Genomic DNA, 113943 nt, shown 5'->3' with positions numbered 1-113943 from the left:
GCCACCAGTTGAGGCCGACGCCGAGCACGTGACCGCGAAACCACCAGGCGGCCACGCCGACGACCTGCCCGCCCCGCCCGAGAACACCGACCCACCGACGGACGAAGCCGTGGTGCCGCCGTGGTGGCCCTTCCTCCAGACCGGCGAAGCGATGCGGTGCGGCAGCCCGGCCACCACCCACACCCAGATCAAGGTCACCGTCCCCCTCAACGTCCTCCTCGCCGGCCAGAACGCCGACCGCGCCGGTACGGGCGACGGCAGCTCGGGCGACGCCAGCAGCGCCAGCGACGGCCGCAACTGCACCACCGATGGCACCTCCACCGCCGATCACACCGGCGCCGACGACAGCGGCAACGCCCGCGACAGCCACACCTGCACCTGCGGCGCCACCAGCAGCAACGGCAACGGCGACGGCAGCGGCACCGGCGAGAGCGGCAGCGGCTGCGGTGGGTTGGCCGACGGGCGCGACCGCGGCGATGACCCGACCACCGCCGCCGAGCCGCCCGACGGCCCCCTTCCTGAGGTCGCGGTCCTGCACGGCTACGGACCGATCAGCGGCGACGTTGCCCGCGCCCTGGCCGCCGGCGGCACCTGGCGGCGCCTGATCACCGACCCCGTCACTGGGATCGTCCTGGACCATGGCCGCACCAGGTACCGGCCCCCGGAGGACCTCCAAGAGCACGTCCGCCTGCGCGACACCACCTGCGTCCTGCCGGGCTGTTCGGTCCCGGCCCAGCGCTGCCAGATCGACCACACGATCCCGTGGTCCCAGGGCGGGCACACGGCCGATACCAACCACGGACCGCTGTGCACCCGCGACCACACCCTCAAGACCGTCGGTGCCTTCACCGTTGTCCAACCCCAGCCCGGCATCTTCGAATGGACCACACCCACCGGCCACGTCTACCGACGCGAGACCGACGGCACCATCACCATGCTCCCCGCCCGACGCACACCAGTCGCCAGCCCCACCGCCGGCCACGCGAGCCGTCACGGCGAGGACGACGACCCGCCACCGTTCTGACGGGGCGACATCCGAGACTCCGCGTCGGTGGGCCTAGTCAGCAGCCCGTGCCACCCCCTCTCACAACGAGGGACCGTGGCGTCCAGCCGATCGGGCGACCACCTGACCGCCGAGGCTACGAGGGCAGGCCGAGCTCGTTGTGACCGAACTCCTGGAGGAAGCGTGGGCCGTGCTCGTCGAGCTCCCGCTCGAACGCGGCCGACCAGTCGCCGTACGGGTTTCCCGCCAACGAGTCGTTGGCGAACCGTGGATCACCTGTGAGCTCGGTGACGCAGAAGTCGGGGATGGCCAAGTCCGTGACCGGACCGCCACGCTCGCACTCGGCGACGATGAGCGGCTCGTTGCGCCCAAGGAAGGAGTCGAGCACCCAGCCGTCGCTCCCGAGCCACACCGAGTGGCGGTACTTGATCACTCGCTGCCCGCCGAGGCGAACCATCGCCAGACCGACGTTGACGTCCAGCTCACGCTCGGCCTCGTACCGGGTGCCACCGACATAGGGACCCTTCGCCGTGAGTGCGCAGAAGGTGAAGTCACTTGCGAGCTCGTCCAGCAGGGCATCCTCGTCCGGCATCCCGGTCACGGGCGTTCTTGGAGCCGGAGCCTGCAGGCGGATCCGGAGGGCGTAACCCTCGGCGGCGAGGTAGTAGCTCTGGACGATCAGGACAGGATCAGGCTCGCGAAGCACCGAGTCGGGAAGAGCGCGGACGAAGAACTTGCGCTCGAACTCGAAGTCGCCGTAACCGGTGTCGCTCATGGTGCGAACGTACCCGCCGTCGGGTCAGCCCACAGGAACCATGCCCTGACGGCTCGGCGCGTCAGGAGCGAAGTCCTCGGGGAAGCCGTTGAAGTGGTCCGGGTGGAACCCGGTGCGACCGCCGCGGTCGAGCGCGGCGATGGTGCTCATGTCGTCCTCGGTGAGCTCGAAGTCGAAGACGTCGATGTTGGCCGCGATGCGTTCCGGGGTGACGGACTTCGGGATCACGACGTTCCCGAGCTGGATGTGCCAGCGCAGGATCACCTGGGCCGGGCTCCGCCCGAGGCGCTCCGCGATACCGGCGATGGCCGGGTCCTTGAGAACTCCGCCACGACCGAGCGGACTGTACGCCTCGGTCACGATCCCGTGCTCGGCGTTGAACGCGCGCAGCTCCGTCTGCTGGTAGTAGGGGTGCACCTCGATCTGGTTCACCTCCGGCACCACCTCGGTGGCGGCGAGGAGCTCGCGCAGGTGGTGCACCATGAAGTTCGAGACCCCGATCGAACCGACGCGGCCACCGTCCCGCAGCTCTCTCATCGCCCGCCACGAGTTCAGCGCCTCGCCACGAGCGGGGCACGGCCAGTGGATGAGGTACAGGTCGACGACGTCGAGGCCGAGCTCGCTCGTGCTGGCGTCGAAGGCCTTCAAGGTCGACTCGTAGCCCTGATCCGGGTTGGCGAGCTTGGTCGCCACGAACACCTCGTCACGCGCGAGTCCGGAGGCTGCGATCGCCGCCCCCACGCCTGCCTCGTTGTCGTAGCGAGCAGCGGTGTCGATGCTGCGGTACCCGGCTGCGAGCGCATGGCCGACGGCGTCCTGAGTGTCCTCAGGCGGCACCTGGAAGACACCGAAGCCGATCTGCGGGATGGTCACCCCAGAGCTCAGCGTGAGCTGCGGGACGGACGGGACCGGGCTCATGGAGGCCTCCTTCACCAACGACGGCGACCCCGGCGAGGGGTCCTTCCCATCCTGTCCGACCTGGCCTGACTTCTCCAGCCCCGCCGAGACGGCTCGCTACCCTGTCGGCACCAGGCCGGGTGACGGAGCACGGCTGTGGCCGAAGGAGACCCATGGACGCGGACGCGATCGTCGTCGGCGCGGGCCTGGCCGGGCTGGTCGCCACCGCGGAGCTCGCGGATGCCGGTAGACGCGTCCTCCTGGTCGACCAGGAGGGCGCCGCGAACATCGGTGGCCAGGCGTTCTGGTCGTTCGGCGGGCTGTTCCTCGTCGACTCCCCTGAGCAGCGGCGCATGGGCGTGCGCGACTCCCTCGAGCTCGCCTGGCAGGACTGGGAGGGCACCGCCGGCTTCGACCGTGAACGGGAGGACCACTGGCCACGGCGGTGGGCGCGCGAGTACGTGGAGTTCGCCGCCGGGGAGAAGCGTGCGTGGCTGCGGAGCCTCGGGATGCGCTTCTTCCCCGTGGTGGGCTGGGCGGAGCGTGGCGGGCACGGCGCCACCGGCCCGGGGAACTCGGTCCCCCGCTTCCACATCGTCTGGGGAACCGGACCCGGGATCGTCGAGCCCTTCGCTCGGAAGGTCAGGGACGCCGTCGACCGGGGGCTGGTCACCCTGGCGCTGCGCCACCAGGTCGACCACCTCCTCATGACCGACGGCGCGGTCGACGGCGTCGCAGGCACGGTCCTCGAGCCGTCCCGGGCAGCCCGCGGGGTGCCGTCGTCGCGGACGGCGACCGGCGACTTCGAGCTCCGTGCCCCCGCCGTCGTCCTCACCTCCGGAGGAATCGGGGCCGACCCCGAGCTCGTGCGCCGCCACTGGCCCGAGCGGCTCGGTACGCCCCCGGCGAAGATGCTCACCGGAGTGCCGGCCTACGTCGACGGCCGCATGCTCGACATCAGCGCCGACGCGGGCGCCAGCCTCGTCAACCGCGACAGGATGTGGCACTACACCGAGGGCATCACCAACTTCGCACCGGTGTGGCCCGCGCACGGCATCCGCATCCTTCCCGGGCCGTCCTCGCTCTGGCTCGACGCGACGGGCCGGCGGCTCCCGGTCCCGCTCTACCCCGGTTTCGACACGCTCGGCACGCTGGCCCATCTCCGCGCGACCGGCCACGACCACAGCTGGTTCGTGCTGACGCAGAGGATCATCGAGAAGGAGTTCGCCCTCTCCGGGTCGGAGCAGAATCCTGATCTGACGGGCAAGGACCTGCGGCTGCTCGCGCAACGTGTGCGGCCCGGAGCACCGGGACCTGTCGAGGCCTTCAAGGAACGCGGCGTCGACTTCGTCGTCGCCGACACGCTGGACGATCTCGTCAGCGGGATGAACCGGCTCACCGAGGCACCTCTCCTCGAGATCGACCAGGTCGCACGGGAGGTCGTGGCGCGTGACCGCGAGATCGACAACCCGTTCTCCAAGGACCTCCAGATCACGGCGCTGCGCGGTGCCCGCTCCTACCTGGGCGACAAGCTCGTCCGCGTCGCGCCGCCGCACCGGCTGCTCGACCCGGCGGCCGGGCCACTCATCGCCGTGAAGCTGCACGTCCTCACGCGCAAGACGCTCGGAGGCATCGAGACGGATCTGGACGCGCGCGTGCTCCGTCCCGACGGTTCGGTGCTGCCGGGGCTGTACGCCGCCGGCGAGGCCGCCGGGTTCGGCGGCGGCGGGATGCACGGCTACCGCGCCCTGGAGGGCACCTTCCTGGGCGGCTGCCTGTTCTCGGGTCGACAGGCAGGACGTGCCGCCGTCGCGAACCGGTGACGGCGGGACGTGCTGCCTCCGCGACCCTGGCGGCGGCACCGCCCGACCGCGCTCCTGCCGTAACCTCGGCGCCATGAGGACCCGATGATCCGCCGCACTCTCGCTCGCGCCTACTGGGCGGTGAGCCGATGGAACTATCGGGCAGAGCCCCTGCCCGACGACGGCGCGGGCATCCTCATCGGCGCCCCGCACACCTCCAACTGGGACTTCGTCCTCATGCTCGCCATCAGCTGGCGTGCCGGCTTCTCGACGAAGTTCCTCGGCAAGAAGTCGCTGTTCAAGAAGCCGTTCGGCCCCCTCATGCGCGCGCTCGGCGGCATCCCGGTGGACCGCTCGAACCCCGCCGGCCTGGTCGACGAGATCGTGGCCAGGGTGAGGGCCGGGGAGCGGTTCTACCTCGTCATCACCCCCGAGGGCACGCGCGGGCTCTCGCCGTACTGGAAGTCCGGCTTCTACCGGATCGCGCGTGAGGCGGAACTGCCCGTGACCCTCGGCTACGTCGACCGCAGGACCATGACCACCGGGCTCGGTCCCACCCTCCGGCTGACGGGTGACGTCTCGGCCGACATGGACAAGATCCGCGCCTTCTACGCCGGCAAGACCGGTGTGGTCCCGGAGCGCGGCGCCGAGCCGCGCCTGCACGAGGAGGGCAGGTCCACGAGCTGACGCCGCGACGGGCCCCCGTCGGGCTCGAGCGCCCGGTCTTCGCGACGGCCCCTGTCGGGCTCGAGCGCTCCGTCTTCGGCGCTGCTGCCGCTGGCAGGTCGCCGTCCGGAGCGCGTCGGCCTCACGCCACGGCGCGTCCGTAGGCGAGGAGAACCCCGCCCTCGCTGAAGGTGGTAGCGCTCTCCAGCGTCAGGTCCGTACGCGTCTCGACACCGCTGAAGAGTCGCTCGCCCACCTCGACGACGACGGGATGGACGACGATGTGGAGCTCGTCGATCAGGTCTGCCTCCATCAGTGATCTGACGAGCGTCGGGCTGCCGAAGATCACGACGTCACCGCCCTCGCCGGCCCTGATGCGCTGGAGTCGTTCGGCGAGGTCGCCCCCGAGTGGCTCAGCGGGCGCGCACTCTCCCCAGGGGAGCTGGGCGACCTGATCGTCGCGCGTCGCGACCAGCTTGGTCGCACCGTTGATCTTGGCGGCCAGGCGCGAGACGACGTCGACCGGTTCGGTCGCGGCTTGCATCGTCGGCCATTTCCGGGAGAGGTCGTCGTACGTGGCGCGTCCCAGCAGGACGGTGTCGACCCGGTCGAACAGCCGCAGCAGACTCTCGGACGCCTCGCCGACGACGTTGCCGGGACGGGTCCAGCCGCTGAAGTCGGTCTTGTCTCCGTCGGGGTCGCCCGTCACGACGCCGTTCAGAGTGCTGTGGATGAACAGGATGATTCGTCGAGCCACGTTCTTGTACCTCTCGAGTCCAGAGTTCTTACGCGGGTGAAGCTAGCCCGGTCACCGCCTGCGGAGCCGCGCCCTCATGTCGGCGTGGATGACCTGTCGGGTCGACTCCGAGTCGCGACCTTGATGACGTAGCCACCCGCGACGACGACGACAGAGGCACATGTTTTCCAGCACGACGGCGCCGCGGTCAGCTGCCGGTCGGCACGGGCTGGGCGGACTCCCCGCTCACCGCGCGGCCGGCGCGGCGACGGGCGAGGTAGGTGCGGGTGCCGCTGCCGACGACGCCGATGGCCAGGGCGAGCGCCGCATATCCGAGAGACGAACCATCCGGCCCAAGTGCTCGGACGAACACGGCGCCCCCGGCGGCGAGCATCTCTTCCGGTGCGCCGGCGAGCACCCGCGATCCCGCCGCGTAGCTGACAGCGGTGAGCCCGGCCGGCACGGCCCAGAGCAGGACGATGTTGACGAGCCACGCCACGACCTTCCCGACGCCGCCGAGTCCGCACCAGACCAGTGCGGCGCCGACGAGAACCGCCGGGATCCAGCGGGCGTGGCCCAGCACCGCGACATGCGTCGTGGACGCCACCACCCCCTTGGGGACGATCAGCGCGTTGAGCCAGATCCCGCAGGCGAGTGCGGCCACAGTCGCTCCGCTCGACGCCGGTGCCCGTGGTGCGCGAGCGAGCAGCACCAGCACCACCACCCCGACGAGGACGGAGCAGAGGATCACCGCCAGCACACCCCTGAAGTACAGAACGGACCGGGGGTCGTCGGCACGCAGACCGTCGGCCACCACCGTCGCGGCCTGCGCCGTCGCGACCCCGGCCACCACCAGGTAGCCGATCGCGGCGACGAGCACCGCCCTCGCCCGGGCCTCCACCGGCTCGCGCCGCACCATCAGCCCGGCGACGGCGGGTCCCCAGACCAGCATGCCGAGGAGCAGAGCGAGGTCGTACTGGCTGAAGGGCAGCAGCGCGACCGGCATGTCGTCCGGCAGCACGTCCTCCGCCCACAGGTTCTGCAGGGGAAGCCGCATACCCGTGACAAGCCACGGCAGCAGACCGAGGACGCCGGCGCCGATACCTCCGAGCAGGATCACCCAGGCGGGCCGCCGGACGCGGACCGCGGCGGCGGTCGCGATCACAGCAGCACCATGGGGGTCAGGTAGCTCGGCGTCAGCACCTGCGTCGCCGGTGAGTGCAGCCGGATCTCAGCGGTGAGCGCGCGTATCCGGGCACGCGTACGGTCGTCGGTGCGAGGCACGTCGGCGAGGGGGCTCTCGAAGTCGTCCCAGTGAACCAGCACGACCGTCCGGGGCCTTTCCAGCGCATCCATCAGCCGCTCGGCATACCCGGCCGTGATGTCCGTGCTGGGCACCGGCAGCATCACCGTGTCGACCTCGAGCGAGCGCAGCGCCTGGTCGTCGTAGTCGCTGGCGCCGAGCAGAAGCACTCCCGCACCGTCGGGGGACCGGATGACGAAGCCCAGGGTGTCGCCCTCGGGAAGATCCGCGATCGTGGAAGGTCGCTCGGGGACCCCCGTGCGGATGCCCGGGAACAACAGGCCGCCGTTTCCGCTGCGGCTGTGCAGCGAGCGGACCACCCGCACCACGGCGTCGCCGATCTGGAGCTCTTCACCGCCCTTGACGACTGCGGCCTGCGCGGCCGGGAGCCCCATCGACTGGCAGAGGTGGTAGCCGCTGAGGGTGGTGAACACCGTCGCTCCGCGCGTGGCCCCGATGTGCGGGACGTCCGCGAAGTGGTCCCAATGGGTGTGCGTCACCAGCACCGCGTCCACGGCCCCCTCGGCGCTCCCGGTAGTCCCGATCGCGCTGTCGACGGCGGCGGTGTCGAGCGCGATCGGGGTCGTCGCATCGAACCTGCCGGCAGCCAGACCGGTGTCGAAGCGACTCAGGTAGGGGTCGACCAGCAGCGTGGTCGTCGGTGTGCGCACCCGCCAGCCGGCGGTGCCCAGCCACTCGAACGAGGCGAACCCCGACGGCTTGCGCCGAGGTGCCGCCGTGGCGGTGGTCGGCCAGAGCCCGGCCAGCGGGGCGCTCGCCGCGACGGCGAGCAGGGAGCGGCGGCCGACGCCTCGGGTCGCCGACCGAGTCACTGCGGTGTGAGCTGTAGTCATGGCCGACACTCTCGACGGTGCACCGACGGGGGTCAAAGAGTCTTGTCGACCCGACGTCAGTCGGTTTCGCTATCGTCGGGTTCGTGGACCTGCTGCGTCACCTGCGCTTCTTCGTGGCAGTGGCCGATTCCCGCCACTTCGGCGACGCCGCCCGCGACCTCGGCATGACCCAGCCACCGCTCTCGCAGGGGGTCCGTCGGCTCGAGCGACAGCTGGGGGTGCGTCTCTTCGACCGCGACGCCCGCGGCGTCCGCATCACCACGGCCGGCCAGGCGCTGCTGCCCTCCGCCCGTGAGCTCCTCCGGCAGGCCGGCGAGCTCGTGGACCAGGCCGACGATCTCGCGATCCCCGACCGGGTCCGGCTGGGGATAGCCGGCGACCTCGAGGACCTGCTGGACGACGTGGTGCGCGCCCTCGCCGATACCGGGGCCGGCGTCGTCCCGACGGTGGCCGGCAGCGTGGAGCTGGTCGACCTGCTCCGCGACGGCCTGCTCGATCTCGCCGTCGTACGTCATCCCGGCGTCCTCGACGGCCTCGCCGCGGGCCCCGTGCTCATCCTGCCGACGCGGTTGGAGCCGTCGGGCAGCCCGGCCGGCCTGGCACAGTGCGAGCTGCCGATCGCGGTCCCGCCCAGACACCACCAGCCCCCGGCGCACGACCAGCTCGTCGACGCGCTTCGGCGGGCCGGGCACAGCGGGGACGTCGTCGAGGCGCCGGGTGTGACGCAGCGCCGGGCGCTTCGCGCAGCCGGTGCCGCCGTGCAGATCACTCCGGCTTCCGCACGCGACGGCATCCAGGAGGGCTCCGAGTGCCCGCCGTTGCGGCTGCGCGTCGTCGCGCCCCATCTCGGCCACCGGCGTCCGGAGGTCGACTACCGCACCGGTATCGCAGCACTCGAGGAGGCCCTCACGCGGTGAGCGGCCCCGACCACGTTCGCGACGACCTGGGGCGCATCGCCCGGGACGCGGGCGTCGTCGCGGGTGTTCACGCCAGCCGGCTCTCCGGGCCACCCGGTTCGGTCGGCCTGGCCCAGGAGGAGACCGTCGCGATCGCCTCGGTCTACAAGCTCCCGCTCGCCCTGGCCTGGGCCGATGCCGTCGAAAGCGGCGACGTCGACCCGACCGGCACCATGTGCCTGGCCGCCACCGACCGGGTGCCCGGTCCGACCGGTGTCGCGCTGCTGGACGACGACGTGACGATGACACAACGCGATGTCGTCCGCCTCATGGTGACGGTCTCCGACAACGCTGCCGGCGACGCCGTCCTCGCCCTGCTCGGACGCGAACGCGTCCACGCCCATCTGAGGCGCCTCGGCCTGCCGACGACGCTGGTCCGGCAAGGTTCCGCCGACGAGACCCGGGCGATCATCCGCGACACGGGTGCGGACGACCGTGCGGGCGCGCTCCGGACTCTCGCCGACCCGGACCGCAGGGCGGACACCTCGCAGTACGACCCGGCTTACGCCAGCGCCGCCTCACCCCACCAGCTCACGACCGTGCTGCGCATCCTCTGGTCGCGCACCGGGCGGGCACATGCACTCGTCCGGGCCGCGCTGGCCCAGCAGGCCTGGCGGCACCGCATCGGCTCCGGCTTTCCGCACGACGACGTCGCCGTCCATGGCAAGACCGGTTCGCTGGGTCGCCTACGGCACGAGGCGGCAGTGGTGCACTTCCCGCACGAGCACCCCATCGCCGTCACCGTGCTCACCCAGGCCGTCAGACCCGAACGCCATCTGCCTGTGGTCGACGCCGCCATCGGCGAGCTGGCGCGTCGAGCCGTCACACCACTTCGGATGCCTACGAGAGAGCTGTACTGACCGCGGAGGTTGTGTGCGGGCCGGCGAGTCGTTCGTGAACGGCGCCGCCTGCGCCCCGGGCGCGGCTCAGCTCGGTCGTGAGCAGCGTCGCGCGGCCGGCGGCGCGAAGACGGCGATCAGGGTGATCGACCAGACGATGGTGGCAATGACGGGATGCGCGAGCGGGAGCGGTCCGTCGGGAATCGACCCGTTGCCGAACAGGTGACGGGTGGCCGTGATCGCTGCGCTGAACGGGCTCCACTCGGCGATCGCACGGATGCCGGCGGGCATCGTCTCCGTGGGGACGAAGGCGCTGGAGACCATCACGAGTCCGAAGATGGGGGCGGAGAGCTGCTGGACCACCTCGACGTCACGGATGAGCAGGCCGAGGTAGATCCCGACCCAGCTCAGGGCGTAGCCGAACAGCAGGAGCAGGGCGAAGGACGCGGCAGCCGAGACGACGTCGGTGTGCACCCGCCAGCCGACGACCAGTCCGACCGCTGCCATCACGGTGAGCGAGAGCACTGAGAGGACGAGCTGGCTGCCGGCCAGGCCGAGCGGCACGGCCATGGGACTCATCGGCAGCGAGCGGAAGCGTTCGGTGACGCCGTTCCGGACATCGACGGCGGTGGAGCCGGCGACCATGATCAACCCCGTTCCCGCGACCAGGACGAACGCCGCCGGAACGAGGGCAGCACGGTAGTCGGCGACAGTCCCCGCCGCGCCCATGGCGCTGCCGAAGACATATCCGAACAGCAGGATCATGCTGATCGGACCGGCGAGGTTCGCCACGACGAGGGCGGGGTTGCGTCGGAGCGCCAGCAGGTTCCTGTAGACGATGGTCGCTCCGTGCACGAACGGCGCGCTCGGCGGCGCAGCGGTGGACGTCATCGGGTACCTCCGGTGAGTGCGAGATAGGCCTGGTCGAGCGTGGGCTGGTCCAGCCCGATGTCACGCACGCCGATCCCCGCGTCGGTGAGCGCAGCGAGTATGGGCGGCAGCGTCAAGGAACCGGCGGCGATCAGCCCGGAGACCGTGGCCGAGGGCTCGTCGACCTCGAGGTCGACCACCCCGATGGCGCGGAGCAGCTCCTGAGTGGCTGGCGCTGTCGGCAGCTCTTGCAGCTGGATCCGAAGCTGCACCCCGATCCGCTCCTTGAGCGCCTGCGGGGTGCCCTCGGCGACCACGTGACCCGACTCGAGCAGTGCCACCGTCTGCGCAAGACGGTCCGCCTCGTCGAGGTACTGCGTAGTCAGCAGGACCGTGGTGCCCTCGGCGGCGAGCTCTTGCACCGTGTCCCAGATCTCGTTGCGGCTGTGCGGGTCCAGCCCCGTGGTGGGCTCGTCCAGGAACAGCACCGTCGGCCGCAGGATCAGACTGGCCATGATGTCGGTCCGTCGACGCATGCCACCGGAGTAGGTGCTCACAGGTCGATCCGCCGCCGAGCTGAGCGCGTACCTGTCCAGGAGCTCATCCGCTCGACGGCGGGCAGCGGCGCGCGACAGCCCGCACAGCCTGCCGAGCACGAGCAGGTTCTCGCGCCCGCTGAGCCGCTGGTCCAGCGTCGTCTGCTGGGCGGTGACGCCGATCCTCGCCCGTGCCCTTCCCGGTTCGGCGACGACGTCGATGCCGTCGACGAGTGCGGTACCTGTGGTGGGCACGGTCAGCGTCGACAGCACTCGGACCAGCGTCGACTTCCCTGAGCCGTTGGCTCCGAGGAGCCCGAACACCGCGCCTCGGTCCACCGAGAGATCGATGCCGGCCAGCGCGGTCACGGCCCGGTCCCCACGGCCGAACACCTTGGTCAGTCCCTCGACGGCGATAGCCGGTGACGACGTCCCGTTCATGGCACTCCTTCTGCGATCAATGTTCGCGGTACGCGAGCCACTATATTGAGAACGTCGATCGCAGTAAAGGCAGGAGGTGAGCTCGGCATGACGAAGGAGGACGCCGAGGGCGACGCGGTGATCTGGGATCGCGCCCGGCCGGCACGGAAGGGGCCCCGCCCCGCTCACACGCTCGCCGACATCACGGACGCCGCCGTGTCACTCGCGGACAGGAAGGGCCTGGCGGCCGTGTCGATCAGGGCCGTCGCCACGGAGCTGGACACCGGCGGCGCATCCCTGTACCGCTACATCGTCCGCAAGGACGATCTCCACGACCTCATGGTCGATGCCGTCTTCGCGGAGTACGCGCTCCCCGACAGCCCCTCCGGCGACTGGAACTCGGACCTGGGCCTCCTCGCGCACCGAGGCCGCGCCGTGTACCACGCACACCCGTGGATGGCCGAGCTCGCACCGCACGCCTCCTGGGGACCGAGCACGCAGAACTACATGGAGTTCTTCCTCTCGGCACTCACCCCGACCGGGCTCGACCTTCCCGCAAGCATGGAGTTCATCACCCTGATGCACTCCTGGATCGCCAGCTTCGTCCAGCTCGAGGGACAGGCGATGGGCGCCCCCTCCGCCGCCAAGGTCCGCCACTTCGCCACCATCGCCGCGGACCCGGCCAGGCCGCACCTGGCCCGTGCGATCACCTCGCTGATGCAGGCCGATCCCTCCACGTGGGACCCCGACCAGCTCTTCGAACGAGGACTCCACCGACTCCTCTACGGCATCGCCGACCAGCAGCGCGCCCGTCCTACCCGAGGAGCTGCGGGTACCGGATGATCCGGGCCGGCGCCTCGGTCGGTCGGAGCACCGAAGCGCCCGAGCACCCGAGCAGTCGGAGCACCCGAGCACCCGAGCAGTCGGAGCACCCGACCACCCGAGCAGTCGGAGCACCCGAACACCGGAGCACCTGGCACCTCGGCACCGACCGGCCGTACACGCACGAAGGCCCTGGCACCGAATCGGTGCCAGGGCCTTCGTCTGGGTGTCAGAGACTCCCGGTGCTCAGATCAGAGCGGGCGGATGTTCTCCGCCTGGGGGCCCTTGGGGCCCTGCGTGACGTCGAACTCGACCTTCTGGTTCTCGTCGAGCGAACGGTAGCCGCTCGTGGCGATCGCCGAGTAGTGAGCGAAGACGTCAGCGGAGTTGTCGTCGGGGGCGATGAAGCCGTAGCCCTTTTCGGCGTTGAACCACTTCACGGTTCCGGTAGCCATGGTTGCTCCTTCCGAGCATTCAAACGGCCCCGCGGATCGGGACCGATTGTCACGGTGTTCTCGTCTGCTCCAAGAAGGAAAAGCAACCCGACCCGAGAGGGCCGAGGGCATACAAACTTTGAGTGCACTGCAACTGTGACCACGAGCCTACGGCATCACCCGGTCGGAAGCGCAAGTGTTCCCCACCACATGTGTTACGGACGTTTGTGTAGACCTATCCACGGGGTGGCCGCTCCCCGCACCGCCACGCAACTGCCGTGCCACACTCGCGAGCATGACCGAGAGCACCTCCACCACTGCGGCGCCCCACCAGTTGGCGCACCTCGTCGGCAGCTGGCAGGGGACCAACGCGTTCCGCATGATGCCGACCGACGACTTCCACGAGGCGCCGGCGACGGCGACCGTCACGACGGCGGCAGGCGGGTACGGCGTCGTGCTCGCGTACACCTGGGCCCACCCCGAGGACGGCCGGCAGGAGGGCATCCTGCTCGTCGGCTCGCCCGAGCCGGGTCAGCAGTCGGTCGACGTCGCCTGGGGCGACAGCTGGCACCAGCGTCCGGCCGTCACCCTCCTCTCCGGGACGCTGTCCGACGGTGCGCTCGAGGTCACGACGGACTACGGCGGCGGCTGGCGGTGGACCATCGCGATCGGTGGCACGAGCACGCTGCGCATCACCATGGACAACGTCATCCCGCCGGAGCAGGCGACCGAGGACATCCAGGCGGGCCCCTACCCCGTCATGGTCGCCGAGCTGCTCCGCGCGACGTAGAGCCGACCGACCGACAGGCACCTCCTGCGCGAGACCAATAGCCTCGGCAGCATGAGTGACGACGGCGAGCGCTCGGGCGAGCGGGATCAGTTCCGTCGCGGTCTGCCGGACCACCACGACCCGACGTCAGGCATCGGCGGGGCACCACCGGCCCGCAGCGCCCTCACGCTGCGTCTCGTCCTGGCGATCTTCGGGCTCGTGGCGGGTGTCCTCCTCGCCCTCTGGGCCTCGCGGGTCGACGCCCCGACGATCCTCGTGGTCGTCCCAGCCGTCATGGCAGTCACCGCGGCCGTCGACATCGTGGTGGTGGCGCGGCGCAAGCGCCGAGGCGAACCGGGCTGAGACCACTACCATCGGCCTGAAGCTGATCCCTGGCCGCCCCCGACGTGACGAGGTATCGCATGGGAGAGTTCCGCGTCGAGCTCGAGGACGCCGTCGACCCCCTCGTGCTAGCCGTCGACATCGGTTCCACAGCCAGCCGCGGCGGCATCTACGACGCGAGCGGACGCCCCGTGCACCGGCTCGGCCACAAGGTTCCCCACGCGTTCACCACCCACGCCGACGGCACGTCCGTCGTCGACCCGGACGCGGTGCTCGCCGAGGTCGAGGAGATCCTCACCATCCTGGCCCGGCGCGACCTCGCCGGGCGGATCGCCGGGGTCGCGCTGGACACGTTCGCCTCGTCCCTCGTCGGGGTCGACCGGGACGGCCGGCCCCTGACGCCCTGCTACACCTACGCCGACTCCCGGTGCGCGGACCAGGTCACGGCCCTGCGCGCGGAGCTCGACGAGTCCGACGTGCAGCAGCGCACCGGCACCCGCCTGCACTCCAGCTACCTGCCGGCCCGCCTGCGCTGGCTGCGCGAGACCGAGCCCGAGACCTTCGGGCGCGTGAGCCGTTGGCTCTCCCTGGGCGAGTACCTCTACGACCGCATCCTCGGCACCACCGCCGTCGGCACGTCGACGGCGGCCTGGACGGGCCTGCTCGACCGGCGCACCGGCACCTGGGACGACACGATGCTCGCCGTCGCCGGGATCGACGCCGCACAGCTCTCCGAGATCCGCGACCCCGACCGGCCGCTGACCGGCGTCGCCGCCCGCTGGCCGGCTCTGCGCGACGCCACCTGGTTCCCGGTCATCACCGACGGCCTGGCCGCCAACATCGGTGCGGGCGCCGAGGACGCCACGACGGCCGTCGTCTCGGCGGCGACCAGCGGTGCCATCCGCGTGCTCGTCGCAGACGTGCCGGACCAGCTGCCGAGCGGGCTGTGGTGCTACCGGGTCAGCGCCAGCCACTCCCTGCTCGGCGGCGCGCTCAACGACGTCGGGCGGGCCGTGAGCTGGTTGGGCTCGACCCTCCGGCTGGACGGCGTCGACCTGGCCGCGGTGCTCGCCGCGGACCCGGACCCCGGCACGCCGGCGGTGCTGCCCTACCTGTCCGGGGAACGCAGCACCGGCTGGGCGGCCGGTGCCCGGGCGATGATCGCCGACATCTCGGCCGCGACCACCCCGGCCACCCTGTTCCGAGCCACCATGGAGGGGGTGGCGCTGTCCTACGCACGCGTGGCCGAGGAGCTCCGCGAGGTCGCCGGCCCACCCCGGCGCATCCTTGCCGGCGGTCGGGTCACCCAGGACCACCCCGCCTGGCTGCAGGTGCTCGCCGACGCCATCGGCGCACCGGTGGTTCCCGTCACGATCAAGAGGTCCACCCTGCACGGCACGGCCCTCGTCGCCCTCGCACCGCTCGCACCGGACGTGCCGCGCGCACCGGTCCTGACCGGGCCGACCAGCACCCCCGCGGAGGGGCGCGCGCCGTACTACGCCGCACGGGCCGGTCGCTATCGCGAGCTGTACGAGGCCGTCATAGGCAAGCACTGAGCGCACGACGGCGCACGCACAGCGCCGTCAGCCGTCAGACGTCAGCCCGCGCGCACCACCGTCAGCCCGCGCGCACCACGCGGCGGCCCGAGATCTCCTCGATGGGGATGCCGATGCGCACGCCCGGGCCGTCCACGGCCCACGAGTCCGGCTCGGGCAGGTCCGGGTTGACGAGGTCGTCGCCGAGGAGCCGGGCGCGTCCGGTCACCTGCACCGACCACCCGGTCCGCGTCTGCGCGTCGATGCCGCCGACGCCGAGGCTCATGAGGCGATCGTGCGCGGCCGCGGCAAGCTTGGCGCCGTAGTCGCTGCGGGCCACGATCTCGCCGAGATGGACGATGTAGTTCACCGGCGCAAGTGCCGGCCGGTCGCCGTCGCAGAAGGCGAGCCAGCCGACGAGCGCCTCGGCCAGCAGCCGCCGGCACTCGTCCACCGACAGAACCTCGAGCTGTGCGTCGTCGCGCATGTCGTCTCCTTCGGCAGCCGGGCCCTCGGGGCCGGACCGACTCGGCGGTCCGCAGCCTCCATTGTCGCCCGCGAGCGGCACTGGGCGACTGTCCTTGGTCCCGTCCCGAACCGGCTCCTTGAGGCGCCGGCGACACGTACTGTGCGTTGCGTTACCCAAACGTGACATCCGTACTTTGCGTCGGGTAACGTCTCCATCGCTTCCCGCACCCTCCATCGGGAAGTCTCCGGACGGACGCCGAACCCTGCCGCGTCTGGAGCCAACGAGACGTTCCGCGGCAGGGACGGGGGACCCGATCTTTTCGGTCCTCTACGAGGGCCTTGGGGTGAAGCGCGACCGGTTCGTCCGGGAGCGCCGGGTGTTCTCCCACCCGAACCCGACAGCTCACCCCGCAGGCAGCCAGGAGAGGCCACCGTTGACCACGAGCACCACCCTCGGCGGACGCCACCGCGCGGCTCGTCGACCGAACACCCCCCTGTCCATCCTGCTGACCAGCTCACCGTCCGCCCGGCGCGGTCTGATGACGGTCGCGACCTCGGGCCTCGTGCTCACGATGGCCGCCACGACCGCCACCGCCGCCCCGGACTCCTCGACCACCGCTCTGCCGGAGGTCGACGTCACCTCGCTGACGGACGCGGCGCGCAACGCCCTGGTGACCACCCCCACCGTGACCGTCCCGGCCGACGTCGAGTGGTCGGTGGACGCCGTCGCCTCCGACGTCGAGGTCAGCGCGGCTCCCGAGCCGGAGCCCGCGCCGGTCGTCACCGAGCAGGTCGACCGGAGCCAGCAGGCAGCCTCACGTGCGGGCACCCGGGAAGCGCCGGCACAGACTGCCACCGCTGCCGCACCGGCCGCGGTCTCGGCGTCGACTTCCGGTTCCGCCATCGTGAACTACGCCCGGCAGTTCCAGGGCACCCCGTACATGTGGGGCGGCACGACGCCGGCCGGCTTCGACTGCGCCGGGTTCACCTGGTACGTCTTCAAGAACTTCGGCATCAACCTGCCGCTGTCGTCCGCGGGCCAGCAGAGCGTCGGCACCCGCGTCTCGGCCGCCGAGGCCCGCCCCGGCGACCTCGTGGTGTGGCCCGGGCACGTCGGGATCTACACCGGCAACGGCAACTACATCTCGGCACTGAACCCGAGCATGCCGCTGTCCGAGGCACCGATCAGCGCGCACAGCTCGAGCTGGAGCTTCCGCCGCGTGTGAGTTCCGGCGCACACAGCACCACGACGGCGGTCGTCCCCCCGGGGCGACCGCCGTCGGCGTCTCTGTCGACCCCCGGGCGGCAGCCGACGAGTCGCCGGGGAGCGGTGAGCCCGTCGGTGAGGTTCGGGAGAGGCCAGCCAAACACCCCGAAGGGTTCGTACCGGTTTCCGGTACGAACCCTTCGGCGTCTGCTGCGTGGCAGTGCCGGCGTCACCTGTCCGGCAGGACCGTCGGAGAAGACCCGTCCTCAGCTGCAGCCGGAGGTCGAGCCGCAGCCTTCGCAGACGTAGCAGGTGCCGGACGGGCGCATCTTGATCCCGCACGACATGCACAGCGGCGCGTCGGCCGTCTGGCCCTGCTGGAGCTCGAGGAGCTCCGCCGAGGAGCGTGGCGCCGACCTGCCCGCGGAGCGTGGGGCCGACCCGCGGGTGGCACCGGTCGGTGATGTGGTCGCCGTCGGTGCCGTCGTCGCCGCGTCACCTGACGTCGCCGCCGCTGCCCCCGCCGTCGTCGTCCGCCCGTCCGCCGTCGTAGTCCGCCCGTCCCCCGCCGCTGCCCCCGCCGTCGTCGCCGGCGCGTCCCCCGCCGCTGCCTCCGTCGTCGCCGGCTGCCCGACGGCGGACCCGGGCACCGCGTCCGCCTGACCGACCGTCGCGCCACCGGGCGCCCCGTCGGCGGCCGGCTCGTTGAGGTCGACGAGGTCCACCTCCGCCGGCGCGTAGGAGCCTGTCTCGGCGTAACGGTTGCGCTCGGTCGTGGTGAAGATGCCCATCTCCGAGCGCACGTCGAACGGCAGGTGGTCCAGCGCCAGCCGCCGGAAGATGTAGTCCATGATCGACTGCGCGATGCGCACGTCCGGGTCGTCGGTCATGCCGGCCGGCTCGAAGCGCAGGTTGGTGAACTTCTGCACGAAGATCTCCAGCGGGACGCCGTGCTGGAGGCCGATGGACACGGCGATGGAGAACGCGTCCATCACGCCCGCGAGCGTCGACCCCTGCTTCCCCAGCCGCAGGAACACCTCGCCCAGACCGTCGTCGGGGTAGGACCCGGCGGTCATGTATCCCTCGGCCCCGCCGACCGTGAAGGACGTCGTCACGGAGGGGCGCTGCTTCGGCAGCCGCTTGCGCACGGCCCGGTACGGGACGTCGGCCACCGGCGCTGCCGCCACGCCCGCCGCGCCCCCGGCTGGGGCCTCCCCGGCTGCGGCGCCTACGGCGGTCCCGGCGGCATCGGCAGCAACGGTGTCAGCAGCAGCCCCGGCCGACTCCCCGGCCGCAGGCTTGGCCCTGGCGTCGGAGAGTGGCTGCCCCACCTTGCAGTTGTCGCGGTAGACGGCGAGCGCCTTCAGGCCCATCTTCCAGCCGTCGAAGTACACCCTCTCGATGTCCTCGACCGTGGCGGACTCGGGCAGGTTCACCGTCTTCGAGATCGCCCCGGAGAGGAACGGCTGGACGGCGGCCATCATCTTGACGTGGCCCATCGGGGCGATCGACCGCCGACCCATGGCGGTGTCGAACACCTCGTAGTGCTCGGTGCGCAGCCCCGGCGCGTCGACCACGTGGCCGTGCTCGGCGATGTGCTCGACGATCGCCTCGACCGTCTCCTCCGCGTAGCCGAGCCGGCGCAGCGCCCGCGGGATGGTCTGGTTGACGATCTGCATCGAACCGCCGCCGACGAGCTTCTTGAACTTCACCAGCGAGAAGTCGGGCTCGATGCCGGTGGTGTCGCAGTCCATCATGAAGCCGATGGTGCCGGTGGGCGCCAGCAGCGACGCCTGGGCGTTGCGCCACCCGTCCCGCTCCCCCAGCCGGTTCCCTGCCAGCCACTGCTCGGTCGCGGCGGCGTGGACGGCGGCGTCCATGGTGCCGACCGTCCGCAGGTCGTCGTTCGCGGCGGCGTGCTTGCGCATGACCCGCTGATGAGCGGCGGCGTTGCGGGCGTAGCCGTCGTACGCGCCGAGAGCCCTGGCGAGCTCGGCGGAGCGCCGGTACGCCGTCGCTGTCATGAGGGACGTGATCGACGCGGCCAGTGCGCGGCCGCCGTCGGAGTCGTAGCCGTGCCCGGTGGCCATCAGGAGGGCGCCGAGGTTGGCGTAGCCGATGCCGAGCTGGCGGTAGGCGCGGGTGGTCTCGGCGATCGCGTCGGTCGGGAAGTCGGCGAAGCAGATCGAGATGTCCATCGCGGTGATGACGAGCTCCACCACGGCGACGAAGCGCTCGACGTCGAAGGTGCCGTCCTCGCGGAGGAACGTCAGGAGGTTGATCGAGGACAGGTTGCACGAGGAGTTGTCCAGGTGCAGGTACTCGCTGCAGGGGTTCGACGCGGTGATCCGGCCCGACTCCGGCGAGGTGTGCCAGTCGTTGATCGTGTCGTCGTACTGCAGGCCGGGGTCAGCGCACTCCCACGCGGCCGTGGCGATCTTGCGGAAGAGCCCCTTCGCGTCGACCGTCTCGACGACCCGGCCGTCCTGCCGCGCCTTGAGGTCGAAGCCGGCACCCTCCTCGACGGCGCGCATGAACGCGTCGCTGACCCGCACGGAGTTGTTGGCGTTCTGGTACTGGACGGAGACGATGTCCTTGCCGCCGAGGTCCATGTCGAAGCCGGCCTCCCGCAGCGCGCGGATCTTGTCCTCCTCGCGGGCCTTCGTCTCGACGAACTCCTCGATGTCCGGGTGGTCGACGTCGAGGACGACCATCTTGGCCGCACGTCGGGTGGCACCGCCGGACTTGATGGTTCCCGCGGAGGCGTCGGCGCCGCGCATGAACGAGATCGGGCCGGACGCGTTCCCGCCGGAGGAGAGCAGCTCCTTGGAGGAGCGGATCCGCGAGAGGTTCAGGCCGGCACCGGAGCCGCCCTTGAAGATCAGCCCCTCCTCGCGGTACCAGTTGAGGATCGAGCCCATGGTGTCGTCCACCGACAGGATGAAGCAGGCGGAGACCTGCTGCGGCGAGGCGGTGCCGACGTTGAACCAGACCGGGGAGTTGAAGGCGAAGACCTGGTGCAGCAGGAGCCACGTGAGCTCGTCGGAGAAGACCTCGGCGTCCGCCTCGGTGGCGAAGTAGCCGTTCTCGCGGCCGGCGGCGGTGTAGGTGCCGACCACGCGGTCGATGATCTGCCGCAGGCTGGTCTCGCGGGCCTCGGTGCCGACGGCGCCGCGGAAGTACTTGGTCGTCACGATCGTCGCGGCGTTGAGCGACCAGGAGGTCGGGAACTCAACACCGTGCTGCTCGAACACGGTCTCGCCGGTCTTCCAGTTGGTCTGCACGACGTCGCGGCGCTCCCACGCGACCTCGTCGTAGGGGTGCGCCCCGGCGGTGGAGAACACGCGCGGGACGCTCAGTCCGCGTCGCTTGGTGGTTCGGGTCGTGCCGGTCTTCCTGCTCGCCGGGGTGACGGACATGGTCGCTCCTTCGCCTTGGCCATCAGCGTCGGTACGGGGCTTTCGTACCAATTGTGAACCTGTTCTGACGACCTGTCATCACAACATGTGGTGTCCGATGTTTGCCACAACCACCATATGTAGTGGTCGGCACGTGATCCAGCATGAGGCGTGGCGTGTCGAGCGAGGCGTCTGGCGCGGGGGCGCCTTTGCTGCGTCGGGATGCTGCGAGCGGTGGCTGCCGCGTGGCGTGGCGGACGTGGCGTCGGGAGTAGGCGCGCCTGGCGCGCCCCTGTGCGGCGGGATGCCGCAAGCGGTAGCTGCCAGGTGACATGCCGTGGGAGGCGCAGTGCCGTGAGGGCGCGTGCGTCACTGCTCAGGACAAGGCCCGGCACGCCGGGGAGGTGCTGCCGCGTATCGCGGCCGAACATCCCGTGCCGGGTGGCGACCGCCGCGCTGACGCGCGCGACACAACGGGGAAGATCACTGTGCCGTCGCAGGTGATCTTCCCCGTTGTCTATGAGCCGCCGCCGTCGGGCGACTGAGATGTCAGGTGGCGGGCCGGATGTTCTGGTTCACCCGGAACGTGTTCTCGGGGTCGTACACCGTCTTGACCGACGCGAGCCGGCCGTAGTTGTCGCGATAGCTGGCACGCACGCGCTCCTCCCCCTCGTCCATCATCATGTTCACGTACGCCCCGCCGGCCGAGTACGGGTGCAGCGCCTCGAAGTAGTCGATCGACCACTGCCTGATCCGCTCGAGGTTCGCGGGGTCCGCGTCGACCCCGGCGAACACGGCACCCCACCGCGCCTCGCGGTAGTTCCACGCCGTCTCGCTCGGCCCGACGTCGTGGGCGGCGCCGTCGACCGGGTAGAGGTGCATCGTGGACTTCCACGTCGGCAGCGCGGCACCGAACCTGGCGTGGATCTCGAGCGCCTCGTCCGGGATCTCGGTGACGAAGTCGGCGCGCCAGTACCACTGGTCACCCGTGGGGTAGAGCCCGTCGAACATGCTCTGCATCACCGGGTGCGGCATCGGCGCGAGCGCCTTGAGCAGAGGCGGCGGGGTGGCGTCGAGGAACGGGGCGACGGCGGCCTCCGCAGCCGCCTCGTCCTCTCCGGTCCAGCAGAAGAGCACGCCGCAGACGGTGCGTAGATGGAGCTCCTCGGGGAACGGTGGCGCCGGCGGCACCGCGCCGACCAGGAAGAACCCGTTGAGTTCACGCGGCGCGGCCGGCAGGAGGTCCCGGTACACGGCGAGCACCTCTGCGGTCTGCTCGACCGGCCAGAACACCGGCCCCGCGACGACGGTGCTCAGCTCGTGCAGGCGGAACACGAACCTCGTGACGATGCCGAAGTTCCCGCCCCCGCCGCGGATCGCCCAGAAGAGGTCTGGGTTCTCGGTGGAGCTGGCCGTGACCTGACGACCGTCCGCGAGGACCAGGTCGGCGGAGAGCAGGTTGTCGATCGCCAGCCCGCACCGGCGGGTGAGGTGGCCGATGCCGCCCCCGAGGGTGAGGCCGCCGACCCCCGTCGTCGAGATGATGCCGGACGGCGTCGCGAGCCCGAACGCGCTGGTGGCCCGGTCGACCTCGCCCCACGTGGCGCCGCCGCCGACCGTGGCCGTGCGGGCCGCGGCGTCGACCTCGACCTCTCGCAGATGGCGCAGGTCGATGACGACGCCGTCGTCGACGGTGCCGAGGCCGGCGCCGTTGTGGCCGCCTCCGCGCACGGCGACGGGCAGATCGTGCGCCCGGGCGAACGCGACGGCGCGCGCGACGTCCGCCGGGCCACGCGGTCGGGCGACAAGCGCGGGCCTGCGGTCGATCGAGGCGTTGTAGACGCGGCGGGCGTCGTCGTACCCGGGATCGTCGGGCCCGATGAGCTCACCGCTGAAGTCCTTCAGCTCGGTGCGGACAGTGGTGGTGGGAAGTGTCGTTGTCATGGGAGCCTCCTCGCTCGTCCCACCGTTCTACGTCCGGCCCGGGTGCCGCCGGTATCCGGAGAACCACGTACGGGCACCACCCCGCCACCTGGCGCCGCCCGTGTGCTCGATCTGCCGCGGCCGGCGACGGCGGAGATGCACTGCGGACGTGCGGCACGCGGCGCGGTGGCACCTCGGCAAGACAAGCCCGCGGAGAAGCACTGCGGATGTGCGGCACGTAGTACGGCGGCACCTCGGGAAGACAAGCCGGCGGAGAGGGGCGTGCCGTTGTGCGGGATTGTCGCCTCACGCCGGCGAGGCCGTGGAGAGGCTGTGCCGGGTCGCCCAGACGGCCACCTCCGACCGGCTGCGCACGTCGAGCTTGCCCATGATGTGGTGCAGGTGGGTCTCGGCGGTCCGAGGCGTGATGTCGAGCCGCCGGCCGATCTGCTGGTTGGTGCACCCCTGGGCGACGAGCCGGACGACCTCCCGTTCGCGGGGCGTGAGCTGGGTGATGTCCGGACCGGCCGACGGTCCCGCCGCCGGTGTGATCAGCCGCTGCGCCACGTGGATCGCCGCGGCCACGGAGAGGCGTCGCCCGGACTCGCGCTCGCGATCAGCGACGTAGTCACCCAGCGAGCGCCGGGCCGCGCCGTCCACCCGGTCGACCCGGGCCGCGTCGTCGGCGGTGAGCGGAACGTCGATCCGGAGCCGCAGACCGGTCGCGACCCCGACCAGCTGCATGGCGTCGGCGTGCCGGTCGCGCGCCGTCGCCACCACGGCGAGGGCCTCGCACGCGGAGGCGACCCCGCGCAGGTCGGACGTCGCGTCGAACTCGGTGAGCGCGAGCAGCAGCAGTCCGGCGCCGTCGTCGGGGTGACCCACCTCGACATCGACGTTCCCCAGTGCCCAGGCGCACCACGCCACCGCCCAGCGGTACCCGTCGTCCCGGAACCCGCGCAGCGCGACCCGGAAGAGCTCGCCCGCCGCGTCGAGGTCGCCGCGGCGCCAGGCGACCCGGCCGAGGTCGAACCGTGCCCACGCCGCTCCGCGCGCGCTGCCGACGCCGTCGAAGAGGTGCGCCGCCTCTTCGTGCCGGCTGCGGGCGTCGTCGAGCCGGCCGCTGTCGCGCGCGACGTGCCCGAGGAACGCGCAGGCCATCGCCAGCCGGCGCGCGTCGTCGCGTCTCGCGCAGTCGGCTCGGGCCGGCTCCAGCAGCGCATCGGCGCGCTCGAGGTCGTCCCGTCCCCACGCGATGACGCCGGCGATGATCCGGGCGGCCGCGAGGACCTCGGGGTGCAGCCGTCCGACGCCGTCCGGGACGTCGGAGTCGTCGGGCACGTCGGGGACGTCGTTGTCGTCCGCGACCTCGGCTCCGTCCGCGGCCGTCAGCACGCGATCGAGGACCTTGTCCGCTTCACCGAGGTGCCCGCGTGTGTACCAGGTCCACCCGAGAGCCGTGGCGAGCACCAGCGCACCCTCGTGCCGTCCGGTCGCGAGGCACCTGCTCAGGCTGCGGGTCAGGTCGCCCTCGTGCCGGGTGGTCCAGCTCCAGTAGACGCCCTCCCGCGCCGTCCCGATCGAGGTCTCGACCCGACGGGCGACGTCGATGCAGTACGCGGCGTGCCTCTCGGCGAGGAGCGCTGCCTCGTCGCATGCCTCGAGCTGCTCCGCGGCGTACTCGCGCAGGCTCGCGAGCAGCGCGAAGGTCGCCTCCGCACCAGGGGCCGCGACGCGCTGCACGAGGCTCTTGTCGACCAGCGACTCCAGGGTGCGAGCCACGTCCTGCCCGGGCTCGGCGGTGACCCCCTCGGCCGCACGGAGCGTCCACGCCCCCTCGAATACCGAGAGACGGCGGAACAGGCGGCGCTCGTCCGCGCCGAGCACGGCCTCGCTCCACGAGATCGCCGCGCGGAGGCTGCGGTGCCGTTCGGGCACGTCGCGGCTGGTAGCCCGGAGGATCGCCGTGCGGTCGCGAATCCGAGCGGCGATGTCTGCGGGGCTGAACATCCTGACCCTGGCGGCGGCGAGGATGAGGGCGAGCGGGAGTCCGTCGAGCCGGACGCAGATCTCGGCGACGGCGGCGGCGTTGCCGTCCGTCACACGGAACCCGGGCCACGCGGCCCGCGCGGCGGTGGCGAACATCGCGACCGAGGGGGCCGACTCGATCTCGGCCGTCGTGGCGGCGTCGACGACCGGCAGGGCGAGCGGCTCGACGGGCAGCTCGCGCTCCTCGCTCAGGTGCATCCGCTCGCGGCTGGTGACCAGCAGCCGCACACGCGGGCAGTCCTGGAGGATCGAGGTGAGCTCGTCAGCGAGCCCGACCACCTGCTCGGCGTTGTCGAGCACCAGCAGGAGCTCGCGCTCGAGCAGCGCGTGGTGGACGCGCTGACCGGTCCGCCGACCCACGTCCGCGCTGACGCCGACAACTCTGGCGATCTCGCCCAGCGCGCCGTGCCGGTCGCGCGCCGGGGTGAGGTCGGCGAAGACCGCCCCGTCGGCCAGGCCGGGCGCGACTGCGGCCATCACGGCGTTCGCCAGGCGCGTCTTGCCCACGCCGGGTGGCCCGGTGAGGGTCAGGAGCCTGACCGGGCCCTGGAGGAGATCGCGCGCCTCGGCGAGCTCGGTCTCGCGGCCGACGAGGTCGTGGACCACGGTCCGCGCGTCCACGGTTCCACCGTAGCCGGGGTGCGGGTCGGCGTCACTGGTCCTTCTGCGGCGCCGCGACGAAGGCCGCGCGCACCGCCGCCCGCCGCAGCGTGGCGAGCACCGGTCTGCCCAGGACCAGGATGCCGGCGGCCGTCGTCACGGCCCGGCCGATGTCCCAGCCGAGGGAGGTCGCGACCGAGTACAGGACGAACCGGCGCAGGTTCTCCGCCATTGGGTCGCCGGGCACGTACGACAGGCCGGTGCCCGCACCGAGCTGGAACGGCCAGAAGGAGAGGTTCATCGCCCAGCCGTAGACGAAGGCGGCCACCACGCCGTAGAGCGCGAGGAGGACGACCTCCGGCCAGCCGCGCACGCGCCGGGGCAGCAGTCCCGCGCCGAGCCCGACCCACGCCGCCCCGAGCATCTGGAAGGGCAGCCACGGCCCGACGCCGCCGGTGAGCATCGCCGAGGCGAACAGGGTCGTCGTCCCGAGCACGAAGCCGAAGCCAGGTCCCAGGACCCGACCGCCGAGGACGATCACGAGGAACACGGTCTCCACGCCGCCGGTGCCGGCGGCGACCGGGCGCAGCACCGCCCCGACGGCGGAGAGGAGTCCCAGCACCGCGACGGCCTTGACGTCGAGACCGCCGTCGCCGAGGCCGACCAGCAGCACCGTCAGCGCCGCGCCGAGCACCAGGGCCAGCACGAGCGGCGCGTCCGTCCCGTCGGCGAGCACCGCGCCCGGGTCGACGAGCAGCGGCCATGCGAAGGCGAGGACGCCGAGCGCGGACGCCAGCACCAGGGCGGCGGCCATGCGGCGTCCTACCGGGATCGCTCGTGCGGACCTGCCGGCGAGAGGGGCCGCCGTCGACGGTGCGACGCGGCCGCGCCACCGGTCTGCCACGTACGACCGACCGGTCGCAGCGCGGCCGCGCCGTGGACGGCCGCCGGACGTCACGACGCGCCTCCGGTCCCGACCGGCTCGAGCGCGCGCCGGACGTCCGCCACGGTGAGCAGCGGCAGCGGGCGCAGGATCTTGGCGACCTGCGGCGCGAAGGTGGCCGAGTCGCGCAGGACCGTCGCGGCGTCGGCGTCGGCCACCACGTCCCCGTCGGCGAGGAGCACCACCCGGCCGGCGCACCGGGCGACGAACTCGACGTCGTGGCTGGCCAGCAGGACGGTGCGACCTCGGCTGCGCAGACGGGCCAGCAGCTCGGCGAGGCCGGCCTTGGCGGTGTAGTCGAGACCTCGGGTCGGTTCGTCCAGGAGCAGCACCGGCGGGTCGGCCGCCAGCTGGACCGCGAGCGCGAGCGCGAGGCGCTGCCCCTCGGAGAGGTCACGCGGGTGGTGGTCGACGCCGGTACCCGGCGCGAGGAGGTCGAGCAGACCACGCGTGGTCCCGGGCGGGACGCCGGCCTGCTCGTCGCCGGCGGAGCACTCCTCGTCGACGGTCGGCAGATAGAGCAGGTCCGCCGGCGTCTGCGGCACGAGGGCGACGTGCCGGCGCGCCACGGCCGCCCGCATGCCGGCCGGGTCCGCGCCGTCGGCCAGCTGCACGGTCCCGCCGCTGCGCGGGCCCTGGCCCTGCACCGCCCAGAGCAGCGAGGACTTGCCCGACCCGTTACGCCCCATGAGCGCCACCACCTCGCCGGCGCGCAGAGTCAGGTCGACGGCGCGCACGGCGTGGACATCGCCGTGGCGGACGTCGAGCCGGCGGGCGGTGAGAGCCGGCTGAGGGTGCACGGCCGGCCCGACCGGCGCACGTTCGGGGACGGCGATCTGCTCCGCCGTCGTGAGCCGTTCCCGCAGAGGGCCGGCGACGCGACGCGCGTCGCGCACCGAGAGCGGGAGCGGGTCCCAGCCGGCCAGTCGGCCGAGCTCGACGACGGGCGGGGCGACGGCGGAGGTGGCCAGGACCTGCGCGGGCGGCCCGGCCGTGGCGTGGCCGGCGTCGTCGAGGGCGATCACCGTGTCGGCGAACTGCACCACCCGCTCGAGGCGGTGCTCGGCCACGAGGACGGTGACGCCGAGGTCGTGGACGAGGCGGGCGAGGGCGGCGAGGACGTCCTCGGCGGCGGCCGGGTCGAGGGCAGAGGTGGGCTCGTCCAGGACCAGGACGCGCGGCTGGGCGGTGAGCACCGCCCCGATGGCGACGCGCTGCTGCTCGCCACCGGAGAGGTCGGCGAGCGGCCGGCCGCGCAGGGCGGCGAGGCCGAGCAGGTCGAGGACCTCCTCGACGCGCTTGCGCATGAGCGCAGGGGCCACGCCGAGCTGCTCCATGCCGAAGGCCAGCTCCTCCTCGACGGAGTCGGTGACGAACCCGGCGAGCGGGTCCTGACCGACCACCCCGACGACGTCGGCGAGGTCTCGGGGCAGGTGGTCGCGGGTGTCCCGGCCGGCGACGACCACGCGCCCGGCGAGCGTCCCGCCGCTGAAGTGCGGGACCCGCGCGCACGCCGCGCCGAGCAGGGTGGACTTGCCCGAGCCGGTGGGACCGACCACCAGGCACAGCTCACCCTCGTCGACCTCGGCGGTGACGTCGCGCAGGGTCGGCGCCCGTGCCCCCGCGTAGGTGACCGAGAGGTTCTCGAAGCGGATCATCGGGCTCTCCCCGGGCCGAGGACTGCGGGAACGACGGCGAGCAGCGTCGCGACGACGCCGAGCGGAGGCAGCTCCGGCCAGCGCAACGGGCTCAGCGCGTCCGACATGCCGACGGGGTCGAGCGCGGCGGCGGCCGCCGTGCAGACCGCGGCGAGAACCCCGCACGCCGCCAGCGCGGTCTCGTGGCGCCGCCACGGATCGGGCCGATAGCGCGTGCGGTGGACCCGGCGCCCGGCGACCAACGAGGCGGCGACGGCGGCGAGCGCCCCGAGGCCGAGCAGGGCGGGTCCCAGCCAGCCCGGCGTGGTGGCGTCGAGGAGGCCGTAGGTGCCGAGCAGCCCGGCGAGCAGCGCCACCACGAGCGCGGCCCCGACCCACGGGTCGCCGCCGGGCCGGGCGCTGCGGGCGTACCCGCGTGAGTCCATCGACGCGGCCAGGACGAGCGCGTGGTCCAGCGCGTCCTGCAGCACGGGGACCAGCCGGGCGACGGCGGCCCGGGGACCGCGCGCGTCCAGCCCGCGCAGCCGCTGGGCCCGCCGCACCCGGCGCACCGCGCCGACCAGCTGCGGGGTGACGGTGACGGCGATGACGACGGCGGTACCGAGGTGATGGAGGGACGCGGGCAGGCTGCGCAGCGCCCGCTTCGGGTTGGCCAGCGCGTTGGCGGCACCGAAGCACACGATCAGGGCGGCGAGCCGCAGACCGCCGTAGGCGGCGCCGAGCAGCCCGGCGGCGTGGACGGGGCCGAGGAGCTCCACGCTGGCCACCCACTCCGGCAGCGCGACGGCGGGCAGGTGCACGACCACGGGGCTCGCGTCGTCGAGCCCCACGAGCACGTAGAAGCCGACGCGCACCAGTACGACGACCACGCCCAGCACCAGGTAGGCACCGAAGGCGCGTGCCCACGGAGTGTCGCCGCGCCGGGCGAGGACGACGAGCACGACGGCGCCCAGCAGGCCGGCCACCACCAGCGGGTTCGTGGTGCGGGTCAGGGCGACCGCGACGCCGAGCGCCCACGCCCACCAGGCGAGGGGGTGGACGGTGCCGACCGGCTGCCTCCGACCATCAGAACGTCCGCGCGTGCGTCGCGGCCCGCGGGCACGCCCGACCTCGGCGGGCACTCCCACCGAAGTCGCGGCGTGCGTCGTCATCGTGGGTTCAGCCCTGTCGGCGTCGCAAGGTCACGGCGGCGATCACACCGAGAACGACGACCACGACGGCGATCGACGCGATCGTGGCGGCGTCCACCGACTGCCCGTCACCCTCGGTCGCTGCACCGTCGGAGTCGGCAGCATCGTCGGCACCGTCGGCGTCGTCGGTGTCGGCGGTGTCGGTGGTGTCGGTGGATTCGGCTGCCGGAGGCGCTCCCCCGGTCTGGTCGCCCGGAGCGGGCGAATCGGAGGCGACCTCGTCGTCCGCCGGTTGCTCGGGGGCGGCCGTGGCGGTCGCTGCCCCGGCGAGCTGCGCCGTCGTGATCCCCGGGCCGGCCGTCCCGTCGTTGTAGCGCCACCCCTCGAAGCTGCCCGGGTCCGGGTCGACCGCGTCCGCCCCGGCGGTCTGCGCGGCCCACTCCTCGCCTGGCTCGGCACCGAAGTACGCCCAGTAGCTGCCCTGGAACTCCTCGGGGCACGGGTCCGGCAGGGCGTCGATCGCGCAGATCATCCCCGGGATCGAGTCGGTCGGCTCGAAGCCCGCGGCCTCCAGGGCCTGACGCCCGGTGGCCGGGTCGCCCTCCGCGCACCCCACCTCGACGTCACCACCGAGATCGGTGCTGTCGACGACGACCGTCACCCCGGAGGAGCCGACGCATGCGCCGTCGGGAACAGCCGGCGTCGCTGCGGCCGGCAGCGCGCCGCCGAGGGGGAGGACGAGGACGGCGGTGAGCGCGGAACGCCTCAACCGGGTGCGGATGCTCATGCGATGCCTTTCGGGTGAGCCTGCGAGCAGGCCCGGACCCGGCAGCCCGCGACCCCAGGTCGACGGCACGACGAGTGCGGGCTCGTCCGCAGACCTCGACGGATGGAGCCTGGAGTCCTGGCCAGGCATCCCGGCTCGCCGTCGGTGGGTGACCGACGACCTACGGTTGCGGGTCAGCGCCGGACTTCGACCGGCTTCCCCTGGGGCAGGACGTCTACTTTCAGTTTTCTGTTCTCATCATCCCCCGCCGGGTGCGGGGGTGCCATGCTTCCTGGATGACCAGGATCTACACGAAGACCGGCGACGACGGCACCACCGGGCTGTTCTTCGGCGGACGGGTCTCCAAGGGTGACCTCCTCGTCGACGGCTACGGGGACGTCGACGAGACAGTCGCCCTGCTCGGTGTCGCCCGCGCCGGCTGCCCGGACGAGGAGCACGCCGACCTTCTCCTGCGGCTGCAGCGCGAGCTCTTCGTGGTCGGAGCGGACCTGGCCACGAACCCCGAGCGGCGCCGACGGCTACGGGACGGTGTGTCCCGGGTGACGCCCGAGATGGTCGCCGGTCTGGAGGAGCTCATCGACCAGCTCGTCGCAGAGCGTCCGCTGCGCCCGGTGTTCGTCGTCCCCGGGGCCACGCCCACGGGGGCGGCGATCGACCATGCGCGCACGGTGGTGCGCCGGGCCGAGCGGCACGTCGTGGCGGCACGCCAGGCGGGCCACCCGGTGAGCGAGGAGGCGTTGACCTACCTCAACCGGGTATCGGACCTGTTGTTCGTGCTCGCCCGGCACGCCGCCGGCGAGGTCGAGGAGCTGCCCAGTCACGAGTAGCAGGCCGGCCCGGATGAGCAGAGCTGCCCTCGGCCACGAGCAACAGGCCGGCCCAGACGAGTGGAACTGCCCTCGGCCACAAGTAGCAGGCGGGCCACGAGCAACGGTGAGGAATCGGTGCGCTATCTGCACCGAATCCTCACCGATCCGCCCGGCCGAGCCCGGTGGACCAGGCCGACCGTACCGGGTGAGCCCGGCCGCCGTCCGCCCGGCCGTGACCGGTGTGCCCGACCGTGCCCGGTGAGCCAGACCGCCGTCCGCCCGACCGTGCCCGGTACGTCAGGCCGCGGTACGCCCGATGCGCACCCGCCAGACATCCGGGCCCTCCTCGAGGTACTCCCACGTGAACTCGCCGGCGTTCTCCGCCTCGAGCTGGTACCGCAGCGGCTTCGGGTCGTGGTCGTTGACCAGGACGAACGCGGTGCCGGGCTCGAGCGCGGCGAACGTGGAGAAGATGAGTGAGTGGCGGTCCTTGGGGGCCTCCTCGCGCACGTCGAGCTCGACGTCGGTGCTGGCCATGGTTGCCTCCTGCGGCTGTCGGGTCACCATTTTTGACGGGTGCGGTCGTGGAAAACGTATCCGCGTCACACCTCGACCCCTGGGACCTTGGTCTCTGGCTGCTTGGTTCGTCACTCTGGCGACACTCTGGCTCTGGCGGCACTCTGGATCGGGCGGCGCTCTGGCCGTAGGGAGGCGCAGGAAGTCGGACTGTCGACGGCGATGCCCCCGCGCGTTCTCAGGCAGACGTGCGCGAAGGATCCCAGGCGAGCGCTCCCGCCGGCAGCACGAAGGGGTCCCCGGACACGGGAGAGGGCCACCAACGTTACGAGAAGTTCGCCGGACGTGCGAGGGCCCCGCCAAGCAATACGGTTGGCGGGGCCTGTAGGTTCGGTTCTAGACGATGAAGAGCGGATCGCGGTCGACCATGTCATACCGACCGATCGTCTCGCTGATCCAAGCGATGAAGTCGCGCATATCGCCTCCTTGTCCAAGTTGCAGGTTGCTCTCCGAGCACGCCCTTGGGCACGAAAGGAACACGGTTCAGCCGTGTCATAAGATGCAGCGCCGATACGCTGCCGGGTATTCCCCACCGTCGGGGCCCGTCCTGATAGACCCGAGGGTCGCCGCAGCTTGTCTCAGCACATCGAATGGAAGAGGGTGGATGACGTGCGCTCCTCGACGCTGTCGCCACGGCACGTCCCACTTGGGCCGGTCGTCCCTCCCGCCATCCTGGCCACACATGCCGATGGGCCGCACACCTGTCGATCCGCACGCGAAGGCGCTGCTCTGCCCGACGGCCGGACGGGCCTCTGATGCTGCGTCTCGACCCGGCCTCGTCGGTGCCGCCCTACGAGCAGCTGCGGACCCAGATCACCGAGCAGGTGGCCGGTGGCAAGCTCGGGGCGGGCGACCGGCTCCCGACGGTACGCCGGCTGGCCGACGACCTGGGGATCGCCCCGAACACTGTGGCGCGCGCCTACCGCGAGCTCGAGCAGGACGGGCTGCTGGACGGACGCGGCCGGGCGGGCACCTTCGTGGCCGACGCCGACGGCGACCATGCCGCCAAGGCCGCGGCCCGAACCTATGCCGAGACGGTCCGCGCGCTCGGCCTGGACCCTTCCTACGCCCTGACCCTGGTGCGTCGCGCCCTGGGCGTCTGACGCACCCGCTCAACCGGCGAGACCCAATCGACGCCGGCCGTCCCGCGCGACACGAGGTCGCCTGACACCGGTGCGTCGCGCCCTGGTCGGCTGACCGCACCCACAACCGGCGAGGCCAGATCGACGGCGGCCGTCCCGGTCTACACGAGGTCGCGCGGGATGCTCCGCTGCCAGTTCTGGGAGTACACCCGCGGGTCACCCTGCTGCGCGTCGAGCTCGTACGCGTCGAGCTGAGCGTTGATGAGGAAGTCCGTGGGCGTCGACGTGAGCACGGTCCGGGTGGTGATCTCCACCCGCCAGTCCTCCCGCTCGAAGCGCCGGACGGTGCGGGTCTCGCCGCGCACGGAGTTCACATCGTTCCACCGGAAGCTGTACCACTCGTCGGTGCTGCGCCGGATGGTCGTGCCGGTCTCGTCGATCCGGAAGGCTCCCTGGTCGTTGGCGACCTCCAGGGTGGAGACGTCGGTGGCCAGGTCACGGGTCACCCGCCAGTGGTGCTCGCCGGTCTCCAGCTGGGTGATCTCGAGCTCCTCCGCAGCCTCCGGCTCACCGAACGGCCGCAGCGCGTCGTCCTCCTCGGGCCGCGGGGGACGGACCGGCAGCCGCAGCACCCCCGTACCGGTGTGGACGGTGACGGTGGCCGCCTCCGGCGCGGGCCAGATCAGCGGCCAGTACGAGGTGGAGACGGACAGGCGCAGCCGGTGGCCGGGCCAGAAAGAGTGGGCCATGCCGTTGAGCTGGACCTCCACGCGGTACCGCTTGCCAGGCTCAAGGGGCTGCGGGTCCGCACTGCCGTCGCGGTGCGTCAGGTTCAGCACACCGTAGGTGACCCGGGTGGCCTCCCCGTTGGGGGCGACGTCGGACAGGCGCACGGCCAGCTGCGCCACGGGCTTGTCCGCGGAGACCTCGACGCTGAGCGTCGGCAGCCCGAAGAGCTCGAGGGCCTCGGTCAGCGGCTCACCCTCGAAGACGAGCGCGCCGCCGTCCTCCTCGCGCTGGTCGTAGGGCAGGTCCGGCACGGCGGCGTACGAGGCCCACTTGCCCGCGAACATCCCCACGCTCAGCGGCGACTGGAGCTCGAGCGCGTGCGAGGGCAGGTCGTCGTGGGGCTGCTCCACCAGGCCGGCACGGCTCAGCGTCAGGTCGCGGTGCTCGACGTGCGGCGAGGGCCAGGAGTCCTCCCCCACCCAGCGGCCGGGTCGGTCCTGGTAGGCGGCCGACGGCGGGACGGGGTCCTGCATCCAGGCGCGCACCATGGGCTCGTCCATCAGTCCGGTGTCCTTGCCCTTGAGCCAGTGGTCCCACCACCGCACCACCTCCTGGAGGAACCCGATCGCCGGACCGGGCACGCCCAGGTGGGGGTACTTGTGGCCCCACGGGCCGATCAGGCCCTTGCGCGGCACCTCGAGGTGCTCCATCAGGCGGAAGATGGCGTTGGTGTACCCGTCCGCCCAGCCGCCGACGGCCATCACGGGGCACTGCACGTCGGAGTAGTTCTCGCACACGGACGCGGGCTTCCAGTAGTCGTCGCGCCGCTGGTGCGTCAGCCACGTCTCGAGCCAGAGGCCGCTGCCGGCCAGCCGCTCGTGCCACATCTCGCGCCACCGGTCCCCGACGATCGCGGGGTCCGGCGGCAGGCTGTTGAAGGCCAGCATGACGGTCGCCTCGGAGAGGTTGTCCGCGAGCAGGCACCCGCCCATGTAGTGCATGTTGTCGACGTACAGGTCCTCGGTGGCCGAGGCGGAGACGATTGCCTTGAGCGCGGGCGGGCGCCGGGCGGCGACCTGCAGGCTGTTGAAGCCGCCCCACGAGATGCCCATCATCCCGACGTTGCCGTCGCACCAGGACTGCTCGGCGAGCCAGGCGATGACGTCCTCGGCGTCCTCGTGCTCCTGGGGGCGGTACTCGTCGACCATCACGCCGTCGGAGTCACCGCTGCCGCGCAGGTCAACGCGGATGCAGGCGTAGCCGTGCCCGGCGATGTACGGGTGGTTCATCGCGTCCCGGCCGCGCGTGCTGTCCCGCTTGCGGTACGGGATGTACTCGAGCACCGCCGGGACGGGGTGCTGCTCGGCGTCGACCGGCAGCCACAGGCGCGCCGCCACCTGCTGGCCGTCCCGAGTGGGGATGAAGACGTTCTCGACGACCTCGATCTCGTGCGGCAGGTCGGTGACGGTTCTCATGTGCCCTCCTGTGCGGCGCCGACTCCCACGGCCTGGTCGACCGGCTCGAACTCGAACGGCAGCAGGGTCAGGGCCTGCTCGTACCGCGTCACGAGGTCGTCGCGGTCCGCCCCGCCCAGATAGATGTTGCCGAGGATGTACCGGTAGCTGTCCTGGTGCGGCAGCTCGGAGAGCCGGTCACCGGGGTGCACCACGAGGGTCACGACGGCGTGGGGCAAGAGTTCCCGAACGGCTGCCTTGTCCGCGTCCGAGGGCACCGACGTCACGATGCCGTCCTCGTCGTGGAAGATCGCGCACTTCGAGGCGACGCCGTAGCGGCCCTCGCGGTACGGCATGCGCGGCGGCTGCCCGAGCGCGATGTCGATGGCGACCTCGTGGTTTGACGCGCCGTCGACCTTGGCGAACAGGTCGCTGTGCGACTGCGAGATACGGGTGTTGACCTCGATCAGCCAGAGCTTGTCGGTCTCCGGTTCCCACATGTACTCGGCGTTGAAGCAGCCATTGTCGTACCCGATGTGCTCGAGGTAGCGGCCGGCGACGTCGATCATCCGCTGCTGGACCTCCTCCGGGACGCTGTCGGCCGGGTAGTCGAGCCGGGTGATGCTGTGGCCGGCCTCGTCCTTGTGCATGTCGAACAGACCGTGGACGCGGTACTCGCCGTTGAAGACGGTGCCCTCGGGCGCGGCCTGGATGCCGGTGACGACCTGCTCGGCGAGGCAGCTGTTCCCGCCGGCGTCGCGGATCTCCTGCGGCAGGTCCACCCGGGCGAGCGCCTGGTCGAAGGGGTCGCCGATGTCGGTGATCTCGGCGCGGATCTGCTCCAGCGCGTCGGCGAACTCGGCCGCGTCGTGGATCTCGAAGCCCAGGTTCGACGAGTGCGCCTTCACCGGTTTGACCCAGAACGGGAAGTCCAGGTCCACCTGGCTCAGCGGGTCCTCGGCGAACGGGTCGAAGCAGGCGAACTTGGGCACCACCTCGGGAACCGAAGCACGCTGCTCCAGCCGGCTCCAGTACTTGTGCTCCGACTTGAGGATGCTGGTCAGCGACGGCGCGGGCAGGCCCCGTTCGGCCGAGAGGACCGGCCCGAGCACCGAGCTCGGGAAGTCCCAGTGGCAGACGATGGCATCGACGCTGCCGTCGAAGGCGTCGAGCTCGGCGCGAGCCCGGTCGAGCAGATCCTCGAGGTCGAAGTCGGTGTCGGCCACGAGCGTGTCGTAGTCGAGCAGCCCGTGGAAGCTGTAGTTCTCGGCTCCGCGGACGGTCTCGAGCTCCTCGCGCTGCAGGTCGGTCAGTCCCAGGACGAACACGTGCTTGGCCATGGCGGCTCCTGTCTTGGCGGCTTGGTCTGCGTCGACACAATCACGCCCAGAAGGGGCCCACAACCGGGGGCAACGACCCGCCGACCCCCGCCTGACCCAAGAAACCAGCCCACGTCAGGCCGGAGGAACCGGCCCACGCCAGGCGAGGGAACCGGCCCACGCCGGCCGGAGGGAACCGGGCCTACGTCAGACCGAGGGGCGGCCCACGTCAGAGCGAAGAAGCCGGCCCACGTCAGACCGAGGGCCGACCCACGCCGAGCCGAAGGGTTCGTACCGATATCCGGTACAAATTCTTCGGCCCGGTCGCGCGATCCCAGGTGTCAGAGGACGGTGCCCGAGCCCCCGTCGGCGGTGGTCAACGGGCGTCCCGAGTAGTCCCAGGCACGCAGTCCGCCGCGCAGGTCGTAGGTCTCGTGACCCTCGTCGGCGAGCATCGCGGCCGCAAGCTCGGACCGGGGACCGGAACGGTCGACGACGAGCACCGGCGCCTCGGCCAGCTCGCTCTTGCGGCGGACCAGCTCGCGGAGCGGGATGTTCTGCGAGCCCGGGAGGTGACCCGCCTGGAACTCGTGCGGCTCCCGCACGTCCAGCACGAGAGTGCCGCAGTCGACCAGAGTCTGTGCCTGCCGGGGAAGGACCTGCCGGTAACGCCTGGTGAAGCGGGCCTTCGCCGCGCGCAGCAGGGCGGTCAGCGGACGGCGCCGCGTCCTGCGCCTGGCTTCGGGCGTACTGCCCGCGGCCAGGCGGTCGGTGCGCCCGGAGACGCCGCCGACAGGCTGAACGCCGGCAGGCTCGGAGGCACCACCGACCGGCGGAAGGCCGACGGACTGGGAGGCACCGCCGACCGGCGGGAGGCCGACGGGTTCGGTCGTCGTCCGGACGGGCTGGGTGGTGGACACAGGGCGACCTCCTCGGTGGTGCGGGTGACGTGCCCTGCACCGGGCACGTCGATTGAACGGTCAAGCCCCCGTCCTTGTTCCCGTACCGGCTGACCGGTGAGGCCAGCAGAAGCTCAGTCCACTTCGCGAACGCGTGCAGCGTCTTGCGCGGACGGAACGGGGCCGGCTCGCGCCGTTGCGTCGAGGGGGCACACTCGTGCCCATGCGTGAGCTCGTGGTGCTCGGCACCTCGTCACAGGTGCCGACCCGCACGCGCAACCACAACGGGTACTTCCTGCGCTGGGACGGGCAGGGGCTGCTGCTCGACCCCGGCGAGGGGACCCAGCGGCAGATGATCCACGCCGGCGTCGCCACCTCCAAGGTCGACCGGATCTGCCTCACGCATGTGCACGGTGACCACTGCTTCGGCCTGCCGGGGGTGCTCTCGCGGATGGCCGTCGACGGCGTCGAGCACCACGTCCACCTGCACTACCCCGCATCGGGCGAGGAGGTGGTGCGCGCTCTGGTCGCGGTGGCCGGCGGCGGCGTCGACCTGCGGCTGCACCCGCACGGGGCGGCCGGACAGGTCGCCGACGATCTCGAGGTGGTGGCGCTGGAGCACCGGGTCGAGACCTACGGATATCGCCTCACCGAGCCCGACGGGCAAACGATGCTTCCGGACCGTCTGGCGGCGGTGGGGCTGTCCGGACCGGACGTCGGGCGATTGCAGCGCGAGGGGCGGTTCGGGGACGTGCGGCTGGCGGACGTCAGCGTGCCGCGGCCCGGTCAGCGGTTCGCGTTCGTCATGGACACAGCGCAGTGCTCGGGGGCCGAGGAGCTTGCGCAGGACGCGGACCTGCTCGTCACGGAGTGCACCTTCGCCGACGAGGACCACGAGCTCGCGACGGCGTACCGGCATCTGACTGCCGGCCAGGCGGGTGCGCTGGCCGGTGCCGGTGGGGCCCGGACGCTCGTGCTGACCCACTTCTCCTCGCGCTATCCAGACGTCGCGGTGCTCGCCGACCAGGCTCGAGCGCGGGCAGGCACCGCCGAGGTCACGGCAGCCGCCGACCTGGACCGGTTCGCCCTCCCGCCACGGCGACGCCCGGGCGCCGGGTCCTGAGCGAAGCCGGACGGCAGGCCGCGTCGACGCAGGCCACGTCGGCGCAGGCCGTATCAGGTCCGCCTCGGCATCTTCCTCCGGACCAGCAGCGGGAGCAGCAGCGCGAGCGCCAGGATCCCGGCCGTCACCACCGGCAGGCCACCGAACGCCCACGCGGCGTACAGGCCGAGCGTCGCCACCTCGCTGCCGGCGCCGGCAACGGACGTGACAGTCGCCCGCATCACGCTCGGCACGTGCTGCTGCAGGCGCGCGGACATCACCACCTGGACGAGCTGGTAGCCGAAGTAGAAGGCAGCCACCAGCGCCATGCCTCCGGGTCGCGCCAGCACTGCGGCGCCCGCCAGCAGCAGAGCCGCGCCCCCCAGCACGACGGCGAGCGTGCGCGTGCTCAGCCGGGCCGCCCGTCCGCCGAGAGCCGACCCGGCCGCACCGGCGAGCGGGACGGCCAGCAGGGTCAACGGGATGGCCGCCGTCGCGGCCCCCCAATCCGCAGCCAGCAGACCGAAGTACTCCTCGAGCCCGTCGACCGCCCACAGCAGAGCGAGGGCGAGTGCCAGACCACGCAGCTCGGGCCGGCCGGCGATCACCCGGGCACCAGCACGGACGGTCGGTTCCTCCGCGGGCGGTGCGGCGGCATCCGCCTCGACCGGTCGTACGTCGCGCAGCCGGGTCGCCAGCACGGCAGCGACGAGGCAGCAGCCGACGCTGACCCATCCGGCCAGCGTGAAGCCGCCGACCGCGAACAGCGCTGTGGCCGCGAGCGCCGTCGGCACCTGGGCGAGCAGACCCATCGCGCCCACCCGCCCGAGGAGCCGCGGGAAGTGGCGCTCCGCCCCCGCGGCGGCGAGGGCGTCGTACAGCAGCGCCTCGAAGGCGCCCGAGGACAGCGCCCCACCCACTGCCCACAGCACGAAACCAGCCGCGAACGCGGCGAAGCCCGGCGCCGCGATCCACAGCGCGAAGCCGGCGGCCTGCAGCACCGATGAGGCGACGACTGCCCAGCGGCGAGAGAAGCGGTCCGCAAGGATCCCGGTCGGCACCTCGGCGAGCACGCTGACGGCCGACCAGATGGCGAACAGCATCGAGATCTGCGCGGCGCTCAGCCCGGTCTCGGCGAAGAGGAGGGCATAGAGCGGGTAGAGCGGGATCGCGTCGGCGATCAGCGCCCATGCCGTGGCTGTCCGCACCAGCGGGAGGACCCGCGGCGGGTACGGGGATCGGGATGTGGATCAATGTCGCATGGATCAATCGTGCGTCGTGCCGTTGCGGCGCGTCCACTGTTTTCGGGCGACGGTGACGCAACTGCCGTCCGGACCGCGCCGAGGGGGCGTGGGTTTGGCACGCACAGCGCCGAGGGCAGCTCCGTCAGCAGGCACCCGGGATCGCGCCGAGTCGACTGGGTGTAGCACGCACGGCATGACGACGGGCCAGTGCTTGGGCCACACGGAGCCACTCAGCACCGCAGCCGCTCAAAAAAGTCGTTGCCCGCCGGTGAAGTGGCGGAGGAACGTGGTGTGTCTCCCGGCGGGTTGTCCCGTCCTCCCGCCGGAACGACGACGCCGCTCATCGGCACGACGACGCCGCCACCCGAACGACTGACACCACTCGTCGGAGCGAGGCCGCCCCCGCGGCCGGGAAGTAGACCCATGCACGTCAAGACAGACCAGAAGACGGACGAGCTGCTCGACCGGCTGCGCCGCGAGGTGGCCGGCACGGTCCTCGGCCCCGAGGACGACGGCTACGACATGGCCCGCACCACCAAGTTCGGCGATCCCGAGGCGCGACCGGCGACGATCGTCCGAGCGACCGGTGCCGCCGACGTCGCGAGCGCCATCAGCGCCGCCCGGGAGACCGGGCTCGAGCTCGCCGTCCGCAGCGGCGGTCACAGCGGCGCCGGGTTCGGCACGACCGACGGCGGCATCGTGCTGGACCTGCACGAGATGAAGGCGCTGGAGATCGACGTCGCCGGCCGCGCGGCCTGGGCGGAGCCGGGCCTCACGGCGCGGGAGTACGTCGAGGCGACCGGCCGGCACGGCCTGACCACCGGGTTCGGCGACACCGGCTCGGTCGGGCTCGGCGGGCTCACGCTCGGAGGCGGGCTCGGGCTGCTCGCGCGCAAGCACGGCCTGACCATCGACTCCCTGCTCGCGGCGGAGATCGTCACCGCGGACGGGGACCTGCTCCTCGTGGACGACGAGCACCACCGGGACCTGTTCTGGGCGATCCGTGGAGGCGGCGGCAACTTCGGCGTCGTCACCCGCTTCCGGCTCCGGCTGCACGAGGTCGACGAGGTCGTGGGGGGCCTGCTCGTGCTGCCGGCGACGGCGGAGGTGGTCGAGCGTTTCGTCGCGCTCGCGCAGGACGCGCCGGAGGAGCTGACCACCATCGCCAGCGTCATGGCCTGCCCGCCGATGCCGTTCCTCCCGGCGGAGGTGCACGGCCGTCTCGTGGTGCTCGCGATGATGGTGCACACCGGACCGGTGGAGGCGGCGGAGAAGGCAGTCGCGCCGTTCCGGACGCTGACCGAGCCGCTCGCCGACCTGGTGCGCCCGCTCCGCTACCCGGAGATGTACGGCGAGGACCCGCCGTCGGGTGGGGGCGCCGTGTTCCGCACGTCCTTCGTGGACGACGTCGACCACGCGGCCGCCTCCGCGATCATGGAGCGCCTGGAGGCACCGGGCGGCGGCCGGGTCGTGCAGCTGCGAGCACTCGGCGGCGCCGTCGCACGGGTGCCTGCCGACGCCACCGCCTACGCCCACCGGTCGAGCCGGGTGCTGGTGAGCCTGGGCGCCTTCTACGCGGACCCGGCGGACCGCGCCGGCCAGCAGGCCTGGGTCGACGGTGCGGCCGCCGTGCTGCACCGCCCGGACGGGCCGGCGACGGTGAACTTCCTGGGTCGCGAGGGCTCCGCCCGCGTCCGGGCCGCCTACCCGGACGCGACCTGGGACCGCCTGCTGGCCGTCAAGCGCAGGTACGACCCCGACAACCTGTTCCGGCTGAACCAGAACGTCTGGCCGGATCCCGCCTGAGCCCGGGCGCTCGGCGGTCGCCGGGTGGTGCTGAGAGCAGGCAGGTGCGAGGCGTGCGACGCCAGACCTCGTCCCCGACGGGACCGAGGCGGGCGACGACCCGTCGGAGCCGGGCCGGATCAGGGCCCGGGCCGCGGCCGGGCGCCAGTCTCTCGCTCGAGCGCGGCCGCCAGGGCGTCAGCGTCGGACATCGCCAGGCCGGTCTCGTAGGCACGGTCGAACACGTCCGGGTCCGACGTCCGGGCCCTGTCGTCGAGCGCCGCCGGCAGGTTGAAGCTCCGCAGCCCGCTGCGTGCCCGTCGGGACGCCGCGGCGCCGAGCAGCAGACCAGCGCGATCCGGTTCGTCGCTCAGTGCCGCGACGGCGCCCAGTCCCTCGAGGCCGTAGGCGACGCCCTCGTCGTGACCGATGCTCTCCGCCGACGCGAGCGCCTCCGCGAACTTCGGCGTCGCGGCAACGAGGTCCCCTTCGTCGAGGGCGACCCAGGCGAGGTTGGTCAGCGCGACGATCGACGTGAACTCGTCCCCTGCGCGCCGTGCCACCGACCGGGCACGCAGGAGGAAGTCACGGGCGGGAGCGAGCTCGCCGCTAGCCAGCGCGATCCGGCCAGCGGTGAACAACGCCATCGCCTCCCGCCACCGATCACCGGCGTCACGCGCACGTCGCACCGCCCGCTCCAACCTCGCCTGGGCCTCGTCCAGGTCAGCCTCGGGGTCGGAGAAGCTGGTGAGTGCCAGCGTGGACAGCGCGAAGGACTCGCCCCCTGCGTCCCCGTGCTGCCGGAACGTCGTGATCGCCTCCTCGACGTCGCGAACCACCGAGGGGTCGTTGCTCTGCATGAAGGCGACCAGCCGGCCCAGCGCGAGGGCACGCGCGCGCTCCAGGGCCGGTAGCTGCTCACCGGCCAGCGCCTCCTCCATCCAGAGTCTGGCCTGGTCGAGGTGGCCGTCCACCCACCAGTAGAGGAACAGGTCCCACACCAGCTGGACCACGGCCGCGCCGTCGTGGTGGTCGAGCAGATGGACGACGGCGGCACGCAGGTCGTCGTGCACGAGGGTGAGCCGGGCCGTCACTGCTCGCTGCTCGGGCCCGTACAGGCGCCGACCCGCCCGCTCGGCCACCCTGAGGTGGTGGGCGGCGTGCCGGGCGCGGACCTCCTCGAGGTCCGGTGACGCCTCGAGGCGCTCACGGGCGTACTCGCGCACGACCGCAAGCATCGTGAACCACGGCGTGCCGTCGCGGTCCTGCTGCCGGAGCAGGCTGGAGTCGACGAGCGCGCCGAGCCCGTCGAGCACGCTGCTGCCCGGCCGGTCCGCGACCTCTTCGGCCGCATCGAGCGGGAACTGACCGGCGAAGACGCCGAGGTCGGTGAACAGTCTCCGCTCGTTCGGGCCGAGCAGGCCGTAGCTCCAGTCGAGCGTGCCGCGCAGCGTGCGTTGCCGCGCGGGCAGGTCCCGGGCTCCGCCGGACAGCAACGGCAGGGCGCGGTCGAGGCGCTCGAGGAGAGCGGAAGGGGGCAGGGTCCGCAGGCGGGCGGCGGCCAGCTCCAGCGCCAGGGGTACGCCGTCGAGCGCACGGCAGATCTCGCTGACCGCGCCGACGTTGCTCGCGTCGAGCTGGAAGTCCGGCCGGACCGAGCGGGCGCGCTGGAGGAACAGCTCGACTGCCGGGGATGCGTGCGCGGCGGCTACGGCGTCGGGCGCACGCCCGGCGGGCAGGCCGAGAGGGCCCACCTCGATCCCGTGCTCGCCCCCGACCCGGAGCAGGGCGCGACTGGTGACGAGGACCTTCAGACCAGGGGTGGCGCCGAGGAGGGCGACGACCCCGTTCGCTGCCTCTACCACCTGCTCGAAGTTGTCGAGGACCAGCAGCGTCCGTCGGCGCGCGAGCGCTCGCTGGAGCTTCTCGGACAGCGGCGCGTCCCCGGTGTCGTGGACGCCGAGCGCGCGTGCGACGGCGTCGGGCACCAGGGCGGGGTCCGCGACGGCGGCGAGGTCGACGAACCAGACGCCGTCGGGGAACACCGTCGCGGACCGCGCGGCCACCTCCCTCGCCAGCCGCGTCTTGCCGATCCCGCCGGGGCCGACGAGCGTCACGAGCCGGGCGTCGTCGGACGCGAGAAGAGAGCCGACAGCACCGACCTGGTCGTCGCGCCCGACCAACGGCGTGAGCGGGGTCGCCAGCGCCGGCGGTAGCTTCGCGGCCACCTCCGGGCGCGGATCACCGACGGTCTGCCCGGGCGGGAGCGAGGCTAGCTCGAACCGCTCGCTGAGGAGCACCGCGAGGTCGACCTCGAGCAGGCTCGCGAGCTCGGCGGCGTCCCCGAACTCCTTGTAGGAAGCCGTGTCGTCCTCGCGGATGCGGTCGAGCAGGAGACCCAGCCGCTCCTCCCGGCCGTCGCCCGCCTTGACGTAGATGAGCCGCGGCAGCCCGGCCGAGAGGTGGTACTCGTCCTCCAGCCCCGAGACCTCCTCCCCTGGTGCCACCCAGCCGTAGCGCTGCCAGTACAGGCCCACGAACACGTGGCTCTGGTCGAGGTACGCGCGGTAGAGGTCACGGGGCGGGTGGGGCCGGGCGCCGAGCTCGAACATGACAGGCGTGAGCCGGAGCCGTTCCACCGACGCGCGCGCGGCTGCCCGCTCGGGCGCCAGCTCCTGCAGCGTGGAGCTGACGAACACACGCAGTCGCTGGTCCGGCGTCCGGATGAGGGGTTTCTCGGTCATCGTCGACCCACCGTCGTGAGAGGTGTCCAGATGCTACGCCGGAGGGCGCCACCATGGCCGAAAGCCTTGACCGCCCGCGGTGGCGGGCCAGAACAAGCCGACAGCTGACTGAGCTCCGGCAGGTCCACCGAGAGGAATGCGGGCTGCACGCACGGGTGCTCAGGAGAATATGGCGATGCCGTAGACGGCGAACACCACGAGATGGGCTGCGCCGTGCATCGCCGTCACGCTCTTTGCCGAGAACGTGGTCACCGACAGCAGCAACGTGATGCCGAGGAGCAGCAGGTTGACGGGCGACTCGGCCAGCACGACGGTCTGTCCGGTGAGTGAGCCGATGACGAGGACCGCGGGGATGGTCAGCCCGACCGTGGAGACCAGGGCACCATGGCACAGGTTGATGACGCGCTGGATCTCACCCTGCAGCGCGGCGCGCAGCGACGTGATCGCCTCCGGGAGGAAGACGATCATGGCGATCAGGACGCCGGCGAGGGCTACCGGCGCCCCGATCCGTCCGAGCCCGTCGTCCAGCAGCGCGGCCATGTCGTGCGACAGCAGCACGATGGGCAGAACCGTCGCTACGAGCAGCGCAGCCCGCAGCAGCAGTTCACGGCGGTGCTCGGCGATGACCCGGGCGACGCTCTGACGCCCCTCGGCGGACGGGACGTCGCCACCCAGGGCTACTGCGGCAGTCAGGCGGGGGTCGACCTCCCGGAAGTCACCAGCTTGCTTGCCCATCTGCCGGAACAAGAAGAATCCGTACAGGACAACGGTCAGCACGATGACGGGGAGCTCCTGCCCCGGCGTGTAGGCGCCCTCGCGGCCGATCAGACCGGGAAGGGCCAACGCCAGCGAGGACAGCACGACCAGCACAGCGAGGTAGGCGGAGGTGCCGGTGCGGTTGTGCCTCATGTCGCTGTGCTTCATCCCGCCGACGAGGAGACAGAGGCCGATCACCGCGTTGAGGATGATCATCGACACGGCCATCACCGAGTCTCGTGCGATGGTGGCGTGCTCGCCAGGGCCCAGCATGACGGCAGCGATGAGGATCACCTCGATCACCACGATCGAGAGGGTCAGCACGAGGGAGCCATAAGGGTCACCAAGTCGACGAGCAAGGTGCTCGGCCTCGTGGACCACCCCGAAGGAGCAGACCAGGATCACGCCGACGATCACCGCAAGGGCCGCGACCAGCAGTGGCGGTGCGGGTGCCTCGAGCAGGGAGCCGGAGAGCATCAGCGCGACGAAGGTGCCCCAGCCCAGCATCAGGCGGCCGATCGCAGCGGGCGTAAGGATCGACCGAGCAGTGGCGGACATCATGGACAAGTCCTGTCCCCACGAGGCCGTCCTCGTGTCAGGGGGTCACGAACGGGACGTCCCGCCCGCAGCGTCACTCTCACACGCCGACGCTCGCACCGCACCACTGTAGGAGCCCTCCTGGACACGGCGCACCTGCATGCGCAGTGCCATGGCTCACGGCCGCTTGAGTCCCGAGCAGCCGTGAGTGGCGCCCAGGTTCCCCGGCACAACGCCGCACGCCCGGGTGAGCCTTCGAGGGCGACACCACCGTCGAAAGTGCAGGCACCGCCCCTCAGCGGCGGGTGGCGAAACGGTCGGTGGTCTCCACCAGGCCGATGCCGCCGGCCCCGTGGCCGGTGTCCTCGACGACGTGCAGCTCGCTTCCGGGCCACGCCCGGTGCAGGTGGTAGGCGGTGTCGGCCGGGCCGGAGATGTCGAGCCGGCCGGTGATGAGCACGCCGGGGATCCCGGCCAGGCGAGCGGCGCCGGCGAGAAGCGCGCCGTCGGGCAGGAAGGCGGCGTTCGCCCAGTACCTGGTGACGAGGCGGGCGACGGCGAGGCGTTTGCGAGGCTCGTAGCGCTGCATGCGGGGCTCGGAACCCGGCACCGTCGCGACGTGCGTGTCCTCCCAGCGGCACCAGGCCAGTGCGGCCGGCTCGTGCACGGCGGGGTCGGGATCGGCGAGGAGGCGGGCGTACGCGGCAGGAATGTTGCCGCCGTCGGCGACCTCGGGGACGAGGGAGACGAACCGCTCCCACTCCTCGGGGAAGACCCGTCCCATGTCCCGGGTGATCCACTCGACCTCGGTGCGGGACGTCGTCGTCACCGCCAGGAGGACCACCTCGCTGACCGCCTGCGGGTGTGTCTCGGCGTACGCGAGCGCGAGGGTGCTGCCCCAGGAGACGCCGAGCACGAGCCAGCGGTCGACGTCGAGGTGAAGGCGCAGCCGCTCCAGGTCCGCGACGAGGTGGGCCGTGGTGTTGGCGGACAGGTCCACGACCGGCTCGCCCGCGTGCGGGAGGCTGCGGCCGGCGTTGCGCTGGTCGACCAGCACGATCCGGTAGGCCGCGGGGTCGAACCAGCGCCGCATCCCCTCGCTGCACCCCGAGCCCGGTCCGCCGTGCACGACGACGGCGGGCTTGCCGGCGGGGTTGCCGCAGACCTCCCAGTACAGGTGGTGCCCGTCGCCGACGTCGAGCAGCCCGCTCTCGTACGGCTCGATCGACGGGTAGCTCATGTCGCCCTCAGGCCGCCGCCTTCTCCCGTACCTGACGTTTGATCCGGCCGAGCATGCCGGCCATGCCACGCAGCCGCAGCGGGCTGACGGCCTCCGCGAGCCCGAGCCGGTCGGAAACGTCCGCCGGGACGGCGAGGACGTCCGCGACGGTCAGACCGTCCAGTCCTTCGTGCAGGATCCCCGCGAACCCGCTCGTCGTGGGCGACTCCTGCGGGGCGGAGAAGTGCAGGTGCACGACGGCGTCGTCACCGGCGCCGTCGACCTCGGCGATCAGGAAGATCGGGGACTGGCACTCCGGGACCGGCTCCAGCAGCTCGGGGTGCTCGGCGTAGCGCTCGGGCAGCGCCGGGAGGTTGCGGCTGAACTCGAGCAGCATCTGGAGCCGGTCGGGCGCGGTGACGGCGTTGAAGTCGTCGACGATCGCCGCGAACGCGGTCGGCAGGTCGCCGCTCATCGGGCGGGCACCTCCCCCGGCTCCTCCCCGACGGCGATCGGCACCCGCACGGCGTTGCCCCACTCGGTCCACGACCCGTCGTAGTTGCGCACGTCCGGGAAGCCGAGCAGGTGCTGGAGCACGAACCAGCTGTGCGCGGAGCGCTCACCGATGCGGCAGTAGGCGATGACCGGCTCCGCCGGGTCCAGGCCCTTCTCCTGCTGGTAGATCGCCTCGAGCTCGGCGCGCCCCTTGAAGGTGCCGTCCTCGTTCGCGGCCCGCGCCCACGGCACCGACTCGGCGCCGGGGATGTGCCCGCCCCGGAGGGTGCTCTCGTCGGGGTGGTCGGGCAGGTGGGTGCGCTCGCCGGTGTACTCGGGCTGGGAGCGGACGTCGATGAGCTGGCCGCCGAGGAAGCCGAGCACGTCCTCCTTGTAGGCGCGCACGACGGTGTCGTCGCGGTCGACCACGGGGTACTCGGTCGCCGACGGCGTCGGCACGTCGGTGGTCATCTCGCGGTTCTCCGCCTGCCACTTCGACCGGCCGCCGTCGAGCAGTCGCACGTCCGGGTGCCCGAAGAGGGTGAAGACCCACAGGGCGTAGGCGGCCCACCAGTTGTTCATGTCGCCGTAGAGCACCACCGTGGTGTCCCGGTCGATGCCCTTGGCGGACATCAGCCGCGCGAAACCCTCGCCGTCGACGTAGTCGCGGGTGACGCGGTCATTGAGGTCGAGGTGCCAGTCGACCTTCACCGCCCCCGGGATGTGGCCCGTCTCGTAGAGCAGGACGTCCTCGTCGGACTCGACGACGACGAGCCCCGGCTCGCCGAGGTGCGCGGCCAGCCACTCGGTGGAGACCAGGCGCTCGGGGTGGGCGTATGCAGCGAAGCTCGGCTCGTCGTCGTAGGGCAGGGCCATGTTCTCGGGACCTCCAGGGGTTGTGGGTGCTGCCCCGATCCTCTCACCGCCGGGCCCCGCACCGCGTCACGGGTGACGGGCATCTCAGGCGGCGGTCACTGCGCCCTCCTCCCGGGCCTGAGGCGGAGAGACCTGCCCCGCTCCATGGATCCGCAGCAGCAGCACCGTGCGCAGCGGACCCCACACCAGCGCGAGCGCGAGGCCCGGGACGATCAGCACGCCCAGGTCGGGATTCAGCCTGATCAGCTCGGCCGGCGTGGTGAAGAACCGCGCCGGGATGTAGGCGAGCACCAGCCACACGACGACGGCGTCAAGGACCAGTGGCGGTAGCGCCGTCCGGAGGAGGGAGGTGCGGGACCGGACGCCGGACGGGCCAGCTGGACGGGCGCGGAGCCGGCGCACGGACCAACCCAGGCTCACCAGCTCCAGACCCAGGAAGACCGCCGCGATCGCCCAGCCGTAGCGTTGCAGGGGCTCGTCGGTCACCGGCACGTGCACCGCGTCGTGCCCCGCGAGCAGCCGCAGCAGGTTGTGGTCCAGGCCCACCAGGGCCGACTCCCGTGCCTGGTCGTTGCCGTTGACGACGAGTGCGACGCCGCGGTCCTGCTCGGGGACGAAGGCCAGGAACGTATGGGAGTTCGGCCAGCTCCCGTTGTGCTCGTAGACGGTCGGGAGGGCCGAGGTGTCCGGGGACGTCCCGGAGGGATCGGCGAGCTCCCACTGCGGTCGGACGACCAGGCCACCGGCGTAGAAGACGTCCGGCGCTATCAGGGCCTCGGGCGCGGTGAGCAGGTCCCAGCCGGCCGGGGGCAGGACGTTCGCCGGCCGGGTCAGGTGGGCGGCGACGAGCCGGCCGAGGTCCGACGCCGAGCCGTACATCGTCGCCGACGGCCGGGAGCCGCCCGGGGCAGGCATGTCGGCGGCCCGCCACCACCGGCCGAACCACCGGTAGTACCCCTCCGCGAGGCCGTCGGCGCGCGCCGTCTCCGCACTGGTGTAGGCGTGGTCCATCCCCAGGGGAGCGAGCACGTGCTCGGCGACGTAGGCGCCGAAGGGCCGGCCGGACGTCTCGGCCACGAGCAGACCGAGGACGTCGTAGCTCGCGTTCGAGTAGCTGTACTCCCCCGGCGCCACGGCGATGTCGTCCTCGGCCAGGTCGCGGACCCGGTCCTGGAGGGGGTGCGGACCGCCGTCGGCGAGATGCGTCCCGGCGTCGTGCCCGAGGTCGAGCCCGGCCGTGTGGTGCAGCAGGTCCCCCACAGTCATCGGCGGCCCGGGCGTGGTCGGCGTGAACCACCGCAGGTACTCGCTCACCGGCTCCGTGAGGTCGAGCCGACCGTCCTGCACCAGCTGGGCGACGGCGATCGCGGTGATGGCCTTCGAGGTCGAGGCGAGCAGGACCGGGGTGTCGGCGGTCATCGGCTCCCCCGCGGGGTCTGCCGTCCCGGTCGCGTGCGTCCACACGACGTCCCCGCCGACGATCACGCTCACGGCCGCACCGGGCAGGCCGAGCCGGCGGGTCTCGGCGTCGAGGTACGCCGCGACGGGCCCGGTCACCTGGTCCACGGCGGGCCACGGCGGCGCGGAGCCGGCGCTCGCTTCGACGAGCACGGACCGGGTCGGCTCGGTGGCCGCCGCCGAGACGGTCGTCTCGGCCGCCGGAAGGACGCAGCCGACCATCACCCCCACCAGGACGGCCGTCACGGCACATACCAGCCGCCTCGGGGGCCGCGCGAGAGCACCGCCGGTCGGTATCGGCATCGCCTCCCCCGTCCGCTCCGTCACCACGGTCGTGGGACGCGGGCCGGTTGGTGCTGACGTGCGTCGAGACTACGCCCCGGCGGTCAGCGCGAGGCGAGTTCCTGTGTGAGCTCGTCGACCTTCGCCGAGAGCGCGTCGAGCGCCTCCTTGGCGGTGCCGTCGACCGACTCGGACGCCTCCTCCAGCTCGGTCCTGGCGTCCGCCAGCGCCGTCTCCGCCTCGTCGACGGCCGCACGGGCGTCGTCGCCGCCGGCGCCGAGCGCCTCCTCCGCCTGCTCGATCGACGTCGTCGCGGAACCCACGGCGTCCTCGACGGCGGACCGTGCCCCTGGCTCGAGGTTCTCGAGCTCCGCGCGAGCGTCGTCGATCGCGGACCGCGCCTCGTCGACCGCACCGCCCAGACTGTCCGCCGCGTCGGAGATGGACTCGCTGATCTCGCCGACATCGGGGATCTCGGCGTCGGAGCACCCGGCGAGGGCGAGCGCGATTCCGGTCAGGGCGGCTGCGGCAGGGAGTCTGCGCACGGTGGGTCCTCTCGGTCGGTGACACATCCGGATCGGTCGGTGGCGCATCCAGTGTGCGACGACGTGACCGGCCGACCCGCCCGTGTCCGCGCTCGGCGCAACGGCCGGCGTTCCGCGGGCGACGCCGGCCGGGCAGCTCGGAGGCCCGGACGGTCCGGGCGCGCAGGGCTGGCCGGGTCTAGGGGGCGCGGACCAGCCCGACGCCTCGGTCGGCGACGTCGACCCCCGGAGCCAGGGCCCCGAGATCGCTGTGCGCGAGGATGCGCGAGGTCACGGTGCCTGCCGTCCCCGGCAGGGCGGAGGCGAGCACCTCCTCCCACCACAGCGCGGTGACTCCGGCTACGTGCGGCGTGGCCATCGACGTGCCGCTGAGACTCCGGAGCCCGCCGCCGGCGCGGGCGGAGATGACGTCCACGCCGGGTGCCGCGACGTGGGGGAACGTGTTCGAGAACGGCGCGACGACCAGACCGGCGGCGTCCTGCGCGAGCGCCCCGACGGAGACGACGCCGTCGGCGGCTGCGGGGAGCGAGACGGCGATCTCGTGGTCGGGATTGACGTTGCGCCGGCTCTCGTTCCCGGCCGCCGCGGTGACGATCGTGCCGTGGCCGAACGCCGCCTGGCTGGCGACGACCTCCATGATGGCGTCAAACATCCGGAGGTTGGCGCGGTAGCCCTCCAGGGCGGCGGAGGTGGCGAGGTCGGCCGGCCAGCCGTCCTCGACGAGCCGGGCGACGAGGCCGGGGAAGTCGAAACCCAGGGACATCGAGAGCACGTGCGCGCCCTCGCGGACGGCCCACTGCATCCCGTTGAAGAGCATGGCCGAGTCGCCGCTGCCGTCGTCGCCGAGCACCTTGCCGATCAGGGCGTGCTCGACACCTGGGGCGACGCCGATGCGGGTGCCGTCGACGTCGCGGCCGAACACCGTGCCCGCGCAGTGGGTGCCGTGGCCCTGGTTGTCACCGTTGCCGGATCCGGTGAAGTCCTCCTGGACGATCGTGACGCCGGCGAACGCCGGATGATCGGAGTCGATCCCCGTGTCGAGGATCGAGACGCTCACCCCTGCGCCGGTGCGCGCCGAGGTGTCCGCCCCCACCGCCTGAACCCCCCAGGTAGGTCCGGACGCGGCGGTCACGTCGGACTGCTCGGCCACGGGCGCGATGAGCCGGGTCGGCATGATCGGCGCGACCGCGCGGACACCGGGGTCGCGCGCGACGTCGAGCAGATCCCCCTTGGAGAGCTGGGCCACCTCGAGCTGGGGCGGGCCGGCGCTCTCCAGCCCGGCCCGGCCGGTCGAGGAGTCGAAGGGCGACGGGCTGAGCGCCGGCTCCGGCCTCCGCAGGATGCTGTAGGTGTCGTTCATGGTGTCCGCCTCCCTGTCCTGGGCGGCCGCCGCCCGTGACCCTGCCGGCGGGGTCCATGGTCCTCCTCACCGTCGACGGTTGGCCAGACCCAGAACGCCTCTGAGCTCGGCGATCCGCGCGTCAGCTCTCGCGGGAGGAGAGGACGCAGAACTCGTTGCCGTCCGGGTCGGCGAGGACCTCCCAGGTGACGTCGTCACCCTGGCCGACGTCGGCACGGGTGGCTCCGAGCGCGAGCAGGCGCTCGATCACCGCGTCCCGGTCCTCGCTGACGTGCGGGGCGAAGTCGAGGTGCAGTCGGTTCTTGCCCTGCTTGTCGTGCTCGACCGGGACGAACACCAGGCCGGGCGGCACCTGCTCGAAGCTGAACCGAGAGCCGAGCTCGGCGGCCCACGGCGGCCAGAGCACGACCTCGTCGTCGGTCTCGAACGCTGTCTCCCAGCCGATCGCCTCGGCCCACCAGGCGGCCAGCGCCCGGTGGTCCCGGGCCTCGATGACCGTGGAGTACCAACGCAGTGCCATCACGTTCACCCCATCCTCTCGGAGGTGGCCGAGGCTATGCCTGGCCACCCACACCGGCCAGGGCGAGGTCGGCCGCCCGGAGCGCATGGGTGCGCATGGAGTCGATCAGCGGCAGCGGGCTGTCCGACGGCTTGACCAGCAGCTCGATCTCGGTGCAGGCGAGGACGACGGCGTCGGCTCCCTTCGCACGCAGCTCCTCCAGGACGCGCACGTACTCCGTGCGGGAGCCGTCCGAGACGATCCCCCGGGTGAGCTCGTCGAAGACGACGCGGTCGACCATCTCCTGGTCCGCCTCGCTCGGGACGACCGTGCCGATGCCGTGCCGGGCGAGCCGGTCGGCGTAGAACGGCTCGGCCATCACCCATCTCGACCCGATGACGCCGAGGGTGCGGTGCCCGGCCGTGGCGGCTGCCTCCCCGACGGCGTCGGCGATGTGCAGCAGCGGGACGTCGACGGCGGCCTCGACGTCGTCGGCCACCTTGTGCATGAGGTTGGTGCCGATGAGGACGACGTCGGCGCCGGCACGCTCGAGCCGACGTCCCGCGTCTGCCAGCAGGCGGCCCGCGCCCGCCCAGTCCTCCGCGAGCTGGCACGCACGGATCTCGTCGAAGTCGACCGAGTAGAGGATCAGCTTCGCCGAGTGGTGGCCACCGAGCCGGCGCTGCACCTCGGCGTTGATCGCCTTGTAGTACTCCGCCGACGAGTACCAGCTCATCCCGCCGATGAGTCCGATGGTGCGCATGCCTGGCCTTCCGTCGTCGAGCTGGTGGTTGCGTCCCCATGCTGCGGTACGACCCGGGCTGGGGGAAACACCATTTCGGTGCTCGTCGGGAGCTACGCGGTCGCGAAGCGCGTGACCTGCTCGACGACGCCCGGGTCGCGCAGGATGCGCTGGTGCCCGAGCCCGTCGGTGGTGACCAGCTCTGCCGCGTCCCACGACGCCGCCACCTTGACGCCCTCGCGGTAGGGGACCTCCTTGTCGCGGCGGTCGTGGACGATCAGGGCCGGCACCGCGCCGCTCATGGTGGTGAGGTCGAAGTCGGCCAGCGGACGCCCGGCGAGCGCCTCGAGCCGACGGTCGAAGCGGGTCTGGGTGCGCTCGGTGTAGCCGAGCCGGCGGGCCATGAGGCCGGTCATGGCGAGGACGTCGGCGCTCGGCGCGATCAGGGCGAGCCGGCCGGCGGGCAGCCCGTCGGCGACCGCCAACGCCGCTGCCGTGCACCCGAGGGAGTGCCCGACGACGGCGTGCGGGGCGCCGTGCTCGGCGGCCACCGCCGTGAAGGCCTCGACGATCTCGACGGCGGTGCTGCGGCGCGGTCCGAGGCCGCCGGCGGCGGACTCGCCGTGGCTGGGCGCGTCGAAGGCGACGACCCGGCGTCCGGCGTCGACGATCGGGGCGACGAAGGCACCGAGCTGACCGCGCCACCCGCCCCAGCCGTGCACGAGGTAGACGGGCTCGCCGGAGCCCCAGGACTCCACGACGACCGTGCGGCCGCCGGGGATCGTGACCGTCGACCGCTCCCCCGCCCACGGGCGCTCGTCGCGACGCCGGCCGCCGTTCGAGGGCAGGGTGCACCACAGGCGCAGGGCCCAGCGGGCGGCGAGGCCCGGGGCGACCCGGTCGAGCGTGGCGAAGGCGGTGCGCACGGCGACGAGGCGCGCAGTGTCGACCGGCCGGGTGCGCGGGCTGCTCGCGGTCGGCGAGGTGGTGGTGGTCATGGCGACTCCTGGGTTCGTGCAGCGGCAAGCAGGTTCTCGAAGGACCGGCGGGCCCGTTCCTCGGCGAGCGGGTCCTGCAGCAGGCGGTGCCAGTGGTAGAAGGCGAGCATGATGCCGTCGAGGTCGACGGCGAACTGGTCCGGGTCGGCGTCGGGCCGGAAGTGCCCCTCGGTGACGCCGGTGCGGAAGATCCGCGCGATCGAGTCGTAGAGGTCGCGGTGGTCCTGCGCGAGCTGGTCGCGGACGGGGCCGGTCTGCTCGTCGAGCTCGGCGCTGGCCTTGACGAACAGGCAGCCGCCCGGGGCGCGCACCATGCCGCTGTGGAGCCAGTGCTCGAACAGGGCCCGCATCCGCGGCTCGCCACGCGGTGCGGCGAGCGCGGGGCGGACGACCATCTCGACGAACTCGGTGCGCGCCTGGGCAAGCACCTCGTGCTGGAGGGCCTCCTTGGAGCTGAAGTGGGCGTAGAGCCCGCTCTTGCTCATGCCGGTCGCGGTCGCGAGCATGCCGATCGTCAGTCCGCCCACCCCGACGCGGTAGGCGGCCACCACACCCTGGTGGAGGATGGCCTGCTTGGTGCTCACGCCCTTGGACACCAGACCAGAATAGTACGATCGTTCGTGTTTTTCGAGTGTGCGGGCAGCAGGTAGCCGTCAAGCGTCGCGGGACCCCGCGACGTCACGGTCGTGACCGGCGTCGGCGTCCTTGCCCGCACAACCGGGTGGCGCGCCGAAGGCGAGGCCCGCGGTGATGAGGTGCCGGATCGCGACGATCAGCGCGGTGCCGGCGATGGCATCCCACTCGAGGTCGACGGTCAGGCGGAGCAGTCCCGCGGCGAGCAGGAAGTCCAGCAGCACGGGTATCGCCGTGCGCAGCCCGGCACGCACCGCCACGGCAAGTGCGACGACCACGCCGGCGGCCGTGATCGCGACGGCCGCGCTCGCCACGACGCCGGTCATGGCGGCGGCGCCGAGCCAGATGCTGTGCCGCCCTGCTCGAGCTCCAGGCGCTCGGCCTTGATCTCACGCGCCAGGAAGTAGTTCAGACCCGTACGGATGGCCGCGATGGCAGCCAGCTTGCCGATCTCCTCGAAGGTGGGGGCCACGGCCGTGGTGAGGACGTCGCTGGCGAGCTGGAACTCCAGTCCGAGGGCGAGGAAACGGCCCAGGAGCAGCCGCACGCGCACGAAGCCGGTCGTGTCCCGGCGGACGACGGCGACGAGGAACAGCCCGAACGCCGTGAGGGCACCGGCGCCGATGACGACGGCGCCAGCCGCCTCGATGATGCGCACCAGCCAGGCGACGCCTTCTCGCAGCAGCTCCTCGGACACCGTGCCTCCCCGGACGCCATTCACCCGAGCGCCCACGGTCGTCCTCGTCGGTGCGGCCCGCAACCGGTAACCCCGCAGCGGGATCTTGCTTGATGACGGAAGGGACCCACCCTCAGCAGCACGTTCGGACGTCGGGCGACGCCATGACGGCCGAGCGCGCCGCAGACGCTCTTGACAGGGAGTGGTTACGCAGTAACCTCCACCGTAGGTTTCTCGGTAACCATGGAGGTTGTCATGTCGGTCCGGCTGGGGCTGCTGGCCCTTCTCGGCGAGCACCCCACCGGGGTGTACCAGCTGCGCAAGGACTTCGAGGTGCGGACCGGTGGGACATGGCCGCTGAACATCGGGCAGGTCTACGCGACGATCCAGCGCCTGGACCGCGACGGCCTCGTCGAGATGGCGGGTGAGCTGGACGGGGTGGAGCTGTACCGGCTCACCGAGGCCGGAACGACTGAGCTGGCCGGGTGGTGGGCCGGTCCGGTCGAGCGGGGGCACCCCGGACGGGACGAGCTCGCGATCAAGATCGCCCTGGCGGTCAGCGCACCGGGCGTCGATGTGGCGGCGGTCGTCCAGACCCAGCGCACCGAGTCGATGCGCGCTCTGCGCGACTACACCAGGCTCAAGGCGCGCGCCGGGACAGCGGACCGCGACGAGCTCGCGTGGTCGCTCGTGCTCGACAACCTCATCTTCGCCACGGAGGCGGAGGTCCGGTGGCTGGACCACATCGAGGCCGCGGTCGTGCGGGCCGCCCGTCAACGAACGACTGCCCCAGCAGAACATCACGTCGTCGAGAGCGCTGCCGACCAGCCGCACACCGGCGGCGAGAGGAGCCGGCGATGAGCCGTCACCAAGACGCGAGAGTCTCGAGCGAGGACGACCCGGGCGCGCCGCCGGCGCGCGGGCGGCGGGCCGCCGGACCGGTCGCGGGCGAGTCGGGCCCGGTGCTGCTGGCGATGTCCGGGCTGACCCGGGTGCACGGCGAGGGGGCGGCGCAGGTGCGCGCCCTGGACGAGGTGGACCTGCAGGTCCGGCTCGGCGAGCTGGTCGCCGTCATGGGACCGTCCGGGTCGGGGAAGTCGACCCTGCTCAACCTGGCCGGCGGCCTGGACACCCCGACATCCGGTGCGGTGGCCCTGGCCGGGGAGGTGATCTCCGACCTGGACGCCAGGAAGCGTGCGGCGCTGCGCCGCCGCAAGGTGGGCTACGTCTTCCAGGACTTCAACCTCATCCCAGCGCTCACCGCTGCCGAGAACGTCGCCCTGCCGCGCGAGCTCGACGGCGTCCCGCTGCGCACCGCCCGTTCGGAGGCCATCGCGGCCCTGTTCGAGGTCGGCGTGGACGACCTGGCCGACCGCTTCCCCGAAGAGATGTCGGGCGGGCAGCAGCAACGGGTCGCGATCGCCCGTGCCCTGGCCGGGCCGCGGCGCCTCGTGCTCGCCGACGAGCCCACCGGTGCACTGGACTCGGTGACCGGCGAGGCCGTGATGCGGGTCCTGCGCGCCCGCGTCGACGCCGGCGCCGCCGGGCTGCTGGTCACCCACGAGCCACGGTTCGCCGCGTGGGCGGATCGCACGATCTTCCTGCGCGACGGCCGCGTGGTCGACGCGACTGGCGACGACGCCCCCGAGCACCTGCTCTCCCGGAGCCGGTGATGCGCGCCCTCACGCGCTGGGGGCCGCCGCTGCGGATCGCCTGCCGCGACGCGCGCCGCCACAAGGGCCGCACCGCCCTGATCCTGGTGATGATCGCGCTACCGATCCTGGCGGCCACCGTCATCGTCACGATGATCCGATCGGTTACGCCCACCGACGCGACGTTCAGCCAGATGACACTCGGCGACACGGCCCAGGCGCGGCTGACCGCCGACTGCATCGGCACGACGATGCAGGACGTGCGCGGCGGGATGGGCTCCTGCGCCGGCACCGAGGAGGGCGAGCTGGCGACAGAGGACCAGATCGCCGGGCTGCTGCCGGACGGTGACGTCCTGCTCGCCGCCGTGACGTCCGACGTCGCGGCCAGCAGCCCCGACCGGGCGGTGGACAGCCTCTGGGTGACCGAGGTCGACGTGACCGAGCTGCCCGGGTTGTACGTCACCGTGGACGGCGAGCTCCCCACACGTCAGGGGGAGATCGCCCTCAGCCGTCCCATGGCGGAGACGCTCGACGTCACCTCGGGCGAGCACCTCACCGTGCAGTCCCGGGAGGAGGCGAGCGTCGAGGTGCGGATCACCGGCGTCTTCGTCGGCCAGAGGCAGGACGCCGCCGTCGCCCTGCCCGGTACCGTGCCCGGCCTCGCCGATGCGGCGAACCGGCTGGGCAAGGCCTGGTACGTCGTCGGAGATGCCCCGGTGACTTGGGACAACGTCCTGCACCTCAACGACATCGGAGTCACCGCCGTCAGCCGCGCGGTGATCGCGGACCCACCGGACCCGGCGGCGATGCCGATCTCCGACCTCGACTTCGGCAGCACGAGCTACCAGACCATCGGCATCGTCGCCGCCGTGGTGGGCGTCGGTCTGCTCGAGGTCGTCCTGCTCATCGGCCCCGCCTTCGCCGTCGGTGCCCGGCGCAGCACCCGCCAGCTGGGCCTGGTCGCCGCGAACGGCGGAGCCCCGCGGGACCTGCGCCGGATCGTCCTCGCCTCGGGCCTGGTCCTCGGTCTCACGGCCGGCGTCGCGGGCGCCGTGCTGGGCGTCGGAGCCGCTGGTGCGCTCACGGTCGTCCTCCGGGCACGCGACGTCGCGATACCCAACTTCATCGTGCCCTGGGCCGAGGCCGCCGGACTGGTCCTCGTCGCCGTCCTCCTCGGGGCAGCCGCGGCCTGGCTCCCCGCCCGCCGCGCAGCCGGTCAGGACGTCGTCGCCGCCCTCGCCGGGCACCGCCGGGAGGCCACCCCACGGCGCGCGGTGCCCTGGGTCGGTCTCGTGCTCACCGGCCTAGGGCTCGCAGGCGCGACCGCCGGTGCCCTGACGAGCCAGGTGACCCTCCTGCTCGGCGGTGCCCTGGTGCTGGAGATCGGGCTGATCCTGGCGGCCGGCGGGATCATCACTCTGGTCGGGCGCCTCGCCCCGCGGCTCGGCCCGGCCGGGCGAATCGCCCTGCGCGACGCCGCCCGCCAGCGCGGGCGCACCGCTCCGGCCGTCGCAGCTGTCCTTGCAGCCGTCGCGGGCATGACCGCCGCCGGCGTCTACGTCGTCTCCGACGCCCGCCACCATCAGCAGATGTTCCAACCCTTCCTCGCCGAGGGCCACCTCGAGATCGGGCTGGACACCGCCACCGGCAGTGCCGAGGAACGCACGGGCCGCCTCGACGACGCGGTGGCCGTCCTCGACCAGGAGCTGTCCATCGAGCACAGCGCCCCGGTCTATGTCGCCGCACTGCCTGACAGGGAGGCGGAGTTCCTCTCGATCTATCCCGAGATGCCGCCGGAGAAGTTGTGCCCGATCTGGGAGCTCGGCCGGGCACCGACAGCCGAGGAGGAGGCCGCCTACGCCGACGACCCACGGTGCGACATCGGTGAGCCCGCGTTCATCTCCTACGCCTCCCGCGCCCGGGCGTGGACCGGTGAGGGCCCCCAAGACATCTACATCGATGACGGCTCCTCCGTGCGGCTCTTCGGCCTACCCGGTGCGGAGGAAGCAGCCGACGCCCTGACCGACGGCAAGATCCTCGTCACCGACCCCGACTACCTCGACGACGACGGAACCGTCCTGGTGAGGTTCTCCTCCTACGACCCGTCGACCGGCCAGAACAGCGAACCGGTCCTGACCGAGTTCCCCGCCGAGCACGTGCCCTGGACCAACCACACCTACCAGGTGATCCTGACGCCCCAGGCAGCTCAGGAGCTCGGCCTGGTCCCGGTCGTCGTCGGCATGATCGCCGCGCCCGAGCGACCCGCAGACGCCGGCGATGTGGCCGCCGCCAACGCGGCCGTGGCCGCGGCGGTCGATGACATCACCGTCCGCGCGGAGCTGCCTCAGGAACGGGGTACCGCAGTGGTACTCCTCGCCCTCGTCGGTGCCGCCGCCCTGGTCGGCCTCGCTGCCACGTGGGTCAGCGTCGGCCTCGCGGCAGCCGACTCACGTCCCGACCTCGCCACGCTCGCCGCCGTCGGAGCCGCTCCCCGTACCCGCAAGCGGATCGTCGGTGCCCAGGCAGCGGTCATCTCGCTCATCGGGGTCCCGCTCGGCGTCCTGACCGGCATCGCCCTCGGAGCCGTGTTCGTGACCTGGCAGGCCAACGTCAACGGCCACGACCCCACCTGGCAGGTCCTCATCCCCTGGCCCATGATCGCCGCGACGCTCGTGACCATCCCCCTGCTCGCAGTGCTCGGATCGATGGCCGCCACCCGGTCCACGTTGCCCCTGACCCGCCAGACGGGTCTCTAGAGCTCGCTGGGCGGCGCCAGGGGTGGAGGGCCCCGCCAAGGCGTCGCCCAGCGAAACAGCATGCCCATCCCACGTCAACGGGAGATTCATCCACCGTGCGGACCTCCGGCACACCACCCGCAGGCTGCTGCACGGGGCAGCAGCCACGGCGGGCAGAACGCCGGTTGTGACGTGGGTCAGAGGTGCAGCCGGCTCGTGCCCGTGCTGCCGTCGCGGTAGGTCACTTCCACCTCTACCCCGTTGCGTGCCGCACCGTCGAGGGCGTCGCCGGGTAGCCACAGGGCGAAGTGTCCCTGCGACACGGTCGCGGCCACCTCGCCGTGGTCGGGGCTGTGGAAGACGACGCCGACGACGTCGGACCCCGCGGTGCCGGCCGCCAGCGAGATGTCGCCGGCGCCCATGGTGCCCATGCCGAGGTCTGAGGCAACCAGGTCACGCGGGCCAGGCGCGGCGTAGTCGGCGGGTGTACCGATCGAGCCGATCATGCCCCTGGCGAAGAGATGGGCGGAGTCGTCGGTGATGCACAGGGCCGAGAACCCGTCCGTGCCCGCAAGGACCACGGTGGTCCAGACACCGCGCCGCTCGGCGATGACCGGTGCAGCACTGCCGAGCTCGTCAGCGTACGACGTGCCGGGTCCTTCCTCCTGCGTCTGACGGCACTCGGCGGCCGCATCGGCGCTCTCCTGCACCGTCATGCCGGCAGGAGTGGGTGTCCAGGTGGCGAATGCCTGGTCGCCACCTGTCAACGCCGGCAGCAGTACCACGGCCGTGGTGACCGCAGCCGCCACGCCCCCGACGAGCGCCACCCGGCGAGTGGCTCGGGCGGAACGCGGCCGTCCGGCCACCGGTCGGGATGGCGACGACGGGTGCTGGCGCGCGGGGGCGGGGTCGGTGGCCAAGATGGCCTGGAGATCGGCACGGGCGCGAGCGTTCGCGGAATCGACGTGGCGGTCCGCCGGGTCCAGCGATCTCAGGGCGACAGTGATGTCGTCGATGCGGTTCATGGCGTGGCGGTCCTTTCAGAGGTATCGGCCGGCACAGCGGCCTGACGCGGGAGGTGGTCGAGGTGAAGCCGGAGCGCTCGACGGGCACGACTGAGCCGTAGCCGGAACGCGACGGGAGAGATACCGAGCACGGTGGCCGCCTGAGGTGCGCTGAGCTCCTCGAAGGCCGCGAGGGCCAGCGCCTCTTGATGAACCTCGGAGAGACGACGCCAGGCTCTGCTCAGGTCGACCCGGCTCACGACGTCCTCGGCGTCCGCTGTGCCGGAGCTCGCGGACGCGAGCTCCGCGGCGTCCGCGAGGCGCACTCCCAGCGCGCGTCGACGCTCCTCACCCCGCCGGGTGTTCAACAAGATGTTGCGGGTGATGCCGAATATCCAGGCTCGGGCATCGGCGTGGGGACCCGGCACCTCATCGAGGCGACGCCACACGACCAGGAAGGCGTCGGCGACCACGTCCTCTGCGTGGTCCGGGCGGGCGCGACGCTGGACGAATCTCAAGAGGTCCGGGTAGACGGACTCGTACAACGACCTGAAGGCGCGTTCCCGGTCAGGGGTTCGTGGAGCATGCCTCATACCCAGTACCTGTCCACCACCGCAACAAGTGTGTCGCACCGCGGCACTCCGCAAGGGCCGCGGCGTCCTTGATCAGGTGAACGCAGGACGAGAACACCGGTGAACGGCCAGACCTACGACTTCCCAGTGCGGGAAGCATGGTCACTTGCGGCGCCGTATCGCGACACGACCAGCCCAAGCGCCAATCATGTACATCTGTGAGTGCGAGATGTACACTCGTGGCCATGGTGGCGATGAATGTCGCAGAGGCGCGCAAGCACTTCTCCGAGCTGATCGACCGCTCCCAAGAAGAAGCTGTCTTCATCGAGCGGCGCGGGAGGCGCGCCGCCGTTGTCGTGAGCCCCGAGCAGTATGAGCGCATGCTCGAAGCGGTCGAGGACGCCGAAGATATGGCTGCTTTCGATGAGGCCCTCGCGGAGGAAGGGCCGAACATCCCCTGGGCTCAGGTGAAGGAAGACCTCGGCTGGGCATGATCTACCGGATCGAGCTGCGTCCTGCAGCGGTCCGCGCACTCCGACGCGTCGATCATCGCGACCGTGATCGCATCCGTGGCGCAATCGCCCTGCTCGCACGGGACCCACGCCCGCCCGGCGCCAAGGCGTTGCAGGGTCGACCAGGGCTGCGGGTGCGAGTCGGGAGCTATCGCATCATCTACACGGTCGAAGACGATGTGCTCCTGGTCGTTGTCATCACCCTCGGGCACAGGCGCGACGTGTATGACCGCTGAAGGCTGGCCACTTGAGGGCAACCTGATGCGCTTCAGCGATTGACCGTCTCGTTCAGCTCCGCTCGCTCGGCCTCGTCTTCCCACCGTTGCGGCAGGTTCCGGAGCGCGCGCAGAGGGGAGAGGAGCATGGCGACGGCGGCGAGCGAGGCGGTGGCCGCGGCGACGACGAGGACGGTGGTGTGCGGGATCCACGTGCCGAGCGCCCCGGCGGCAAGGGCACCGATCGGCACGGTCCCGAGAGTGACGAATCTGCTGGCCGCGGAGACCCGGCCCATCAGGTGGTGCGGGGTGACGCGTGCGCGCATGCCGGTCGAGCTGATGGAGCCGACGACGAGGACGAACGCCACGGCGAAGCTGTTCAGGGCCACCATCACCACCGGGGCGATCGGGGTGACGGTGGCCAGCGGCAACACCAGAAAGGCGAGCGGCCGGACATGCTGGGTCACCAGCAGGGTCCGAACCTCCCCGAGCCTGCTCTTGATCGGCAGGCCGACGAGGGATCCGACGATCGCTCCGCCGGCGCCGATCGCGTTGGCGACACCCAGCTCCGCCGGACTGACGCCAAGATCACGGAGCACGAAGACCGGGAAGATTGCGATGAGCATGCCCGCGCCGAGGTTGTTGGCCGCGTTGGAGACCATCAAGGTGCGGAGGGCCGGGTGCCCGACGACGAACCGCAGCCCCGTCGTGACGGCGGGCCAGAAGGGATCCCGCTCCTCGCGCCCGCGCCGGGGCTCGTCGACCTTCATCGACGCCACCAACGCTGCCGAGGCCGCGCTGACCGCCGCGGTGAACAGGAACAGCACCGGTGCCGCGACCCTGGTCAGCAGCAGCCCCGCGGCTCCCGGCGCGACGGCACGCATCATCGAGTCGGTGGTCTGCAGCCGGGCGTTGGCCTCCGAGACACGGCTCCGCCCCACCAGGGCAGGCAGCACGGCCGTGTGCGCGGTGTCGAAGAAGACCCCGGCCGCGCTGACGATAGCCACGACCGCCATGAGCTGATAGATCGTCAGGGCGCCGGCGAGGTGGGCCAAGGGCACACTGAGCACCGCCGCCGCCCGCACGACGTCAGCCGTGACGAGGACCGGCTTCTTGCGCCATCGGTCGACCCACACCCCGACCGGGATGCCCAGGAGCAGGTAGGCGCCATCGGCCAGAGCGGTGAGGACGGCGACCTCGAACGGCGACGCTCCCAGCACCGACACCGCCGTGACGCTGACCGCCAGCAGGGAGAACCGGGCGCCGGCCTCGTTCGAGAGGTTCGACAGCCACAGCCGCCGGAAATCCCGATGGCCGAGCACGCTGCCCTCGCGCCCTCCTCGATGGTCGGCGTCGGCTTCACGGCGCGCGGTCACCAGAGAGTTCTACCCGAGCCCGCGGGAAACTGAGCTGTGACATGCCCAGGACCGGGTAGACCAGCCTCAGGTCATCGAGGTCGATCGGCCGAGCCGTGGTCGACCCGCCACAGAGACGTGCCCCAGAGCCAGGCGGCGACCGCCACGACCGCGAGGGCGCCCACCGCGGAGACCCAGCTGCCGGCCGTGAGCACTGCCGGCGTCAGGGCTGCCGGGGCAGCGGTGGCAAGCACCGCAACGACGAGCAGCGCCGGCACGACGACGACACCCGCCAGCTTCGCCGTCCGCGTCCACAGGCGGGAGCGGACGAGCAGGACGACGACGCAGACCCACACCGGCGTGGCAATGAGGACCGGACCGAGGACGCGAACCAGCGTGTCGGCGTGGGCGACGAGGCCGCCGGCGCTGCGGGAGACGTAGGTCCCCGCCCGGAAGGTCAACGGCAGCGTGGCGACCGGAAGAGCGGATACGAGGAGCCCGACGGCGACTGCCGCTGCCAGCCACCGGTCGCGGTCCCCGGGCCGCGGGGCCCGTCCGAGCCGTACGAGCACCACCACGACACCGACAGCGGTGACCAGCCCGGCTCCCACCATGAGCGCCTGCGCAGTGAACCGGTCCGTACCAGTGCACGGCCCGCCGGTCGCACAGTCGTCCGCCGTGCGTGCGATGAGCGCGGCGAGCGCCGGGACGACCGTGCACCAAGGCAGGAGCGACCAGGCGGCGACCTTGTCGACCCGACCGAACACCGGCGAGGCGGTGACGAGAATGACGCCGGCCAGCAGGAGCCACCCCGGGGGTGTCAGGACGAGGGCGGCTGTGCTCCAGAGGACGTCGTAGGTAGCCACGTCGAGGGGATAGCTGCCCGAGGGCACGAACCACAGGAAGCCGGGCACGACGAGGAGCGTCGGGGCGAGCCCGAGGGCGAGCGCGACAGCGACGACCGGGCGCACCCAGGGCCGCGCGAGCGCCGGCGCGGCGACGGGCGGCATCTCACCGGGACCGGTCACGACGCGGCCGAGGTCCTCCAGGGCCGCGGCCGCGATCTCCTCGGGCGGTCCGAGCTCGAGCAGCACCTGGTCGACCGCGCGGTCCGTCCACGGACCCGGCCCTAGGGCGGTGTCAACGTGCTCCCGGACGCCGGCCAACACGTCCGCACGGTCGGCCGGTCCGATGCCGGCCAGCATGCGCCCGACGTCGTCGAGGTAGCGATCGACCCGGTCGGCCGCCGTCGTGCTGGACGGATGCGAGTTCATGAAGGCTCCTCGGTGAGAAGGGCGGCGTCGACCGCGTCACGGAACGGACGCCACGTACGGGCGAAGGCGTCCAGGGCACGCTCCCCCTCGGGGGTCAGGGCGTAATAGCGCCGGGGCGGCCCGGCCGCCGACTCCTGCCAGGTCGTCTCGACGAGGCCGGACCGGCGCAGGCGGGCGAGCAGCGGATACAAGGTGCCCTCCCCGCGCATCAGGACACCGTCGCGATTGAGAACCCGGGCGATGTCCAGCCCGTAGCTCGTCCCCGAGCGCAGCAGAGCGAGGACGCAGTACTCAAGGGCGCCGCGTCGCAAGTTCGAGAGGATGGTGTCCTCACCGGCTACCATGCGTCACAAGGTACCCGACCTTGAGGATTCTGCACACCGTTTCACCACCATGGAGCGGAGCTCGTGCCGTCGGGGCACCCGGCCGCTCAGCGTGGGGACCAGTGCCGCTGGTCGCAGCTGTGGCCGCGGTTCGCCGAGCACTTCGGCATGGAGTACGCGCCGCCGCAGCAGATGTCCCTCGCGGAGGCGATGCCCACCCGGGCCGACGTGTGGCGGCAGCTGGTCGAGCGGCACGGCCTGGCCCCCACGCCGTACGAGACGCTGGTCGCCTGGCCGGTGGGCGACTTCCTCTTCCACCACGAGGCGGACAACATCACGTCCACGGTGAAGATCCGTCAGGCCGGCTTCGCCGACGCGCTGGACACCGCGAAGCGACTGCTGGAGCTGTTCGACACCCTGGTCGAGCAGCGCGTGCTGCCTCCGTTCCAGCACTGACCCTCTCCTGGGGTCCTCGTCGGCAGAGCCCGGGCCCAGTGAGACGCCGTCGAGGCTGACGAGCTGGGTGACGGTCAACGGGAGTCTCCGCGATCGGCTCCGACCAGCGCGCGTGGGGAGCCGCGGGTAGTCAGGGAGACCGACGCGCTCGACCTGCGACTCCCAGAAAAGGACGTTGACAGAGCTGACGGCCGTCGGATGGTCTGGTGGCGTGGTGTCTCGTCAGACACCGCGGCGATCGATTCAAGGGGAGCACATGTCACAGCCGACGACCGGCGTCGTCGTGGTAGGTGCCGGGGTCGTGGGCCTGACGACCGCCGTCCTGCTCGCCGAACGCGGGGACGACGTGCGTGTGCTGGCGGCCGAGGGGCCTCTGGACACGACCTCGGCCGTCGCGTCCGCCATGGTGGGGCCCAACCTGTTCCCGGCCGGCGAACCGGCCTTCGAGTGGGAACGCCGGGGCCGGGAGGTCTTCACCCAGCTCGCCGAGGACCCGGGCTCCGGCGTCGTGGTCCGCTCCGGCCTCCTGGCGGCTCGTCAGGAGCCACCCTTCCCGATGGCCCTGGACGGGCGGCCGGTCGACGTCGCCGGGCCGTCCACGCTGCCCGACGGCTTCGGCTGGGGGTTCCGCACGCAGACCCCGCTCGTCGACATGGTCCCGTACCTGCGCTACCTCGTCGGCCGGCTCGAGGCAGCCGGGACGCGGGTGGAGATCGGGCGCCTGGGTTCGCTGGACGACGTCTCCGGGCTCGCTCCCGCGGTGATGAACTGCTCGGGGCTGGGATCGCGGGAGCTCGCCGGCACGAGCGTGCGCCCGTCGCGCGGCCAGCACGTCGTCGTTGCCAACCCCGGCATCGACGAGTTCTTCATGGAGGCACCGTTCGGTCCGGCGTGGGCGGCGTTCTGGCCGCACGGCGACCGGGTCGTCCTCGGTGCCACCGCGACCGACGACGCCGTCGACGACCCTCGGGTCCGGGCCGAGCAGACCCGGCAGATCGTGGCCCGCTGCGCCGAGATCGACCCTCGTCTCGCCGAGGTCTCCGTCCTCGGCACCCAGGTCGGGCTGCGCCCGCGGCGCGAGGACGGTGTCCACCTCGCGGCCGAGCGGCGCGGCGACACCGTGTACGTGCACAACGTCGGCCACGGCGGGTCGGGCGTGAGCCAGTCCTGGGGCACCGCGGAAGACGCGGTTCGACTCCTCGACGACTCCCGTCCGCTATCGTGACCGCAGCGTCGCGTGCCGGTGGCAGACCGTGTCAGGCATGGAGGCGCCGGACACGAAGGAGCTCGACGTTGACACCGTCGATCCCTTCGCCCTCACGTGACTGAGGGCGAGAAGACCAGGCTCGTCGCCTGGAGCCACGAGCTGCGCGCCGTCCACGACCGGTTGCGAGAAGCCCTGCGGGTGACCCGTGCCGCCCTGGACGACGACGCGGCTGCCGGGCCGGCAACCCGGGACCTGCTGCTGTTCTGCCACGGCTTCTGCACGGCGCTGACCGGGCACCACGAGGGCGAGGACCGCACCCTGTTCCCCGCGATCGCCGCCGCCCACCCGGAGCTCCGCGAGACGCTGCGGTACCTGGAGCAGGACCACTCGATGATGGCGCACCTGATCACCGCCATGCAGACGGCGATCGGGCGCGCCGCGTCCCCCACGGAGCTGGACCGGCATATCGAGGGGATCGCCGCGATCATGGAGTCCCACTTCCGGTACGAGGAGCGCCAGCTGCTGACCGTGCTCGACACGCTCGCCCTCGGGGCGGACCCGCACGACGTCCTGGGACCGCTCTGAGGTCGGCCGGGCGCAGGTACCGGTGCCGCACGACTGGCTGCGGGCAGCCGGCCACGTATGACTGACAATGAACACATGCGTTTCCTGCCGGGGCAGAACCCCACCACCGACCTGACGTACTCGGACGTGTTCCTCGTGCCGTCCCGCTCCGACGTCGGCTCGCGCTTCGACGTCGACCTCGCGACGACGGACGGCACCGGCACCACGATCCCGGTCGTCGTGGCGAACATGACCGCCGTCGCCGGGCGACGCATGTCCGAGACGGTCGCCCGGCGCGGCGGGATCACGATTCTCCCGCAGGACGTGCCCGCGGACGTCGTCGCCGACGTGGTGGCGTCGGTCAAGGCGAAGGACCCGGTGATCGAGACCCCGGTGACGGTCGGCCCGCACGACACCGTGCACACCGCGCTGTCGCTGATCGGCAAGCGCGCACACGGCGCCGTCGTCGTCGTGGACGACGGGCGCCCGGTCGGGATCGTCTCCGAGACCGACTGGGAGGACGTCGACCGGTTCACGCAGGTGCACCAGGTCATGTCCGCCGACCCGCGCGTCATCGACGCCGCGACGCTCGACGGGCGCGGCACCGCCGGCCTGGAGGCCGCGTTCGACGAGCTCGCCCGCGCCCGCCTCAAGCTCGCGCCCGTCACCCGGGACGGCCGGCTCGTCGGCGTGCTGACCCGCCGCGGGGCGCTGCGCTCCAGCGTCTACGCGCCCGCGCTGGACGACAGCGGCCGCCTGCGCGTGGGCGCCGCCGTCGGCATCAACGGGGACGTGGCCGGCAAGGCACGGGCCCTGCTCGAGGCGGGCGTGGACGTGCTCGTGGTCGACACGGCGCACGGCCACCAGGAGCGCATGGTCGCGGCGCTCGAGGCCGTGCGCTCGGTGGACCCGCAGGTACCCGTGGTCGCCGGCAACGTCGTCACCGCCGACGGGGTCCGCGACCTCGTCGCGGCCGGTGCGGACATCGTCAAGGTCGGCGTCGGCCCCGGAGCGATGTGCACGACCCGGATGATGACCGCCGTCGGACGCCCGCAGTTCTCCGCCGTCCGGGAGTGCGCCGCGGCCGCCCGCGAGCTCGGCACGCACGTGTGGGCCGACGGCGGGGTGCGCCACCCGCGCGACGTCGCCCTGGCCCTGGCCGCGGGCGCCTCTCAGGTGATGATCGGCTCCTGGTTCGCCGGCACGCACGAGTCGCCCGGCGACCTGCACGTGGACGGCAACGGCCGGATGTACAAGGAGAGCTTCGGGATGGCCTCGGCCCGCGCCGTCGCCGCCCGCACGGCGGGGCACGGCTCCGCGTTCGACCGTGCCCGCAAGGCGCTTTACGAGGAGGGCATCTCCGCCTCGCGGATCTACCTCGACCGCGACCGTCCGGGCGTGGAGGACCTGATCGACGAGATCACGTCGGGGCTGCGGAGCTCCTGCACCTACGCCGGTGCCCGCTCGCTCGCCGAGTTCGCCGAGCGCGCTCTGGTGGGCGTGCAGTCGGCGGCCGGGTACGAGGAGGGACGCCCGCTGCCGGCGGGGTGGTGAGCGCCCTACTCCTCGGCCTGCTCGACGCGCGCGATCGGCACGCCCTGGGCGCTGATCTCGTCCACGCTCACGAGGTGCCGCAGCACGCCGGCCGCCGGGGCGAGCACCTCGGTCTCGACGTCGCCGAGCTCGACCTCGGCGACGACCCGGCCCGGCTCGACCCGTTCGCCGTCGCCGACGTGCCACACGCTCACCAGCCCGGTCAGGCACGCCCGCGACCCGTCGACGGTCGGGAACTCGACGTCCGTCATGCCGGTCCTCCTGCCCATCCCGCTCCGTGCGGGACGCCTCGAGCGTAGAACGACCCGCTCGGTCCCGCAGGCGGCCGGGCACCCGGCGCGCCGGCCGCCGAACCGCTAGCTGCGCCGCTGCTCCCGGTAGCGCCGGATGAGCGCGTTGGTCGAGGAGTCGTGACCGAGCTCGGGCTCGTCCGTCGCCGTGAGCTCCGGCGCGATCTGGTTCGCCAGCACCTTGCCCAGCTCCACGCCCCACTGGTCGAAGGAGTTGATCCCCCAGACCACGCCCTGGGTGAAGACCTTGTGCTCGTACAGCGCGACCAGCTGGCCGAGCACCGACGGGGTCAGGCGCGGCGCCATGATCAGGGTCGTCGGGCTGTTCCCGGCGAACGTCTTGTGCGCGACGAGCCCCTCGGCGACGCCGTCGGCCCGGACCTCCTCGGCCGTCTTGCCGAAGGCGAGCGCCTCCGTCTGCGCGAGCAGGTTCGCGGTGAGCAGGTCGTGGTGGTGGGGGATCTCGTCGGCGGGGTGGACGAACCCGATGAAGTCGGCGGGCACCGTCTGGGTGCCCTGGTGGATCAGCTGGTAGAACGCGTGCTGCCCGTTCGTGCCGGGCTCGCCCCAGACCACCGGGCCGGTCTGGTAGTCCACCGGGGTGCCGTCGCGGGTCACCGACTTGCCGTTGGACTCCATGTCGAGCTGCTGGAGGTAGGCGGGGAACCGGGAGAGGTACTGGTTGTACGGCAGCACCGCGTGCGTGGCGACGCCCTGGAAGTTGCGGTACCAGATGCCGATCAGCGCGAGCAGGACAGGGACGTTCTGCTCCAGCGGCGCGGTGCGGAAGTGCTCGTCCATGGCGTGGAAGCCGGCGAGCATCTCGCGGAAGTGCTCGGGCCCGATCGCGATCATCACGGACAGGCCGACGGCGGAGTCGTAGGAGTACCGCCCGCCCACCCAGTCCCAGAAGCCGAACATGTTCGCGGTGTCGATGCCGAACTCGGCGACGCGCTCGTCGTTGGTCGAGACCGCCACGAAGTGCTTCGCGACGGCGGCCTCGTCACCGAGGGCCTCGAGCAGCCAGGTCCGGGCGGTCCGGGCGTTGGTGATGGTCTCGATGGTGGTGAAGGTCTTGGACGCGATGATGAACAGCGTCTCCTCCGGGTCGGCGTCCGCGAGCGCCCGGGCGATGTCGTCGCCGTCGACGTTGGAGACGAAGACCGACGTGATCGCCGGGTCGGCGTACGGCTGGAGCGCGACCGTCGCCATCTTCGGGCCGAGGTCCGAGCCCCCGATCCCGATGTTGACGATCCTGGTGAGCCGCTTGCCGGTGTGGCCGGTCCACTCCCCGGAGCGCACCTTCTCGGCGAACGCGGACATCCTGTCGAGCACCTCGTGCACGTCGGCGACGACGTCCTGGCCGTCCACCACCAGGTTCGTCCCGCGGGGCGCCCGGAGCGCGGTGTGCAGCACGGCGCGGTCCTCGGTGGTGTTGATGTGCTCGCCGCGGAACATCGCCTCGATGCGCTCGCTCAGCCCGGCGGTGCGGGCGAGGTCCTGCAGGAGCGCGAGCGTCTCGTCGGTGACGCGGTTCTTGGAGTAGTCGACGTACAGGTCGGCCGCCTCGGCCACCAGATTCGTGCCCCGGTCGCCGTCGGCCGCGAAGAGCTCGCGCAGGTGGACGTCGCGCTGCTGCTCGGCATGGGCGGCGAGGGCCTGCCACTGGCTCGTCGTGGAGATGTCCTGCTGTCCGCTCACGTCGTCGCGCTCCCTGAGGTCGGTCCCGGCGCCGGGGTCCTCCACGACGCTCAGGGCCATCATGGCGCGAGCGCCACCGCGACCGCGAGGGTAGCGGCGTTCGTCCCGTCGGGCGGATGGCGGGGCGGGCGGCTGGACGGTGGCCGACGACGGCGCGAGCCGAGCCCTGCGGCCGCCCGGGTCGTAGGCTCGGCAGGTGATCCGGAGCGGCACCACCGAGGCCCTGAGCCGTCGGCTCGCCGACGAGCAGGCCGGCAGCCGGCTCCCCTCGGTGTGCGCGGCGCTGGTCCGTGACGGCGCCTCGGTCTGGTGCGACGCTCGGGGCACGGCCGACGGCCGCGCCGACGGCACGACAGTGGGGCCGGGCACCCAGTACCGGATCGGCTCGATCACCAAGACCCTGGTCGCCACGGCGGTGATGCGGCTGCGCGACGAGGGACGGCTGGACCTGCTCGACCCGCTCGAGCGTCACCTGCCCGGCACGGCCCTCGGCGGCGCCACGATCGGCCAGCTGCTCTCCCACTCCGCCGGGCTGCAGGCGGAACCGGACGGTCCCTGGTGGGAGCGGACCCCGGGAGCGGGGTGGGAGGAGCTGACGGGGTCGCTGACCGTGGCCTCGACCAGGCACCGCCCGGGGCGGCGTCACCACTACAGCAACGTCGGCTACGCCGTGCTCGGTGAGCTGCTCGCCCGGCTGCGCGGCGCCCCGTGGGACCAGGTGCTGCGCACCGAGCTGCTCGAGCCGTTGGGCATGACCCGCACGAGCACCGGCCCCGTGGCGCCGTACGCGCCCGGTCTCGCGGTCCATCCCTTCGCCGACGTCGTGCTGCCCGAGCCGGCGCACGACGCCGGTGCGATGGCACCGGCCGGACAGCTGTGGTCCACCGCCGGCGACCTCTCCCGCTGGGCGGCGTTCCTCGCCGGCGACACCGGTGACCTCCTCGCCCCGGACACCCTCGCCGAGATGTCCGAGCCCCTGGTCCTCAACGACGTGCCCGGCGAGGCGTGGACCGGCGCGTACGGGCTCGGGCTGCAGGTGTGGAACCTCGAGGGTCGCCGGCTCGTCGGCCACGGCGGCTCGGTGCCCGGGTTCGTGGCGGCCCTGCGCGTCGACGTCGCGAGCGGTGACGGCGTCGTCGTCCTGACGAACTCCACCACCGGGATCTCCGCCACCGTCGCCGAGGACCTGCTGCGCCTCCTCGAGGAGTGCGAGCCCCGGACGCCGCCCGCCTGGCAGGTGCGCCCGGTCGGCGCCGGCTCGCTCGAGCTCGCCGGCCAGTGGTTCTGGGGACCGGCCCCGCTGGTGCTGCGCGCCCTTCCCGACGGCGGCCTGAGCCTGGTGCCGACCGGTCCGACCGGCCGGGGCTCACGGTTCGTCCCTTCCGGCTCCGACACCTGGACCGGCCTCGACGGGTACTACGCGGGCGAGACGCTCCGGGCGGTCCGCGGCCCGGACGGCGCGGTACGGCACCTCGACGTCGCGTCCTTCCATCTCACACGCAGCCCTTACGACCCCGGGACCGACGTGCCGGGCGGTGTGGACCCCGCCGGCTGGCGCTGAGCCGGGCGGTTCCGCCCGGGTCCCACCTCGGCGCCTACCACGCACCGTCGGGCGCGCCGGACCAGCCGCGTGTGGAGTCGGTCACATCGTGACGCGCCTCATAGGTCGGGCCCGGCCCGCGTCGTTAGTCTTTCGCGACTTCTTCCGGGGGCCGTCGGCCCCGCATCATCCCCCGCCGCCGGTCAGGACGGCGGCACGAACGGCCACCCGGGCCGATTCCTGGAGGCTTCTTGACTCACGCTGTGCCCGAGGCCGAGACCGAGCGTCTTGCCCCCGTCGCCGGGACCCTGACCCGTCGGCAGATCCGCGAGGAAGCCGCCGATCGCACGGCGGGCCGTCTAGGGACCCGACTGGGACGGCCGGTCCGCGCCACGCTGCTGGCCGCCCTCGGCGTCGCGACCGTCGCCGCCCCGCTGCTCGGCCTGGCCAGCTCGCAGGAGTCCGCCCAGGCGGTCCCCGAGGTCACCCCGCTCGCCACGAGCGCCCTCGACACCCTGGAGCAGGCGCTCACCAGCGCGGGCATCGCCGCCACGCAGAGCGCCTCTCCTCTCGCGGCGACGCCGCTGGCGGGGAGTCGGGCCGAGATCCGGTCGGCCTCGCGGGCGAACGAGCGTGAGGCGCTGCCGGAAGAGGCGGTCGAGGGCGCCGACGGCGCGGCCGCGGCGGTCGCGGACCCGGCACCCGAGGTCGTCATGCCCCTGGCGGCCGGCACGTACCGCTCGACGTCCCCCTACGGCGTCCGCGCCGACCCGTTCGGCCGTGGCCGGAGCATGCACACGGGCACGGACATGGCCGCCCCGCTCGGCACACCGATCCACGCCGTGGCCGACGGCGTCGTGACCTATGTGGGCGACGGCAAGGACGGTCGCTCGCCCACGCTCGTCACGATCAAGCACGAGGTCGACGGCGAGCACTTCGAGAGCTGGTACAACCACATGTACCCCGGCGACGTGCACGTGAGCGTCGGCCAGAAGGTCTCCGCCGGGGACGTCATCGCCGCCGTCGGCTCCAACGGCAACTCCACCGGGCCGCACCTGCACTTCGAGATCCACACCGACGACGACCTCACCACCACCGAGCCGCTGGCCTGGATGGCCGGCCTCGACGCGGTGGACGTCAGCGAGCTCTGAGCCGCTCAGTCCTGCTCGGGCACATAGGCGAGTGCCTCGATCTCGACCAGCGCGCCCGGGGGCCCGAGCCCGGCCACCTCCAGCACCGTCACCGCGGTCGGGTGCGCACCCCAGACCTCGGCCGACGCCGCATACCCGGCCATGACGTCCTCGCCAGCGACGACGTAGATCCCCAGCCTCACGACGTCCCGCTGCGTGGCGCCGACCTCGGCGAGCACCGCCAGCACGTTCCGCAGCGCCTGGGCGGTCTGCTCGGCGAGCCCCGGTCCGACCACCTGGCCCGACGCGTCGACGCCGTTCTGCCCGCCGACGACGAGCAACCGTCCGGGGCCGCTGGTCAGGACCCCCTGGGAGAAGGCCGGGCTCTCGTGCATGCCGGCGGGGTTGATGTGCGTGAGGCCCACCATCTCGCTCCTCTCGGCATGCCATCCATGCTCCGGCTGCTCCCGCTGCTCCCGCTGCTCCCGCTGCTCCCGCACCAGCATGCTCCGTGGCAGTGGCCCTGACCAGAGCTTTCGGGCAGGAGAACGGCCGAGATCGCCACGGCCCCGAGACCTGAGACGAAGCCGCGCCGTCGTGTCGGTCCCGTGTGGTGGACTTGGACCACGCGGCACCGCTGCCGCGCAGGCCCGCGTACGGCTCCGCTGCCGCACCGGCCTGGGGAACGCGAGACGGGATGACGATGGCGGACGAGCTGACGGAGCTGCTCCTGCCCGACGTGGCTGCCTGGCACGACTGGTTGGCCGAGCACCACGTGAGCTCACCGGGAGTCTGGCTGGTCCTGCACAAGAAGGGCGGCGACGTCACCGCCCTGACCTACGAGGACGCCCTGCAGGAGGCCTTGTGCTTCGGCTGGATCGACGGGCAGGCCCGCCGCCGGGACGCCGCGAGCTCGTTCCAGCGGATGACCCCGCGCCGGCAGCGGAGCCCGTGGTCGGCGAGGAACGTCGACCGGGTGGCCCGGCTGGAGCAGGAGGGCCGGATGCAGGAGGCGGGCCGTGCGGCGGTCCGCGCCGCACAGGCCGACGGCCGGTGGGAGCGTGCCTACGAGGGCCCCGCCACCGCCGAGGTACCCGACGACCTCGCCGCGGCGATCGCGGCAGAACCCCGCGCCCAGGCGATGTTCGACGTCCTGACCTCGACCAACCGCTTCGCGCTGATCTACCGGCTGAGCTCGGTCCGGCGGGCCGAGACCCGGGAGCGCAAGATCACCGAGTTCGTGGCGATGCTCGCGCGGCACGAGACGCCGCACCCCCAGAAGAGGCGTCCGACCTGACGCCGCGTGCGCCCGGGACCCTGAGTCGTGACCAGGGTCCGACCAGGGCGATAACCCATGGACGGCGACCGCCGCCACCGCGTTGGCTTGTGCCTGTGCCCGATCTCCTCACGCTGCTGCCAGCCGCCTTCGGTCCCGTCCTGCTGATCGTCGGGTGGCTCTTCGCCTTCGCCGAGTCCGCGCTCGGCGTCGGCATGGTCCTTCCCGGGGAGACCGTGGTCCTGCTCGTCGGGGCGGCCACCATCGGCCCCGAGCAGACCGTGCTCGCCGCTGCCGTCGTCGCCGTCGGCGCCAGCGCCGGCGACCACGTCGGCTTCCTGCTCGGCCGCCGCCACGGTCACCGGCTCCGCGACTCGCGTCCCGTGCGCCGGGTGGGCACCCGGCACTGGGACCGGGCGACCGGGCTCCTGCGCCGCCGTGGCCCCGCCGCCGTCGTGATCAGCCGGCTGCTGCCGGTCGTGCGCACGCTGGTGCCGGCTGCCGCCGGTGCGGCGGACCTCGGCTACCGGCGCTTCCTCGCGGCGTCGGCGCTCGGTGCGGCGCTGTGGGCCGCGTTGTGGGTCGGCGCCGGCGCCGCGGCCGGGTCCGCGCTGCCGCGGGTGGCATCTGCATTCGGTGACGCCGGGTGGGTGCTCCTCGCGGTGGCGGGTGCCGCCGTCGTGGCGACGCTCCTGCTCCGCCGTCGGCGGGTGGGTGTCTCGTGACCGTCCCCAACCTGATCACCGCAGCACGCCTGCTGGTCCTGACCCCGCTCTTCGTCGTCCTCGCGCTCGACGACCAGGTGCTCGCCGCCACCGCAGTGCTCGTCGTCCTGGGGGTGAGCGACTGGGCCGACGGCTACCTGGCGCGACGCCTGGACCAGGTGAGCCGAGTCGGCACGGTCCTCGACCCGGTCGCCGACCGGCTGGGTCTCGTCGTCGTCGCGCTCACGCTCGTGCTTGCTGGGGCGGCACCGTGGTGGGTCTTCGTCGTGCTCGCGGTGCCCGACCTGATCTTCTGGGTCGCCCTCGGTGTGCTGCTGGGCCGGCGGCGTCCTGTCCCGCGCAACCGGCCGAGCGTGGTCGGGAAGGCGCGCACCGCCCTGCTCATGGCGGGCCTGCCGCTCCTGCTGCTCTCGACGCACGAGACGCTGGTCGGCACGGCGCTGCCCGCCGTCGCCTGGGGCCTGACGGTTGCCGGGTGCGTGGGCCACGTGGTCGCCGCCGGCCAGTACGCCGTCCAGGGGTGGCGGGGCCTGGCCCGGCAGCGCCAGGGGCAGCCGGCCTGACCGACGCGGGGCCGGACCGGTCAGCCGCCGAAGAGGTCCCCGAGACCACCGCCCGAGCTCTTGCCGCTGCTCTGGTGGCCGCCCGCGGTGACCGACTCGCTGGGCTGGACGAGCACGTAGCCCTGGCCGCCGAAGGCCATCTGGAACGTCTCCCCGGTGCCGCCGCGGACCATCGACTTCAGGCCGCCGGTGTCGATCCGGACGTCCATGCTCACGCCCGCCGTCCACATCACGACCGCCTGGGCGTCGCCGAAGGTCGGGGCGCCGGCGACGTCGAGCGCCACGGGCTCGCCCTTGGTCGTGATCGCGACGTACCCGGTGCCACGCAGGGAGACGTTGTACAGGCCACCGGTCATGGCGGCGCCGCGCGCCTGGATGCGGTGGATGTCCCACTCGATCGAGGCCGAGAAGGCCAGCACGTTGTTGCCGTTGACCGAGATGGAGTCGTTCTCCAGGTACATGATCTGGACCTCGGCGGCGTCGTGGGCGACGAAGAGCTCGCCCTGACCCGTGCACTGCATCATGTCGACGCCCTCGCCGGTCATGGCCGACTTGAACATCTTGCCTAGGCCGCCCGAGCCCTTGTTCTCGAAGCGCACGTCGCCCTGGTAGGCCACCATCGAGCCGGTCCGGGCCCAGACCGGCCCGTACTGCATCTGGATCTTCAGGAGCTTCTTGTTCTGCAGCGAGAAGGGGTCCTGGGAGACGTTCTCGCGAAACTCGTTGAACAGCGTGCCGTGGATGGCCATGTGCGTTCCCGTCCTCTCGTGGGTGGTGGCACCCGCCCCCGGCGCCCGTCGCGCCAAACCCTATCGAGCACACCGGGCCGTGCGTAGGCTGCTGCCGAGGCAGGGGGCTGAGCACCTGGGGAGGTCGTCATGGGGTTCTTGGACAAGGCGAAGGCGGCGGCGAACGATCTCGCAGCCAGGGCCGACACGGCGCTGGCGAGCTCGGGGCTCGGCGGACCCGGATCTGCCGGGGGCGGTGACGCCGACAGGTACTTCCGTGACCTCGGCCTGCTGGCGTACCTGGACGCGACCGGCCGGCCCGTGCCCGAGGACCGCGAGCGGCTGGTGGCGGCGCTGAACGACATGGAGTCACGCGGTGCCATCCGCTCCTTCACGCTGCAGACCGCGCAGCCGCCGCCACCCGGCGCGGCTGCTCAGGGAGCCTCCTGGGCCGCCGGCGCGGCCTCGGTCCCACCGCCACCAGGCGGCTCGGTGCCGCCGCCGCCGGGTGCGCCTGCGGCCCCACAGTCCGCGCACGAGCACCCGGCAGGCACCTCGCCCGACCCCGCACCACCACGGCCCGTGCAGCCGCCCCCGCCGCCGCCGTGGGCGAACCGGGAGGGCGGCACCACCGCCTGACGCGAGGACAGAACGGCGGTCCGGGCGCGCCCGTGCAGGGCGGCAGCACCGCGCTCGGACCTGCGGCAGCTGCTCGGACCTGCGGCATCTGGATGCTCGGCTGATCCGTAGAACGGGCAGAGGCTGCGCTCCGGTGACACGCTGGGGCCGCAACGCCGAGGTGAGGAGACGTGCAGTGCTGGGTCTGCCGGACGGGACGCGGGCGTGCCTCTTCGACCTCGACGGCGTCCTGACCGACACGGCCGGTCTCCACGCCGGCGCCTGGGCCGCGACCCTGGACGCGTACCTGCGCGAGCGCGCCGAGCAGACCGGAGAGGCCTTCGTGGCCTTCGATCCCGTGACGGACTACGCACGTCACGTGGACGGCAAGCGGCGTGCGGACGGCGTGCGGGACTTCCTCGCGAGCCGCGGCATCGTCCTGCCCTCCGGCGACCCCGACGACTCGCCGGAGGCGGGAACGGTCAACGGGGTGGCCAACCGGAAGAACGTCGCGGTGCTCGAGCTCCTGCGCGAGCACGGCGTGGATCCCTTGCCCGGTGCCCGCGACTACGTCCGCGCCGCCCGCGCCGCCGGGCTGGCCACGGCGGTGGTCTCCTCCAGCGCCAACGCCAGACTCGTCCTCGACGTCACGGGGCTCGCGGACGGGTTCGACACCGTGGTCGACGGGGTCGTCGCCCGCGAGCGCGATCTTCCGGGCAAGCCGGCGCCCGACACGTTCCTGGCGGCCGCGGCCGAGCTCGGTGTGGAGCCGGGAGCCGCCGCCGTCTTCGAGGACGCCATCGCCGGCGTCGAGGCCGCCCGGGCCGGCGGCTTCGGCCGTGTCGTGGGGATCGACCGGCTGGACCAGGCCGACGCGCTGCGAACGGCCGGTGCCGACGTCGTCGTGAAGGACCTGGCGGCCCTGCTGTGAGCGGCAACGGCTACGCGGACCTCGGACGGGACCCGTGGGTGCTGCGCGAGGACGGTCTCGACCTCGACCACCTGGGCCAGACGGAGACGCTCTTCGCGCTGTCCAACGGTCACCTCGGGCTGCGCGGCAACCTCGACGAGGGGGAACCGCACGTGACGCCCGGCACCTACCTCTCCGGGTTCTTCGAGCACCACCCGCTGCCGTATCCCGAGGGCGGGTACGGCTACCCCGAGTCGGGGCAGTCGATGGTCGACGTCACCAACGGCAAGCTCGTCCGGCTCCTGGTCGACGACGAGCCGTTCGACGTGCGCTACGGCATGCTGCGCTCCCACGTCCGCACCCTCGACCTGCGCGCCGGTGTGCTGCGCCGCGAGGTGGAGTGGGTCTCGCCGGCCGGGAAGGCCGTGCGGATCAAGTCGGTGCGTCTGGTCTCCTTCGCCCAGCGCGCGGTCGCCGCCGTCGCCTACACCGTCGAGGCGGTGGAGGACACGCGGATCATCGTGCAGTCCGAGCTCGTCGCGAACGAGGGACCGCCGGAGGTCGGCTCGGAGGACCCCCGGGTGGCGAAGGCGCTCGACGCGCCGCTGCGCCCGGTCAGCCAGGACGTCGAGCAGCGCGGCGCCGTGCTGGTGCACCGCACCGCGCAGTCCGGGCTGCAGCTGGCCGCCGGCATGGACCACGACGTCGAGTGCGACAGCCAGTACGACATCGAGAACGAGGTCCGGCCGGACTGGGCCCGCACCACGGTGGTCACGCACCTGCGCCCCGGGGACAAGCTCCGGGTGGTGAAGTACCTCGCCTACGGCTGGTCCGCCGCGCGCAGCGCGACGGCGCTGCGCGACCAGGTGGCCGCCGCCCTGACCAGCGCCCGGTACGCGGGGTGGTCGGCGCTCCGCCGCGCGCAGCGCGAGTACCTGGACGACTTCTGGATGGCCGCCGACGTCGAGCTCGACGGCGACGCCGTCCTCCAGCAGGCGGTGCGGTTCGGCCTCTTCCACGTGCTGCAGGCCGGTGCCCGCAACGAGGGCCGCGCGATCGGCGCCAAGGGCCTGACCGGCACGGGCTACAACGGGCACACCTTCTGGGACGTCGAGGGCTTCGTCCTGCCGGTCCTGGCCCTGACCGTCCCGGAGGCGGCCGCCCACCTGCTGCGCTGGCGCGCCGCCACGCTGCCGGCCGCACGGGAGCGGGCCGCCACCCTCGGGCTGTCCGGCGCCACGTTCCCCTGGCGCACCATCGACGGCGCGGAGACGTCCGCGTACTGGCCGGCCGGCACCGCCGGCTTCCACATCAACGCCGACATCGTCCGCGCCTTCGAGATCTACCGGCAGGTCACCGGCGACGGCGAGATCGAGCGCGAGCACGGGCTGGAGGTGCTGGTCGAGACGGCCCGCCTGTGGATCTCGCTGGGCCAGGAGGACCGGCACGGGCGCTTCCACCTCGACGGCGTGACGGGGCCCGACGAGTACACGGGCGTCGTCGACGACAACACCTTCACCAACCTGATGGCCGCGCGGAACCTGCGGGCCGCCGTCGCCGCCTGCCGCCGCCACCCCGATGTCGCCGCGCAGCACGAGGTGAGCGAGGCAGAGCTCGAGCGGTGGGAGCGTGCGGCGGCGCACGTGTACGTGCCCTACGACGACGTGCTCGGCGTGCACCCGGCGTGCCGGGACTTCACCCGTTACCGCGAGTGGGACTTCGATCCCGACGGCGAGGCCTACCCGCTGATGATGAACGCCCCCTACGTGCTGCTCTACCGGCGCCAGGTGGTCAAGCAGGCCGACCTGGTGCTCGCGATGCACTGGTGCCCGGAGCACTTCACCGACGAGCAGCTCGCACGCAACCTCGACTACTACGAGCGCCGCACGGTGCGGGACTCCTCGCTCTCGGCGTGCACCCAGGCGGTCATGTGCGCGCAGGCCGGCCATCTCGACCTCGCCCGCGACTACCTCCACGAGGCGGCGCTCGTCGACCTGCACGACCTGCAGTTCACGACCGCCCACGGTGTCCACCTCGCGTCGCTGGCGGGGACGTGGATCGGCGTGCTCGCCGGCTACGGCGGCCTGCGCGAGGACGCGGACGTCATCCGGCTGGCGCCGGCGCTGCCCGACGACGTGGCTGGGCTGACCTTCCGGCTGCGCTGGCACGGGATGTGCCTGAAGGTGGCGGTCCGTCACGACGAGGTGACGTGCACGCTCATCGGTGATCCGGGTTGCCGCATGCCGCTGCGGCTCTACGACGAGGAGCTCGAGCTCGCCGAGGGCGCGGTGCTCCGGCGGCCCACGCGTCGTCCGACGCCGTTGCTGCCCCGCCCGGAGCAGCCGCCGGGCCGGTCCCCGCGCCGGGTCGACGGGAACGGGGAGGTCCACACCCGGGGCGACGTCGACCACGCCGTCTGAGCATCGGTCCCGCCGGTGTCGCTCCGCGCGGTGGACGGCGGCGCGCTCCACCGGGTCATCGGTGGGACTGGGACGAACGGCCCCTCTGCGATCTCGACGGGTGCGCCGGAGGGCGACGCGCTTGAAGCAGGTGCCTGCGCACGAGCTCCAGCGGCTGCGCCCAGTCACCGGGCAGCTCGTCGCTCGGCGGCGGGCCGGGCCGGAAGCCGGTGTCGGTCTGCACCACCACCACGAGGCGGTCCCGGCGTCGGACGAGCATCAGCTGCCCACCCCATCCGGCCCCGAAGGCCGTCTCGTGGTCCTCCACCCACAGGCCGAGACCGTAGTCGCGGTTCTCGGGTCCGCCGTGGTGGCCGGTGGGGGTGCGCATCGCGGCGAGCCACCGGCGCGGGACCAGCTGTCGTCCCTCCGCCGCGCCGCCGTCGAGGAAGAGCCCGCCGACGTCGGCGACGGCTCTGGCGGTCAGGCACAGGTGCCCTGCCCCGACTGGCACACCGTCAGGGTCCGTACGCCAGTCCCAGTCGACGACTCCCAGCGGTCCGAACAGTCGCTTCCCGGCGAACTCACCGAGCCCACCGGTGACCTGGTCCAGGACGGTCGCGAGCAGGTGGCTCCCTCCGTTGTCGTAACGGAAGGTCGTGCCCGGGGCGGCGACGGTCGGCGCCTCGACGAACGCCCGGCCCCACGACCTGCCGCTGCCGGCCACCGCGTCGAGGTCCCACGGGCCGTCCGTGCGCGCGCCGCGGGTCATCGCGGCGAGGTGGCGGACGGTCTGACCGCTGATCGTCGGCGGAGGTCTGAACGGAAGGTGCTCGGCGACCGGGTCGTCGATCCCGAGCAGACCGTCCTCGACGGCGATGCCGAGCAGCAGCACGACCACCGTCTTCGTCACGGAGAACAGATCCAGCCGTTCCGGGCCGCGGAGGTGCACGTCGGCGACGTCGTGCCCGCCGGTCCGGACCAGCACGTGCGCCATGTGACGGAACCGTGGGTCGTCACGCAGTTCGGTCAGCATCCGCTCGGTCGCTAGCTCTACGGGGACGTCCATGGCGACAATCCTGCGGCGGCGCTAGCGGTTCAGGGACGACCCGACGCGGACGAGGTTCCCGCTGCGGTCCACGACGGCGAACTCCCGCATGCCGTAGTCGGTGTCCATGACCTCGACGACGCGGCTGCCGGTCGGCGGGTCGGGTACGACGATCGCCACCCAGTCCTCGTAGAGCCGCTGGGCGTCGTCGACGAACGCGTAGCAGCTCGCCGCCGTCGCGAGCGGGTCCACCTGCGGGTCCGGGTAGAAGTGCACCTCGAGGTTGCCTCGGCCGACGATGAGGTAGTCCCACTCCTCCGGCGGCGCCCCGCGGTTCTCGAACCCGAGGGCCTCGTAGAACTCGAGCGTCTCGCGCAGGTTCCGGCTCGGCAGGATTGGCACAGCACGCTCGGCCATCGCCCGAGACTACTCCCGCCCCGCCACGTCGTCCGGCCCGCACGTCCCGCTCCCCTGGGTCCAGGCGTCGGGTCCTTAAGTTTCAGACATCCCGTTCCGCGAGCTCCCGGAAGTCGTCGGGGACTCCGCCGGACCGGCCGATCGTCGCCGGGAGGTAGCCGACGGCGTCGCGTCCGTACCTGGTGCGCACGGCGTCCATGGACCGGTCGAGCGCCCACCTGGCCGACCCGGTGGCCGAGCCGGGCCGCCACGGGTCCTCCGGCTGGAGCGGCAGCTCGAGCTGCACCGCCTGCTGCCACGTCAGGTTCGACACGGCTACGGCGAGCAGCGTGATCTCGACCGACGAGTCCTCCTTCCCGATCGCGTGCCACACGAGGCGTTCGGCCACCTCGGTCAGCGTCAGGGTGGTCGACACCGGGCCCGGCAGGGTGTGCGAGCGGGTCACCGAGCGCATCCCGGCGAACCGGACCCGGACCGTGACGGTGCGCCCGGCACGGCCCTTCGCGCGCAGCCGGCTCGCGACGCGCTCGGCGAGGTGCGACAGCACCGCCCGCACCAGCTCGGGGGTGGGCCGGCGCCGCCCGAGCGCCGACTGTGCGCCCACCGACCGGGCCCGGCCGGAGCCGGCGACCTTGCGCGGGTCGTCGTTGAGCGCGAGGGCGTGCAGGGTGGCTCCGGAGGCCCGGCCCAGGAGCCGCTCCACCATCGTCCCGGGCGCCTCGGAGAGCTCGCCGATGGTCCGGATGCCGCGGTCGGCGAGGCGTTGCTCCGTCACGGGTCCCACGCCCCACATGAGGCCGACCGGCAGCGGGTCGAGGAACTCGCGCTCGCGTCCCGGCTGGACGACCACCAGCCCGTCCGGCTTCGCCACCTGCGACGCGATCTTCGCCAGGTGCTTCGTGCTCGCCGCACCCACGGAGATCGGCAGCCCGACCTCCGCGCGGACGCGTTCCCGGATGCGGGCACCGATGGAGGCCGGGGTGCCGAAGAGGTGGACCGAGCCAGAGACGTCGAGGAAGGCCTCGTCGATCGAGATCCGCTGGATCGCCGGGGTGAAGTCGCCGAGGACGGTCATCACCCGGTCCGCCAGCCCCCGGTAGCGGTCGAAGTGCCCGCGCACGAACACCAGGTCCGGGCACAGCCGCGCGGCCTGCCAGCCGGGCATCCCTCCCCGCACCCCGTGGACCTTGGCCTCGTAGGACGCGGCGAGGACCACGCCGCCGCGCGCACTCCCGCCGACCGCGACCGGCCGACGGCGCAGCGTCGGCTCCAGGAGCTGTTCCACCGACGCGTAGAACGCGTCGAGGTCGGCGTGCAGGATCGACGGACCGGCTGTCATGGCACGAGATTAGTCGTACACCTGTTCGAGCGAAAGGCCCTGCCGTGCTCCACCGCGGGGGGAACGGAGCTGCCATCTCGCGAACGATGCGCATCGCCGGGGGTCACGCCGGGACAGTGATCCACCGGTGGTCACCGGACTGGGTGCGCAACGGCAGGCGTCGTCGCTACCTTGACCGTCATGGCAGTCCACACCCTCGACCAGGACGAGGCCCGGCGCATCGCGGTCCGGGCACAGCTGCTGGACGCCCAGCGCCCGCCGGACCTGCTCACGGTCGCGAACCGGCTGACGTTCCTCCAGCTGGACCCGACCGCCGCCGTCGCACCGAGCGCGGACCTGGTCGCCTGGACCAGGCTCGGCGGCGGGTACGACCCGGCTCAGCTGCAGCAGGCCCTCGACCGGGACCGCACGCTCTTCGAGTACCGGGCGACCGCTCGCCCGACGGCCGACCTCCACCTGTACGTGGCTGACATGCAGCGGGCACCGCGCTACCAGCAGACCCGCGAGTGGCTGCAGGCCAACGAGTCCTTCCGCGACGACGTCCTCGCTCGCCTCCGCGACTCCGGCCCGCTGCTCTCGCGTGACATCCCGGACACCAGCGCCGTGCCGTGGCCCTCGACCGGGTGGTCCAACGACCGCAACGTCACCCAGATGCTGGAGATCCTCGGCGGGCGGGGCGTGGTCGCCGTCGCCGGCCGTCAGGGCAGGCAACGGGTGTGGGACCTGGCCGAACGGGTCTACCCGGCCGACGTCGTCGCGACGCCCCTGGACGAGGCGCTGAAGGAGCGCGACCGCCGCCGCCTCAAGGCGTTGGGCATCGCGCGGGCCGCCACGACGGCGCAGTCCGTCGAGCCGGCCGACGTCGGCGAGGCCGGGGAGCCGGCGGTGGTGGACGGCGTGAAGGGCGAGTGGCGGGTCGACCCGGAGGCGCTCGACGCGCCGTTCACGGGCCGCACCGCGCTGCTGTCACCGTTCGACAGGCTCGTCCACGACCGCAACCGGGCGCAGGACCTGTTCGACTTCGAGTACTACCTGGAGATGTACAAGCCGAGGGACAAGCGGCGCTGGGGCTACTTCGCCCTCCCGGTCCTCCACCACGACCGGCTGGTCGGAAAGCTCGACGCGACGGCCGACCGCAAGAAGCGCACGCTCACGGTCCATGCCGTCCACCAGGACGTGCGCTTCACCCGGGCGATGACCCACGACGTCGACGGGGAGATCGAGGCACTGGCGACCTGGCTGGACCTGTCGCTGAGCCGATCGGGCCGCTGAGCGCGCCGTAGCGTCAGGATGCCCGGCTCAGCTCCTGCCGATATCTTCCCGGCGGCGTGCCGTACTGACTGACGAACGCCTGGCGGAGGCTCTCGGTCTGCCGGAAGCCGCACCGGCGGGCGATCGCCGCCAGGGACAGCTCGGTCGCTTCCAGCAGGTGTGCGGCCGCCTCGGTACGGGCCTGCCGGACGTAGCGCGCCGGGGTGACGCCGGCATGCTCGAGGAAGAGGCGGGCGAGCTGCCGCTCCCCCACGTGGGCGACGGCGGCGAGGGCCCGGGTGGACAGGTCGCCGTCGAGGTTCGCGGCGACGTGGTCCACGACCCCGCGCACGGCCGTCCGCCGGGGCGGCGGCGCCGTCGTGAACATGCTCATCTGGGTCTGGTCACCGGGACGCTGCATGTAGGTCACGAGAATCCTGGAGACGAGCCGCGCGAGCTCGGGTCCGTGATCCTCCTCGATGAGTGCGAGCGTGAGGTCGAGCGCGCTCGTCACGCCGGCAGAGGTGATGAGGTTCCCCTCGCGGATGTAGATGGGCGCGGGGTCGACGTGGACCGCGGGGTAGCGTCGCTGGATCTCCTCCACGAAGTGCCAGTGGGTCGCCGCCCGGTGACCGTCGACCAGACCAGTGGCCGCGAGCACGCCGAGGCCGGTGCAGATCGAGGTCACCCGACGGGCCAGCGCCGCGAGGCGGCGGACGTGCCCGACCAGGCGGCGGTCGTCGGACGCGGCCGTGAACCCTCGTCCGCCCGCGACGACGAGCGTGTCGAGCGGTTCGTTGAAGTGCTCGAGCGCGGCCTGCCCGGGCAGCTGGAGCCCGGAGTCGCACGACACGGGGCTGCCACCGGGCGTCAGGACCACGACGCGGTAGGGCGGTGCGGCCCCCACCTTGGTGGCCGCTGCGACCGCCGACGTCACGCAGGCGACGTCGAGGAGCTCGACGCCTTCGTAGGCGACGACCGCGATGAGACGTTCGACGGCTGCGGCACCGCCGACGTCAGCGGCGCCGGCATGACCGGTGCGCTCAGCAAGAGCTGTCGGCCGTCCGGCCGCGTGAACCAATTTTTCGGACATCGCATCGATACCCCCTAGGGGTACGACGGTAGTCCAGGCAGGCTTGCTCTACCAGAGGGGATCTCCGGCGAAGTCGGGGTCGGGATCGCACACAGAACCCCTCACGAGCCGCTCAGGGAGGGCCACGATGCACTCGCTCGCCGTCGGACTGGCGAACCTCCACCACGAGCCGGTCCCGCTCACCCCGTGCCAGGGAGATCGTCGCGACCTGTGGTTCGCCGAGCACACGACGGCCGTCGAGCTGGCGAAGTCGCTGTGCCGGACGTGCCCGCTGCGTGCGGCATGCCTCGCTGGTGCGCTCGAGCGCGCCGAGCCCTGGGGCGTCTGGGGCGGCGAGGTGTTCGTCGACGGCGTCGTCGTGGCCCGCAAACGCGGTCGGGGCAGGCCGCGCAAGGCCGAGGCCTGAGCGGCGCTGCAAGTCCTGACGGCCCGGGCGGGCCACCGAACGAAGGAGATCGACATGAACGAGACACCAACGACAACGGCACCGGCAGCGCCCGTGGGGCAGCTCCGCCGGATCTGGCCTTCGGTCGCCGGGGTCGGCTTCGCCGCCCTCGTCGGCATCGGCCTGACAGGCGGGGTGGAGCTCGCGCCGGTGCTCGCCGCGTCCGCGGTGGTCTACCTCGGCGCCGCCGCCGTGGGGAAGCCGGCTGCCGCCTGGCCCATGTTCTTCGCCACCGCGCTCGTCATCACGCTGGTGCGGCTGCTCCTCGACGAGCGCGTCGACGCAACCTGGTTCCTGCTCGGCGGCGCGGCTCTCCTGGCGGTCTACGGATTCCTGCGTGGTGGCCTCCGGCCCGCGCACGGACTGCCCCTGCAGAGCGTCGCGCTCGTCGGCTTCGGCGGCGCCGCCGTCGTTGCGACGGGCATCGATCCCGACCTCGGTGGATACCTTGTCGCCGCAGGCCTCCTCGGTCACGCCGCCTGGGACTTTCACCATCACCGGACGGAGAGGGTCGTCGCCCGTTCGCTGGCCGAGTTCTGCCTGGTGCTGGACACCGTCCTGGCGGTCACGATCGTGCTCGTGACCGTGACGTGAGAGTGACCCGCCGGGCCCGCGCCCGGCGGACCCGGGTGCCGGTCAGTTGAGGTCAGCGGGCCGGACCTCTCGTCCCGTCTCCGCCGCCTGGTAGATCGCGCACAGCAGGCGCACGGTCTCGACGGCGTCGTCCGCGTCGATCGGTGCCGGCTCGACGTTCTCGATCGCGGTGAGCACCTCACGCCACTGGGCGAGATGCCCGGCGTGGCCGATCGCGAGCGGGTCGGAGGCGCCGTTGTCTCGCAGGAGCATCTTCGGACCGGGCGGCGGCACGCCGGGCACGTCCCAATGGTGAATCTCCCCCTGACCGAGGACCACGGCGCCGCGCGACCCGTGCAACGAGATCGTGGCGGGCGAGCCGGGCGGCGTGGCCGTCGTCGTCGTCACGACCCCGAGCGCGCCGGACCTGAACCGCAACGTCGCCACGGTCGTGTCCTCGGCATCGATCGAGTGCGCGAGCGTGCCGTACTGAGCAGTCACCGACTCGACGGGCCCGCACAGCCAGCGCAGGACGTCGACGTTGTGGACGCCCTGGTTCATCAGCGATCCGCCGCCCGCCGCCATGGAGGAGCGCCACGTCGCCGCCCGGTAGTAGTCGTCGTCCCGGAACCAGTGCACGTGGGTGGTGGCGAGCCGGATCTCCCCGAGCGCCCCCTGCACCACTGCCGACTTGAGCAGCTCGTGCTCCGCCTCGAACCGCCGCTGGGAGATCATGGAGACGATGAGGTCCTTCTCCCTCGCGAGGCCGGCGATGCGGGCGGCATCTGGCACCGTGAGGGCGAGCGGTTTCTCGACGACGACGTGGCGCCCCGCCTCCAGCGCGGCGATGACGAGCTCGGCATGGCTCGCGCTGGGCGAGCAGATGGCCACCACGTCGACATCGGGGTGGTTGACCACCTGCTCGGCCGGGAGCTGCAGCGCCGGCCATTCGGGAAGCAGCAGCTCGTCGGTCAGGGTGCGTGACCCGCTGTACGCGACGAGCGCTGCTCGGGAACCGAGCTCGAGCAGGGCCCGCACGTGCAGCCTGCCGATGCTGCCCATCCCGACGACTCCGATCCCGATCGGGCTGGCCGTCATGGTCCTCCTTCTTCTGTGTGGTCCGGTCAGTCAGTGGTGTGCGTCGCGCCGAGCAGGTCCCGGACCCGTTCCGCCGCCTCGGTGAAGCGCGGGTCCTTGAGCGTCGTGCCGTAGTCACGCTCGGCAGGCAGGCCCGGGCTGAGGGTCTCGACGATGCGCCCCGGGCGGGGACTCATGACCACGATGCGACTGCCCAGGTAGACCGCCTCGGGCACGGAGTGCGTGACGAGGACGATGGTCGTGCCGGTCTCCCGCCACACCCGGTTCATCTCGATGTTCATGTGCTCGCGGGTCAGGGCGTCGAGCGCCCCGAACGGCTCGTCCATGAGCAGCACGCGCGGTTCGTGCAGCAGCGCGCGGCACAGCGCCACCCGCTGCTGCATCCCGCCCGAGAGCTCGTGCGGCAGCGCCTTCTCGAAGCCCGTCAGACCGGTCAGCTCGATGAGCTCGTTCACCCGACGCTCGGCGTGCTTCTTGTCCATCCCGCGCATCTCGGCCTGGAGGAGGATGTTCTTGCGGACCCCCCGCCACTCGAGCAGCGCCGAGCGCTGGAAGGCGAACCCGATGTCGCGCTGCGGTCCGGTGACCGGCTTGCCGTAGAGGCTCACCTTCCCGGCCGAGACGCGCGCGAGCCCGGCGATGATCCGCAGGAGGGTCGACTTGCCGCACCCGGACGGGCCGGCGATGGTGACGAACTCTCCCTCGCCGACGGTGAGCGAGACGTCGTCGAGCGCCACGGTCTCGGACCGCTTCGAGGTGAACTTCATCGTGATGCCGTCGACCTCGATGATCGGTCGGGGGTCCACCGTCCCAGCCGAGCGGGCCGGCTGGGTCTCCGTCATCACAGGCCCTCACCGAAGGAGGCGTCCCAGTAGAGCGTGGGGTCGACCTCCCCGTCGAAGTCGGTGTTCTCGGAGAGGAACGTCAGGGTGTCGGTCCACTGCTCCTCGGTGTTGACGCCGGGTGCAGCAGCCTCGTCGAGGTTGAGGAGGCCGATGGTGGCCTCGAGCTGCGCCGCCAGCACACTCTCCTCCGGGGCCTGCTCGGCACCCGCGGCCATGGCAGCCACGGCTGCCTCCTGGTTGTCGGCCGCCTCCTGGAACGACCGCGACGTCGCTCGGAACATGGCCTCGACGAGCTCCGGGTTCTCCTCGATGATCGAGTCGTTGGTCAGCAGGCCCGTGCCGAGCAGGTTCATGTTGAAGTCGGCGAACGGCAGCGCCTCGACCTCCTTGCCCGTCTGGTTCTCGATGGTAGGCGCCTGGTCGTGGTAGAAGCCCTGGATCGCGTCGACCTGGCCCTCGATGAGGGCAGCGATCTTGCCGGCCGCGTCGACGTTGACGACGTTGACGTCGGCGGGGTCGACCCCGTTGAGCTGGAGCCAGGCGGGGAACGTCCCGTACATGGCGTCACCGGGCGTGCCGCCGACCGTCTTGCCGACGAGGTCTGCGGGCTCCGTGATGTCCTGGTCGGCGAAGAACTCCACCGAGCTCGGTCCGGTCTGGAGGAACACGCCCACGCTCTTGACCGGCATGCCCGAGTTGATCCCGTTGGACAGCGGCGGCGTGTCCGCCCACCCGAAGTCGGTGTTGCCCTGGGCGACCTGCTGGACCGTGTTCCCGGACCCGTTGCCCGGCTGGATCGTGAGGTCGATGCCCTCCTCCTCGAAGAAGCCCTGCTCGACCCCGTAGTAGAACGGCGCGTGCTCGCCGTAGGGAACCCAGTTGAGGGTGACGCTCACCTCGGTGAGCTCGGCGGGGGCACCGCTCTCGCCGCCGCCGGCCGTGGCGTCGGCGTCCGCGTCTGCGTCGCCGCCTCCGGAGCATCCGGCGAGCACGAGGGCTGCGGCGGCGAAGGTGATTCCGTACTTGAGAGTGCGCATGGGGAGTCCTTTCGGTTTACGGCGTAGGGGTGCCGTGCGGTCGTGAGGGGTGGGGACGAGGTGGTTGTCGGGGGTGGGACGGGATCGGAGGGTCAGGACGCGGCGAGCATGAGGTTGCCGCGCCGCGACGCGTGCCAGGGGATGAGGATGTGCTCGGAGAGCTCGACGAGGACGAACAGGACGACGCCGATGAGCGACATGAGGATCAGGTCGGCGAAGAGCAACGGTGCGTCGAGGTTCCCGCTGGCGAGGAGGAGCACGTAGCCCAGGCCAGCATCCGCACCGACGAACTCGCCGACGACGGCACCGACGACCGCCAGCGTGACGGCCACCTTCAGGCCGGACATCAGCTGCGGGAGCGCTCCGGGGAACCGGATCTTCCGGAAAGTCTTCCAGCGGGAGGCGCCCATGGTCGCCGAGAGCTCGAGCAGCTCCGGGTCGACCGAGCGCAGTCCGGCCACCGCCGAGACGACGACAGGGAAGAACGCGATGAGGACGGCAAGCACGATCTTCGGCGTCATCCCGAACCCGAACCAGACGACGAGGATGGGCGCGATGGCGATCTTCGGGATGACCTGGGCGAAGAGGATGAGTGGGTAGAGCGACTTCTCGGCGGTCTTGGAGTACACGAGGACGACCGCCGTCGCGACGCCGATGACGGTGGCCAGCACGAAGCCGACGATGGTCTCCATCGTCGTCACCCAGGTGTGCTCGAGGAGCATCGCCCAGTCCTCGATCATCGTGTCCCACACCGCGCCGGGCGCAGGGATGAGCCAGGGCGCGACCATCTCGCGCCAGGCGACGAACCACCACACGGCGAACACCGCGAGCAGCACGGCGACGGGCCGCCAAGAGATGGAGAAGAGATGAAGCACTCTGCCCCAGAGCGTGGTCTCGGCCCGTGCCCGTGCTGTGGGCCCGCCGGTCACGGTCCCCGCTGGTGCGGCCGGGTCGGGTCGGACTTCCTGCGTAGTGCTCATCGGGAGTTCTCCGTCGTTGTCGGGGTGGCGGGTTCGAGGGCGTGGGGCGCGGCGTCGTCGGTCACCGGAGAGGCACCGCCACTGCGTCTGCGATCTCGGTGACGGCCTTCATCGCCTCGGTCGCAAGCTCGGGGCCGGTGAGCGCGGCGATGCCAGAGGTCGTGCCGGGGTGCGGCGAGAGGGCGAAAAAGCCGGTGAATCCGTCGGACCAGAGCGCACGGACGGTCTCGAGGATCTGCCCCTCGCCACGGTCGGTGAGGGCGACGGGCCCCGTGTCGCTCCTGGCGGCCCTGACGTGTATGTACTCCAGGTACGGCCGGAGCAGGTCGTAGCCGTCCGTGAACGGCCGCGAGCCGGACTCGACGAAGCCCGCCGGGTCCCAGGCCAGGGCGAGGTGCTCGGAACCCACCGACTCGACGACGTCGAGACAGCGCCCCGGGGTGTCGCCGTAGGTACCTGGACGGTTCTCGTGCAGGAGGACGAGGTTCGCACTCGCCGCGACGGCAGCCAGCGCCGTCAGGCGTCGCAGGACCTCGTCGCGACCCTTGCCGGCGTCCGCCGGGACTGGGATGAGGTGCGAGAAGATCCGGACGCAGGTCGACTCGAGCGCCTCCGCGACCCGCACCGCCCGCCGTACCCGGTCGAGGTCCTGGGTGAGGGAGAGGGCGCCGACCGGGGTCCCGATGCTCGACACCCGGAGGTTGTGCCGACGCAGGAGTCCGCGGAGGTCACGCACCTGGGCGTCGTCGAGGTCGAGCAGGTCGTTGCCCTGGAACCTGGAGAGCTCCACGAACCGCAGTCCGAGCTCGGCTGCCACCGCGAACTGCGTCTCGGGGTCGGGTGCCGTGTCGTCGGCGAAGCCGGCAAGCGTCCACATGTCGTCACCTCCTTCTCGTCTCGTGCGGCACCGATGCCGCTCCGGTCGTGATCGTGCGTGAGCCGGTGGCTGCCGGCCCGCGAGGGTGCGGGCCGGCAGCACCGCTCAGTAGCGCAGCTCGGCGAGGTTGCCGATGCTCCTGCAGGCGGAGGTCACACCGTCCGGCACAGGACGGTCGTGCTCCGTGAAGCCGTACTCGACGCCCGCGAGCTTCGCGTGGGCGAAGATCTCGGCGAAGTCGATGGTTCCCTCACCGACGTCGGCGAAGGAGCCGTCCGCGGCGAGGTCCTTGAGGTGGAGGAGCTCGAACCGGCCCGGGTAGGTCTGGAACAGGTCGACCGCGTGGGCGCCGACGCTGGCGGCCCAGTACACGTCGAGCTCCATGGTGACGAGCTCCGGGTCCGTCTCCCGGACGAGGACGTCGTAGCCGGTGATCCCGTCCTCGACGGTCTCGAACTCGTAGCCGTGGTTGTGGTAGGCGACGGTGATGCCCTCGTCCTGGAGCTTCGCGCCCACCTCGTTGAGGATTGCCGCGGTCTCCGAGTAGTCCTCGAGCGTCCAGCTGCTCGATCCGGAGATGCGCACGTACTTGGCCCCGATGGCGTGGGCCTCGGAGATGACGAGGTCGAGGTCGTTCTCGAGGTTGTCCTGGCTCACCCCCAGCGAGGGAACGCTCAGCCCGGCTGCGTCGGTGAGCGGAGCGAGCGTCTCGGCGGTGTACCCGTAGAAGTTGCCGGCCCGGCCGGACGGCTCGATGTTCTGGAAGCCGCAGGTGGCGAGGGCGTCCAGCGTGCCGACCGCGTCGGTCGGCATGGTGGCACGGACGGTGAAGCCCACGAGGCCGATCTTGGACAGGTCGACGGACCGGGTGCCGGTCACCGGGTGCGGCTTGCCGACCTCGGACCGGGCTGCCGCGTCGAGCACGTCGGAGCGCTCGGCCTGGGTCAGAACGTCGTCCCGGACGAGCGTCCGGGTCACGGAGCCGACCGTGCTCACGAACTGCCCGTGATTCGTGAAGGGGGCGCCCGACATAATCTCGTCCATGACGGTGCAGCCGTCGCCGGTGTCGTAGTTCGGCACGTCAGACTCTCCGGCGCCCACCCCGAAGAAGACCGACGCCTCGGACGTGTAGCCGTAGGCGCACTGGTCTGTCTCCACCGCACCGGCGGCGGAGGAGACGAGCGGAATGGTCAGGACACCGGCCAGGCCGGCGAGGAGCCAACGCGCTCGAGGGCGCGCTGAAGGACGTGAAATGCGTTCCATGGGGCTAGGCCTCTCCGTCGAGGTCGAGAGATGGGACGTGCGGAATGCGCTTTCAACAGCGCCATGGCAAGGTTCGGTCAGTCGGCAACGATGAGCAACGGGTTGCCATATGTTGCATCGACTGTCCGAAGCGCTACGATTCGGCCGGCATCTGGCCGAAACCGCCGTTGAGAACTTCATGCCAATCACGGCCGGACCCCTGACCTCTCGCATCTCGGTCGACGGCTACTCGGCAGGGCACAACCAGACGGAGGATCTGGTCCACGCACGCTCCCGGACCCACCTCCTCACTCTGATGAGAGCGGCGCCTCGATACGCAGCGTGCAGGCCAGCGCCTCATCGCTCAGGATCGCGTCGACCGAGGACTTCCGCGCGTGTGCATACTTCGTTCGCAGTTCGTCGTCGATGAGACGTTGCACGTCGTCGTCGGCTGGGACGTACGTCGTGCTCACGGGCTCGCGCGGCAGGTCGAGCGCGGCGTCGCGGTCACGCTCCGCGACGGCGCCGTCACCCATCGCAACTGCCACCGGCCGGCCCGCCCGCACGTGCCGGTACCACCAGGAGCCGTCACCGAACGCCGAGCGGACGTAGGGCACGCCGTCGACGACGACGGACCAGATGGGTGTCGCGATCGGCGCACCGCCGGACCTGGTGGTCACGACGGCGACAACCTGGGTCTGATCCAGCAGCTCCACCACGTCCTCGAAACCCATGCTGCACTCCTCCGCACCGAATCCGGCATCCGTGGACGGCCGCATGGCGGCCCTTTCCGAGAGTCAACCAGTTCCCGCCGCTACCGCGAGCCCGGGCCACCGCCAGATCATCGAATCGGGCACCTGTCGCAAAGATCCGGACAGGTTGGCGTCCGGGGAGGCGAGAATGTCGGAGGCGCGTGAATGTTGTCGCTTCTGTGTACCCCGATCGGGCCGAAGAGGAGCATAGAGCCGGCCTCCGCGCCACCGGCCCCAGGAGGACAGAGCGATGACCACGGTGACCTGCGACCTCTCGATCTCGGTCGACGGCTACTCGGCAGGGCACAACCAGACCGAGGAGCGCCCGTTCGGCGAGGACGGCGCAGACGGCTGGGGCGACAGACTGCATGCCTGGATGTTCGAGACCCCGGACGAGAACCGCGTCGAGGTCGACCGGATGGCAGCTGCGCGTGCATTCGTCATGGGACGCAACATGTTCGGCCCCGTGCGCGGCGAGTGGGATCGGGAGTGGAACGGCTGGTGGGGTGACGATCCACCGTTCCACGCCTCGGTGTTCGTCCTCACCCACTACCCGCGCGATCCGCAGCCGATGGACGGCGGGACGACCTTCCACTTCGTCACCGACGGCATCGAGTCCGCACTGCGGCAGGCTCGCTTCGCAGCGGGGGACGGCGACGTCTCGATCCAGGGCGGCGCTTCGACCATCAACCAGTACCTCTCCGCAGGCTTGATCGACGAGCTCCGGCTCCACATCGTGCCGTTGACGCTAGGTGCGGGCACGCGCTTGTTCGACGGTGTACCGCCATTGGATCTTGAGCAGGTGGCGTCACGGTCGGCGACTGCAGTCACGCACGTGACCTATCGCGTCCTGTCCTGACCTGACCGCGGCGCACCCGCTGGCTGCAACAGCACATCTGCCCGGTTCTCCAGCGCACTGTCGCCGTCGGTGGGCAGAACGTTGATGACGCGGGCTGCGACGGCTATCGCGCCATGTCGACGAACCGCGAGTAGTGGCCTTGGAAAGCGACGACGATCGTGTCGGTCGGCCCGTTGCGGTGCTTGGCCACGATGATGTCTGCCTCGCCGGCGCGCGGCGATTCCTTCTCGTAGGCGTCCTCGCGGTGCAGGAGCATGACGACGTCCGCATCCTGCTCGAGGCTGTTGTGGACGGCAATACCGTTCGCGATGAAGTTGTGGCTCCCGGCGACGGTCGCGTCGAAAACCTGCTCGTCGCCCTCCGGCACAACGTCGAGCACAACATCCCAGAGCACATCGTTGGTCGCTGTGAGGTCCATCGCCTCCCGGTCGAGAACGTCGGCGACCACCTTCAAGGTTGACGCGCCGTCACGGGTCGAGTCGCTAACATCCGAGCGCTCAAGGAACCGGGCGATCTCCGACCAGGGCGCGCTGCCGACGCTCATCGGCATGTCCGAACCCTCTTGCGCGAGTCGGGCTCTGGCCGCGCCGTTGAACCACCGGCTCAGAATCCTTCGGTCTTCCGCGTCCGGAACATCGAGCTGCCACCCAGAGCGGTTTCTCGCCACTTCCGAGTGCACGCCGAACCGGAGAAGCAGCCGCGCGACGCCGTCGAGGAACTCGCGCGACGTAGCGAGGAAACGCGCATCGCCGGAGTCGTCCGCTAGCAGACTGAGGAAGAGTGCCAGTTGCCTCTTCGGGAACGAGAACACGTCGTCAGGGATCTCGCATTCGCGGGAACGGCTGAGTCCGCGCGCCAGCTCGCGAACCTGCCCCTCGTCGCAATCGAGTTCGAGCGAGGGTGCGGGAACGTGGCGAGGGACACCGATACGAGCGCCGGCTTTCAGAGCCTCCAGCGGAGACCATCCCTCGTACGTGAGGAACGGGTGGTTGCCAGTGGCAGTGATCTCCCGGCCAGAAGCGAGCTTCATCCGGAAGACGGGCTTCACGCCGGTGCTGAACACCGATGTGATGTGCCGGCGAACGTACTTGAGCCGCTCGTCGAGAGCCCACACCGGCACGTCCTTCTCACCGGACACGAAGAGCTCGCCCATCGTGACCTCAGCACCGGTGTCGGCCCGCATCACGCGCGTATCAGCAGTCAGGCAGCCCGACTCGCGAAGGTCACTCATCATCGGCTTCTTGTCCGTGCGCTGCTCGGGACCGCGGTTCAGCTGCGCGACGGCGATGACCGGAACCTCGAGCTCCTTCGCCAGCAGCTTGAGCGCACGGGAGAACTCCGAGACCTCCTGCTGGCGCGACTCGACACGCTTGCCCGAGCTCATCAGCTGCAGGTAGTCGACCACCACGAGCCGCAGGTCGTGCTTCTGCTTGAGTCGCCGGCACTTGGCGCGGATCTCCATCAGTGACATGTTCGGGCTGTCGTCGATGAACATCGGCGCCTCGGAGACCCGGCTCATGGCAGTCGCCATCCGCGTCCAGTCCTCCTCACGCATGGTGCCCTTACGCATGTTCTGCAGCGGCACCTGCGCCTCGGCCGAGAGCAGGCGCATCGTGATCTCGGTGCGCCCCATCTCCAGGGAGAAGATGACTGAGGTCAGACCGTTCTTGATAGAAGCCGACCGGCAGATGTCCAGGGCGATGGTCGAGTTGTGTGTCGGGATCATCGATCGGGACGCAAGGTACAGGTGGCTGGGGTGGTCGATCTGGACGCACCGCACCGGAACACTGGGCACCGGGCGAACATCGGTGATGAACCGCGACGTCCGTCGAGGTGTGCCACGTCGGCGCCGCTCCTTGTGAACGAGCTTCTTGCGTTCGAGCGCGAACACCTCGTCGTCGGTGGTGAATGTGATGGTGTGTGCGACCGATGTCCGGGCTGAACGTCCCTTCACGGCCTTCCGCGACCAACCTGCGCGGTAGCCGAGGCTGCTGACCAGCTCGAAGAAGTCGGATGCGAGCCGTTCGTCAGTTACCGCGAACTGGACTGACCCGGTGGGGTTGACTGTGCCGTCCGTGTCGAGCAGTCCAGCGAGGAGATCACGCCTCTGCCCCACGCTGCCGCGCAAGTAATCGATCGGAATGTGCTTGTTGTTGAGCACGCCGGTCTTGCGCAGGAGTGCCTGCATACTGCCGTGGTCAATCCAGCACTTCTTGCACAGGCCGGACCCGGAACTCTCAGCACCACATTCGCGACAGGCCGGGCGAACCTTGGGAAGGTGAAGGAGCTTCCTCTTGCCACCACAGGATCGGCCGCATGTCCGCACGTGCGCTTGCTTGGGAGTAAAACGCTCCCCGCAAACATCGCACTGACGCTCCTGGAGGACTGGTTGGGGGAGCAGGCCTATCGAGTAGAGCAGCCTCCCCGACTGCGGTCTGACCTCGTACCCCGCCGCTTCGACGCGGACCGCGATCTCGGGATCAGCCGAGGTAAATCGCGCACCGGCGCTGTGCCCGTCGCCGAGCCAGACTCCCATCACATAGGGATCGATCAAGAGGTCCCGTTCAGGGAGCTCGAGCGGCTTGGTGTTGACAACGCAGTGATTGAGACGCCGATCTGCGGTGTCACACCGTAACGTCTCGGCGATGTGCTCAGTCGTGGCGACGGTCGCGAACGTCCGCTGGTGCTGATACCGGTTGTACTTCACCGCCGCGGCTTGGGCCGACTTCCGCGAGGCGCGTGTCTCGGTCAGCCACTGGTGCTGCGCGTCCGCGACGATGATCGTGCCGTCGTCGAACGTGATCTCGTAGCAGGGCCGGTCGGTCATGACCTCAGTTGCTGCCACGACCTTGGTCGGCGTCCCGTCCGCGGCGATCAGCTCATCGCCGACCCGCACATCGCCCATGGTCGTCCAGCCGCTCGGCGTGGGCAGGGGCGTGTCGAGCGCCAGAGCCTTACCGATGGCCGGTCGGGCCGCGATGATGATCATCTGGCCGCCGTGCAGGCCGTTGGTCAGGGCGTCGAGGTCGGCGAAGCCGGTGGGCACCCCGATCATGCCCTCGCCGCGGTCGGCGGCGTGCTCGATCTCCTCCATCGTCGGGTTGATCGTGTCGCGCAACGGCACGAAGTCCTCGCTCGTGCGCCGCTCGGTGACGGCGTAGACCTCGGCCTGGGCGTTGTTGACCAGGTCGTCCACGTCGCCACCCTCGGTGGCGTAGCCGAGCTGCACGATCCGGGTGCCGGCCTCGACCAGCCGCCGCAGCACCGCCTGCTCGCGCACGATCCGGGCGTAGTAGCCGGCGTTGGCGGCGGTCGGCACCGAGGAGATCAGCGTGTGCAGGTAGGGCGCACCGCCGATACGGGCGATCTCGCCGCGCTTGGTCAGCTCCGCCGCCACGGTCACGGCGTCGGCGGGCTCGCCGCGGCCGTAGAGGTCGAGGACCGCCTCGTAGATCATCTCGTGCGCGGGCCGGTAGAAGTCGTTGCCGCGCAACTCCTCGACGACGTCGGCGATGGCGTCCTTGGAGAGCAGCATGCCGCCGAGGACGCTCTGCTCGGCCGCGACATCCTGCGGCGGGGTCCGGTCGAAGCCCTCCCGGCTGGTCGTCGCCCGCTCCTCCGCGATGGTCACGCGACCAACCTCCTTCTCGACGCCCTCAGCACACTTCTACCGCCCGCCACCCACAAAGGCGGCGGGACCAGCGCCATCCTGCGCCCACGCGAAGGTACGTCGCCGGGGCCGTCCCCAGGAAATCCCTCCTGTGCACGGGTCGGACCTATCCTGTGGATCGGCTGTGGACCCCATCCACCTCGTTGTGCACAGGTAGTGGACAACTCTGTGGGTAACACCCGTGGGATTCCTTGCTTCAGGCCGGAGACGATCCCCACAGGCGTGCACATGCTGTGGACAGAAAGAGGAACCCAGATCCGTGGACGACACTCCCGGCGCACCCGACAACCCTGAAGAAGTACCTGAGGCTCCACGTCCCCGACGCTCGCTCGACCGACAGATCCTCACCCTGGCGATCCCGGCGCTGGGTGCGCTGGTCGCCGAGCCGGTGTTCATCCTGATCGACTCCGTCATGGTCGGTCACCTGGGGACCGCCGAGCTCGCCGGCCTGTCGCTGTCGTCGACGCTGCTGACCACCGCCGTCGGGATCTTCGTCTTCCTCGCGTACGCCACCACGGCAGCGACCGCCCGACTCGTCGGCGCGGGCGACCGCGCGGCGGGGGTCTCGGCAGGTATCGACGGCATGTGGCTCGCGCTCCTGCTGGGGCTGCTCACCACGGCCGTCGCGATCGTCGGCGCACCGTGGGTCGTGACCGCCATGGGTGCCCCGGAGTCGGTCGTCCCGCACGCCGTCGACTACCTGCGGTACTCGGCCCCAGGGATGCCGGGAATGCTGCTCGTCCTGGCCGCGACCGGCACGCTGCGCGGCCTGCTGGACACCCGCACCCCGTTCGTCGTCGCCGTGGCCGGCGCCCTGTCCAACATCGCCCTCAACGCCTTCTTCATCTACGGCCTCGACATGGGGGTGGCCGGGTCCGGGCTCGGCACCGCCCTCGCCCAGACCGGCATGGGGGTGGCGCTGATCCTCGTCGTGCTCCGCGGCGCACGCGGCATCGGCGTCGACCTGCGGCCGCACCTGGGCGGCATCGTCGCCGCCGCCAGGGCAGGCACCCCGCTCATGGTGCGCACCCTCACCCTGCGCGGTGCGATCCTCGCCACCGTCGCCGTGGCCACGTCGCTCGGCGCCGTCTCGCTGGCCGCACACCAGGTCGTCAACGTCATGTGGGGGCTGGCCGCCTTCGCCCTCGACGCCCTCGCCATCGCCGCGCAGGCCATGATCGGCAACGGCCTCGGGGCCGGCGACGTCGGTCGGGTCCGCGCGGTCATGCGCCGCTGCCTCCAGTGGGGCACCGGCGCCGGCGCCGTGATCGGCCTGCTCTTCGCCGCCGGCGGCTGGTTCCTCGCACCGCTCTTCACCGCTGACCCCGACGTGCGCGTCGCGGCGGCGGTCGCGCTGGCCGTCTCGGGAGCCTGCCTGCCCATCGCGGGCTGGGTCTACGTGCTCGACGGCGTCCTCATCGGCGCCGGCGACGGGCGCTACCTCGCATGGGCAGGCCTCGTCACGCTCGTCGTCTACCTGCCCCTCGCCTGGGCGGTCCACGCCTGGGCGCCGGACGGCGCGGCGGGCCTCGCCTGGCTCTGGGCGGCGTTCGGCGGGGCGTTCATGCTCTCCCGTGCCGTGACCACGGGCCTACGAGCGCGCGGCACGCACTGGATGGTGCTCGGCGCGGGACGATAGCGGCGCCCAGCCCGCTCAGTGCGACTGGACCACGCAGAACTCGTTCCCCTCCGGGTCGGCCATCACCGTCCACCGGGCTCCGTCGTCGTGGTCGTCCAACCGGGTGGCTCCGAGGCGGACAAGGCGCTCGACCTCGTCCTCGCGGTGGCCGGCCTCGAGGTCGAGGTGCACCCGGTTCTTGGCCAGCTTGCCCTCGGGGACGGCGAAGAAGAGATACGACTGACCCGCGCCCGTGACGGCGGCGAACTCCGCCGTCGCACCCTCGTGGACCGCCAGGCCGAGCGCCTCGGCCCAGAACCCGGCGAGGCGGGCGGCGTCACCGGCGTCGAAGGTCACAGCGTGGGGAGTCAGTGCCATGGGCACACGGTACTTGTGAGTCGGCGCTGGGCGGCGTCCACCGCGCGGCCGTGGACGGGTCGCCCCTCGTGACCGGGGCCAGCGGACATCGCCGCGCCCCGGGACGTCCTTCGAGGGCACGGCTGGGCAGGGCACCGAGGGATGCCACACGCCCCTCGCGGCCGGTCCCGTCGCTGCGGTCTGGTGAGACGCCGACGGCCCGGCCCCCGTGAGGGGACCGGGCCGGGCGGTGACTTACGGCCCCGGCCGGCTCGCGCCGTCGGGACCGCCGTGCGTCACTTGGCGGGGACGACCTTGACGTCGACCGTGGCCTGGACGTCCTCGTGCAGCCGCACGTGGACCTTGTGCTCACCGAGCGACTTGATCGGGGCCGGGACCTCGATCTTGCGGCGGTCGAGGTCCGGACCGCCCGCGGCCTTGACGGCCTCGGCGATGTCCGTGGTGGTCACGGCGCCGAAGAGGCGGCCGGTGTCGCCGGAGCGGACGGCGACGGTGACCGGGGCGGCCTGGAGACGGTCGCGCACGTCGCGGGCCTCCTCGATCGTGTGGATCGCGCGGGACTTGCGCGCGGCCTGGATCTGGTCGACCTGCTTCTGGCCGCCCTTGGTCCAGCGCGTGGCCAGGCCACGCGGGACGAGGTAGTTACGGGCGTACCCGTCCTTGACCTCGACCACGTCGCCGGCGGCGCCGAGCCCGGAGACCTCGTGGGTCAGGATCAGCTTTGCCATGTCTGCCTCCCTAGCCTCAGCGAGCCGAGCTCGAGTACGGCAGCAGGGCCATCTCGCGGGCGTTCTTGACGGCCTTCGCGATGAGTCGCTGCTCCTGGACGGACACGCCGGTCACGCGGCGGGCGCGGATCTTGCCGCGGTCGGAGATGAACTTCCGCAGCAGCGCCGTGTCCTTGTAGTCCACGTTCTCGATCTTGGCCGACTTGAGCGGGTTGGCCTTCTTCTTGGGCTTGCGAAGAACAGGCTTCGCCATAGTGATGCTCCTCATTCCGAGCGCGACGCCAGCAGGCGCGCGCGCAAAGTCTTGACTTAGAAGGGCGGCTCGTCGTTGAAGGCGCTCGAGCCGCCGCCCGTGGCCCAGGGGTCGTCGGCCTGGCCGCCGCCGGGGGCGTTGCCGCCACCCTGCTGGCCGCCGTAGCCGCCGCCCTGGTTGCCACCGCCGTAGCCACCCTGGCCACCCTGGCCGCCGCCACCGAAGCCGCCGCCACCGCGCTGCGAGCGGGTGACCTTGGCGGTGGCGTAACGCATGGAGGGACCGACCTCGTCGACCTGCATCTCCACGACCGTGCGCTTCTCGCCCTCGCGGGTCTCGAAGGAACGCTGGACCAGCCGGCCCTGCACGATCACGCGGGTGCCCTTGGTCAGCGACTCGGCGACGTTCTCCGCGGCCTCGCGCCAGACCGAGCAGCGCAGGAACAGGGTCTCCCCGTCCTTCCACTCGTTCGCCTGACGGTCGAAGGTGCGCGGCGTGGACGCCACGGTGAAGCTGGCCACGGCCGCACCCGACGGGGTGAAGCGCAGCTCGGGGTCCGCCGTCAGGTTCCCGACGACGGTGATGACGGTCTCGCCTGCCATGTGTGTGCTCCCTGGTGGTTCAGGTGGTGCTCACCGAGCGAGGCTCAGTGGGCGTCCGGGCGGATGAGCTTGGTGCGCAGGACGGCCTCGTTCAGGCCGAGCTGGCGGTCGAGCTCCTGGGCGACCTCCGGCGTGGTGGTCATGTTGACCACGGCGTAGATGCCCTCGGAACGCTTCGCGATCTCGTAGGCAAGACGACGCTTGCCCCAGATGTCGACGTTCTCGACGGTGCCGTCGGTCTTGACGACCGAGAGCAGCTTGTCGAGCGACGGGGCGACGGTGCGCTCGTCGACCTCCGGGTCGAGGATGATCATCAGTTCGTACTGACGCATGCTTGTTACCCACCTCCTCTGGACTAGGCGGTCACGGTCTCTCCGTGACAGGAGGGCTGCAGCGTGCGGTCCCCTCACGGGCACGGGTGTGCACATGGTGGGGACCAACGGGCAACACTACCGTAGCCAGCCGACGCCGGGCGTCGCGAGCCTCGTCACACTCCCTGTGGACGACGCCGGAACCTGCGCTCCGGCGTCGTCCCGGGGTGTGCGGGGTCAGCTGGTGACCTCGGCCCACCAGTCGGCCCAGTCGTCGCGCCCGACCGCCTGACCGGCCGGGTCCTCCGAGCCGGGCGGCTCGGCCTGACCGTCCCCGGGCGGCTCGGTGGGCGGGAGCGGCAGGCCTGGTTCCGTGGTGGGCTCCGGGGTCGGCGCCGGAGTGGGAGTCGGTGCGGGCGTCGGGGTGGGCGTCGGGGTGGGGCTCGGCGTCGGGGTCGGGGTCGGCTCCTCCGTGGGCTCCTCGGTGGTCGGCTCCTCCGTCGGCTCCTCGGTGGTCGGCTCCTCGGTGGGCTCCTCCGTCGTCGGCTCCGGCGAAGGCAGCTCGGGCTGGGAGCGCTCGGGGAACTCCTGGACCTCCATGCCCTCGGTGGCCACGAGCATGTAGTCGCGCCAGATCTCGGCCGGGAACTGCCCGCCGCCGATGAACGGGGTCCCGCCGAACCCCGTGAGCGCCTCCTCGCCGCCGTCCTCGCCGACCTGGTACATCGACACCACCGTCGCGAGCTGGGGGATGTAGCCGGCGAACCCGGCGGACATGAGGCCGTTCGAGGTGCCGGTCTTGCCCGCGGCGGGACGGTCGAGGACGTTCGCCACCCGGGCGGTGCCCTCCTCGATCACCTGCGTCATCGCGTAGGTGGCGTCCGCCGTGACCTGCGGGTCGAAGACGCGCTCGCCCTCGTTGCCGCCGGTGTACGTGACGTTGCCGTCCCCGTCGCGCACCTCGGCGACGATGTACGGGTTGTGCCGCACGCCCTGGGCGGCGAAGGTGCTGTACGCGCGGGCGAGGTCAATCGCCCGCGGCGACGACGGGCCCAGCACGTTGGAGGGGTCCGCGGTCAGGCCCGGCGTGTCCTCCGGGATGCCCGCCGCCACGGCCGCCTCGAGCGTCGCCTGCGGGCCGACGTCGACGTTGAGCTGGACGTAGGCGGTGTTGATCGAGTTCTCCGTCGCCTCGACGAGGTCGACGAGGCCGTGGCCGCGGAAGTCGTAGTTGCGGACCGTGTACCCGTCGATGTCCATCGGCGACGGCGACGTGTAGGTCGTCTCCAGCGGCATGCCCTGCTGCAGGGCCGCGGTCAGCGTGAACGGCTTGAACATCGAACCGGCCTGGGCGCGGTCCTGCGTGGCGTTGTTGCGTGGCTTGGAGACGTAGTCGGCGCCGCCGTACAGGGCGACCACTCCGCCGGTGCTCGGGTCCATCGAGACCAGGGCGACGTGGTTGTTCTCCGGCCGGTCGTCGGGCAGGTTGTCCACGGCCTGGACGGCGGCGTCCTGCTTCGCCTGGTCGATCGTCGTGACGATGTCCAGACCGAGGGTGTCGATCTCCTCCTCGGTCAGGCCCGCCGAGGCGACGAGCTCGTCGCGCACCATGGTGAGCAGGTAGCCGTTGGGGCCGCCGTAGATGTTCTCGGTGTTCGGTGCGACCGTCTCCGGGAAGACGGCGGCGGAGCGCTCCTCCTGGGTGATCCAGCCGTCCTCGAGCATGAGGTCGAGCACGCGGTTCCACCGCTGCTCGGCACGCTCGGGGTTGACCGCCGGGTCCCAGTTGCTCGGGGAGGGGATGATCCCGGCGATCAGCGCGGACTCGGAGATCGTCAGCTCGGTGGCGGGCTTGTCGAAGTACGCCTGCGCGGCCTGCTCGATGCCGTACGCGCCGCGGCCGAAGTAGATCGTGTTGAGGTAGTTCTCGAGGATCTCCTCCTTCGTCTGCGACTGGTCGATCTTGAGCGCGAGGATGGTCTCCTTGAACTTGCCGAGGTAGCTGGTGGTGGTGCCCACGTAGTACCGCTCGACGTACTGCTGGGTGAGGGTGGAGCCACCCTGGGTGGGCAGGCCGCGCACGTTGTTCCACAGGGCGCGCACGAGACCCTTGGGGTCGACGCCGTTGTTCTCGTAGAAGCCGCGGTCCTCGGAGGCGATGACCGCCGCGGAGACGTGCTCGGGCAGCGTGGAGACGTCGATGATCGTCCGGTCGACCTCCGAGAACGAGCCCATCGGAGTCTCGCCGTCGGCGTAGTAGACGGTGGTCGACTCGGCCAGGGCGAAGTCGTCCGGCTCGGGGACCTCGGTGGTGGCGTAGGCGGCGATGAACACGCCGACGGCGAGCGCGATGCCCGTCAGTGCGACACCGAGCACGACCCGCCAGCTGGGCAGCCAGCGCATGACCGGGCCCTTGCCCGACCGTGGGTAGTCGAAGAAGCCCTTCTTCTTCGCCGGTGCCCGGCGGCCCTTCGAGGCCGTGCGCCCGGCGGGGGCCGAGCGCTTGCCCGTGGAGCGGTTGGGGGTGCGTGCCACGCGGGTATGCCTTTCGCCGTGCCGCACCCTCGGACGATCCGCTGGCGCGGTCTGTGCGTGCCCCGGCTGGCGGCCGTCGCGGGGCGAGGGCCGGTGGTCGCCGGATACAGATCCGCCCTTCAGTATGGGGCAGGGTACTGGGAGCCGTCTTCACCAGGCATGGAGTGCGGTGCGACTCACAGGTGCGCACGCGGGCGCTCGCCCGTCGCCCGCGCGGATCTACGCCGGCGTCGCCACTCGTCCCCGCGCTGCCGTTCCCGCCACTGCCGTTCCGTCACTGCCGTTCCGCCACCCGTCCCGTCACTGCCGTTCCGCCACTCGTCCCCGCACTGCCGTTCCGCGGTGGACCGGTTGTCGGGGCGCTTCCCGATATTCCGTGTCGTGGCGACTTCGCTCCTTCGTCTGGCAGGGTCTCGCTTCTTCGCTTGCTCCGGCTCCTGCTCCCTCGTTTCGTCGGGCGCTCGCGCTGCTTCGCTTCCGCGGGCGCTCCTACTCCCTCGTCAGGACGCTCCCGCTCCTTCGATTGGTCGGGCTCCAGCTCGTTCGTCACCTGCGCCGTGCCGGCACGCCCCGTCCGTAGGTGATGCGCTGATATATCGATGCGATATATTGCTGCGCTATCGGATCCGGAGCGGCAAGGTCTCCGGGCAACACAGGCGGGGAGGACGTCGGTGAGCGCACGCGGGCAGGTTCTCGAGCTGGCCATCCTCGGCCGGCTGCGCGAGGCGCCCATGCACGGGTACGAGCTGCGCAAGCACCTCAACGCCACCCTCGGGGCATTTCGCACCCTGTCCTACGGCTCGCTCTACCCGGCACTTCGCTCGCTCACCGAGCGGGGACTGATCTCCGCCGCGGAGACCACCGAGACGGCCGCGACAGTCACGCGGCCACTGACCGGGCGGCGTGCCCGGATCGTCTACGAGCTCACCGATGCGGGCCGCACGCACCTGGAGGGTTCCCTGTCCTCGGCCGGACCCGGCGCGTGGGAGGACGACGCCTTCGACGTCCGGTTCACGCTCTTCGGGAGCACCGACGCCACCACGCGGCTGCGCATCCTCGAGGGCCGGCGGGCGCGGATGGTCGAGCGCCGCGAGGCGATGCGGCAGTCGTTCGGCCGCACCTCGCGGCGGATGGACAGCTACACGGCCGAGCTGGCCCGACACGGCCTCGAGCAGGTCGAGCGCGAGGTGCAGTGGCTCGAGCGAGTCATCGACACCGAGCGAGGGACCCGGGGCGCCCTCGACTACGGCCGCATCAACCCCGCACAGACCCCGGCAAGCACGACGACCCGCGCGGACGCCCTCGGCGCACCCGCCTCAAGTGATGCATCACCAACGAACAAGGAGCAAGCATGAGTGCTATCCGTGTCGCCGTCGTCGGCGTCGGGAACTGCGCGTCCTCGCTGGTCCAAGGCGTGCACTACTACGCCGACGCCGACCCCGAGAGCACCGTTCCCGGCCTGATGCACGTCCAGTTCGGCAACTACCACGTCCGTGACATCGAGTTCGTCGCCGCGTTCGACGTCGACGGCAAGAAGGTCGGCAGCGACCTCTCTGAGGCCATCAACGCCTCCGAGAACAACACCATCAAGATCTGCGACGTCCCGCCGCTGAACGTCCCGGTCCGCCGGGGTCCCACGCTGGACGGGCTTGGCAGGTACTACCGCGAGACGATCGAGGAGTCGACGGCCGAGCCGGTCGACGTCGTCGGCGTGCTGCGGGAGACCGAGGCGGACGTCATGGTCTGCTACCTGCCCGTGGGTTCCGAGGACGCCGCGAAGTACTACGCGCAGTGCGCCATCGACGCTGGTGTCGGCTTCGTCAACGCCCTTCCGGTCTTCATCGCCGGCACCCAGGAGTGGGCGGACAAGTTCACCGCCGCCGGGGTGCCGATCGTCGGTGACGACATCAAGTCCCAGGTCGGCGCGACCATCACGCACCGGGTCCTGGCGAAGCTCTTCGAGGACCGCGGCGTGGTGCTGGACCGGACGTACCAGCTCAACGTCGGCGGCAACATGGACTTCAAGAACATGCTCGAGCGCGACCGGCTCGAGTCCAAGAAGATCTCCAAGACCCAGGCCGTGACCTCCAACGTGAAGCACGACCTCGGTGCCAAGAACGTGCACATCGGCCCGTCGGACTACGTCCAGTGGCTCGACGACCGCAAGTGGGCCTACGTCCGCCTCGAGGGGCGCGCCTTCGGCGAGGCGCCGCTCAACCTCGAGTACAAGCTCGAGGTCTGGGACTCCCCGAACTCCGCGGGCATCATCATCGACGCCCTCCGTGCGGCGAAGATCGCGATGGACCGCGGCATCGGCGGCCCGCTGCTCTCGCCGTCCAGCTACTTCATGAAGTCCCCGCCGGAGCAGCGCGCCGACGACCTGGCCCGCGAGTCGGTCGAGGCGTTCATCGCCGGCGACATCGAGCGCTGAGCCGCTCCACCGCCGCAGCCGGCCCCGTCACCTTCGTGGCGGGGCCGGCGCGTATCTCCCGCCGTCAGGCGCCGGCATCGTGACCAGGGCTACGTGCCGGCATCAGTCCCCGGCGACGGGGCCAGCGCCAGTTCCTAGGTGACGCGCCGGCGGCCGCCGCCCCGATCGGTGAGGAAACGGTGCGACTATCGCATCGATCTCTCACCGATGACGCGCCGGCGCCACAGCCGGGCACTCAAAGTAGGCAGTCGAGCCCTCTGTCCTGTGCCTTCGCTCGAGGTTCCAGGTCCGCGCCGTGCGGTCTACGCACTAACCGCCGTTGGCCGTCCTTGGTGAGGAAACGGTGCGCCTATCGCATCGATCTCTCACCGATGACGACGGGCGCCACTGGCGAGCACTCAAATTAGGCAGTCGGGCCCGCACCGCCGCAGCCCACCGCCCCATCCACCCTGCGTGAGCGCCGCGGCAACCTGCGCCGCGGTCCGGCACGGAGTGACCGCGACGTGCGTCCACCGGTACCGAAGTGTCCGGACCCCGCGCTCGATCAGGGTCGCGTTGTCGCGCCAGGTGTCGGAGGCGGTCCGCCCGCCGGGGTGCGCGAGATTGCCGTCCAGCTCCACGCGCACGCCGTATCGGGCGTAGCTGACGTCCGCCCTGACGAACCGGCCACCGACCCTGTCACGAACCTGAAGGGCACTTCTCGGCAAGCCGTGCGCCCGCTCGACGTCGCGACGGAAGCGGCGTTCCAACGGTGACTCGATCCCGGAGCGAACCTCGGCGAGGAGCTCGTCGAGGAGGCTCCGCCGAGCGAGGCGACGCCTGCCGACCGCCGCGCGCGCGATCTCGTCCAGGCTGATCCTGGCGCGCCGGGCGTCACACAGCAGTGCGATGGCGGCGTCGGCGCCGGTGATCGACTCCCAGAGGTCGAGGACGGTCTCCGGTGGATGCACCGTGCGCAGTCCGCCGTAGCTGTCCGGCATCACCCTCCGCAGGTGCACCCTGAGTCCACGCTGAGTGGCAACTCGCCGTCGCCACGGCACACTCACCTCGACGATGCGCGGCTCTTTTCCGATCAGGCCCCAGTGGAAGGCGGCCGCCGTGTGGCTGAGCGCCGCGCCCTCGCCGCAGTAGACCAGTGCCGCCCGGGCTCGTGTCATCCAGCGCATCGTGCCCGTGTGGACGACGGCGATGCCCGGGTAGGGGCTCTGCCATACGCCGCGTCGGACCTGGGCGGCCAGGAAGCCAGGCGGACAGCCGAGCTCGACGAGCTGCTTCCTCGAGACGACCTGGTTGCCGTACCGGGCGAGGTGGGCGATCTCGGTCCTGGTCACCATGCCGGCAAGGGATGCTGCCGGATCACGAGGCGTGCGACGACCGGTTCAAGGCTGTGGACAACCCTGTGGAGATTCGTGTCATCCCCTCACCGTTGCCGGAGGTGAGCTGTCGACCGGCGAGCGGGGCTGGCGAACGGCGCCCGCGCGAGCCTCAGCTGCGTGCCCGCATCACGGCCTTCCGCACCTCCTCGACCCACAGCACGGAGGAGGCGACGACCGCCGCGAGCGCCCACTGACCGGCGCTCAGCGCCGTCGTGTCGAAGAGCCCCTGGAGGAAGGGCACGTACACCACGGCCACCTGCAGCAGCAGGATGGCCGCGAGCGAGAGCCACAGGATCCGGTTGGTGAACGTGTGCCGGGAGAACACGGACTCGTCGCGGCCGCGGACGTTGAGCAGGTTGAACACCTGGAAGAGCACGAACGTGGTGAACGCCAGCGTGCCTGCCTCCGTCGCCACACCGGGCGCCGGCTCCTCGCCGGGCGTGAGCGCGAGCACTGCCAACGTGCCGGCGGCCATGACGACGGCCGAGAGGACGATGCGCAGCACCCGGGCGCGGGTGAGGATCGGTTCGCCCACCGGTCTGGGCGGCCGGTGCATGACGTCGTCCTCCGCTCGGTCGAGCCCGAGGGCCATCGCCGGCGGGCCGTCCATGATGATGTTGACCCACAGCACCTGCAACGCCGTGAACGGGGCGCCCCCGGCCAGCCCGATGACGCCGGCGGTGAGGAAGATGATCACGAAGCCCCACGCGGTGGCGATCTGGAACCGCACGAACTTCACCACGTTGTCGTAGATCCCGCGGCCCTCGCGCACGGCGGCGACGATGGTGGCGAAGTTGTCGTCGGTGAGGATCATCCTCGCCGCGCCCTTGGACACCTCGGTCCCGGTGATGCCCATCGCGATGCCGATGTCGGCCTCCTTCAGCGCCGGGGCGTCGTTCACCCCGTCACCGGTCATGGCCACCACCGAGCCGTCCGCGCGCAGTGCGTCGACCATGCGGATCTTGTGCTCGGGACTCACCCGCGCCAGCACCCCGTAGCCCGCGGCGGACCCGCGCAGCTGCTCGTCCGACGTCTTCTCCAGCTCGGCGCCGGTCACCGACTCGCCTTCGATGCCGAGGTCCGCGGCGATCGCGGACGCCGTGCCCACGTGGTCGCCGGTGATCATGTGGACGGCGATGCCGGCCTGCCGCGCCTGCGTGATGGCGTCGCGCGCCTCCGACCGAGGCGGGTCGACGATGCCCACCAGGGCCAGCAAGGTCAGCTCCCGGACCTGCCCGTCGAGCTCGGCAGGGTCGGCGGCGACGTCGGGATCTATCTCCTCCGCCGCGAAGTCGCGCTGCGCGACCGCCATGACCCGCAGCCCGCGGGCACCGATGTCCGCGTTGAGGTCGTCGAGCCGGGCGCGCTGGGCGTCGTCGAGCGGTACCGGACCATCGGGGGTGTCGACCCACGCCGAGCGGCCGAAGACGACGTCCGGACCGCCCTTGACCAGCATCCGCAGCCCAGAGCGGTCCTCCGGCGCCAGTCCCCGGGCCCACTCCGCGGTGGCGCTCTCGGATGCGGCGGCCTCCCAGCGGTGGAGCGTGGCCATGTACTTCCGGCTCGAGTCGAAGGGGACCTCGGCGGCCCGCGGCCAGTCACGGCGGGCGGCGTCGACGTCGAGCCCGGCCTTGGCGGCGAGCACCACGAGCGCACCCTCGGTCGGGTCGCCGACGAGCTCGCCGTCGTGCACCTCGGCGTCGGCGGCAAGTGCCATGGCGAGCAGGGCGGCGCGCACGTCCGGCGCCGGCTCCTCGCCCGTCACGCGGATCTCGCCGTCGGTGCCGTAGCCCTCGCCGGAGACCTCGAAGACGCGCTGCTCGGCGAACAGCACCCGCGCGGTCATCTGGTTGAGGGTCAGCGTGCCGGTCTTGTCCGTGGCGATGTGCGCCGTCGACCCGAGCGTCTCAACCGAGGACAGGCTCTTGATGATCGCGCCGCGCCGGGCCAGCCGCGAGGCGCCCATGGCGAGCGTGAAGGCGACCACCGCGGTCAGCCCCTCGGGGATCGTGGCGACTGCCAGCGAGACCGCCGTCAGGAAGAGGTCCTCGAGCGCCGCGCCCCGCAGCAGCCCGAGGACGAACACGATGAGCACCACCACGCCGGCGACGACGCTCAGCAGCTTGGCGAGCTGGGCGATGCGGCGCTGGAGCGGCGTCGTCTCCTGCCCGGCGGTCCCGAGCATCCCGGCGACACGGCCGATCTCGGTCCCCATCCCGGTCGCGGTGACGACCATGACGCCGCGACCGCGGGTGACCTCCGTGCTCATGAAGCCCATGCCGTCCCGGTCGCCCAGCGCGGAGTCGGCCTCGTCGATCGCGTCGGCGTTCTTCGGCACCGGGGCCGACTCGCCCGTCAGGGCGGACTCCTGCACCTCCATGCCGGCCGTCTCGAGCAGGCGCCCGTCGGCCGGCACGACGTCGCCCGCCTCGAGGAGGACGACGTCGCCGGGCACCAGGTGCTCGGCGTCGACCTCGCGGACCTGCCCGTCACGACGCACCCGGGCCCTCGTCACCGTCATGTCCTGGAGGGCCTGCAGGTTGGACTCCGCGCGCTGCTCCTGGACGAGGTTGAGCACGGCGTTGAAGACCACCACCACGAGGATGACGATCGGGGTCTCGAGCTCGCGGGAGACCACGGCGCTGACGACGGCGGCGATGAGGAGCACCACGGTCATCGGCTCGGTCAGCAGCGCGAGGACCCGGCGCCACAGCGGGGTGGCGGCGTCCTCGGTGAGCTCGTTGGGGCCGTGCTCGTCCAGGCGCCGTCCGGCCTCCTCCGTGGTGAGACCGCGGCGCGGGTCGACGTCGAGCTCGCGGGACACCTCCGACGGCGCCACGGTGTGCCAGGCCGGCGCCCCGGACTCGTCGCTTTCGAGCGAGCCTCTGCTCGTGCCTGCGCTCATCGGCGATCCTCTCGGTGCTCCGGGTGCTCTCGGCGTCCGGCGTCCGCTGTTCGGCGTCCGGCGTCCGGCGTCCTCATCATCGCTGCCGTGCTCCACGGGCGCACGAGGACCGACGTCCCTCCCGACGCCGCCTTCGGACCGTGAGCGGGAGCTGCCGCTCCGCCCCGCGGTCGCGACGCCGGCGAACGCCTGGAGGTGACCGAGCCGACGGCGGGGCCAGGGCCGAGCTGCGCAGCCCGCGGCCGCGTGCGGCACACGACCGACCAGAGGTCCGCGGTGGGCGATCGGTTAGCCTGCAGCACGTGCCGATGCTTCCTGCCCGCCGCCCCGCGCGGCCGGCACCCCGCCGATGAGCGTCCTGTCCGACCTGCGCACGGTCGCCGTCAACGACGGCTTCCGCAAGCTGTTCACCGTCCGCCTGGTCTCGCAGTGCGGCGACGGCATGTTCCAGATCGGCTTGGCCACGCTGTTCTTCTTCAGCCCGCAGAACATGGCGACCGCGGCGTCGGTGGCTGCCGCCTTCGCCGTGCTGCTGCTGCCGTTCACCGTCGTCGGCCCCTTCGCCGGCCCGCTGCTCGACCGGTGGCGCCGGCGGCAGGTGCTGCTGATCGGCAACGCGGTCCGTGTGGTGCTCGCAGCGATCCTCGCCGTCCTGATGGCCACCGTCGGGGTTGGGCTGCCCGTCTACGTGCTCGCCCTGGTCACACTCGGCATCAACCGCTTCCTGCTCGCGGCGCTGTCGGCCGGCACGCCGCGCGTGGTCCCGCGCGAGCAGCTGCTCATCGCCAACACGCTCACCCCGACCCTCGGTGCCGTCTCGGCCGCCGTCGGGGCCGCCATCGGGTTCGTCCTCGGCCTGGTCGCACCGGCCGGCCCGGTCAAGGACGGGATCGTCCTGGCGACCGCCGGTGCGCTGTTCGCCGCCGCCTCGGCGCTCGCCCTGCGCCTCGGCAAGGACCAGCTCGGACCCGCCCGCCGTGCGGAGGGCGCCCAGCTCTGGGCGGACATGCGGGCGACTGTCGGCGACATGGTCGACGGCGCCCGGTACCTCGTTGCCCGGCGCACCCCGGGAATGGCGCTCGGGGTGATGGCCGCGCACCGCTTCCTCTACGGGATGAACTTCATCGCGCTGCTGCTGATCTCGCGGAACCTGCTGAACGAGCCCGCCGACGCCGACGCGGGCCTGGCGACCTTCGCCGTCCTGACCGGCGTCTCCTTCCTCGGCAACGGCCTGTCCATCTTCCTCACCCCGCTGGCGTACGAGCGCATGCACGCCTCGACGTGGATCGTCGTCTGCCTGGGCATCGCAGGGGTGAGCCAGGCGATCCTCGCCACGTCGGCCCAGTACTGGTTCATCGTCGTCGCCGCGGTGCTCATGGGTCTTGGCGTCCAGGGCGCGAAGATCGCGGTGGACACCATCGTCCAGCGGGACACCGACGACTCCTACCGGGGGCGGGCGTTCTCGCTGTACGACGTCCTCTACAACGCCGCGTTCGTCGGCGCCGCGGCGCTCGCCGCGATCGCCCTGCCCGACACCGGCTGGTCGCGCGGGGTCTTCGTCGCGCTCACCGCCGTCTACGTCGTCCTCGCCGTGACCTACCGGTCCGGCGTGACCCGGCTGGCGGACCGGCCTGTGCCGGTCCTGACCTCCGAGCGGGGCTGACGCGTCAGGCGCGGCCCACCAGGCCCGCCCTGGCCTGCTCCCGAGGAGCCCCGCGTTATCGGTGAGAGTTCGGTGCGACTGGCGCGTCGTTTCCTCACCGATCGACCTGTGCCGCCGACTCGACGCGGGGGGAACCCGTCCGGTCGTCGCTCAGGCGTGCTCGGCCCACCACGCCACGCCCTGGCACTGTTCCCGAGGAGCCCCGCGTCATCGGTGAGAGTTCGGTGCGACTGGCGCGTCGTTTCCTCACCGATCGACCTGTGCCCTGACCCAAGCCCGGGGCGGGTCCTCGCGTCAGGCCCGCTCGGCCCACCAGGCCTCGAGCGCCTCGCGGGCGGCGTCCTGCCCGACCGGTCCGCGCTCCATGCGCAGCTCGAGGAGGAACTTGTACGCCTGGCCGACCTGCGGCCCCGCCGGGATGCCGAGGATCTCCATGATCTGCTCGCCGCCCAGCTCGGGGCGGATGGCCTTGAGCTCCTCCTGCTCGCGCAGGGCGGCGATGCGCTCCTCGAGGTCGTCGTAGGCGGCGGACAGGCGCATGGCCTTGCGCTGGTTGTGGGTGGTGCAGTCGGCGCGGGTGAGCCGGTGGAGCCGCTCGAGCAGCGGGCCGGCGTCGGTGACGTAGCGGCGCACGGCGGAGTCGGTCCAGGCGCCGTCGCCGTAGCCGTGGAACCGCAGGTGCAGCTCGACCAGCCGGGTGACGTCCTTGATGGTGGCCTTGTCGAAGCGCAGGGCCTTGAGGCGCTTCGCGGTGAGCTTGGCGCCGACCAGCTCGTGGTGGTGGAAGCTGACCCCGCCGCCGGCCTCGAAGCGCCGGGTGGCTGGCTTGCCGACGTCGTGCATGACGGCGGCGAGCCGCAGCACCAGGTCGGGGCCGGGCACGGGCCCGTCCGGGCCGGTCTCGAGGGCGACCGCCTTGTCGAGCACGGTGAGGGTGTGCTCGTACACGTCCTTGTGCCGCTTGTGCTCGTCCACCGTCTGCTGCAGCTCGGCGAGCTCGGGGAGCACGACGTCGGCCACCTCGGTGTAGACCATGATCTCCAGCCCGCGCCGGGGCCAGCGCGAGGTCAGCATCCGCTCGAGCTCGGCGCGCACCCGCTCCGCGGAGACGATCTCCAGCCGCGCCGCCATCTCGGTCATCGCCGCCATCACGTCCTCGGCGACGTCGAAGCCGAGCTGGGCGGTGAACCGGGCGGCGCGCATGATGCGCAACGGGTCGTCGTCGAAGGACTGGGTGGCGGTCACCGGGGTGCGCAACACCTGCTCGGCGAGGTCGCCGAGGCCGTCGTGGGGGTCGACGAAGGTCAGCTCCGGCAGCCGCACCGCCATCGCGTTGACCGTGAAGTCCCGGCGCGACAGGTCGCCCTCGAGGGTGTCGCCGTACTGCACCGCCGGCTTGCGCGAGCCCACCTCGTACGCCTCGGTGCGGTACGTCGTGACCTCCACCACGACGTCGCCCTTCCGGGCCCCGATGGTGCCGAACTCCTTGCCGATGTCCCAGGACGCGTCGCCCCAGGAGCGCAGCAGCCTCTCGGTCTCCACCGGCCGGGCCGACGTCGCGAAGTCGAGGTCGTGGAAGGCCTCGCCGAGGAATGCGTCCCGGACCGGGCCGCCGACCAGCGCCAGCTCGTGGCCGTGCCCGGCGAAGAGGTCGCCGAGCTCCCGGACGGACGCCGGCAGCGAGGCGAGGGAGGCCAGCGCGCGGCGCTGGAGCTCGAGTCGGCGGTCGGGTCGGGAGGCTTGCTGGCTGGACACCGGCCAAGCCTGCCACGC

General features: G+C 71.8%; 105 protein-coding genes and 2 riboswitches (2 of these 107 running past the window's edge). Of the genes, 40 read left to right on the top strand and 65 right to left on the bottom strand.

Going from position 1 to position 113943, the window contains the following annotated elements; translation table 11 throughout:
* Positions 1 to 1024, top strand: partial view of an HNH endonuclease signature motif containing protein gene (locus GD748_RS05450; RefSeq protein WP_152194114.1) — the 3' portion only. It extends 1781 nt beyond the left edge of the window; the window shows 1024 of its 2805 coding nt (coding positions 1782-2805); the start codon falls outside the window, past its left edge; the stop codon is at positions 1022 to 1024.
* 115 nt (positions 1025 to 1139) lie between these two features.
* Here GD748_RS05450 and GD748_RS05445 read toward each other — a convergent pair whose 3' ends face one another.
* Positions 1140 to 1778, bottom strand: coding sequence for a CYTH domain-containing protein (locus tag GD748_RS05445; protein WP_152194113.1), 639 nt, complete (start codon positions 1776 to 1778; stop codon positions 1140 to 1142).
* Between the two features lie 24 nt (positions 1779 to 1802).
* A complete protein-coding gene (locus tag GD748_RS05440) occupies positions 1803 to 2696 on the bottom strand; it encodes an aldo/keto reductase (RefSeq protein WP_152194112.1) in 894 nt (297 codons plus the stop codon).
* A 152-nt stretch (positions 2697 to 2848) separates the two neighbouring features.
* Here GD748_RS05440 and GD748_RS05435 point away from each other — a divergent pair, with 152 nt between their 5' ends.
* Both GD748_RS05435 and GD748_RS05430 read left to right on the top strand, forming a co-directional pair.
* Positions 2849 to 4498, top strand: a complete 1650-nt coding sequence (locus GD748_RS05435; RefSeq protein ID WP_152194111.1) for an FAD-binding dehydrogenase — start codon at positions 2849 to 2851, stop codon at positions 4496 to 4498.
* Positions 4499 to 4582: 84 nt separating this feature from the next.
* Positions 4583 to 5164: a 1-acyl-sn-glycerol-3-phosphate acyltransferase gene (locus GD748_RS05430; protein ID WP_152194110.1), complete on the top strand. Its 582-nt coding sequence runs from the start codon at positions 4583 to 4585 to the stop codon at positions 5162 to 5164.
* A gap of 121 nt (positions 5165 to 5285) precedes the next feature.
* On the opposite strand, the gene GD748_RS05425 is transcribed toward GD748_RS05430, so the two are convergent.
* The 3 genes from GD748_RS05425 to GD748_RS05415 all read right to left on the bottom strand — a co-directional run bounded on the left by GD748_RS05425 (position 5286) and on the right by GD748_RS05415 (position 8036).
* Positions 5286 to 5900 (bottom strand): dihydrofolate reductase family protein, encoded by a 615-nt coding sequence (locus GD748_RS05425; protein WP_152194109.1) that lies wholly within the window; start codon positions 5898 to 5900, stop codon positions 5286 to 5288.
* Positions 5901 to 6087: 187 nt separating this feature from the next.
* Positions 6088 to 7044, bottom strand: coding sequence for a hypothetical protein (locus tag GD748_RS05420; RefSeq protein WP_152194108.1), 957 nt, complete (start codon positions 7042 to 7044; stop codon positions 6088 to 6090).
* The gene (locus tag GD748_RS05415; protein WP_152194107.1) at positions 7041 to 8036 is read right to left on the bottom strand and encodes an MBL fold metallo-hydrolase; all 996 of its coding nucleotides are present in this window, start codon (positions 8034 to 8036) and stop codon (positions 7041 to 7043) included. The genes GD748_RS05420 and GD748_RS05415 overlap by 4 nt, the downstream gene beginning before the upstream one ends.
* Before the next feature lie 83 nt (positions 8037 to 8119).
* Between GD748_RS05415 and GD748_RS05410 the strand changes: the two genes are divergently transcribed.
* Entirely contained in the window at positions 8120 to 8953 is an 834-nt protein-coding gene (locus tag GD748_RS05410) for a LysR family transcriptional regulator (protein WP_152194106.1), read from the top strand.
* Positions 8950 to 9852: a serine hydrolase gene (locus GD748_RS05405; protein WP_152194105.1), complete on the top strand. Its 903-nt coding sequence runs from the start codon at positions 8950 to 8952 to the stop codon at positions 9850 to 9852. The genes GD748_RS05410 and GD748_RS05405 overlap by 4 nt, the downstream gene beginning before the upstream one ends.
* A gap of 66 nt (positions 9853 to 9918) precedes the next feature.
* Here the strand turns inward: GD748_RS05405 and GD748_RS05400 are convergent, their stop codons facing one another.
* Complete coding sequence (locus GD748_RS05400) at positions 9919 to 10722, bottom strand: ABC transporter permease (RefSeq protein WP_152194104.1); 804 nt, start codon at positions 10720 to 10722, stop codon at positions 9919 to 9921.
* The gene (locus GD748_RS05395; protein WP_152194103.1) at positions 10719 to 11678 is read right to left on the bottom strand and encodes an ATP-binding cassette domain-containing protein; all 960 of its coding nucleotides are present in this window, start codon (positions 11676 to 11678) and stop codon (positions 10719 to 10721) included. The genes GD748_RS05400 and GD748_RS05395 overlap by 4 nt, the downstream gene beginning before the upstream one ends.
* Positions 11679 to 11765: 87 nt before the next feature.
* Here GD748_RS05395 and GD748_RS05390 point away from each other — a divergent pair, with 87 nt between their 5' ends.
* Positions 11766 to 12500 carry a TetR/AcrR family transcriptional regulator gene (locus GD748_RS05390; protein WP_152194102.1) on the top strand — a complete coding sequence of 245 codons (735 nt, stop codon included), beginning with the start codon at positions 11766 to 11768 and terminating at the stop codon, positions 12498 to 12500.
* 230 nt (positions 12501 to 12730) lie between these two features.
* On the opposite strand, the gene GD748_RS05385 is transcribed toward GD748_RS05390, so the two are convergent.
* Entirely contained in the window at positions 12731 to 12934 is a 204-nt protein-coding gene (locus GD748_RS05385; RefSeq protein ID WP_152194101.1) for a cold-shock protein, read from the bottom strand.
* Positions 12935 to 13208: 274 nt separating this feature from the next.
* Between GD748_RS05385 and GD748_RS05380 the strand changes: the two genes are divergently transcribed.
* From GD748_RS05380 to GD748_RS05370, 3 genes are read left to right on the top strand one after another with little or no spacing between them, the layout of a single operon-like run.
* A complete protein-coding gene (locus tag GD748_RS05380; protein WP_152194100.1) occupies positions 13209 to 13703 on the top strand; it encodes a DUF1579 family protein in 495 nt (164 codons plus the stop codon).
* Between the two features lie 51 nt (positions 13704 to 13754).
* Positions 13755 to 14045, top strand: coding sequence for a DUF6343 family protein (locus tag GD748_RS05375; protein WP_152194099.1), 291 nt, complete (start codon positions 13755 to 13757; stop codon positions 14043 to 14045).
* Between the two features lie 59 nt (positions 14046 to 14104).
* Positions 14105 to 15580, top strand: coding sequence for a gluconokinase (locus GD748_RS05370; protein WP_152194098.1), 1476 nt, complete (start codon positions 14105 to 14107; stop codon positions 15578 to 15580).
* Positions 15581 to 15641: 61 nt separating this feature from the next.
* Here GD748_RS05370 and GD748_RS05365 read toward each other — a convergent pair whose 3' ends face one another.
* Positions 15642 to 16046 carry a pyridoxamine 5'-phosphate oxidase family protein gene (locus GD748_RS05365; protein ID WP_193312821.1) on the bottom strand — a complete coding sequence of 135 codons (405 nt, stop codon included), beginning with the start codon at positions 16044 to 16046 and terminating at the stop codon, positions 15642 to 15644.
* A gap of 225 nt (positions 16047 to 16271) precedes the next feature.
* Positions 16272 to 16459: riboswitch (cyclic di-AMP (ydaO/yuaA leader) on the top strand.
* Positions 16460 to 16461: 2 nt separating this feature from the next.
* On the opposite strand from GD748_RS05365, the gene GD748_RS05360 reads away from it, so the two are divergent.
* On the top strand, positions 16462 to 17253 hold the full coding sequence (locus GD748_RS05360) for a C40 family peptidase (RefSeq protein ID WP_152194096.1): 792 nt from the start codon (positions 16462 to 16464) through the stop codon (positions 17251 to 17253).
* Positions 17254 to 17500: 247 nt separating this feature from the next.
* On the opposite strand, the gene GD748_RS05355 is transcribed toward GD748_RS05360, so the two are convergent.
* Positions 17501 to 20653 (bottom strand): vitamin B12-dependent ribonucleotide reductase, encoded by a 3153-nt coding sequence (locus GD748_RS05355; protein WP_152194095.1) that lies wholly within the window; start codon positions 20651 to 20653, stop codon positions 17501 to 17503.
* Between the two features lie 311 nt (positions 20654 to 20964).
* Between GD748_RS05355 and GD748_RS05350 the strand changes: the two genes are divergently transcribed.
* On the top strand, positions 20965 to 21177 hold the full coding sequence (locus GD748_RS05350) for a hypothetical protein (RefSeq protein WP_152194094.1): 213 nt from the start codon (positions 20965 to 20967) through the stop codon (positions 21175 to 21177).
* Between the two features lie 4 nt (positions 21178 to 21181).
* Here the strand turns inward: GD748_RS05350 and GD748_RS05345 are convergent, their stop codons facing one another.
* The 6 genes from GD748_RS05345 to GD748_RS05320 form a co-directional block, all read right to left on the bottom strand.
* Positions 21182 to 22576 carry an FAD-binding oxidoreductase gene (locus tag GD748_RS05345; RefSeq protein WP_152194093.1) on the bottom strand — a complete coding sequence of 465 codons (1395 nt, stop codon included), beginning with the start codon at positions 22574 to 22576 and terminating at the stop codon, positions 21182 to 21184.
* A gap of 285 nt (positions 22577 to 22861) precedes the next feature.
* Positions 22862 to 25225, bottom strand: coding sequence for an ATP-binding protein (locus GD748_RS05340; protein WP_152194092.1), 2364 nt, complete (start codon positions 25223 to 25225; stop codon positions 22862 to 22864).
* A gap of 31 nt (positions 25226 to 25256) precedes the next feature.
* The gene (locus GD748_RS05335) at positions 25257 to 26018 is read right to left on the bottom strand and encodes an ECF transporter S component (RefSeq protein WP_152194091.1); all 762 of its coding nucleotides are present in this window, start codon (positions 26016 to 26018) and stop codon (positions 25257 to 25259) included.
* Between the two features lie 140 nt (positions 26019 to 26158).
* Positions 26159 to 27805 (bottom strand): ABC transporter ATP-binding protein, encoded by a 1647-nt coding sequence (locus tag GD748_RS05330; protein WP_152194090.1) that lies wholly within the window; start codon positions 27803 to 27805, stop codon positions 26159 to 26161.
* A complete protein-coding gene (locus tag GD748_RS05325; protein WP_152194089.1) occupies positions 27802 to 28956 on the bottom strand; it encodes a CbiQ family ECF transporter T component in 1155 nt (384 codons plus the stop codon). Before GD748_RS05325 ends, GD748_RS05330 begins: the two co-directional genes overlap by 4 nt.
* A 7-nt stretch (positions 28957 to 28963) precedes the next feature.
* Complete coding sequence (locus GD748_RS05320) at positions 28964 to 29722, bottom strand: hypothetical protein (RefSeq protein WP_152194088.1); 759 nt, start codon at positions 29720 to 29722, stop codon at positions 28964 to 28966.
* A 102-nt stretch (positions 29723 to 29824) separates the two neighbouring features.
* Positions 29825 to 29947, bottom strand: a riboswitch (cobalamin riboswitch).
* 50 nt (positions 29948 to 29997) lie between these two features.
* Between GD748_RS05320 and GD748_RS05315 the strand changes: the two genes are divergently transcribed.
* The gene (locus GD748_RS05315; protein WP_152194087.1) at positions 29998 to 30549 is read left to right on the top strand and encodes a cob(I)yrinic acid a,c-diamide adenosyltransferase; all 552 of its coding nucleotides are present in this window, start codon (positions 29998 to 30000) and stop codon (positions 30547 to 30549) included.
* A gap of 279 nt (positions 30550 to 30828) precedes the next feature.
* Here GD748_RS05315 and GD748_RS05310 read toward each other — a convergent pair whose 3' ends face one another.
* Entirely contained in the window at positions 30829 to 31068 is a 240-nt protein-coding gene (locus tag GD748_RS05310; RefSeq protein ID WP_152194086.1) for a DUF2249 domain-containing protein, read from the bottom strand.
* 794 nt (positions 31069 to 31862) lie between these two features.
* On the opposite strand from GD748_RS05310, the gene GD748_RS05305 reads away from it, so the two are divergent.
* Entirely contained in the window at positions 31863 to 32210 is a 348-nt protein-coding gene (locus tag GD748_RS05305) for a GntR family transcriptional regulator (RefSeq protein WP_193312820.1), read from the top strand.
* Positions 32211 to 32350: 140 nt separating this feature from the next.
* Here the strand turns inward: GD748_RS05305 and GD748_RS05300 are convergent, their stop codons facing one another.
* The 3 genes from GD748_RS05300 to GD748_RS05290 all read right to left on the bottom strand — a co-directional run bounded on the left by GD748_RS05300 (position 32351) and on the right by GD748_RS05290 (position 36611).
* On the bottom strand, positions 32351 to 34393 hold the full coding sequence (locus tag GD748_RS05300; RefSeq protein WP_152194084.1) for a CocE/NonD family hydrolase: 2043 nt from the start codon (positions 34391 to 34393) through the stop codon (positions 32351 to 32353).
* On the bottom strand, positions 34390 to 35712 hold the full coding sequence (locus GD748_RS05295) for an ATP-binding protein (protein WP_152194083.1): 1323 nt from the start codon (positions 35710 to 35712) through the stop codon (positions 34390 to 34392). The genes GD748_RS05300 and GD748_RS05295 overlap by 4 nt, the downstream gene beginning before the upstream one ends.
* A 320-nt stretch (positions 35713 to 36032) precedes the next feature.
* Positions 36033 to 36611 (bottom strand): rhodanese-like domain-containing protein, encoded by a 579-nt coding sequence (locus GD748_RS05290; RefSeq protein ID WP_152194082.1) that lies wholly within the window; start codon positions 36609 to 36611, stop codon positions 36033 to 36035.
* A gap of 202 nt (positions 36612 to 36813) precedes the next feature.
* Between GD748_RS05290 and GD748_RS05285 the strand changes: the two genes are divergently transcribed.
* Entirely contained in the window at positions 36814 to 37713 is a 900-nt protein-coding gene (locus GD748_RS05285) for a ribonuclease Z (RefSeq protein ID WP_152194081.1), read from the top strand.
* A gap of 53 nt (positions 37714 to 37766) precedes the next feature.
* On the opposite strand, the gene GD748_RS05280 is transcribed toward GD748_RS05285, so the two are convergent.
* Positions 37767 to 38900 (bottom strand): MFS transporter, encoded by a 1134-nt coding sequence (locus GD748_RS05280; RefSeq protein ID WP_226920785.1) that lies wholly within the window; start codon positions 38898 to 38900, stop codon positions 37767 to 37769.
* 459 nt (positions 38901 to 39359) lie between these two features.
* Here GD748_RS05280 and GD748_RS05275 point away from each other — a divergent pair, with 459 nt between their 5' ends.
* On the top strand, positions 39360 to 40742 hold the full coding sequence (locus GD748_RS05275; RefSeq protein WP_152194080.1) for an FAD-binding oxidoreductase: 1383 nt from the start codon (positions 39360 to 39362) through the stop codon (positions 40740 to 40742).
* 119 nt (positions 40743 to 40861) lie between these two features.
* Here the strand turns inward: GD748_RS05275 and GD748_RS05265 are convergent, their stop codons facing one another.
* The 14 genes from GD748_RS05265 to GD748_RS05200 form a co-directional block, all read right to left on the bottom strand.
* The gene (locus tag GD748_RS05265; RefSeq protein WP_152194078.1) at positions 40862 to 43465 is read right to left on the bottom strand and encodes an ATP-binding protein; all 2604 of its coding nucleotides are present in this window, start codon (positions 43463 to 43465) and stop codon (positions 40862 to 40864) included.
* Between the two features lie 159 nt (positions 43466 to 43624).
* The gene (locus GD748_RS05260; RefSeq protein ID WP_152194077.1) at positions 43625 to 44782 is read right to left on the bottom strand and encodes a calcium:proton antiporter; all 1158 of its coding nucleotides are present in this window, start codon (positions 44780 to 44782) and stop codon (positions 43625 to 43627) included.
* Between the two features lie 271 nt (positions 44783 to 45053).
* Positions 45054 to 45998 carry a prolyl aminopeptidase gene (gene pip, locus GD748_RS05255; RefSeq protein WP_152194076.1) on the bottom strand — a complete coding sequence of 315 codons (945 nt, stop codon included), beginning with the start codon at positions 45996 to 45998 and terminating at the stop codon, positions 45054 to 45056.
* A 7-nt stretch (positions 45999 to 46005) separates the two neighbouring features.
* A complete protein-coding gene (locus GD748_RS05250; protein WP_152194075.1) occupies positions 46006 to 46452 on the bottom strand; it encodes a SufE family protein in 447 nt (148 codons plus the stop codon).
* Entirely contained in the window at positions 46449 to 47348 is a 900-nt protein-coding gene (locus GD748_RS05245; RefSeq protein WP_152194074.1) for a sulfurtransferase, read from the bottom strand. The genes GD748_RS05250 and GD748_RS05245 overlap by 4 nt, the downstream gene beginning before the upstream one ends.
* A gap of 84 nt (positions 47349 to 47432) precedes the next feature.
* Positions 47433 to 49052: a serine hydrolase domain-containing protein gene (locus GD748_RS05240; protein ID WP_193312819.1), complete on the bottom strand. Its 1620-nt coding sequence runs from the start codon at positions 49050 to 49052 to the stop codon at positions 47433 to 47435.
* Positions 49053 to 49192: 140 nt separating this feature from the next.
* Positions 49193 to 49633 carry a hypothetical protein gene (locus GD748_RS05235; protein WP_152194072.1) on the bottom strand — a complete coding sequence of 147 codons (441 nt, stop codon included), beginning with the start codon at positions 49631 to 49633 and terminating at the stop codon, positions 49193 to 49195.
* Positions 49634 to 49811: 178 nt separating this feature from the next.
* Positions 49812 to 50993, bottom strand: a complete 1182-nt coding sequence (locus GD748_RS05230; RefSeq protein WP_152194071.1) for a S8 family peptidase — start codon at positions 50991 to 50993, stop codon at positions 49812 to 49814.
* 121 nt (positions 50994 to 51114) lie between these two features.
* Entirely contained in the window at positions 51115 to 51513 is a 399-nt protein-coding gene (locus tag GD748_RS05225; RefSeq protein ID WP_152194070.1) for a VOC family protein, read from the bottom strand.
* 34 nt (positions 51514 to 51547) lie between these two features.
* Positions 51548 to 52255 carry an aspartate/glutamate racemase family protein gene (locus tag GD748_RS05220; protein WP_152194069.1) on the bottom strand — a complete coding sequence of 236 codons (708 nt, stop codon included), beginning with the start codon at positions 52253 to 52255 and terminating at the stop codon, positions 51548 to 51550.
* A 92-nt stretch (positions 52256 to 52347) separates the two neighbouring features.
* Positions 52348 to 53232: an alpha/beta fold hydrolase gene (locus tag GD748_RS05215; RefSeq protein WP_152194068.1), complete on the bottom strand. Its 885-nt coding sequence runs from the start codon at positions 53230 to 53232 to the stop codon at positions 52348 to 52350.
* Positions 53229 to 53828 (bottom strand): TetR/AcrR family transcriptional regulator, encoded by a 600-nt coding sequence (locus tag GD748_RS05210; protein WP_152194067.1) that lies wholly within the window; start codon positions 53826 to 53828, stop codon positions 53229 to 53231. The genes GD748_RS05215 and GD748_RS05210 overlap by 4 nt, the downstream gene beginning before the upstream one ends.
* Before the next feature lie 57 nt (positions 53829 to 53885).
* A complete protein-coding gene (locus GD748_RS05205) occupies positions 53886 to 54191 on the bottom strand; it encodes a DUF1622 domain-containing protein (protein ID WP_152194066.1) in 306 nt (101 codons plus the stop codon).
* Complete coding sequence (locus GD748_RS05200) at positions 54188 to 54562, bottom strand: DUF1622 domain-containing protein (RefSeq protein ID WP_226920782.1); 375 nt, start codon at positions 54560 to 54562, stop codon at positions 54188 to 54190. Before GD748_RS05200 ends, GD748_RS05205 begins: the two co-directional genes overlap by 4 nt.
* 234 nt (positions 54563 to 54796) lie before the next feature.
* On the opposite strand from GD748_RS05200, the gene GD748_RS05195 reads away from it, so the two are divergent.
* The 3 genes from GD748_RS05195 to GD748_RS05185 all read left to right on the top strand — a co-directional run bounded on the left by GD748_RS05195 (position 54797) and on the right by GD748_RS05185 (position 58949).
* A complete protein-coding gene (locus GD748_RS05195; RefSeq protein WP_152194064.1) occupies positions 54797 to 55402 on the top strand; it encodes a PadR family transcriptional regulator in 606 nt (201 codons plus the stop codon).
* Between the two features lie 113 nt (positions 55403 to 55515).
* Positions 55516 to 56214 carry an ABC transporter ATP-binding protein gene (locus GD748_RS05190; protein WP_193312849.1) on the top strand — a complete coding sequence of 233 codons (699 nt, stop codon included), beginning with the start codon at positions 55516 to 55518 and terminating at the stop codon, positions 56212 to 56214.
* Entirely contained in the window at positions 56214 to 58949 is a 2736-nt protein-coding gene (locus GD748_RS05185; RefSeq protein WP_152194062.1) for an ABC transporter permease, read from the top strand. The genes GD748_RS05190 and GD748_RS05185 overlap by 1 nt, the downstream gene beginning before the upstream one ends.
* A 176-nt stretch (positions 58950 to 59125) precedes the next feature.
* Here the strand turns inward: GD748_RS05185 and GD748_RS05180 are convergent, their stop codons facing one another.
* Positions 59126 to 59953, bottom strand: a complete 828-nt coding sequence (locus GD748_RS05180; RefSeq protein WP_152194061.1) for a hypothetical protein — start codon at positions 59951 to 59953, stop codon at positions 59126 to 59128.
* Complete coding sequence (locus tag GD748_RS05175) at positions 59950 to 60525, bottom strand: RNA polymerase sigma factor (RefSeq protein ID WP_152194398.1); 576 nt, start codon at positions 60523 to 60525, stop codon at positions 59950 to 59952. The genes GD748_RS05180 and GD748_RS05175 overlap by 4 nt, the downstream gene beginning before the upstream one ends.
* 224 nt (positions 60526 to 60749) lie before the next feature.
* Between GD748_RS05175 and GD748_RS05170 the strand changes: the two genes are divergently transcribed.
* Positions 60750 to 60998, top strand: coding sequence for a type II toxin-antitoxin system Phd/YefM family antitoxin (locus GD748_RS05170; protein ID WP_152194060.1), 249 nt, complete (start codon positions 60750 to 60752; stop codon positions 60996 to 60998).
* Positions 60995 to 61252: a type II toxin-antitoxin system RelE family toxin gene (locus GD748_RS05165; RefSeq protein ID WP_152194059.1), complete on the top strand. Its 258-nt coding sequence runs from the start codon at positions 60995 to 60997 to the stop codon at positions 61250 to 61252. The genes GD748_RS05170 and GD748_RS05165 overlap by 4 nt, the downstream gene beginning before the upstream one ends.
* A 32-nt stretch (positions 61253 to 61284) precedes the next feature.
* Here GD748_RS05165 and GD748_RS05160 read toward each other — a convergent pair whose 3' ends face one another.
* From GD748_RS05160 to GD748_RS05150, 3 genes are all read right to left on the bottom strand, one after another.
* Positions 61285 to 62553 (bottom strand): MFS transporter, encoded by a 1269-nt coding sequence (locus GD748_RS05160; protein ID WP_193312818.1) that lies wholly within the window; start codon positions 62551 to 62553, stop codon positions 61285 to 61287.
* Between the two features lie 125 nt (positions 62554 to 62678).
* Complete coding sequence (locus GD748_RS05155; protein WP_152194057.1) at positions 62679 to 63860, bottom strand: HAAS signaling domain-containing protein; 1182 nt, start codon at positions 63858 to 63860, stop codon at positions 62679 to 62681.
* Positions 63857 to 64204, bottom strand: a complete 348-nt coding sequence (locus tag GD748_RS05150; RefSeq protein ID WP_152194056.1) for a PadR family transcriptional regulator — start codon at positions 64202 to 64204, stop codon at positions 63857 to 63859. The genes GD748_RS05155 and GD748_RS05150 overlap by 4 nt, the downstream gene beginning before the upstream one ends.
* 63 nt (positions 64205 to 64267) lie before the next feature.
* Here GD748_RS05150 and GD748_RS05145 point away from each other — a divergent pair, with 63 nt between their 5' ends.
* From GD748_RS05145 to GD748_RS05130, 4 genes are all read left to right on the top strand, one after another.
* On the top strand, positions 64268 to 64639 hold the full coding sequence (locus GD748_RS05145; RefSeq protein WP_226920779.1) for a hypothetical protein: 372 nt from the start codon (positions 64268 to 64270) through the stop codon (positions 64637 to 64639).
* A 256-nt stretch (positions 64640 to 64895) separates the two neighbouring features.
* Positions 64896 to 65864 carry an FAD-dependent oxidoreductase gene (locus GD748_RS05140; RefSeq protein WP_152194055.1) on the top strand — a complete coding sequence of 323 codons (969 nt, stop codon included), beginning with the start codon at positions 64896 to 64898 and terminating at the stop codon, positions 65862 to 65864.
* A 96-nt stretch (positions 65865 to 65960) separates the two neighbouring features.
* The gene (locus tag GD748_RS05135) at positions 65961 to 66431 is read left to right on the top strand and encodes a hemerythrin domain-containing protein (RefSeq protein WP_152194054.1); all 471 of its coding nucleotides are present in this window, start codon (positions 65961 to 65963) and stop codon (positions 66429 to 66431) included.
* A 75-nt stretch (positions 66432 to 66506) separates the two neighbouring features.
* Positions 66507 to 67964: a GuaB1 family IMP dehydrogenase-related protein gene (locus tag GD748_RS05130; RefSeq protein ID WP_152194053.1), complete on the top strand. Its 1458-nt coding sequence runs from the start codon at positions 66507 to 66509 to the stop codon at positions 67962 to 67964.
* A gap of 5 nt (positions 67965 to 67969) precedes the next feature.
* Here GD748_RS05130 and GD748_RS05125 read toward each other — a convergent pair whose 3' ends face one another.
* On the bottom strand, positions 67970 to 68215 hold the full coding sequence (locus tag GD748_RS05125; RefSeq protein WP_193312817.1) for a biotin/lipoyl-containing protein: 246 nt from the start codon (positions 68213 to 68215) through the stop codon (positions 67970 to 67972).
* A 105-nt stretch (positions 68216 to 68320) separates the two neighbouring features.
* Entirely contained in the window at positions 68321 to 70015 is a 1695-nt protein-coding gene (gene pgi, locus GD748_RS05120) for a glucose-6-phosphate isomerase (RefSeq protein ID WP_152194397.1), read from the bottom strand.
* Between the two features lie 136 nt (positions 70016 to 70151).
* Here pgi and GD748_RS05115 point away from each other — a divergent pair, with 136 nt between their 5' ends.
* Positions 70152 to 71516 carry a serine hydrolase domain-containing protein gene (locus GD748_RS05115; protein WP_226920777.1) on the top strand — a complete coding sequence of 455 codons (1365 nt, stop codon included), beginning with the start codon at positions 70152 to 70154 and terminating at the stop codon, positions 71514 to 71516.
* Between the two features lie 242 nt (positions 71517 to 71758).
* Positions 71759 to 72646 carry a M23 family metallopeptidase gene (locus tag GD748_RS05110; RefSeq protein WP_152194051.1) on the top strand — a complete coding sequence of 296 codons (888 nt, stop codon included), beginning with the start codon at positions 71759 to 71761 and terminating at the stop codon, positions 72644 to 72646.
* 5 nt (positions 72647 to 72651) lie between these two features.
* On the opposite strand, the gene GD748_RS05105 is transcribed toward GD748_RS05110, so the two are convergent.
* Positions 72652 to 73053, bottom strand: a complete 402-nt coding sequence (locus tag GD748_RS05105) for a RidA family protein (RefSeq protein ID WP_152194050.1) — start codon at positions 73051 to 73053, stop codon at positions 72652 to 72654.
* 275 nt (positions 73054 to 73328) lie between these two features.
* On the opposite strand from GD748_RS05105, the gene GD748_RS05100 reads away from it, so the two are divergent.
* The 3 genes from GD748_RS05100 (at position 73329) to GD748_RS05090 (ending at position 75189) form a co-directional block, all read left to right on the top strand.
* Complete coding sequence (locus GD748_RS05100; protein ID WP_152194395.1) at positions 73329 to 73922, top strand: YdeI/OmpD-associated family protein; 594 nt, start codon at positions 73329 to 73331, stop codon at positions 73920 to 73922.
* Between the two features lie 95 nt (positions 73923 to 74017).
* Positions 74018 to 74626: a DedA family protein gene (locus GD748_RS05095; protein WP_152194049.1), complete on the top strand. Its 609-nt coding sequence runs from the start codon at positions 74018 to 74020 to the stop codon at positions 74624 to 74626.
* Positions 74623 to 75189: a CDP-alcohol phosphatidyltransferase family protein gene (locus GD748_RS05090; protein ID WP_152814896.1), complete on the top strand. Its 567-nt coding sequence runs from the start codon at positions 74623 to 74625 to the stop codon at positions 75187 to 75189. The genes GD748_RS05095 and GD748_RS05090 overlap by 4 nt, the downstream gene beginning before the upstream one ends.
* Before the next feature lie 20 nt (positions 75190 to 75209).
* Here the strand turns inward: GD748_RS05090 and GD748_RS05085 are convergent, their stop codons facing one another.
* Entirely contained in the window at positions 75210 to 75938 is a 729-nt protein-coding gene (locus tag GD748_RS05085; protein WP_152194047.1) for an AIM24 family protein, read from the bottom strand.
* Between the two features lie 129 nt (positions 75939 to 76067).
* On the opposite strand from GD748_RS05085, the gene GD748_RS05080 reads away from it, so the two are divergent.
* From GD748_RS05080 to GD748_RS05070, 3 genes are all read left to right on the top strand, one after another.
* Complete coding sequence (locus GD748_RS05080; RefSeq protein WP_152194046.1) at positions 76068 to 76556, top strand: hypothetical protein; 489 nt, start codon at positions 76068 to 76070, stop codon at positions 76554 to 76556.
* Between the two features lie 175 nt (positions 76557 to 76731).
* Entirely contained in the window at positions 76732 to 77466 is a 735-nt protein-coding gene (locus tag GD748_RS05075; RefSeq protein ID WP_152194045.1) for an HAD family hydrolase, read from the top strand.
* Entirely contained in the window at positions 77463 to 79865 is a 2403-nt protein-coding gene (locus GD748_RS05070; RefSeq protein WP_152194044.1) for a glycoside hydrolase family 65 protein, read from the top strand. The genes GD748_RS05075 and GD748_RS05070 overlap by 4 nt, the downstream gene beginning before the upstream one ends.
* A gap of 55 nt (positions 79866 to 79920) precedes the next feature.
* On the opposite strand, the gene GD748_RS05065 is transcribed toward GD748_RS05070, so the two are convergent.
* The 3 genes from GD748_RS05065 to dinB all read right to left on the bottom strand — a co-directional run bounded on the left by GD748_RS05065 (position 79921) and on the right by dinB (position 82648).
* The gene (locus GD748_RS05065; RefSeq protein WP_152194043.1) at positions 79921 to 80913 is read right to left on the bottom strand and encodes a serine hydrolase domain-containing protein; all 993 of its coding nucleotides are present in this window, start codon (positions 80911 to 80913) and stop codon (positions 79921 to 79923) included.
* A gap of 21 nt (positions 80914 to 80934) precedes the next feature.
* Positions 80935 to 81309, bottom strand: a complete 375-nt coding sequence (locus GD748_RS05060; RefSeq protein WP_152194042.1) for a bleomycin resistance protein — start codon at positions 81307 to 81309, stop codon at positions 80935 to 80937.
* Positions 81310 to 81391: 82 nt separating this feature from the next.
* Entirely contained in the window at positions 81392 to 82648 is a 1257-nt protein-coding gene (dinB, locus tag GD748_RS05055; RefSeq protein ID WP_152194041.1) for a DNA polymerase IV, read from the bottom strand.
* A gap of 180 nt (positions 82649 to 82828) precedes the next feature.
* Between dinB and GD748_RS05050 the strand changes: the two genes are divergently transcribed.
* Positions 82829 to 83920, top strand: coding sequence for a DNA glycosylase AlkZ-like family protein (locus GD748_RS05050; RefSeq protein WP_152194040.1), 1092 nt, complete (start codon positions 82829 to 82831; stop codon positions 83918 to 83920).
* Positions 83921 to 83933: 13 nt separating this feature from the next.
* Here GD748_RS05050 and GD748_RS05045 read toward each other — a convergent pair whose 3' ends face one another.
* A complete protein-coding gene (locus GD748_RS05045) occupies positions 83934 to 84992 on the bottom strand; it encodes a GlxA family transcriptional regulator (RefSeq protein ID WP_152194039.1) in 1059 nt (352 codons plus the stop codon).
* A 127-nt stretch (positions 84993 to 85119) separates the two neighbouring features.
* Here GD748_RS05045 and GD748_RS05040 point away from each other — a divergent pair, with 127 nt between their 5' ends.
* Complete coding sequence (locus tag GD748_RS05040; protein ID WP_152194038.1) at positions 85120 to 85398, top strand: WhiB family transcriptional regulator; 279 nt, start codon at positions 85120 to 85122, stop codon at positions 85396 to 85398.
* 54 nt (positions 85399 to 85452) lie between these two features.
* Positions 85453 to 86031: a hypothetical protein gene (locus GD748_RS05035; RefSeq protein ID WP_152194037.1), complete on the top strand. Its 579-nt coding sequence runs from the start codon at positions 85453 to 85455 to the stop codon at positions 86029 to 86031.
* Between the two features lie 42 nt (positions 86032 to 86073).
* Here GD748_RS05035 and GD748_RS05030 read toward each other — a convergent pair whose 3' ends face one another.
* The 7 genes from GD748_RS05030 to GD748_RS05000 all read right to left on the bottom strand — a co-directional run bounded on the left by GD748_RS05030 (position 86074) and on the right by GD748_RS05000 (position 92823).
* Positions 86074 to 87108, bottom strand: coding sequence for a Gfo/Idh/MocA family protein (locus tag GD748_RS05030; protein ID WP_152194036.1), 1035 nt, complete (start codon positions 87106 to 87108; stop codon positions 86074 to 86076).
* 26 nt (positions 87109 to 87134) lie between these two features.
* Entirely contained in the window at positions 87135 to 87950 is an 816-nt protein-coding gene (locus GD748_RS05025) for an ABC transporter ATP-binding protein (protein ID WP_152194035.1), read from the bottom strand.
* Positions 87950 to 88990, bottom strand: coding sequence for an ABC transporter substrate-binding protein (locus GD748_RS05020; protein WP_152194034.1), 1041 nt, complete (start codon positions 88988 to 88990; stop codon positions 87950 to 87952). Before GD748_RS05020 ends, GD748_RS05025 begins: the two co-directional genes overlap by 1 nt.
* 92 nt (positions 88991 to 89082) lie before the next feature.
* On the bottom strand, positions 89083 to 89970 hold the full coding sequence (locus tag GD748_RS05015) for an ABC transporter permease (protein WP_152194033.1): 888 nt from the start codon (positions 89968 to 89970) through the stop codon (positions 89083 to 89085).
* Between the two features lie 61 nt (positions 89971 to 90031).
* A complete protein-coding gene (locus tag GD748_RS05010) occupies positions 90032 to 90847 on the bottom strand; it encodes a sugar phosphate isomerase/epimerase family protein (protein ID WP_152194032.1) in 816 nt (271 codons plus the stop codon).
* Positions 90848 to 90952: 105 nt separating this feature from the next.
* Positions 90953 to 92110 (bottom strand): sugar phosphate isomerase/epimerase family protein, encoded by a 1158-nt coding sequence (locus GD748_RS05005; RefSeq protein WP_152194031.1) that lies wholly within the window; start codon positions 92108 to 92110, stop codon positions 90953 to 90955.
* A 287-nt stretch (positions 92111 to 92397) separates the two neighbouring features.
* A complete protein-coding gene (locus GD748_RS05000) occupies positions 92398 to 92823 on the bottom strand; it encodes a DUF2255 family protein (RefSeq protein WP_193312816.1) in 426 nt (141 codons plus the stop codon).
* Positions 92824 to 93091: 268 nt separating this feature from the next.
* Between GD748_RS05000 and GD748_RS04995 the strand changes: the two genes are divergently transcribed.
* Positions 93092 to 93700 (top strand): dihydrofolate reductase family protein, encoded by a 609-nt coding sequence (locus tag GD748_RS04995; RefSeq protein WP_152194029.1) that lies wholly within the window; start codon positions 93092 to 93094, stop codon positions 93698 to 93700.
* Between the two features lie 103 nt (positions 93701 to 93803).
* Here the strand turns inward: GD748_RS04995 and dnaB are convergent, their stop codons facing one another.
* Positions 93804 to 97331, bottom strand: a complete 3528-nt coding sequence (gene dnaB / locus GD748_RS04990; RefSeq protein ID WP_152194028.1) for a replicative DNA helicase — start codon at positions 97329 to 97331, stop codon at positions 93804 to 93806.
* A gap of 298 nt (positions 97332 to 97629) precedes the next feature.
* Here dnaB and GD748_RS04985 point away from each other — a divergent pair, with 298 nt between their 5' ends.
* Positions 97630 to 99009: an MATE family efflux transporter gene (locus GD748_RS04985; RefSeq protein ID WP_152194027.1), complete on the top strand. Its 1380-nt coding sequence runs from the start codon at positions 97630 to 97632 to the stop codon at positions 99007 to 99009.
* Between the two features lie 15 nt (positions 99010 to 99024).
* Here the strand turns inward: GD748_RS04985 and GD748_RS04980 are convergent, their stop codons facing one another.
* From GD748_RS04980 to GD748_RS04955, 6 genes are all read right to left on the bottom strand, one after another.
* Positions 99025 to 99366, bottom strand: a complete 342-nt coding sequence (locus GD748_RS04980; RefSeq protein ID WP_152194026.1) for a VOC family protein — start codon at positions 99364 to 99366, stop codon at positions 99025 to 99027.
* Positions 99367 to 99641: 275 nt separating this feature from the next.
* A complete protein-coding gene (rplI, locus tag GD748_RS04975; RefSeq protein WP_152194025.1) occupies positions 99642 to 100094 on the bottom strand; it encodes a 50S ribosomal protein L9 in 453 nt (150 codons plus the stop codon).
* A 16-nt stretch (positions 100095 to 100110) separates the two neighbouring features.
* Positions 100111 to 100347, bottom strand: a complete 237-nt coding sequence (rpsR, locus tag GD748_RS04970) for a 30S ribosomal protein S18 (protein ID WP_043503716.1) — start codon at positions 100345 to 100347, stop codon at positions 100111 to 100113.
* Between the two features lie 56 nt (positions 100348 to 100403).
* A complete protein-coding gene (locus GD748_RS04965) occupies positions 100404 to 100949 on the bottom strand; it encodes a single-stranded DNA-binding protein (RefSeq protein WP_152194024.1) in 546 nt (181 codons plus the stop codon).
* A 44-nt stretch (positions 100950 to 100993) separates the two neighbouring features.
* Positions 100994 to 101281, bottom strand: coding sequence for a 30S ribosomal protein S6 (gene rpsF / locus GD748_RS04960; protein WP_152194023.1), 288 nt, complete (start codon positions 101279 to 101281; stop codon positions 100994 to 100996).
* 216 nt (positions 101282 to 101497) lie between these two features.
* On the bottom strand, positions 101498 to 103795 hold the full coding sequence (locus GD748_RS04955; protein ID WP_152194022.1) for a transglycosylase domain-containing protein: 2298 nt from the start codon (positions 103793 to 103795) through the stop codon (positions 101498 to 101500).
* Between the two features lie 671 nt (positions 103796 to 104466).
* Here GD748_RS04955 and GD748_RS04950 point away from each other — a divergent pair.
* Both GD748_RS04950 and GD748_RS04945 read left to right on the top strand, forming a co-directional pair.
* The gene (locus GD748_RS04950; protein ID WP_193312815.1) at positions 104467 to 105150 is read left to right on the top strand and encodes a PadR family transcriptional regulator; all 684 of its coding nucleotides are present in this window, start codon (positions 104467 to 104469) and stop codon (positions 105148 to 105150) included.
* On the top strand, positions 105147 to 106226 hold the full coding sequence (locus tag GD748_RS04945) for an inositol-3-phosphate synthase (protein ID WP_152194020.1): 1080 nt from the start codon (positions 105147 to 105149) through the stop codon (positions 106224 to 106226). The genes GD748_RS04950 and GD748_RS04945 overlap by 4 nt, the downstream gene beginning before the upstream one ends.
* 398 nt (positions 106227 to 106624) lie before the next feature.
* Here the strand turns inward: GD748_RS04945 and GD748_RS04940 are convergent, their stop codons facing one another.
* Positions 106625 to 107560, bottom strand: a complete 936-nt coding sequence (locus tag GD748_RS04940) for a hypothetical protein (protein WP_152194019.1) — start codon at positions 107558 to 107560, stop codon at positions 106625 to 106627.
* A gap of 151 nt (positions 107561 to 107711) precedes the next feature.
* Complete coding sequence (locus GD748_RS04935; protein ID WP_152194018.1) at positions 107712 to 110507, bottom strand: cation-translocating P-type ATPase; 2796 nt, start codon at positions 110505 to 110507, stop codon at positions 107712 to 107714.
* 349 nt (positions 110508 to 110856) lie between these two features.
* On the opposite strand from GD748_RS04935, the gene GD748_RS04930 reads away from it, so the two are divergent.
* Positions 110857 to 112170, top strand: a complete 1314-nt coding sequence (locus tag GD748_RS04930; protein WP_152194017.1) for an MFS transporter — start codon at positions 110857 to 110859, stop codon at positions 112168 to 112170.
* Between the two features lie 294 nt (positions 112171 to 112464).
* Here GD748_RS04930 and GD748_RS04925 read toward each other — a convergent pair whose 3' ends face one another.
* Positions 112465 to 113943, bottom strand: partial view of a CCA tRNA nucleotidyltransferase gene (locus GD748_RS04925; protein ID WP_152194016.1) — the 3' portion only. It continues 39 nt past the right edge of the window; the window shows 1479 of its 1518 coding nt (coding positions 40-1518); the start codon falls outside the window, past its right edge; it ends in the stop codon at positions 112465 to 112467.

The sequence above is a fragment of the Georgenia subflava genome, assembly GCF_009193155.1.
GTDB lineage: Bacteria > Actinomycetota > Actinomycetes > Actinomycetales > Actinomycetaceae > Georgenia > Georgenia subflava.
The sequence above is the reverse complement of the archived record's forward strand: the minus strand, read 5'-3'. Positions and strand labels throughout refer to the sequence as shown.

Bases quoted from the DNA above. Each gene is read 5' to 3' on its own strand.
- GD748_RS05445 (WP_152194113.1), bottom strand. From the start codon at position 1,778: ATGAGCGACACCGGTTACGGCGACTTCGAGTTCGAGCGCAAGTTCTTC.
- GD748_RS05440 (WP_152194112.1), bottom strand. From the start codon at position 2,696: ATGAGCCCGGTCCCGTCCGTCCCGCAGCTCACGCTGAGCTCTGGGGTG.
- GD748_RS05435 (WP_152194111.1), top strand. From the start codon at position 2,849: ATGGACGCGGACGCGATCGTCGTCGGCGCGGGCCTGGCCGGGCTGGTC.
- GD748_RS05430 (WP_152194110.1), top strand. From the start codon at position 4,583: ATGATCCGCCGCACTCTCGCTCGCGCCTACTGGGCGGTGAGCCGATGG.
- GD748_RS05415 (WP_152194107.1), bottom strand. From the start codon at position 8,036: ATGACTACAGCTCACACCGCAGTGACTCGGTCGGCGACCCGAGGCGTC.
- GD748_RS05400 (WP_152194104.1), bottom strand. From the start codon at position 10,722: ATGACGTCCACCGCTGCGCCGCCGAGCGCGCCGTTCGTGCACGGAGCG.
- GD748_RS05395 (WP_152194103.1), bottom strand. From the start codon at position 11,678: ATGAACGGGACGTCGTCACCGGCTATCGCCGTCGAGGGACTGACCAAG.
- GD748_RS05390 (WP_152194102.1), top strand. From the start codon at position 11,766: ATGACGAAGGAGGACGCCGAGGGCGACGCGGTGATCTGGGATCGCGCC.
- GD748_RS05385 (WP_152194101.1), bottom strand. From the start codon at position 12,934: ATGGCTACCGGAACCGTGAAGTGGTTCAACGCCGAAAAGGGCTACGGC.
- GD748_RS05380 (WP_152194100.1), top strand. From the start codon at position 13,209: ATGACCGAGAGCACCTCCACCACTGCGGCGCCCCACCAGTTGGCGCAC.
- GD748_RS05375 (WP_152194099.1), top strand. From the start codon at position 13,755: ATGAGTGACGACGGCGAGCGCTCGGGCGAGCGGGATCAGTTCCGTCGC.
- GD748_RS05370 (WP_152194098.1), top strand. From the start codon at position 14,105: ATGGGAGAGTTCCGCGTCGAGCTCGAGGACGCCGTCGACCCCCTCGTG.
- GD748_RS05365 (WP_193312821.1), bottom strand. From the start codon at position 16,046: ATGCGCGACGACGCACAGCTCGAGGTTCTGTCGGTGGACGAGTGCCGG.
- GD748_RS05355 (WP_152194095.1), bottom strand. From the start codon at position 20,653: ATGTCCGTCACCCCGGCGAGCAGGAAGACCGGCACGACCCGAACCACC.
- GD748_RS05350 (WP_152194094.1), top strand. From the start codon at position 20,965: ATGCCGTGGGAGGCGCAGTGCCGTGAGGGCGCGTGCGTCACTGCTCAG.
- GD748_RS05345 (WP_152194093.1), bottom strand. From the start codon at position 22,576: ATGACAACGACACTTCCCACCACCACTGTCCGCACCGAGCTGAAGGAC.
- GD748_RS05335 (WP_152194091.1), bottom strand. From the start codon at position 26,018: ATGGCCGCCGCCCTGGTGCTGGCGTCCGCGCTCGGCGTCCTCGCCTTC.
- GD748_RS05330 (WP_152194090.1), bottom strand. From the start codon at position 27,805: ATGATCCGCTTCGAGAACCTCTCGGTCACCTACGCGGGGGCACGGGCG.
- GD748_RS05325 (WP_152194089.1), bottom strand. From the start codon at position 28,956: ATGACGACGCACGCCGCGACTTCGGTGGGAGTGCCCGCCGAGGTCGGG.
- GD748_RS05320 (WP_152194088.1), bottom strand. From the start codon at position 29,722: ATGAGCATCCGCACCCGGTTGAGGCGTTCCGCGCTCACCGCCGTCCTC.
- GD748_RS05315 (WP_152194087.1), top strand. From the start codon at position 29,998: ATGACCAGGATCTACACGAAGACCGGCGACGACGGCACCACCGGGCTG.
- GD748_RS05310 (WP_152194086.1), bottom strand. From the start codon at position 31,068: ATGGCCAGCACCGACGTCGAGCTCGACGTGCGCGAGGAGGCCCCCAAG.
- GD748_RS05305 (WP_193312820.1), top strand. From the start codon at position 31,863: ATGCTGCGTCTCGACCCGGCCTCGTCGGTGCCGCCCTACGAGCAGCTG.
- GD748_RS05300 (WP_152194084.1), bottom strand. From the start codon at position 34,393: ATGAGAACCGTCACCGACCTGCCGCACGAGATCGAGGTCGTCGAGAAC.
- GD748_RS05295 (WP_152194083.1), bottom strand. From the start codon at position 35,712: ATGGCCAAGCACGTGTTCGTCCTGGGACTGACCGACCTGCAGCGCGAG.
- GD748_RS05285 (WP_152194081.1), top strand. From the start codon at position 36,814: ATGCGTGAGCTCGTGGTGCTCGGCACCTCGTCACAGGTGCCGACCCGC.
- GD748_RS05275 (WP_152194080.1), top strand. From the start codon at position 39,360: ATGCACGTCAAGACAGACCAGAAGACGGACGAGCTGCTCGACCGGCTG.
- GD748_RS05265 (WP_152194078.1), bottom strand. From the start codon at position 43,465: ATGACCGAGAAACCCCTCATCCGGACGCCGGACCAGCGACTGCGTGTG.
- GD748_RS05260 (WP_152194077.1), bottom strand. From the start codon at position 44,782: ATGATGTCCGCCACTGCTCGGTCGATCCTTACGCCCGCTGCGATCGGC.
- pip (WP_152194076.1), bottom strand. From the start codon at position 45,998: ATGAGCTACCCGTCGATCGAGCCGTACGAGAGCGGGCTGCTCGACGTC.
- GD748_RS05250 (WP_152194075.1), bottom strand. From the start codon at position 46,452: ATGAGCGGCGACCTGCCGACCGCGTTCGCGGCGATCGTCGACGACTTC.
- GD748_RS05245 (WP_152194074.1), bottom strand. From the start codon at position 47,348: ATGGCCCTGCCCTACGACGACGAGCCGAGCTTCGCTGCATACGCCCAC.
- GD748_RS05230 (WP_152194071.1), bottom strand. From the start codon at position 50,993: ATGAACGACACCTACAGCATCCTGCGGAGGCCGGAGCCGGCGCTCAGC.
- GD748_RS05225 (WP_152194070.1), bottom strand. From the start codon at position 51,513: ATGGCACTGCGTTGGTACTCCACGGTCATCGAGGCCCGGGACCACCGG.
- GD748_RS05220 (WP_152194069.1), bottom strand. From the start codon at position 52,255: ATGCGCACCATCGGACTCATCGGCGGGATGAGCTGGTACTCGTCGGCG.
- GD748_RS05215 (WP_152194068.1), bottom strand. From the start codon at position 53,232: ATGACCACCACCACCTCGCCGACCGCGAGCAGCCCGCGCACCCGGCCG.
- GD748_RS05205 (WP_152194066.1), bottom strand. From the start codon at position 54,191: ATGACCGGCGTCGTGGCGAGCGCGGCCGTCGCGATCACGGCCGCCGGC.
- GD748_RS05195 (WP_152194064.1), top strand. From the start codon at position 54,797: ATGTCGGTCCGGCTGGGGCTGCTGGCCCTTCTCGGCGAGCACCCCACC.
- GD748_RS05190 (WP_193312849.1), top strand. From the start codon at position 55,516: ATGTCCGGGCTGACCCGGGTGCACGGCGAGGGGGCGGCGCAGGTGCGC.
- GD748_RS05185 (WP_152194062.1), top strand. From the start codon at position 56,214: ATGCGCGCCCTCACGCGCTGGGGGCCGCCGCTGCGGATCGCCTGCCGC.
- GD748_RS05180 (WP_152194061.1), bottom strand. From the start codon at position 59,953: ATGAACCGCATCGACGACATCACTGTCGCCCTGAGATCGCTGGACCCG.
- GD748_RS05175 (WP_152194398.1), bottom strand. From the start codon at position 60,525: ATGAGGCATGCTCCACGAACCCCTGACCGGGAACGCGCCTTCAGGTCG.
- GD748_RS05170 (WP_152194060.1), top strand. From the start codon at position 60,750: ATGGTGGCGATGAATGTCGCAGAGGCGCGCAAGCACTTCTCCGAGCTG.
- GD748_RS05165 (WP_152194059.1), top strand. From the start codon at position 60,995: ATGATCTACCGGATCGAGCTGCGTCCTGCAGCGGTCCGCGCACTCCGA.
- GD748_RS05155 (WP_152194057.1), bottom strand. From the start codon at position 63,860: ATGAACTCGCATCCGTCCAGCACGACGGCGGCCGACCGGGTCGATCGC.
- GD748_RS05150 (WP_152194056.1), bottom strand. From the start codon at position 64,204: ATGGTAGCCGGTGAGGACACCATCCTCTCGAACTTGCGACGCGGCGCC.
- GD748_RS05140 (WP_152194055.1), top strand. From the start codon at position 64,896: ATGTCACAGCCGACGACCGGCGTCGTCGTGGTAGGTGCCGGGGTCGTG.
- GD748_RS05130 (WP_152194053.1), top strand. From the start codon at position 66,507: ATGCGTTTCCTGCCGGGGCAGAACCCCACCACCGACCTGACGTACTCG.
- GD748_RS05125 (WP_193312817.1), bottom strand. From the start codon at position 68,215: ATGACGGACGTCGAGTTCCCGACCGTCGACGGGTCGCGGGCGTGCCTG.
- pgi (WP_152194397.1), bottom strand. From the start codon at position 70,015: ATGGCCCTGAGCGTCGTGGAGGACCCCGGCGCCGGGACCGACCTCAGG.
- GD748_RS05105 (WP_152194050.1), bottom strand. From the start codon at position 73,053: ATGGTGGGCCTCACGCACATCAACCCCGCCGGCATGCACGAGAGCCCG.
- GD748_RS05100 (WP_152194395.1), top strand. From the start codon at position 73,329: ATGGCGGACGAGCTGACGGAGCTGCTCCTGCCCGACGTGGCTGCCTGG.
- GD748_RS05085 (WP_152194047.1), bottom strand. From the start codon at position 75,938: ATGGCCATCCACGGCACGCTGTTCAACGAGTTTCGCGAGAACGTCTCC.
- GD748_RS05080 (WP_152194046.1), top strand. From the start codon at position 76,068: ATGGGGTTCTTGGACAAGGCGAAGGCGGCGGCGAACGATCTCGCAGCC.
- GD748_RS05065 (WP_152194043.1), bottom strand. From the start codon at position 80,913: ATGGACGTCCCCGTAGAGCTAGCGACCGAGCGGATGCTGACCGAACTG.
- GD748_RS05060 (WP_152194042.1), bottom strand. From the start codon at position 81,309: ATGGCCGAGCGTGCTGTGCCAATCCTGCCGAGCCGGAACCTGCGCGAG.
- dinB (WP_152194041.1), bottom strand. From the start codon at position 82,648: ATGACAGCCGGTCCGTCGATCCTGCACGCCGACCTCGACGCGTTCTAC.
- GD748_RS05050 (WP_152194040.1), top strand. From the start codon at position 82,829: ATGGCAGTCCACACCCTCGACCAGGACGAGGCCCGGCGCATCGCGGTC.
- GD748_RS05045 (WP_152194039.1), bottom strand. From the start codon at position 84,992: ATGTCCGAAAAATTGGTTCACGCGGCCGGACGGCCGACAGCTCTTGCT.
- GD748_RS05040 (WP_152194038.1), top strand. From the start codon at position 85,120: ATGCACTCGCTCGCCGTCGGACTGGCGAACCTCCACCACGAGCCGGTC.
- GD748_RS05035 (WP_152194037.1), top strand. From the start codon at position 85,453: ATGAACGAGACACCAACGACAACGGCACCGGCAGCGCCCGTGGGGCAG.
- GD748_RS05030 (WP_152194036.1), bottom strand. From the start codon at position 87,108: ATGACGGCCAGCCCGATCGGGATCGGAGTCGTCGGGATGGGCAGCATC.
- GD748_RS05025 (WP_152194035.1), bottom strand. From the start codon at position 87,950: ATGACGGAGACCCAGCCGGCCCGCTCGGCTGGGACGGTGGACCCCCGA.
- GD748_RS05020 (WP_152194034.1), bottom strand. From the start codon at position 88,990: ATGCGCACTCTCAAGTACGGAATCACCTTCGCCGCCGCAGCCCTCGTG.
- GD748_RS05015 (WP_152194033.1), bottom strand. From the start codon at position 89,970: ATGAGCACTACGCAGGAAGTCCGACCCGACCCGGCCGCACCAGCGGGG.
- GD748_RS05010 (WP_152194032.1), bottom strand. From the start codon at position 90,847: ATGTGGACGCTTGCCGGCTTCGCCGACGACACGGCACCCGACCCCGAG.
- GD748_RS05005 (WP_152194031.1), bottom strand. From the start codon at position 92,110: ATGGAACGCATTTCACGTCCTTCAGCGCGCCCTCGAGCGCGTTGGCTC.
- GD748_RS05000 (WP_193312816.1), bottom strand. From the start codon at position 92,823: ATGGGTTTCGAGGACGTGGTGGAGCTGCTGGATCAGACCCAGGTTGTC.
- GD748_RS04995 (WP_152194029.1), top strand. From the start codon at position 93,092: ATGACCACGGTGACCTGCGACCTCTCGATCTCGGTCGACGGCTACTCG.
- GD748_RS04980 (WP_152194026.1), bottom strand. From the start codon at position 99,366: ATGGCACTGACTCCCCACGCTGTGACCTTCGACGCCGGTGACGCCGCC.
- rplI (WP_152194025.1), bottom strand. From the start codon at position 100,094: ATGGCAAAGCTGATCCTGACCCACGAGGTCTCCGGGCTCGGCGCCGCC.
- rpsR (WP_043503716.1), bottom strand. From the start codon at position 100,347: ATGGCGAAGCCTGTTCTTCGCAAGCCCAAGAAGAAGGCCAACCCGCTC.
- GD748_RS04965 (WP_152194024.1), bottom strand. From the start codon at position 100,949: ATGGCAGGCGAGACCGTCATCACCGTCGTCGGGAACCTGACGGCGGAC.
- rpsF (WP_152194023.1), bottom strand. From the start codon at position 101,281: ATGCGTCAGTACGAACTGATGATCATCCTCGACCCGGAGGTCGACGAG.
- GD748_RS04945 (WP_152194020.1), top strand. From the start codon at position 105,147: ATGAGTGCTATCCGTGTCGCCGTCGTCGGCGTCGGGAACTGCGCGTCC.
- GD748_RS04940 (WP_152194019.1), bottom strand. From the start codon at position 107,560: ATGGTGACCAGGACCGAGATCGCCCACCTCGCCCGGTACGGCAACCAG.
- GD748_RS04935 (WP_152194018.1), bottom strand. From the start codon at position 110,507: ATGAGCGCAGGCACGAGCAGAGGCTCGCTCGAAAGCGACGAGTCCGGG.
- GD748_RS04930 (WP_152194017.1), top strand. From the start codon at position 110,857: ATGAGCGTCCTGTCCGACCTGCGCACGGTCGCCGTCAACGACGGCTTC.